Annotated in this window: 98 protein-coding genes and 9 pseudogenes (1 of these 107 running past the window's edge); 57 read left to right on the forward strand and 50 right to left on the reverse strand. The window is 71.1% G+C overall.

Going from position 1 to position 113705, the window contains the following annotated elements; translation table 11 throughout:
- Window positions 1-91: 91 nt before the first annotated feature.
- The gene (locus tag D1369_RS37405) at window positions 92-1333 is read left to right on the forward strand and encodes an acyl-CoA dehydrogenase type 2 (protein ID WP_007380024.1); all 1242 of its coding nucleotides are present in this window, start codon (window positions 92-94) and stop codon (window positions 1331-1333) included.
- Window positions 1334-1442: 109 nt separating this feature from the next.
- Window positions 1443-1832, forward strand: a complete 390-nt coding sequence (locus D1369_RS37410; RefSeq protein WP_007380023.1) for an SseB family protein — start codon at window positions 1443-1445, stop codon at window positions 1830-1832.
- 269 nt (window positions 1833-2101) lie between these two features.
- Here D1369_RS37410 and D1369_RS37415 read toward each other — a convergent pair.
- Window positions 2102-2278, reverse strand: a pseudogene (locus D1369_RS37415) (helix-turn-helix domain-containing protein); the annotation flags it as partial.
- A 135-nt stretch (window positions 2279-2413) separates the two neighbouring features.
- Here D1369_RS37415 and D1369_RS37420 point away from each other — a divergent pair.
- Together D1369_RS37420 and D1369_RS37425 are read left to right on the forward strand one after the other, a co-directional pair.
- Window positions 2414-3250: a DUF2182 domain-containing protein gene (locus D1369_RS37420; RefSeq protein WP_037898963.1), complete on the forward strand. Its 837-nt coding sequence runs from the start codon at window positions 2414-2416 to the stop codon at window positions 3248-3250.
- A 111-nt stretch (window positions 3251-3361) separates the two neighbouring features.
- Entirely contained in the window at window positions 3362-4018 is a 657-nt protein-coding gene (locus D1369_RS37425) for a DUF1326 domain-containing protein (protein ID WP_007380020.1), read from the forward strand.
- A gap of 108 nt (window positions 4019-4126) precedes the next feature.
- Here the strand turns inward: D1369_RS37425 and D1369_RS37430 are convergent, their stop codons facing one another.
- From D1369_RS37430 to D1369_RS37440, 3 genes are all read right to left on the reverse strand, one after another.
- On the reverse strand, window positions 4127-4516 hold the full coding sequence (locus tag D1369_RS37430) for a MarR family transcriptional regulator (RefSeq protein WP_007380019.1): 390 nt from the start codon (window positions 4514-4516) through the stop codon (window positions 4127-4129).
- A 64-nt stretch (window positions 4517-4580) separates the two neighbouring features.
- A complete protein-coding gene (locus D1369_RS37435) occupies window positions 4581-4931 on the reverse strand; it encodes a VOC family protein (RefSeq protein ID WP_007380018.1) in 351 nt (116 codons plus the stop codon).
- Between the two features lie 752 nt (window positions 4932-5683).
- A complete protein-coding gene (locus D1369_RS37440; protein WP_007380017.1) occupies window positions 5684-6715 on the reverse strand; it encodes a LacI family DNA-binding transcriptional regulator in 1032 nt (343 codons plus the stop codon).
- A 199-nt stretch (window positions 6716-6914) separates the two neighbouring features.
- Between D1369_RS37440 and D1369_RS37445 the strand changes: the two genes are divergently transcribed.
- The 15 genes from D1369_RS37445 to D1369_RS37515 all read left to right on the forward strand — a co-directional run bounded on the left by D1369_RS37445 (window position 6915) and on the right by D1369_RS37515 (window position 24331).
- Window positions 6915-8936 carry a beta-galactosidase gene (locus D1369_RS37445; RefSeq protein WP_007380016.1) on the forward strand — a complete coding sequence of 674 codons (2022 nt, stop codon included), beginning with the start codon at window positions 6915-6917 and terminating at the stop codon, window positions 8934-8936.
- Between the two features lie 247 nt (window positions 8937-9183).
- Window positions 9184-9471, forward strand: a complete 288-nt coding sequence (locus tag D1369_RS37450) for a winged helix-turn-helix domain-containing protein (protein ID WP_037898962.1) — start codon at window positions 9184-9186, stop codon at window positions 9469-9471.
- A 27-nt stretch (window positions 9472-9498) separates the two neighbouring features.
- The gene (locus D1369_RS37455; RefSeq protein ID WP_007380014.1) at window positions 9499-10461 is read left to right on the forward strand and encodes an SMP-30/gluconolactonase/LRE family protein; all 963 of its coding nucleotides are present in this window, start codon (window positions 9499-9501) and stop codon (window positions 10459-10461) included.
- A 167-nt stretch (window positions 10462-10628) separates the two neighbouring features.
- Window positions 10629-11084 carry a fluoride efflux transporter CrcB gene (crcB, locus tag D1369_RS37460; protein ID WP_007380013.1) on the forward strand — a complete coding sequence of 152 codons (456 nt, stop codon included), beginning with the start codon at window positions 10629-10631 and terminating at the stop codon, window positions 11082-11084.
- Window positions 11085-11109: 25 nt separating this feature from the next.
- Complete coding sequence (locus tag D1369_RS37465; protein WP_007380012.1) at window positions 11110-11490, forward strand: DUF190 domain-containing protein; 381 nt, start codon at window positions 11110-11112, stop codon at window positions 11488-11490.
- On the forward strand, window positions 11487-11861 hold the full coding sequence (gene crcB / locus D1369_RS37470) for a fluoride efflux transporter CrcB (RefSeq protein WP_007380011.1): 375 nt from the start codon (window positions 11487-11489) through the stop codon (window positions 11859-11861). The genes D1369_RS37465 and crcB (D1369_RS37470) overlap by 4 nt, the downstream gene beginning before the upstream one ends.
- Before the next feature lie 93 nt (window positions 11862-11954).
- Window positions 11955-12791 (forward strand): undecaprenyl-diphosphate phosphatase, encoded by an 837-nt coding sequence (locus D1369_RS37475; protein ID WP_007380010.1) that lies wholly within the window; start codon window positions 11955-11957, stop codon window positions 12789-12791.
- A 995-nt stretch (window positions 12792-13786) separates the two neighbouring features.
- Window positions 13787-14470, forward strand: a complete 684-nt coding sequence (locus D1369_RS37480; RefSeq protein ID WP_037898960.1) for a FadR/GntR family transcriptional regulator — start codon at window positions 13787-13789, stop codon at window positions 14468-14470.
- The gene (locus D1369_RS37485) at window positions 14467-15915 is read left to right on the forward strand and encodes an amino acid permease (RefSeq protein ID WP_007380008.1); all 1449 of its coding nucleotides are present in this window, start codon (window positions 14467-14469) and stop codon (window positions 15913-15915) included. Before D1369_RS37480 ends, D1369_RS37485 begins: the two co-directional genes overlap by 4 nt.
- Before the next feature lie 79 nt (window positions 15916-15994).
- On the forward strand, window positions 15995-17008 hold the full coding sequence (locus D1369_RS37490; RefSeq protein WP_037898959.1) for an asparaginase: 1014 nt from the start codon (window positions 15995-15997) through the stop codon (window positions 17006-17008).
- 113 nt (window positions 17009-17121) lie between these two features.
- Complete coding sequence (gene aspA, locus D1369_RS37495) at window positions 17122-18537, forward strand: aspartate ammonia-lyase (protein ID WP_007380006.1); 1416 nt, start codon at window positions 17122-17124, stop codon at window positions 18535-18537.
- Between the two features lie 340 nt (window positions 18538-18877).
- Window positions 18878-19909, forward strand: a complete 1032-nt coding sequence (locus tag D1369_RS37500) for a UDP-glucuronic acid decarboxylase family protein (RefSeq protein WP_082319353.1) — start codon at window positions 18878-18880, stop codon at window positions 19907-19909.
- Between the two features lie 74 nt (window positions 19910-19983).
- Window positions 19984-21777, forward strand: coding sequence for a glycosyltransferase (locus tag D1369_RS37505; RefSeq protein WP_237557781.1), 1794 nt, complete (start codon window positions 19984-19986; stop codon window positions 21775-21777).
- A gap of 67 nt (window positions 21778-21844) precedes the next feature.
- Window positions 21845-22867: a UDP-glucose 4-epimerase GalE gene (galE, locus tag D1369_RS37510; protein ID WP_007380003.1), complete on the forward strand. Its 1023-nt coding sequence runs from the start codon at window positions 21845-21847 to the stop codon at window positions 22865-22867.
- A 36-nt stretch (window positions 22868-22903) separates the two neighbouring features.
- Entirely contained in the window at window positions 22904-24331 is a 1428-nt protein-coding gene (locus tag D1369_RS37515; RefSeq protein WP_007380002.1) for a UDP-glucose/GDP-mannose dehydrogenase family protein, read from the forward strand.
- Here the strand turns inward: D1369_RS37515 and D1369_RS37520 are convergent.
- On the reverse strand, window positions 24265-25977 hold the full coding sequence (locus tag D1369_RS37520; protein ID WP_237557594.1) for a right-handed parallel beta-helix repeat-containing protein: 1713 nt from the start codon (window positions 25975-25977) through the stop codon (window positions 24265-24267). The two genes, D1369_RS37515 and D1369_RS37520, sit on opposite strands and share 67 nt — an antisense overlap.
- A gap of 265 nt (window positions 25978-26242) precedes the next feature.
- Here D1369_RS37520 and D1369_RS37525 point away from each other — a divergent pair, with 265 nt between their 5' ends.
- The 3 genes from D1369_RS37525 (at window position 26243) to D1369_RS44200 (ending at window position 30055) form a co-directional block, all read left to right on the forward strand.
- Window positions 26243-27172 (forward strand): glutaminase, encoded by a 930-nt coding sequence (locus D1369_RS37525; protein WP_007380000.1) that lies wholly within the window; start codon window positions 26243-26245, stop codon window positions 27170-27172.
- A 121-nt stretch (window positions 27173-27293) separates the two neighbouring features.
- Complete coding sequence (gene mptB / locus D1369_RS37530) at window positions 27294-28697, forward strand: polyprenol phosphomannose-dependent alpha 1,6 mannosyltransferase MptB (protein WP_007379999.1); 1404 nt, start codon at window positions 27294-27296, stop codon at window positions 28695-28697.
- On the forward strand, window positions 28694-30055 hold the full coding sequence (locus tag D1369_RS44200) for a glycosyltransferase 87 family protein (RefSeq protein ID WP_118082888.1): 1362 nt from the start codon (window positions 28694-28696) through the stop codon (window positions 30053-30055). The genes mptB and D1369_RS44200 overlap by 4 nt, the downstream gene beginning before the upstream one ends.
- Window positions 30056-30090: 35 nt before the next feature.
- On the opposite strand, the pseudogene D1369_RS37540 reads toward D1369_RS44200, so the two are convergent.
- The 3 genes and pseudogenes from D1369_RS37540 to D1369_RS37550 form a co-directional block, all read right to left on the reverse strand.
- Window positions 30091-30975: pseudogene (locus tag D1369_RS37540) on the reverse strand (serine hydrolase); the annotation flags it as partial.
- 85 nt (window positions 30976-31060) lie between these two features.
- Window positions 31061-32197: a transcription termination factor Rho gene (gene rho, locus D1369_RS37545; RefSeq protein ID WP_007379996.1), complete on the reverse strand. Its 1137-nt coding sequence runs from the start codon at window positions 32195-32197 to the stop codon at window positions 31061-31063.
- Window positions 32198-32421: 224 nt separating this feature from the next.
- A complete protein-coding gene (locus D1369_RS37550; RefSeq protein ID WP_007379995.1) occupies window positions 32422-33249 on the reverse strand; it encodes a class I SAM-dependent methyltransferase in 828 nt (275 codons plus the stop codon).
- Window positions 33250-33356: 107 nt separating this feature from the next.
- Here D1369_RS37550 and D1369_RS37555 point away from each other — a divergent pair, with 107 nt between their 5' ends.
- From D1369_RS37555 to D1369_RS37570, 4 genes are all read left to right on the forward strand, one after another.
- The gene (locus D1369_RS37555; RefSeq protein ID WP_007379994.1) at window positions 33357-34034 is read left to right on the forward strand and encodes an SgcJ/EcaC family oxidoreductase; all 678 of its coding nucleotides are present in this window, start codon (window positions 33357-33359) and stop codon (window positions 34032-34034) included.
- On the forward strand, window positions 34031-34372 hold the full coding sequence (locus D1369_RS37560) for a YciI family protein (RefSeq protein ID WP_007379993.1): 342 nt from the start codon (window positions 34031-34033) through the stop codon (window positions 34370-34372). The genes D1369_RS37555 and D1369_RS37560 overlap by 4 nt, the downstream gene beginning before the upstream one ends.
- Window positions 34369-35598, forward strand: a complete 1230-nt coding sequence (locus D1369_RS37565) for an RNA polymerase sigma factor (RefSeq protein WP_007379992.1) — start codon at window positions 34369-34371, stop codon at window positions 35596-35598. Before D1369_RS37560 ends, D1369_RS37565 begins: the two co-directional genes overlap by 4 nt.
- A 174-nt stretch (window positions 35599-35772) precedes the next feature.
- The gene (locus tag D1369_RS37570) at window positions 35773-36501 is read left to right on the forward strand and encodes a class I SAM-dependent methyltransferase (RefSeq protein WP_007379991.1); all 729 of its coding nucleotides are present in this window, start codon (window positions 35773-35775) and stop codon (window positions 36499-36501) included.
- A gap of 337 nt (window positions 36502-36838) precedes the next feature.
- Here D1369_RS37570 and D1369_RS37580 read toward each other — a convergent pair whose 3' ends face one another.
- From D1369_RS37580 to D1369_RS37600, 5 genes are all read right to left on the reverse strand, one after another.
- Window positions 36839-38005: an EstA family serine hydrolase gene (locus tag D1369_RS37580; protein ID WP_007379990.1), complete on the reverse strand. Its 1167-nt coding sequence runs from the start codon at window positions 38003-38005 to the stop codon at window positions 36839-36841.
- Between the two features lie 101 nt (window positions 38006-38106).
- On the reverse strand, window positions 38107-39075 hold the full coding sequence (locus tag D1369_RS37585; protein ID WP_007379989.1) for an acetylxylan esterase: 969 nt from the start codon (window positions 39073-39075) through the stop codon (window positions 38107-38109).
- A gap of 135 nt (window positions 39076-39210) precedes the next feature.
- Window positions 39211-39792, reverse strand: coding sequence for a DUF3592 domain-containing protein (locus D1369_RS37590; protein WP_007379988.1), 582 nt, complete (start codon window positions 39790-39792; stop codon window positions 39211-39213).
- Between the two features lie 133 nt (window positions 39793-39925).
- Window positions 39926-40696: a ferredoxin reductase gene (locus D1369_RS37595; protein ID WP_037898957.1), complete on the reverse strand. Its 771-nt coding sequence runs from the start codon at window positions 40694-40696 to the stop codon at window positions 39926-39928.
- On the reverse strand, window positions 40689-41294 hold the full coding sequence (locus tag D1369_RS37600; RefSeq protein WP_037903035.1) for a sulfite oxidase-like oxidoreductase: 606 nt from the start codon (window positions 41292-41294) through the stop codon (window positions 40689-40691). The genes D1369_RS37595 and D1369_RS37600 overlap by 8 nt, the downstream gene beginning before the upstream one ends.
- Window positions 41295-41464: 170 nt before the next feature.
- On the opposite strand from D1369_RS37600, the gene D1369_RS37605 reads away from it, so the two are divergent.
- Both D1369_RS37605 and D1369_RS37610 read left to right on the forward strand, forming a co-directional pair.
- Window positions 41465-42391 (forward strand): NADP-dependent oxidoreductase, encoded by a 927-nt coding sequence (locus D1369_RS37605; RefSeq protein ID WP_037898955.1) that lies wholly within the window; start codon window positions 41465-41467, stop codon window positions 42389-42391.
- Complete coding sequence (locus tag D1369_RS37610; protein WP_007379984.1) at window positions 42388-43098, forward strand: GNAT family N-acetyltransferase; 711 nt, start codon at window positions 42388-42390, stop codon at window positions 43096-43098. The genes D1369_RS37605 and D1369_RS37610 overlap by 4 nt, the downstream gene beginning before the upstream one ends.
- On the opposite strand, the gene D1369_RS37615 is transcribed toward D1369_RS37610, so the two are convergent.
- Window positions 43095-43532 carry a MarR family winged helix-turn-helix transcriptional regulator gene (locus tag D1369_RS37615; RefSeq protein ID WP_037898954.1) on the reverse strand — a complete coding sequence of 146 codons (438 nt, stop codon included), beginning with the start codon at window positions 43530-43532 and terminating at the stop codon, window positions 43095-43097. The two genes, D1369_RS37610 and D1369_RS37615, sit on opposite strands and share 4 nt — an antisense overlap.
- Window positions 43533-43755: 223 nt before the next feature.
- Between D1369_RS37615 and D1369_RS37620 the strand changes: the two genes are divergently transcribed.
- The gene (locus D1369_RS37620; RefSeq protein WP_007379982.1) at window positions 43756-44547 is read left to right on the forward strand and encodes a putative protein N(5)-glutamine methyltransferase; all 792 of its coding nucleotides are present in this window, start codon (window positions 43756-43758) and stop codon (window positions 44545-44547) included.
- On the opposite strand, the gene D1369_RS37625 is transcribed toward D1369_RS37620, so the two are convergent.
- Window positions 44544-45470, reverse strand: coding sequence for a LysR family transcriptional regulator (locus D1369_RS37625; RefSeq protein WP_118082890.1), 927 nt, complete (start codon window positions 45468-45470; stop codon window positions 44544-44546). The two genes, D1369_RS37620 and D1369_RS37625, sit on opposite strands and share 4 nt — an antisense overlap.
- Window positions 45471-45603: 133 nt before the next feature.
- Here D1369_RS37625 and D1369_RS37630 point away from each other — a divergent pair, with 133 nt between their 5' ends.
- The gene (locus tag D1369_RS37630) at window positions 45604-46851 is read left to right on the forward strand and encodes an MFS transporter (RefSeq protein WP_162951047.1); all 1248 of its coding nucleotides are present in this window, start codon (window positions 45604-45606) and stop codon (window positions 46849-46851) included.
- A 167-nt stretch (window positions 46852-47018) separates the two neighbouring features.
- On the opposite strand, the pseudogene D1369_RS37635 reads toward D1369_RS37630, so the two are convergent.
- A pseudogene (locus D1369_RS37635) lies at window positions 47019-49101 on the reverse strand (SpoIIE family protein phosphatase).
- A 260-nt stretch (window positions 49102-49361) separates the two neighbouring features.
- Here D1369_RS37635 and D1369_RS37640 point away from each other — a divergent pair.
- The 4 genes and pseudogenes from D1369_RS37640 (at window position 49362) to D1369_RS37655 (ending at window position 51614) form a co-directional block, all read left to right on the forward strand.
- Window positions 49362-50237 (forward strand): hypothetical protein, encoded by an 876-nt coding sequence (locus D1369_RS37640; RefSeq protein ID WP_007379978.1) that lies wholly within the window; start codon window positions 49362-49364, stop codon window positions 50235-50237.
- A 77-nt stretch (window positions 50238-50314) separates the two neighbouring features.
- A pseudogene (locus D1369_RS44205) lies at window positions 50315-50761 on the forward strand (hypothetical protein); the annotation flags it as partial.
- A gap of 107 nt (window positions 50762-50868) precedes the next feature.
- Window positions 50869-51138, forward strand: coding sequence for a DUF3040 domain-containing protein (locus D1369_RS37650; RefSeq protein ID WP_118083174.1), 270 nt, complete (start codon window positions 50869-50871; stop codon window positions 51136-51138).
- Window positions 51139-51245: 107 nt separating this feature from the next.
- On the forward strand, window positions 51246-51614 hold the full coding sequence (locus D1369_RS37655) for a hypothetical protein (RefSeq protein ID WP_118082892.1): 369 nt from the start codon (window positions 51246-51248) through the stop codon (window positions 51612-51614).
- Between the two features lie 73 nt (window positions 51615-51687).
- On the opposite strand, the gene D1369_RS37660 is transcribed toward D1369_RS37655, so the two are convergent.
- A complete protein-coding gene (locus D1369_RS37660) occupies window positions 51688-52455 on the reverse strand; it encodes an SDR family oxidoreductase (protein ID WP_007379977.1) in 768 nt (255 codons plus the stop codon).
- Between the two features lie 128 nt (window positions 52456-52583).
- Here D1369_RS37660 and D1369_RS37665 point away from each other — a divergent pair, with 128 nt between their 5' ends.
- From D1369_RS37665 to D1369_RS37675, 3 genes are all read left to right on the forward strand, one after another.
- Window positions 52584-53450, forward strand: coding sequence for a helix-turn-helix transcriptional regulator (locus D1369_RS37665; RefSeq protein WP_037898949.1), 867 nt, complete (start codon window positions 52584-52586; stop codon window positions 53448-53450).
- 106 nt (window positions 53451-53556) lie between these two features.
- Window positions 53557-55572 (forward strand): NADPH-dependent 2,4-dienoyl-CoA reductase, encoded by a 2016-nt coding sequence (locus D1369_RS37670; RefSeq protein ID WP_118082893.1) that lies wholly within the window; start codon window positions 53557-53559, stop codon window positions 55570-55572.
- 22 nt (window positions 55573-55594) lie between these two features.
- Complete coding sequence (locus D1369_RS37675; RefSeq protein WP_118082894.1) at window positions 55595-56137, forward strand: PadR family transcriptional regulator; 543 nt, start codon at window positions 55595-55597, stop codon at window positions 56135-56137.
- A gap of 44 nt (window positions 56138-56181) precedes the next feature.
- On the opposite strand, the gene D1369_RS37680 is transcribed toward D1369_RS37675, so the two are convergent.
- The gene (locus D1369_RS37680) at window positions 56182-56733 is read right to left on the reverse strand and encodes a hypothetical protein (protein ID WP_007379973.1); all 552 of its coding nucleotides are present in this window, start codon (window positions 56731-56733) and stop codon (window positions 56182-56184) included.
- A 166-nt stretch (window positions 56734-56899) separates the two neighbouring features.
- Window positions 56900-57880 (reverse strand): fibronectin type III domain-containing protein, encoded by a 981-nt coding sequence (locus tag D1369_RS37685; RefSeq protein WP_118082895.1) that lies wholly within the window; start codon window positions 57878-57880, stop codon window positions 56900-56902.
- Between the two features lie 347 nt (window positions 57881-58227).
- On the opposite strand from D1369_RS37685, the gene D1369_RS37690 reads away from it, so the two are divergent.
- Complete coding sequence (locus D1369_RS37690; protein WP_118082896.1) at window positions 58228-58926, forward strand: glycoside hydrolase family 75 protein; 699 nt, start codon at window positions 58228-58230, stop codon at window positions 58924-58926.
- Window positions 58927-59010: 84 nt separating this feature from the next.
- Here the strand turns inward: D1369_RS37690 and D1369_RS37695 are convergent, their stop codons facing one another.
- From D1369_RS37695 to D1369_RS37730, 8 genes are all read right to left on the reverse strand, one after another.
- A complete protein-coding gene (locus D1369_RS37695) occupies window positions 59011-59421 on the reverse strand; it encodes a PTS fructose transporter subunit IIA (RefSeq protein ID WP_118082897.1) in 411 nt (136 codons plus the stop codon).
- Entirely contained in the window at window positions 59414-60013 is a 600-nt protein-coding gene (gene dhaL / locus D1369_RS37700) for a dihydroxyacetone kinase subunit DhaL (RefSeq protein WP_118082898.1), read from the reverse strand. The genes D1369_RS37695 and dhaL overlap by 8 nt, the downstream gene beginning before the upstream one ends.
- A 37-nt stretch (window positions 60014-60050) precedes the next feature.
- Complete coding sequence (gene dhaK, locus D1369_RS37705) at window positions 60051-61043, reverse strand: dihydroxyacetone kinase subunit DhaK (protein WP_007379970.1); 993 nt, start codon at window positions 61041-61043, stop codon at window positions 60051-60053.
- Between the two features lie 189 nt (window positions 61044-61232).
- A complete protein-coding gene (locus tag D1369_RS37710; protein ID WP_007379969.1) occupies window positions 61233-61583 on the reverse strand; it encodes a hypothetical protein in 351 nt (116 codons plus the stop codon).
- Window positions 61584-61961: 378 nt separating this feature from the next.
- The gene (efeB, locus tag D1369_RS37715; RefSeq protein WP_118083175.1) at window positions 61962-63233 is read right to left on the reverse strand and encodes an iron uptake transporter deferrochelatase/peroxidase subunit; all 1272 of its coding nucleotides are present in this window, start codon (window positions 63231-63233) and stop codon (window positions 61962-61964) included.
- Between the two features lie 68 nt (window positions 63234-63301).
- Window positions 63302-65335, reverse strand: a complete 2034-nt coding sequence (gene efeU, locus D1369_RS37720; protein WP_037898947.1) for an iron uptake transporter permease EfeU — start codon at window positions 65333-65335, stop codon at window positions 63302-63304.
- A 163-nt stretch (window positions 65336-65498) separates the two neighbouring features.
- Window positions 65499-66923, reverse strand: a complete 1425-nt coding sequence (locus D1369_RS37725; protein ID WP_050789666.1) for a hypothetical protein — start codon at window positions 66921-66923, stop codon at window positions 65499-65501.
- A gap of 301 nt (window positions 66924-67224) precedes the next feature.
- Window positions 67225-68220, reverse strand: coding sequence for an Lrp/AsnC family transcriptional regulator (locus D1369_RS37730; RefSeq protein WP_007379965.1), 996 nt, complete (start codon window positions 68218-68220; stop codon window positions 67225-67227).
- Window positions 68221-68370: 150 nt separating this feature from the next.
- Between D1369_RS37730 and D1369_RS37735 the strand changes: the two genes are divergently transcribed.
- Both D1369_RS37735 and D1369_RS37740 read left to right on the forward strand, forming a co-directional pair.
- Entirely contained in the window at window positions 68371-70014 is a 1644-nt protein-coding gene (locus tag D1369_RS37735; RefSeq protein WP_240436124.1) for an MFS transporter, read from the forward strand.
- 346 nt (window positions 70015-70360) lie between these two features.
- Complete coding sequence (locus tag D1369_RS37740; protein ID WP_037898944.1) at window positions 70361-72100, forward strand: glycoside hydrolase family 15 protein; 1740 nt, start codon at window positions 70361-70363, stop codon at window positions 72098-72100.
- 91 nt (window positions 72101-72191) lie between these two features.
- On the opposite strand, the gene D1369_RS37745 is transcribed toward D1369_RS37740, so the two are convergent.
- Window positions 72192-72569, reverse strand: a complete 378-nt coding sequence (locus D1369_RS37745; RefSeq protein WP_007379961.1) for a DUF6479 family protein — start codon at window positions 72567-72569, stop codon at window positions 72192-72194.
- A gap of 120 nt (window positions 72570-72689) precedes the next feature.
- On the opposite strand from D1369_RS37745, the gene D1369_RS37750 reads away from it, so the two are divergent.
- Together D1369_RS37750 and D1369_RS37755 are read left to right on the forward strand one after the other, a co-directional pair.
- A complete protein-coding gene (locus D1369_RS37750; RefSeq protein ID WP_007379960.1) occupies window positions 72690-73064 on the forward strand; it encodes a hypothetical protein in 375 nt (124 codons plus the stop codon).
- A gap of 161 nt (window positions 73065-73225) precedes the next feature.
- Window positions 73226-74404 (forward strand): acyl-CoA dehydrogenase family protein, encoded by a 1179-nt coding sequence (locus tag D1369_RS37755; RefSeq protein ID WP_007379959.1) that lies wholly within the window; start codon window positions 73226-73228, stop codon window positions 74402-74404.
- A 56-nt stretch (window positions 74405-74460) separates the two neighbouring features.
- Here D1369_RS37755 and D1369_RS37760 read toward each other — a convergent pair whose 3' ends face one another.
- On the reverse strand, window positions 74461-74979 hold the full coding sequence (locus D1369_RS37760; protein WP_037898941.1) for a hypothetical protein: 519 nt from the start codon (window positions 74977-74979) through the stop codon (window positions 74461-74463).
- Window positions 74980-75363: 384 nt separating this feature from the next.
- Between D1369_RS37760 and D1369_RS37770 the strand changes: the two are divergent.
- From D1369_RS37770 to D1369_RS37780, 3 genes and pseudogenes are all read left to right on the forward strand, one after another.
- Window positions 75364-76432 (forward strand): annotated as a pseudogene (locus tag D1369_RS37770) (UvrD-helicase domain-containing protein); the annotation flags it as partial.
- Between the two features lie 408 nt (window positions 76433-76840).
- Window positions 76841-76960, forward strand: a pseudogene (locus tag D1369_RS44210) (DUF2637 domain-containing protein); the annotation flags it as partial.
- Window positions 76961-77522: 562 nt separating this feature from the next.
- Window positions 77523-77660: a carotenoid oxygenase family protein gene (locus D1369_RS37780; protein WP_118082900.1), complete on the forward strand. Its 138-nt coding sequence runs from the start codon at window positions 77523-77525 to the stop codon at window positions 77658-77660.
- 50 nt (window positions 77661-77710) lie between these two features.
- Here the strand turns inward: D1369_RS37780 and D1369_RS37785 are convergent, their stop codons facing one another.
- Entirely contained in the window at window positions 77711-79411 is a 1701-nt protein-coding gene (locus D1369_RS37785; protein ID WP_007379954.1) for a thiamine pyrophosphate-binding protein, read from the reverse strand.
- A gap of 45 nt (window positions 79412-79456) precedes the next feature.
- Window positions 79457-80914: a benzaldehyde dehydrogenase gene (locus D1369_RS37790; RefSeq protein ID WP_007379953.1), complete on the reverse strand. Its 1458-nt coding sequence runs from the start codon at window positions 80912-80914 to the stop codon at window positions 79457-79459.
- 160 nt (window positions 80915-81074) lie between these two features.
- Here D1369_RS37790 and D1369_RS37795 point away from each other — a divergent pair, with 160 nt between their 5' ends.
- Together D1369_RS37795 and D1369_RS37800 are read left to right on the forward strand one after the other, a co-directional pair.
- Entirely contained in the window at window positions 81075-81545 is a 471-nt protein-coding gene (locus D1369_RS37795; RefSeq protein WP_050789665.1) for a VOC family protein, read from the forward strand.
- The gene (locus tag D1369_RS37800) at window positions 81542-82306 is read left to right on the forward strand and encodes a glucose 1-dehydrogenase (protein ID WP_007379951.1); all 765 of its coding nucleotides are present in this window, start codon (window positions 81542-81544) and stop codon (window positions 82304-82306) included. The genes D1369_RS37795 and D1369_RS37800 overlap by 4 nt, the downstream gene beginning before the upstream one ends.
- A 350-nt stretch (window positions 82307-82656) precedes the next feature.
- On the opposite strand, the gene D1369_RS37805 is transcribed toward D1369_RS37800, so the two are convergent.
- On the reverse strand, window positions 82657-84882 hold the full coding sequence (locus tag D1369_RS37805) for an MMPL family transporter (RefSeq protein WP_007379950.1): 2226 nt from the start codon (window positions 84880-84882) through the stop codon (window positions 82657-82659).
- A 105-nt stretch (window positions 84883-84987) separates the two neighbouring features.
- Between D1369_RS37805 and D1369_RS37810 the strand changes: the two genes are divergently transcribed.
- A complete protein-coding gene (locus D1369_RS37810) occupies window positions 84988-85578 on the forward strand; it encodes a TetR/AcrR family transcriptional regulator (RefSeq protein ID WP_007379949.1) in 591 nt (196 codons plus the stop codon).
- A gap of 348 nt (window positions 85579-85926) precedes the next feature.
- Here the strand turns inward: D1369_RS37810 and D1369_RS37815 are convergent, their stop codons facing one another.
- Window positions 85927-86517 (reverse strand): TetR/AcrR family transcriptional regulator, encoded by a 591-nt coding sequence (locus D1369_RS37815; protein WP_272920851.1) that lies wholly within the window; start codon window positions 86515-86517, stop codon window positions 85927-85929.
- A gap of 171 nt (window positions 86518-86688) precedes the next feature.
- Between D1369_RS37815 and D1369_RS37820 the strand changes: the two genes are divergently transcribed.
- Together D1369_RS37820 and D1369_RS37825 are read left to right on the forward strand one after the other, a co-directional pair.
- Window positions 86689-87537, forward strand: a complete 849-nt coding sequence (locus tag D1369_RS37820; protein ID WP_007379948.1) for an SDR family NAD(P)-dependent oxidoreductase — start codon at window positions 86689-86691, stop codon at window positions 87535-87537.
- 206 nt (window positions 87538-87743) lie between these two features.
- A complete protein-coding gene (locus tag D1369_RS37825; protein ID WP_237557592.1) occupies window positions 87744-88301 on the forward strand; it encodes a transposase in 558 nt (185 codons plus the stop codon).
- A gap of 494 nt (window positions 88302-88795) precedes the next feature.
- On the opposite strand, the gene D1369_RS37835 is transcribed toward D1369_RS37825, so the two are convergent.
- The 8 genes from D1369_RS37835 to D1369_RS37870 form a co-directional block, all read right to left on the reverse strand.
- Window positions 88796-90406, reverse strand: a complete 1611-nt coding sequence (locus D1369_RS37835) for an FAD-binding oxidoreductase (RefSeq protein WP_037898939.1) — start codon at window positions 90404-90406, stop codon at window positions 88796-88798.
- Window positions 90403-91152 (reverse strand): ABC transporter ATP-binding protein, encoded by a 750-nt coding sequence (locus D1369_RS37840; protein ID WP_007379946.1) that lies wholly within the window; start codon window positions 91150-91152, stop codon window positions 90403-90405. The genes D1369_RS37835 and D1369_RS37840 overlap by 4 nt, the downstream gene beginning before the upstream one ends.
- A complete protein-coding gene (locus D1369_RS37845) occupies window positions 91149-91865 on the reverse strand; it encodes an ATP-binding cassette domain-containing protein (protein ID WP_007379945.1) in 717 nt (238 codons plus the stop codon). Before D1369_RS37845 ends, D1369_RS37840 begins: the two co-directional genes overlap by 4 nt.
- Window positions 91862-92935, reverse strand: a complete 1074-nt coding sequence (locus D1369_RS37850; RefSeq protein WP_007379944.1) for a branched-chain amino acid ABC transporter permease — start codon at window positions 92933-92935, stop codon at window positions 91862-91864. The genes D1369_RS37845 and D1369_RS37850 overlap by 4 nt, the downstream gene beginning before the upstream one ends.
- Before the next feature lie 3 nt (window positions 92936-92938).
- Window positions 92939-93808, reverse strand: coding sequence for a branched-chain amino acid ABC transporter permease (locus D1369_RS37855; RefSeq protein WP_007379943.1), 870 nt, complete (start codon window positions 93806-93808; stop codon window positions 92939-92941).
- A 34-nt stretch (window positions 93809-93842) separates the two neighbouring features.
- Window positions 93843-95129, reverse strand: coding sequence for an ABC transporter substrate-binding protein (locus tag D1369_RS37860; RefSeq protein WP_037898935.1), 1287 nt, complete (start codon window positions 95127-95129; stop codon window positions 93843-93845).
- A 120-nt stretch (window positions 95130-95249) separates the two neighbouring features.
- Window positions 95250-96860: an FAD-binding oxidoreductase gene (locus tag D1369_RS37865; RefSeq protein ID WP_240436125.1), complete on the reverse strand. Its 1611-nt coding sequence runs from the start codon at window positions 96858-96860 to the stop codon at window positions 95250-95252.
- A gap of 81 nt (window positions 96861-96941) precedes the next feature.
- The gene (locus tag D1369_RS37870; protein WP_007379940.1) at window positions 96942-97565 is read right to left on the reverse strand and encodes a hypothetical protein; all 624 of its coding nucleotides are present in this window, start codon (window positions 97563-97565) and stop codon (window positions 96942-96944) included.
- Window positions 97566-97673: 108 nt separating this feature from the next.
- On the opposite strand from D1369_RS37870, the gene D1369_RS37875 reads away from it, so the two are divergent.
- Together D1369_RS37875 and D1369_RS37880 are read left to right on the forward strand one after the other, a co-directional pair.
- Window positions 97674-98429 (forward strand): SDR family oxidoreductase, encoded by a 756-nt coding sequence (locus D1369_RS37875; RefSeq protein ID WP_007379939.1) that lies wholly within the window; start codon window positions 97674-97676, stop codon window positions 98427-98429.
- An 80-nt stretch (window positions 98430-98509) separates the two neighbouring features.
- Entirely contained in the window at window positions 98510-99079 is a 570-nt protein-coding gene (locus D1369_RS37880; RefSeq protein ID WP_007379938.1) for a MarR family winged helix-turn-helix transcriptional regulator, read from the forward strand.
- 264 nt (window positions 99080-99343) lie between these two features.
- On the opposite strand, the gene D1369_RS37885 is transcribed toward D1369_RS37880, so the two are convergent.
- The 3 genes from D1369_RS37885 to D1369_RS37895 are packed head-to-tail and all read right to left on the reverse strand — an operon-like array spanning window position 99344 to window position 102028.
- A complete protein-coding gene (locus tag D1369_RS37885) occupies window positions 99344-100306 on the reverse strand; it encodes an oxygenase MpaB family protein (protein WP_007379937.1) in 963 nt (320 codons plus the stop codon).
- 46 nt (window positions 100307-100352) lie between these two features.
- A complete protein-coding gene (locus D1369_RS37890) occupies window positions 100353-101825 on the reverse strand; it encodes an aldehyde dehydrogenase family protein (RefSeq protein WP_237557591.1) in 1473 nt (490 codons plus the stop codon).
- On the reverse strand, window positions 101822-102028 hold the full coding sequence (locus D1369_RS37895; protein WP_037898933.1) for a hypothetical protein: 207 nt from the start codon (window positions 102026-102028) through the stop codon (window positions 101822-101824). Before D1369_RS37895 ends, D1369_RS37890 begins: the two co-directional genes overlap by 4 nt.
- A 292-nt stretch (window positions 102029-102320) precedes the next feature.
- On the opposite strand from D1369_RS37895, the gene D1369_RS37900 reads away from it, so the two are divergent.
- Window positions 102321-103541, forward strand: a complete 1221-nt coding sequence (locus D1369_RS37900) for a helix-turn-helix domain-containing protein (RefSeq protein WP_118082903.1) — start codon at window positions 102321-102323, stop codon at window positions 103539-103541.
- A gap of 492 nt (window positions 103542-104033) precedes the next feature.
- Here D1369_RS37900 and D1369_RS37905 read toward each other — a convergent pair whose 3' ends face one another.
- The 3 genes from D1369_RS37905 to D1369_RS37915 form a co-directional block, all read right to left on the reverse strand.
- Complete coding sequence (locus D1369_RS37905) at window positions 104034-105194, reverse strand: EstA family serine hydrolase (RefSeq protein ID WP_007379933.1); 1161 nt, start codon at window positions 105192-105194, stop codon at window positions 104034-104036.
- A gap of 279 nt (window positions 105195-105473) precedes the next feature.
- Window positions 105474-106103: a TetR/AcrR family transcriptional regulator gene (locus tag D1369_RS37910; protein WP_007379932.1), complete on the reverse strand. Its 630-nt coding sequence runs from the start codon at window positions 106101-106103 to the stop codon at window positions 105474-105476.
- Window positions 106100-106897, reverse strand: coding sequence for an acetoacetate decarboxylase (locus D1369_RS37915; protein WP_007379931.1), 798 nt, complete (start codon window positions 106895-106897; stop codon window positions 106100-106102). Before D1369_RS37915 ends, D1369_RS37910 begins: the two co-directional genes overlap by 4 nt.
- A 102-nt stretch (window positions 106898-106999) precedes the next feature.
- On the opposite strand from D1369_RS37915, the gene D1369_RS37920 reads away from it, so the two are divergent.
- A complete protein-coding gene (locus tag D1369_RS37920; RefSeq protein ID WP_037898931.1) occupies window positions 107000-107878 on the forward strand; it encodes a 3-hydroxyacyl-CoA dehydrogenase family protein in 879 nt (292 codons plus the stop codon).
- A 150-nt stretch (window positions 107879-108028) separates the two neighbouring features.
- Window positions 108029-108390: pseudogene (locus D1369_RS37925) on the forward strand (transposase); the annotation flags it as partial.
- Here D1369_RS37925 and D1369_RS37930 read toward each other — a convergent pair.
- Both D1369_RS37930 and D1369_RS37935 read right to left on the reverse strand, forming a co-directional pair.
- Window positions 108371-108523 carry a DUF4177 domain-containing protein gene (locus tag D1369_RS37930; protein WP_118082905.1) on the reverse strand — a complete coding sequence of 51 codons (153 nt, stop codon included), beginning with the start codon at window positions 108521-108523 and terminating at the stop codon, window positions 108371-108373. The pseudogene D1369_RS37925 and the gene D1369_RS37930 sit on opposite strands and share 20 nt — an antisense overlap.
- A gap of 128 nt (window positions 108524-108651) precedes the next feature.
- Window positions 108652-110871 (reverse strand): annotated as a pseudogene (locus D1369_RS37935) (alpha-L-fucosidase).
- Window positions 110872-112023: 1152 nt separating this feature from the next.
- Here D1369_RS37935 and D1369_RS37940 point away from each other — a divergent pair.
- Together D1369_RS37940 and D1369_RS44215 are read left to right on the forward strand one after the other, a co-directional pair.
- A complete protein-coding gene (locus D1369_RS37940; RefSeq protein WP_240436126.1) occupies window positions 112024-112311 on the forward strand; it encodes a hypothetical protein in 288 nt (95 codons plus the stop codon).
- 64 nt (window positions 112312-112375) lie between these two features.
- Window positions 112376-113155 (forward strand): transposase family protein, encoded by a 780-nt coding sequence (locus D1369_RS44215; RefSeq protein WP_240436127.1) that lies wholly within the window; start codon window positions 112376-112378, stop codon window positions 113153-113155.
- A gap of 4 nt (window positions 113156-113159) precedes the next feature.
- Here D1369_RS44215 and D1369_RS37955 read toward each other — a convergent pair.
- Window positions 113160-113705: pseudogene (locus D1369_RS37955) on the reverse strand (MFS transporter); its annotated part runs 135 nt beyond the window's last position; the annotation flags it as partial.

Below are 113705 nucleotides of genomic sequence, written 5' to 3' on the forward strand. Positions count from 1 at the left end.
GCGATATCCGGTCGGTACCGTGCGGCGCCCGGCCGTGTTGAATCGCCGGTAGCGCATCACGGACGGACGGCCCCACACGTCAGGAGACATCGTGACAGCGGTACCCGAACCCGGCCTCACCGAGCGGGAGATCATCGAACGGGCCGCGGCCCTCAGGCCCGCGCTGCTCGCACGCCAGGCGGAGACCGAGCGGCTCACGCACTGTCCCGAGGTGACCCACGACGACTTCCTGAGGGCCGGTTTCTACCGGATCCTCCAGCCGCGCCGCTACGGCGGCCACGAGTTCGCCCTGCCCGTCTTCTACCGCGTGATCGTCGAGATCGCCCGCGGCTGCCCCTCCACCGGCTGGGCCCTGTCCCTGACCGCCGCCCATGTGCTCCAGGTCTGCTCGGTCTTCGACGAGAAGGCACAGGACGAACTCTTCGCCCTCGACGGCGACTTCCGGGCCGCCTCCACGGTCGCCCCCGTCGGCGTCGCACGGCCCGACGGCCCCGACCACGTCGTCCTCGACGGGACCTGGCCGTACTCCTCGGGCGCCCCCTACTCCACGCACTACGTCGGCCAGACCCTGCGCGCCCCCGAAAAGCCGGGCGACCCGCCCGGTCCGCCCGTCCTGTTCGTCGCCCCGCGCTCGGTGTGGACGGTCCTCGACGACTGGCACGGCACTCTCGGTCTGCGCGGCACCGGATCCAACAGCATCCGCATGGAACAGGCCCGGATCCCCCTCCACTTCACGCGCGAGACGAGCCTGCTGGACCTGCCGGTGGAGGGCGGCAGCGTCGGCTCCGAACTGCACGGCAACCCGATGTACGCGGGCCGCGCGCCCAGCTTCTTCCACGGCGAGCTGGCCGCCGTCATGATCGGCACCGCGTACGCCGCCGCCGACGAGTACGCCCGGATCGTCGCCGCCCGCCCCCTGCTCCTGGAACCCGACCGCACCCGCGCCGACCTGCACGACTACCAGCGCCACCTCGGCGAGGCCCTCGGCGTGATCCACCTGGCCGAGGCGGCCCTCAGGCAGACCGCCGAGGACTGGATGGAAGCCTGCCGGCGCAACGTGAACGGCGAGGCGCCCTTCACCACGGCCGTGGACAACCGGCTCGCCCTGACGTTCCTCAACGCCGGACGCATGGCCTGGGACGTCCTCCAGGGCATCCTGTTCCGCACGGCCGGCTCCCGCCACGCGCGCGACGGCGAACGGATGCAGCGCTACTTCCGGGACGCGGCCACGTACTGGACCCATGTCGGACCCGGCATGTACGAGCCGCTCCTGCGCCGGGTCGGATGCGACACCCTCGGTCTGCCCTCGGAGCACATCGCGCTGATTCCCTGAGGTCCCGCACGCATGCTCTCGGCACGCTCGGGTACGCGAGCAGGACCGCGCCCTCGGGCGATCATGCCCGTGGGCGGGCCGCACGACCGCCGCTACCAGGGGATCTGCCATGGACACACCCGCCAACGACCACAACGCCACACCGGCTCAGCGGGCGCTGGACGCGCTGACGCAGGACACCGGGGACACGACGGCGCTGGACACGCTCGCGACCAGTGAGGTGCTCATTCCGGTGCCCGACGACGCCGCGGACGAGGACACGACCGTGGCGCTGCCGGTGCTGGAGCAGCAGGACGGCGCACCCGTGGTGCCCGTGTTCACTTCGGAGACGGAGATGGCCGAACTGCTTCCGTTCGTCTCCCGCTACCGTCTGGTGCCGCTGGGCGCGCTCGCCGCGCAGTGGCCGGACGGCGATCTCTCGCTCTCGATCGACGCCAGCTCCACGCACCCGCTGACGCTCACGTCAGAGGGCGTGCGCACGCTGCTGGCGCGGCCGTAGGGCTGACCACGCGCCGGCCTCACACAGTGGGGCCCGGCCACCACGTGCGACGGAGGGGGAGCGGCCGGGCCCGCAGAGGGTGCGACCTGCTCCCGCTGCCGCACCTTGGTTCTCGCCTGCGAGAACAGAGATGAGCGGCGCCGACCCTGCTCATCCCCGGCGCGCCGTGCGATCGCCGTGACCCGACCATAGGACCGATCCGGCAGGCCGTCGCTCCGGAATACGTGGCGTATGTCCGCAAAGCGCGGCGGATCGGCGGGCAGGACGGCTCACGCGGCGCGCAGTGTCTGCGAGGGCGACTCCCCGAAGCGCTCCCGGTAGCGCCGCGCGAACCGGCCCAGATGGACGAACCCCCACGCGTGCGCCACGTCCGTCACGGTCGTCGTCCCCGGTGCCGCCGCCCGCAGCTGCCGGTGGACACGCTGGAGCCGCACCTCCTGGACGTACGTAGCCGGCCCCTCGCAAAAGGGAATTGCCCATGCTCGCCATCCGCCCCCGCCGGCTTTCGTCGCGGGAATCGGCGCAGTCGCGGTGCGGCGGGGGGTGTGCTGTCCTGAGGATGTAGGCAGGAGAGCTCAGCTATGCGTCATCTCCGGACTTCCGTCCTCGCCTCCGCCCGGTCGCCCGCGCCGACCGGAGCGGGCGGAGGACTGCTCCCGGCGCGGGAGCTCGCGGTCGCGTGGTTGCTGATCCTCCTGGTCGTCGTGCCGGCGTGGGTGCTGACCGTCGGGCAGGCGCGGGACATGGGGGTCGAGCCGGGCACGATGGGGATGGCGCTGCCGCTGTTCTTGTTGCTCTGGGTGACGATGATGGCGGCCATGATGCTGCCGTCGATGATGCCGGTGGCCCTCACCTGGGTGCGGGGGATCGGGCGGCGGTCGTCCGGGTGGGGCCGGGCGCTGCGCACGCTGGAGTTCGTGGGTGGATATCTGCTGGTGTGGACGGCCTTCGGGCTGCTCGCCTACGCGGCTCTGGCGTTCACCGGGTACCTCGTGGACGATCATCCGGTGGCAGGACGCTGGATCGGCGCAGTGGCCTTCCTGCTGGCGGGCCTCTATCAGCTCGGGCCCCTCAAGAACGTCTGTTTGCGGCACTGCCGCGACCCCATGAGCCAGCTGGTGCGCTACGCAGGGTTCCGGCAGCCGGCCCGCGATCTGCGGGTGGGCATCCACCACGGCGGCTACTGCGTCGGCTGCTGCGCGGGACTGATGGTGGTCCTCGTGCCGCTCGGGGTGATGAACGTGGCCGCGATGGCCGGGCTGGCGGTGGTGATTTTCGTGGAGAAGCTGTGGTCACGCGGGCCGCTGCTCGCCCGGGTGGTGGGTGTCGTCTTCCTCGTCCTCGCCGCGCTGGCGCCGTTCCAGGACTGGCTGCTGCCGGGGCTGTGGGAATCGGCTCCATCGATGGACGGCATGTGAGCAGCTGAGGCAAGCTGGAAGGGAGGCCGTCTCGCGATCCGCGTGCGGCTCGGGATGCGCGGTCTCGCCACTCCGAGTGAGCTCCCTCGAGCTCGACGGGAGGAAAGCGAGATGACGGAACAGCCCACCCCCGGTACCCGCTGGCATCTGGCCGGCGACTGGTTCGACGTGTGCAAATGCGCCATACCCTGCCCCTGCACGTTCGCGCAGCCCCCGACCTACGGTGACTGCGAAGGCGTACTGGTCTGGCACATCCGTGACGGCAACTACGGCGACGTACGGCTCGACGATCTCAACGTCCTCATGCTCGGCTCCTTCGAGGGCAACCCGTGGGCCGGCACGCACACCGACCCCTACATCGCGGTCTTCCTCGACGAACGCGCCGACGACCAACAGCGCTCCGCGCTCGGGACTGTCTTCGGCGGTGAGGCGGGCGGCTGGCCGGCACAGTTCGGGGAGATGCTCCAGCCCGAGATGCGCGGCATGGACATCGCTCCGATCCGGGTGGAGATCGACGAGGACCTCGCCACCTGGCGCGCCGAGATCCCCGGCCGGGTCACGGCCACCGCCGAGGCTCTCACCGGCCCGACGACACCGACGGGCGCACGCGTCCAGGTCCACAACGCCCCCGGCGCCGAGGTCGGACCGGGCCAGATCGCCACCTGGGGCCGGGCCACCACCGACCGCGCCGACGCGTTCGGCTTCTCCTGGGAACGCTCGGGAAAGTCGAGCAAGTACTTCCCCTTCGACTGGACGGGACCCGACTGACCGCGGGGACGACAGAGCGCCGGCACGCCGAGATGGTGGCCGGCGACCGCGAACTCATGCGCCGGCTGACATTTTCTTGGCCACGCCCAAGGTGGGAGGGGACCGCTGCTAGTCGCTGAGCATCTGCGCCAGCACGCCACGCTGCAGCGGCAGCACCTCGGCGTGCAGGTCACGGCCCTTGCGGGTGAGGGACACCCAGACGCCCCGCCGGTCCTCCACGCACATGGACCGCTCCACGAGGCCGTCCTTCTCCAGGCGGCCGATCAGGCGGGACAGCGCGCTCTGGCTCAGATGCACCCGGCCGACGAGGTTCTGCACCCGGCACTGGTCGCCCTCCCGGGGAGACTCGGTGGCGAGGATGTCGAGCACCTCGAAATCACTCGCGCCCAGCCCGTGCGGGTGCAGCACGCGGTCGATCTCACACATCGTGCGCGCGTGCACCGACAGGATGTCCCGCCACCGCTCCTCGAGGCCGGTCTCGACCGTGTTCACCGCCATACATGCACGGTAACACCGATCCGGCTATTGTTGCCTGTGCAACTAGTGCGTATGCAAGTAAGGGTCAGGCCTGCGGATCCTGTGTGATCCCCACCAGGTTGCCGTCCGCGTCCTTGACGAAGGCGATCAGCTTGCCGCCGCCGACGTCCTGGACGTCCTGCAAGGTCTCCGCCCCGGCCGCCACCAGCGCGGCGAGCGTGGCGCGGATGTCGTCGACGTGCCAGTAGGGCACCGGGCCGGTCATGCCCCTGGCGTGTCCGTTCGGGTCGAGGCCGACGTCCTGCCCCGCGTCCTTGAAGCCGACGTAGTACGGCTCGTCCGCATAGGGCTCCACCCCCAGCAGTGCGCTGAACAGGGCTTTCGCCGCGGCAAGGTCCTTGACGGGGTAGATGATCGTCTTGAGGCCGGCAGTCATGGTGTGCTCCTTCGAGTGGTGTCCCCGACGGGTCTGTGTCGGTGGTTTCACGCTAGGCCGGGGCAGAGGGGAGGCGCTTCTCCGATCCTGACCGGTCCCGGCCGCGACGGCCTGCCGGAGCAGCGCGGAATGCCGTACGGCGGCACCCGTGACCGCTGATTTCGGGCAGCGGCAACCTCGCCTGCTCGCCACGCGTAGTGCCGCAGCGCGGGCGGGACCGACCCGAAGCGCTGCGCACGGACCCGACTCGGCCGACGCCCATGGCCGGCCGACAGGGAACGAGCGACATGGTCCTCGGCCGCCCGCTGTCCCGCGACCGGCGTCGAAGCGGGATGCATCGACCCGGCGAACGCCGATCACGACGGCACGCGCGCGGCGGGGACGCCGGCTTCGTGGGGGCGGATGCCGCCTGCACACTGTCCGCGTGGGCCGCGCCATACAGGGTTACCGCGCTAGGCCGGTGTGTCCCGAACTCACCGAACCCGTCCGGGTTCTGGCGGAGGCGTGCCCCGTTCTCACCCCCCTCGGGCAGATCGCCCTGCGCCGCCCCGACCGTGAGAGCGCGCACGTGTGTGCCGATCTGAGCGCTCGCCGTGCCTCGGGCTGCCCGCGCTGCCGTTGCTCGTCAGCCTGTCGGTCCGCGCCGCTGACCGGGTCGCCGGGCGGCGTGAACGTGCCGACGAGCGGGGTCGGCTGCCGGTGACCCCTGCCGGTGTTCCCTGGTGGCCCGCCGGACCGTTCTCACGCCCGGCTCACGTCGACTCGCGTCGTACCAGCTCCGTGGGCAGGATCACCGCCGCCGGATCCTCGCCGCCCAACTGCGCCAGCAGCAGCCGGACCATCTCGGCGCTGATGCGGTCGTAGGGCTGGCGGATCGTGGTGAGGGTGGGGGTGGCCTCCGTCGCCGCGATGGAGTCGTCGAAGCCGCCCACGGCCACGTCCTCGGGGACCCGGCGGCCCGCCCGGCGCAGTGCGGTCAGGGCGCCGAGCGCCATGAGGTCGGAGGCGACGAACACGGCGTCCAGGTCCGGGGCCTGGGCCAGCAGCCGTTCGGTGCCCGCCTCTCCGGCCGCCCGGCTGTAGTCGCCGGAGACGACGAGCCGCTCGTCGATCTCGAGACCAGCCTCCGTCAGCACCTCCTTGTAACCGGCGAGACGGTCGACGCCGCCGGGCGAGTCCAGCGGGCCGGTCACGATGCCGATCCGGCGGCGGCCCAGGGACAGCAGATGGCGCACCATGTCGCGGGCGCCGTCGCGGTCGTCCGCGGCCACGTAACTCACCTTCGAACCGGACCTCATGGGCTTGCCGCACTGGACGACGGGCACGCCCGCCTTGTGCAGTTCCTCGGCCACCGGGTCGGCGGAGTGGCTGGTCACCAGCAGGACGCCGTCGAGGTGGCCCGCCGTGATGAACCGCTTGATCCGGCGCCGCTCGTCCTCGGTCCCGGCCAGCATCAGCAGCAGCGGGATGTCGTGCGCGGCCAGCGCCTGGGTGCAGCCGCGCAGCAGCACGTTGAAGTTGGGATCCTCGAAGAACCGCTCCTGGGGCTCCGTGAGGAGGAAGCCGACCGAGTCGGAGCGGCCGGTGATCAGTGAGCGGGCGTGCCGGTTGACGACGTACCCCGTCTTGCGGATGGCGGCGTTGACCGCCTCCAGGGCGGGAGGGCTGACGTAGTGTCCGCCGTTGAGCACACGCGAGACGGTGCCCCGCGAGACCCCGGCCTCGCGGGCCACGTCGTGGATCGTCGGCGGTCTGCGCCGGGCCCCCGCATTGTTCATGGTCAAGACTCTAAGGCCCGCGGGGGCCGGGAAAGGGTGCTCGTACGGCGGGACGGCGGGCCGGGGAGGCGCGCAGGCTGGGATCGTGCACAGAAAAGTGTCAGGGAAGGCACTTGGCAAGGGTCACCTCGGTACGGTTATCTTGGGCCGCACGCTTCCAGAGCCGTGTGTGCACGTTCCCAACAGATTGAAACGGGAGAGACCCATGCCGGAGACCACCCCCAGGGGCCTCACCAGGCTTGCCTTCGGCGGGGACTACAACCCGGAGCAGTGGCCCGAGAGCGTCTGGGACGAGGACGTCCGGCTGATGCGCGAGGCCGGGGTCACCATGGTCAGCGTGGGGATCTTCTCCTGGGCGCTCCTGGAGCCGGAACCGGGCGTGTACGACTTCGGCTGGCTGGACCGGATCCTCGGCCTGCTGCACGAGAACGGCGTCCGCGTCGACCTCGGCACGCCCACGGTCGTCCCGCCCGCCTGGTTCTACCGCGCCCACCCCGACGCGCTGCCCGTGACGGCCGACGGCACCCGTCTCGCGTTCGGCTCGCGCGGCGCCATCTGCCACAGCAACAGCGCCTACCGGGCGGCCGCCGCGCACATCACCACCCGGCTCGCCGAGCGCTACGCCGACCACCCGGCACTCGCGATGTGGCACGTGCACAACGAGTACGGCGTCCCCGTCTCCGCCTGCTACTGCGACTCCTGTGCCGCCCACTTCCGCCGTTGGCTCGAGGCGACGTACGGCGGTGTCGACGGCGTCAACAAGGCCTGGGGCACCGCTTTCTGGGGCCAGCACTACACGAGCCTCGACCAGATCGACCCGCCGCGCACCGCTGCCACCGTCGGCAACCCCGGCCAGGCGCTGGACTACAAGCGGTTCGCCGACGCCACCATGCGCGAGAACTTCGTGGCCGAGCGGGACATCCTGCACCGGCTCTCCCCGGGCGTCCCCGTCACCACCAACTTCATGACCGCGCTCAGCCAGTGCGACTCCGTCGACTACTGGGCCTGGGGCCGCGAGGTCGACATCGTCACCAACGACCACTACCTCATCACCGACGGCCGCCGCACCCACGTCAACCTCGCGATGGCCGCTGACCTCACCCGCTCGGTCGCGGGCGGCGCCCCCTGGATCCTGCTGGAGCACTCCACCTCGGGCGTCAACTGGCAGCCCCGCAACCCCGCCAAAACCCCCGGCCAGATGGCCCGCAACTCCCTGGCGCACGTGGCCCGCGGCTCCGAGGGCGCCATGTTCTTCCAATGGCGCCAGTCCCGGCGCGGCGCCGAGAAGTTCCACTCGGCGATGGTCCCGCACGGCGGCACCGACACGCGCGTGTGGCGCGAGGTCGTCGAACTGGGCGCCTGTCTCGACTCGTTGAGCACCGTCCGCGGCACCCGCACCCAGGCGGACGTGGCCGTCCTGTGGGACTGGCACTCGTGGTGGGCGCAGAACCTCGACTGGCGTCCCAGCCAGGACCACGACGCGCGCGAGCGCGCTGACGCCTTCTACGAGGCCCTCTACGACCGCCACCTCACGGTCGACTTCGCCCACCCGGAAGCCGACTTGTCGGCTTGTCCCCTTGTCGTCGTGCCCGCCCTGTACCTGATGACGGGGGCCGCGGGGACCAACCTCAAGGAGTACGTCGAGCAGGGCGGCACCCTCGTCGTGTCGTACTTCTCGGGCATCGTCGACGAACACGACGCCGTCCACGCGGGCGCGTACCCGGGTGCGCTCAGGGACGTCCTCGGCCTGACCGTGGAGGAGTTCTCGCCGCTGCTGCCGGGCCAGTCGGTCCGTGTCACCGGCCCCGACGGCTCCGAGCTCACCGGCGACGTGTGGACCGAGTTCGTGGTGCCGGGTGACGCCGAGACCGTGTGGACGTACGCCGACGGCCCGGCCGCCGGCCACCCGGCCGTCACGCGGAACCGACACGGCGAGGGCACCGCCTGGTACGTCTCCACGCGCCTGGCCGCCCAGGGCCTCGACGCGCTGCTCGGCTGGGCCGCCGAGGACGCCCGGCTCCCCACGCGCGCCGACCTGCCCCACGACGTCGAGGTGGTCCGACGCAACGGAGACTCCGGTTCCTACGTCTTCGTGGTCAACCACACCGCGTCGGAGGCCAAGGTGCCCCTGGACGCGGCCGGCACCGAACTGCTGACCGGCGAACGTGCCGCGGGACGACTCGCCGTCCCGGCCGGCGGCGTCCGGGTCGTACGACTCGACGGCTGAACCGACTCCCCTCCGCCCGCGAGACCACGAGCCGCGGGCGGAGGGGGCCCCACCCCAGCTCCGCCTCACGGCCTCCCGCCCCGCCCGAACCCTCGGGGGCGGCGCGTCCCCTCCGGGTCGCCGCACGCGCCGAACAGCCCTGCGCCACCGAGGAGTTCCATCTCGGACAAGCTCGGAGACTCCGGGACACGGCGGCTTCGCCTGCGGGACAGTGGACACACGCAGAAGGAGGGGCGGAGGGGACGAGATGCTGAGGACTCCGGCCAACCAGACGCGCCTGGACATCCTGGAGTGGCTGAAGGACCCGGCAGCGCACTTCCCGGCGCGGCGGCACGGCGACCCCGCCCGGGACGGAGTCACCGCCCGCGCGGTCGCGGTCAAGCTCGGCGTGCCCCGCTCGGTCGCGGAGACCCACCTCGGCCTCCTCGTGGACATCGGCCTGCTGCGCACCAGGAGAGTCCGGTGGCGCACGTACTACCGTCGCGACGAGATGCGCATCGCCGAGGTGGCGCGCATGTTCGAAAAGGGCTGGTAGCGACCCGCACCGGAAGGCAGACACCCGATGGACCGTCCCACCGCACTGATTCCCCGCCATTACGTCGCGATCGGCGGCCACGGTCCCGAGGACGTTGTCGCCGACGCCCGCGGCCGGGTTCTCACCGGAGTGGCGGACGGCCGCATCCTGCGCATCGACGGACTGACGCAACCCCGTGCCGCCCGTGTCGAGCTGCTCGCCGAGACCGGCGGCAGGCCGCTCGGCCTCGAACTCCTCCCGGACGGCGCCCTGTTGGTGTGCGACACGGAGCGCGGACTGCTGGGCGTCGACCTCGCCGACGGCACCGTACGCGTGGTCGCCGACGAGGTCGAGGGGGAGCGGCTGCGGTTCACCAGCAACGTGGTCGCGCTGTCCGACGGCAGCGTGTACTTCACCGTCTCCAGCCGCCGTTACCCCCTCGACCAGTGGATCGGCGACATCGTGGAACACACCGGCACCGGCCGCCTCCTGCGCCTGGCACCCGGCGACGACACTCCCGAAGTCCTCCTGGAGGGGCTCCAGTTCGCCAACGGCGTGGCCGCGAGCGGCGACGAGTCCTTCCTGGTCCTCGCCGAGACCGGGGCCCGCCGGCTCACCCGCTACTGGCTCGACGGACCCCTGGCCGGACGCGCCGAGCCCTTCGCCGAGAACCTCCCCGGCATGCCCGACAACGTCTGGCGCGGCGGACCCGACGGCCCGATCTGGGTCTCCCTCGCCGGGCCCCGCGTGCCCCCGCTCGACCTGCTGCACCGCGCCGCCCCGCCGGTCCGCCGAGCCGCCGCCCGGATCGCCGTACGCGCCCCCTACCGCCCCACGGGCGGCATCGGCGTCCTCGCCGTCGACGACACGGGCGAGATCGTCCACCACCTCGCGCGCAACCGCTCCGGCTTCCGCATGGTCACCAGCGTCTGCGAGGCCTCCGGCCACCTGGTCCTCGGCAGCCTCTGGGAGCGCGGCATCGCGCTGTGCGAGCCGCCCGCCGCGAAGTGACCACGGCGACACCCCGGCGTTACGCTGGTCCTCGGTCGCGATCATCCTCGCGGCACGGCGGTGGGGCCCGCCGTACCCGAACCGCGGCGAAGGCGCCGCCAACGGTCCCTACTTGCGATGGAGCGCGCCCGTGTGCCCGGGCCCCGGCGAGTAGGAGAGACACGACCATGACAGCCCCGGAGAGCCTGCGAGCCCCCACCAGAGCCGCACGCCAGTCCCTCTGGCAGGGTCAGGCGCCCGTGGTCGCGGTGGTCGCGCTCGGCGGCGCCCTGGGCGCGACGGCCCGGTACGCGCTCTCCCTCCACTGGCCCACTCCGCCCAGCGGATTCCCCTGGGCGACCTTCTGGACCAACGTGGTCGGCTGTGCCGTCATCGGCGTGTTCATGGTCGTCATCACCGACGTGCGGGCCGCCCACCGCCTGGTCCGCCCCTTCTTCGGCACCGGCGTCCTCGGTGGCTTCACCACCTTCTCGACCTACGCCGTCGACATCCAGAAACTGGTCGACCACGGCCGGCCCGCCACGGGCATGGCCTATCTCGCCGCGACCCTGCTCGCGGCCCTCACGGCGGTGTGGCTCGCGTCCACGGCGGCCCGCCGCGTCCTGAAGTGGAGGCAGCCATGAGGCGCGTTTTGAAGCGGAGGCAGCCATGACGAGGCTGACCGGCAACGCCCTGCGCGTGACCGTCTACATCGGCGAGAACGACACCTGGCACCACAAGCCCCTCTACGCCGAGATCGTGCACCGCGCCCACGCCGCCGGTCTCGCCGGGGCCAGCGTCTTCCGCGGCATCGAGGGGTTCGGCGCCTCCTCCCTGATCCACACCTCCCGGTTGCTGTCCCTCAGTGAGGACCTGCCGGTGGCCGTCGTCATCGTCGACACCGAGCCGCGTGTACGGGAGTTTCTGCCGCAGCTCGACGAACTCGTCACCGAGGGCCTGGTGACCCTCGACGACTGCGAGGTCATCCGGTACGTCGGCCGCGAAGCGAAGCAGGGCATAGCGGGCACGAAGGGTAAGAAGTCGTTGTGAACTGGCTGCTGGTCGTTCTGGGGGCCATGGTCGGCGCCCCGCTCCGCTATCTCACCGACCGCGCGGTGCAGTCCCGGCACGACTCGGTGTTTCCCTGGGGCACCTTCGCCGTCAATGTCACGGGCTGTCTGATCCTCGGTCTGCTCACCGGCGCCGTGGCCGCGGGGGCCGCCGGGTCCCACCTCCAGCTCCTGCTGGGCACCGGCCTGTGCGGGGCCCTGACGACGTACTCGACCTTCTCCTACGAGACTCTCCGGCTCACCGAGACGGGGGCACGCCTGTACGGCGTGGCCAACGTGGCCGCGAGCGTGGTGGCGGGTCTGGGGGCCGCCTTCGCGGGGGTGGCGCTGGCACAGGCCGTGTGGACGTAGGCGTACCGGCACGAGCCGCGCGGCAGGCCCTTGCCCGCGTGTAGTAAGACTGTGCCCTCCGCACCTGCCTTCCCCTGAGAAGAACTGGATCCCATGAGCGTCATCAGCGTCGGTCAGGCCGTCGTCCTCGGAGCCGTCGAGGGAGTGACCGAGTTCCTCCCCGTCTCCTCCACCGGCCATCTGAAGATCGTCGAGGGGTTGATGAACATCCCCGTCGACGACGACGCCGTCGTCGGGTTCTCGGCCGTCATCCAGGTCGGCGCGATCGCGGCCGTGCTCGTGTACTTCTTCAAGGACATCGTGCGGATCGTCTCCGCGTGGGGGAGGGGCCTGGTCAACAAGGAGGAGCGCTACCACCACGACTACAAGTTCGCGTGGTGGGTGATCGCCGCGACCGTCCCGATCGTCGTCGTCGGCCTCGCCGCCAAGCCGCTCATCGAGGGGCCGCTCGCCTCCCTGTGGGTGGTCGCGGGCTCCCTGATCGTCGGCAGCGGTGTGATGTGGGCGGCGGACCAGATGGGCCGGCACAAGCGGGGGGAGGACGACACCTCGTTCAAGGACGCGATGCTGGTCGGCAGCTCGCAGATCCTCGCGCTGCTCTTCCCCGGCTTCTCCCGCTCCGGCGCGACCATGTCCACGGCCCTGATCCTGGACCTCGACCGCGTGGCAGCCACTCGCCTCTCCTTCTTCCTCGGCATCCCCGCCCTCACCGGCGCCGGAATCTACGAGCTCAAGGACGCCCTGGGCGCGGGCGTGGGTGCGGCCCCGCTCGCCGTCGGCACGGCCGTCTCCTTCGTCGTCGCCTACGCCTCCATCGCCTGGCTGCTCAAGTTCGTGGCCAAGCACTCCTTCAACGCCTTCGTGATCTACCGAATCGTCGTGGGCCTGCTGCTCTTCGGCCTGCTGACCACGGGGACGCTGGACAGCTGACGGGTACGGGGGCCGATCCCGCGGACTGCCATGGGTGTGTGGTCCGGGCTGCAGGGGGGCGATCCGGCCGGCTGACACGGGGGTGCGGGTGGCCCGCGCCGCAGGAGCGCGAGGCAGCCCCGTACGGGGGATGCGAGTCGGCCGGCGCGCGGAGGTGTGTGTGGGGGGCACGTCACAGGGCTGCCAGGTCGACCGCCCTGAGGGTGCGAGACCACGTCGTAAGGGCGCGGGATGGCTGACTGGTACGGGGGTGTGGTGGCCCGGGCCACTGGGGGTGCGAGGTGGCTGGCGCGCGGGCGTAGGGGGCGGCTCACGTCCGCCCGGGCCACTGGGGGTGCGAGGTGGCTGGCGCGCGGGCGTAGGGGGCGGCTCACGTCGCAGGGGTGCGGGGCGGCCAGCTGACACGGGGTGCAAGGCCGCCCATGCCGCAGGGTTCCGATTCGGTTGACCGCCAGGGGCTGCGGGACGGCCTGCGCCGGAGGGGGTGGCCCAGCCGTCCCGCCACGGGCGGGCGGGTGCGACATGCCACCGTCACGGCGTCCGGGGCGGCCCGCGTCGCAGACGTTGTGGCCCAGCCAACCGTCGTAGGGGTGTGGTGCGAGATGGGCACCGTCACGGCGTGCTAGGCGGCCCGTGCCGCAGGGGGCCGCGGCCCAGCCGTCCGCCACGGGGGTGCGGGTGCGACATGCCACCGTCACGGCGTCCGGGGCGGCCCGCGTCGCAGAGGTTGTGGCCCAGCCAACCGTCGTAGGGGTGTGGTGCGAGATGGGCACCGTCACGGCGTGCTAGGCGGCCCGTGCCGCAGGGGGCCGCGGCCCAGCCGTCCGCCACGGGGGTGCGAGACGCTTCACCGCCCCGGCGGTGTGACGCGTCCGGCGTCTCGCAGTCGCCTGCCCCCGCCCCCTTGACAGCACCCTCCCGCCGCCCGGAGTATCACTCACGTGAACCTGTCAGACAGCCGGACAGCCAGTCAGCCCCCGCGGCGCATCAGCGCCATGGAGGCGGTGTTGGCGCATCTGCGCGACGCCATCGAGCGAGGGGAGTACGCCATCGGCGACAAGCTCCCCTCCGAGGCGGAGCTCTGCCGCACCCTGGAGATCAGCCGGCCCGTGCTGCGCGAGGCCCTCAGGGCCCTGCAGACCATGGGCCTGACCGTCTCCAAGACCGGCAAGGGCACCTTCGTCGTGGCCAACGCGGTGGAGGACCCCACCTTCGGCGACTACGCGGCCAGCGACCTCCTTGAGGTGCGCCGCCACGTGGAGATCCCGGTCGCCGGGTACGCGGCCCTGCGTCGCACCCCGGAGAACCTGGACCACCTGGCCCACCTGCTGGACCGGATGGAACGGGAGACCGACACCACGGCGTGGGTCGCGATGGACACCCTCTTCCACCTCGCCGTGGCCGAGGCCGCCCAGAACCCGGTCTTCCGCCGGGTCATCGAGGAGATCCGGGACGCACTGGCGCGTCAGTCGGCGTTCCTCAACGAGCTGGGCGGCCGCCGGGAGCAGTCCAACCGTGAGCACCGCGCGATCGTCGAGGCGCTGATCGACGGTTCCGAACATGACGCGGTGGAGGCCATGTCCCACCACCTCGACCGCGTAGAGACCACCCTCACCGACATCGTCCGTTCCTCGAACGCGGGCACGGGCACCCCCACGGAAGGCGAGTCCCAGGCGTGAGCGAGCAGTCCCTGCACGACGATGTGCAGAAACGTTCCGGCCATGTCGACGCCGGAGACGAGGGCTACAGCAAGTCCCTCAAGTCACGGCACGTCAACATGATCGCCATCGGCGGCGCCATCGGCACCGGCCTCTTCCTCGGGGCCGGCGGCCGCCTCGCCGACGCCGGCCCCTCCCTGTTCATCGCCTACGCGGTCTGCGGCGTCTTCGCCTTCCTCGTCGTCCGCGCCCTCGGCGAACTCGTCCTGTACCGGCCGTCCTCCGGCGCCTTCGTGTCGTACGCCCGGGAGTTCCTCGGCGAGAAGGGCGCCTACGTCGCCGGCTGGATGTACTTCCTGAACTGGGCCACCACCGGCATCGCCGACATCACCGCCGTCGCTCTCTACACCCACTACTGGGGCATGTTCTCCGACATCCCGCAGTGGGTGATCGCGCTCATCGCGCTCGCGGTCGTCCTCACCGTCAACCTCATCTCGGTGAAGATGTTCGGCGAGCTGGAGTTCTGGTTCGCCATCATCAAGGTGGGCGCGCTCGTGGCGTTCCTGCTGATCGGCATCTTCCTGCTGGCCACCCAGCACCCGATCGACGGCCACCACCCCGGCCCGGCCCTGATCACCGGCAACGGCGGCATCTTCCCCAACGGCCTGCTGCCCATGCTGCTGATCATCCAGGGTGTCGTCTTCGCCTACGCCTCCGTGGAACTGGTCGGCGTGGCCGCGGGCGAGACCGAGAACCCCGAGAAGATCATGCCCAAGGCGATCAACTCGATCATGTGGCGCGTCGGCCTCTTCTACGTCGGCTCGGTCCTCCTGCTGTCGATGCTGCTGCCCTGGAACAAGTACACGGGCGGCGAGAGCCCCTTCGTGACCGTCCTGTCCAACATCGGCATCCCGGCGGCCGGCGGTGTGATGAACCTCGTCGTCCTCACCGCGGCCATGTCCTCCCTCAACTCCGGCCTGTACTCCACCGGCCGCATCCTGCGCTCCATGGCCATGTCCGGCTCCGCCCCGAAGTTCACCGGCGTGATGAGCCGCAGCCAGGTCCCCTACGGCGGCATCCTGCTCACCAGCGGAGTCTGCGTCCTCGGCGTCGGCCTCAACTACGTGGTCCCCGCCGACGCGTTCGAGATCGTGCTGAACTTCGCCGCCATCGGCATCCTCGCCACCTGGGGCATGATCATGGTCTGCCACCTGCTCTTCTGGCAGAAGACCGAGAAGGGCGACCTGACCCGCCCCGGCTACCGACTGCCGGGATCCCCCTGGACCGAACTCGTGACGCTGGCCTTCCTCGCCTCCGTCCTGGTCCTCATGTACGCCGACGGCGGCGCCGGACGCACCACCGTGCTGTGCCTCCCGCTGATCGTCGCGGCCCTGGTCGCCGGCTGGTTCGCCGTCCGGGGCAGGGTCTCCCGTACCTCCACCGAGACCGAATCGACCGGCGCGTGATCGCTCGCGCGCATTCCCAGCCCTAACCCACTGGCACGCACGCGTGATCCGCGTGGCGTTCCCGGAGAAGCAGGAAGTGATGTACAGCAGTTCCGTCGCGGCCGCACCCCTGGTCCGTGAGCCCCTTCACGCCCCGGTCGCCCACCTCATCCGCGGTGGGCTGATCGAGGGCACCCACTACGGTTCCGTCGTCGTCCTCGACGGCGACGGCACCGTCCGCTTCCAACTCGGTGACATCGAGGCCGCGTTCTATCCGCGGTCGGCGCTCAAGCCCGTCCAGGCCGTCGCCATGGTCCGGGCCGGGCTGCCGCTCGACGGCGAGCTCCTCTCGCTCGCCGCGGCCAGCCACTCCGGCGAGGAACGCCATCTCGCGGGGGCCCGGCGGATCCTGGAGCTGGCGGGTGTCTCCGAGGACGCGCTGCGCAACGTCCCGGACATGCCGTTCGACCCGGCCGTCCGGGACACGTGGATCCGGGAGGGCCGCGGGCCGTCCCGGCTCGCGCAGAACTGCTCCGGCAAGCACGCGGCGATGCTGTACACGTGCGTGCTCAACGACTGGCCCCTCGAGGGCTATCTCGACCCCACGCATCCGCTCCAGCAGGCGATCGCCGAGATCGTCGAGGACCTGACCGGACAGCGCATCGCGCGGGTGACCGTCGACGGCTGCGGTGCGCCCCTGTTCTCCGTGTCGCTGCACGGCCTTGCCCGGGCCGCCGCACGGATCACCGCGGCGGCTCCCGGTACGCCCGAGGCCCGGGTCGCCGACGCGATGCGGGAGCACGCCGAGATGGCGTCCGGGGCGGGGCGGGACGTGGCCGCGCTGATGAAGGCCGTGCCGGGGCTGCTCGCCAAGGACGGGTTCGAGGGCGTTCAGGTCGCCGCGCTGCCCGACGGGCGGGCGGTCGCCGTGAAGATCTCCGACGGGGCGAACCGGGCGCGGGTGCCGGTCGCTGCGGCGGCGCTCGCGTGGGCCGGGGTCTCGCCGGATCTGCTCACGGAGTTCCAGGGAGAGGCGCTTCTCGGAGGCGGCCTTGAGGTCGGGCGGGTGCGGCCCGTTCGTTCGCTGGAGCCCGTTGTGTCTGCCTGCGCCTAGCAGCCCGGGTCGTCATGTCGTCGTGCGGCCGCGGGCCGGCCGTGGCCGGTCGCGCAGTTCCCTGCGCCCCTAAAAGTACTTACCCGAGCCCCTTTCAGAAGAAGGACGCCCTCATGACCGCCGCCATCACTCGCCGTGAGCACGACCTGCTGGGCGATCGGGATGTCCCCGTCGACGCCTACTGGGGTGTGCACACCCTGCGGGCCACCGAGAACTTCCCCATCACCGGGACCCGGATCTCCGCCTACCCGCACCTCATCGACGCCCTTGCCGCCGTCAAGGAGGCGGCCGCGCTCGCCAACGAGGAGCTCGGACTGCTGGAGCCCAGGAAGGCCGCCGCGATCGTCGAGGCCTGCCGGGAGATCCGGGAGGGCAAGCTGCACGACCAGTTCGTGGTCGACGTGATCCAGGGCGGGGCCGGCACCTCGACCAACATGAACGCCAACGAGGTCATCGCCAACCGGGCGCTGGAGCTGCTGGGGCACGAGAAGGGGCAGTACTCGTTCCTGCACCCCAACGAGGACGTCAACCTGGGGCAGTCGACCAACGACGTCTACCCGACGGCCGTCAAGGTCGCGACGGTCTTCGCGGTCCGTGGACTGCTCAAGGCGATGGCCGCACTGCAGGACGCGTTCGCCCGCAAGGCCGTCGAGTTCCGCGATGTGCTCAAGATGGGCCGTACACAGTTGCAGGACGCGGTGCCCATGACGCTGGGGCAGGAGTTCTCCGCGTATGCCGTCATGATGGGCGAGGACCGGTCACGTCTTGACGAGGCCGTCGAGTTGATCCATGAGATCAACCTGGGGGCCACGGCCATCGGCACAGGACTCAATGCTCCCGCCGGATACGCCGAGTCGGCCCGGCGCCACCTGGCCGAGATCACGGGGCTGCCGCTGGTCACCGCCGCCAACCTCGTCGAGGCGACCCAGGACTGCGGGGCGTTCGTGCAGATGTCCGGTGTGCTCAAGCGGATCGCGGTCAAGCTCAGCAAGAGCTGCAACGACCTGCGGCTGCTGTCCTCCGGACCGCGCGCCGGGCTCGGGGAGATCAACCTGCCGCCGGTGCAGGCCGGTTCGTCGATCATGCCCGGCAAGGTCAACCCGGTGATACCCGAGGTCGTCAACCAGGTCGCCTTCGAGGTGATCGGCAACGACGTCACCATCACCATGGCCGCCGAGGCCGGACAGCTCCAGCTCAACGCCTTCGAGCCGATCATCCTGCACTCCCTGTCGGAGTCCATCACCCACCTGAGCGCCGCCTGCCACACCCTGGCCGAGCGCTGCGTCGACGGCATCACGGCCAACACCGAGGCACTGCGCCGGACCGTCGAGAACTCCATCGGCCTGGTCACCGCCCTCAACCCGCACATCGGCTACACGGCCGCCACCGACATCGCCAAGGAGGCCCTCGCCACCGGCCGCGGCGTGGCCGAACTGGTCCTCGAGAAGGGTCTGCTGCCGGCCGAGCGACTGGCGGATCTCCTGCGTCCTGAGGTACTCGCCGGCAGCGACACGGCAGGGGCGATCTGAGGTGCGATCTCCTTGTGCCGCGTGGCACCGGAGGGTGCCGCGTGACACCGGGGAGCCGCGCCGCACCGACACGCGGTGCCGTCACACCCAGGGGTGAACCGCGCCGGGGTGGTGCCCCGTCGCATCCGAGGGGTGGCGCGAAAACGAGAGACCGCGTCCCCTCGGGCGGTACCCGCTGATCGGCGCAGCCCGTGTCGCCCTTCCCAGGAAAGTGCGATTAACACTCATATCGTGAATTGTGCGGCCTTCGAATCAGGCCGTCTCCTGTCCTGGTGGAAGGTTCTGCACACTCTGCGCCGGGCGGAGCGATGGAATCCCTTCGGTGAGTCCAGGAGAATTCATGCGTGTGGCCGTGACAGGTGGCGGCGGTTTTCTCGGTTCGCATCTCTGCGAAGCGCTCCTTCGGCGCGGCGACCAAGTCGTGTGCCTCGACGACTTCTCGACCGGCGATCCGGCGAACATCGCCCCCTTTCTCGGAGACCCCGCTTTCGAACTCGTCCGCGAGGACGTCAGTGCGTCCCTGGAGGTTTCGGGCACCGTCGACGCGGTGGCCCACCTCGCCAGCCCCGCCTCGCCCCCCGACTACCTTGCCCGTCCGCTGGAGACGCTCGCCGTGGGCAGCCGAGGTACGGAGAACGCGCTGCGGCTCGCGGCGCGCCACGCCGCCCGCTTCGTCCTCGCCTCCACGAGCGAGGTGTACGGAGACCCCGAGGTGCACCCTCAGGACGAGACGTACTGGGGTCACGTCAACCCCGTCGGCCCGCGCAGTGTCTACGACGAGGCGAAAAGGTTCTCCGAGGCACTGACCCAGGCCTACCGGACGAACCGGGGGACGAACACGGGAATCGTGCGGATCTTCAACACCTATGGTCCGCGCATGCGCCCGCACGACGGCCGGGTCGTTTCCAGCTTCGTCGTCCAGGCGCTCGCTCAGGAGCCGTTGACCGTCTACGGAGACGGAAAGCAGACCCGCAGTTTCTGCTATGTCGACGACCTGGTGCGCGGAATCGTCGCCATGCTCGACCACGACGAACCCGGACCGGTCAATCTCGGGAATCCCGTCGAACTGACGGTCCTGCAACTGGCGGAACTCGTTCTCGACCTCACGGGATCACGGGCCGAGATCCAGTTCCACTCGCTGCCGGTCGACGACCCGACCCGCCGCCGGCCGGTGATCGCCCGAGCGGCGCAGCGCCTGGGCTGGAGCCCCGAGGTCGGCATCGAGGACGGTCTGCGCCGAACGGTGGAGTGGTTCGCCTCCCGGCCGGACGACATCGCCGCCGCCCTCTCCGCGATCCGTGGCGGCCAACAGGACGGCGTCGTCACGGCGGCCTCCTGCCGGTCCGGCGCGACCGTCGCCGCCGCGTCGTGACCCAGACGGATCACGGCCGGACGCCTGGCGCCGCCCTGGACGGTGCTCCGGGTGCCGTGCAGACCGATGAGGCGATGCTGAGAAGCTACCTGTGGACCCTCTCGGCGGGCAACGTCGTCGACATGCCCGCCGACGGACCGGTTTTCGGCAAACCGCGCAGGCGGCTCACGCCGGGGCCCGTGTCCCGCGTGCCCCTGCTGGGGCGCCTTGACCAGATGAAGGTGTCCCTGCTCGCGGTGGGCTGGTGGACCGCCTTCGTCTGCCTCTGGGAGTGGTGGCTGCGTCCGGAACACCGGGTCGGCCTGGTGGGCTTCGCGGTGAACAGCGCCCTCCTGCTGTATGTGTCCGTGCTGCCGCTGTACTTCGTCGTCGTGATGGTGAGGCTGCGCACCTTCGACCCCGCTGTCGAGGTGCCCCGGCTGCGGATCGCGTTCGTGGTGACCCGGGCACCGTCGGAGCCCTGGCCGGTCGCCCGCACCACCCTGAGCGCGATGCTGCGCCAGGAATTCCCGCACCGCTACGACGTATGGCTGTGCGACGAGGACCCGAGCCGGGAGATCCTGGCCTGGTGCGAGGCCAACGCCGTGCGCGTGTCCTGCCGTCGTGGTGCCGCGTCGTACCACCGCGACGCCTGGCCCCGCCGCACCCGGTGCAAGGAGGGCAACCTCGCGCATTTCTACGACCACTGGGGCTACTCCGACTACGACGTGGTCGCCCAGCTCGACGTCGACCACGTACCGCACCCCCGCTACCTGGGGGAAGTGGTCCGGCCTTTCGCCGATCCGGCCGTCGGCTACGTCGCCGCACCCAGCGTGTGCGACGCCAACGCCCGCACCTCGTGGTCGGCACGCGGACGGCTGTACCGCGAGGCCACCTTCCACGGACCGATGCAACTGGGCCACTCCGACGGTCTGGCACCGCTGTGCATCGGCTCCCACTACGCCGTACGGACTCGTGCCCTCAAGGAGATCGGCGGGCTCGGCCCCGAACTGGCCGAGGACTTCGCCACCACGTTCCTGCTGAACTCGGCGGGCTGGCACGGGGCGTTCGCCATCGACGCGGAGGCGCACGGCGACGGTCCCATCACCTTCGCCGCCATGGTGACACAGGAGTTCCAGTGGTCGCGGAGCCTGGTGTTCATGCTGCTGGGCATGCTCCCGAAGCATCTGTGGCGGATGCCCGGACGGCTGCGGATCCGCTTCGCCTTCGCCCTCTCCTACTATCCGCTGCTCGCGCTGACGACCACCGCCGGCCTGCTGCTGCCGCCGATCGCCGCGATCACCGGCGAGCCGTGGATCAGCGTGAACTACGGCGCTTTCCTCCTGCACTTCTGGGCGATGTCGTTCTTCCTGATCCTGCTCACCCTGCTGCTGCGCAGACGAGGCCTGCTGCGGCCCGTCGACGCGCCGCTGCTGAGCTGGGAGGGGTGGCTGTTCGGGCTGACCCGCTGGCCGTGGGTGGCCTGGGGAACGGCGGCCGCGGTGCTGCAGCGACTGCGGCCGAGGAAGGTCGTCTTCAAGGTGACGCCCAAGGTCCGCGACGGCATGGAGCCGTTGCCGCTGCGCCTGGTGCTTCCCTACCTGCTGATCACCGTGGTCCTCTCCGCTGCGGCCGTGGTCGGCCAGCTGACCGGCCCCGCCATCGGCTATGTGTTCCTGTGCCTGCTCGGCTCGCTCTCCTACGCGCTGGTGACCCTCGCCGTCAGCGTGCTGCACATCCGTGAGACCGCGAGGTCCGCGGGTGTGGGCGCGCACCGGGCGCTGTGGACGGCGATCCGGCCGCTGGCCGCGGGTCTCGTCGCGCTCGTGCCGCTGAGTTTCGCGCTGCTGCTGTTCCCGACCTATGTGCGGGGCTTCCTCCCCGGCTGATCCCGGTGGCCGTCCCACGCCCCGTCCGCGACGTCCCCCTCCTCTGTGACGAAGAACGAGGTGTCCGATGCCCGAAACCGTCCTGGTGACCGGTGGCGCCGGCTTCATCGGCAGCCACACCTGCGTCGAACTGCTCGCCCACGGCTACGAAGTCGTCGTCGTCGACAACCACGTCAACAGCTCTCCCCACGCCCTGGAGCGCATCGCCAAGACCGCGGGCCGGCCACTCGCCGCCGCCTACCGGGTCGACGTGCGCGACCGCCTGGCTCTCGCGCAGGTGTTCACCACCCATCAGGTGGACGCCGTCATCCATTTCGCGGCCCACAAGGCTGTCGGGGAGTCGGTCGCGCTGCCGGTCGAGTACTACGACACCAACGTGGGCGGCACCTGCGCACTGCTGTCGGTCATGCACGAACACGCCGTCCGCCGGCTGGTCTTCTCCTCCTCGTGCTCCGTCTACGGCGACGCGCGGACCGTGCCCCTGACCGAGCAGAGCCCGGTGGCGCCCACCAACCCCTACGCCCGCACCAAGCTGACGTGCGAGCGGATCCTGGAAGACGTCTGCGCCCATCTGACGGACATGAAGGTGCTCGCCCTGCGCTACTTCAACCCGGTCGGAGCCCACCCCGGCGGACTGCTCGGCGAGGACCCGCAGGGCATCCCGAACAACGTCATGCCGTACGTCGCCCAGGTCGCCGTGGGCCGACGGGAGCGCCTGAGCGTCTTCGGGGACGACTACCCCACGCCGGACGGCACCGGAGTGCGGGACTACATCCACGTCATGGACGTCGCCGAAGGACACCGGGTGGCCCTCCAGCACCTGGACGACCGCACCGGCATGCGGGTGTTCAACCTGGGCACGGGCACCGGCACCTCCGTGCTGCAGTTGGTCGCGGCCTTCGGCGAGGCGAGCGGCCGACCCATTCCCTACCAGGTCGTCGACCGCAGACCCGGCGACGTCGCCGAGCTCGTCGCCGACGCGAGCGCGGTGGCCGACGCCTGGGAGTGGACCACCACACGTGACCTCGCGGCCATGTGCCGTGACGCCTGGCGGTTCCAGGAACTCAACCCCCACGGCTACGCCCACTGACCCGTCGATTCGGCCACCCAAGACAGGAGTACCTCCATGCGGTTGACCGTCATCGGCACGGGCTACCTCGGAGCCGTGCACGCCGCGTGCATGGCGGACATCGGACACGACGTCCTCGGTGTCGACACCGACAGCGGGAAGATCGCGGCACTCGCGGCAGGCCGGGCGCCCTTCTTCGAACCCGGCCTGCCGGAGATCCTCGTCAGGAACACCCGTGCCGGGCGGCTGCGATTCACCACCTCCCTGCAGGAGGCCGCCGAATTCGCCGACGTGCACTTCGTGTGCGTCGGTACACCGCAACGCACCGACTCCCTCGCCGCCGACCTGCGCCATGTCGAGGCGGTCGTCGACGGTCTGGCACCGCTCCTCACCCGCGACAGCCTCATCGTCGGAAAGTCGACCGTGCCGGTGGGCACCACCCGGACGCTCACCCGCAGGGTGACCTCACAGCTGCGCCCCGGCGTCGACACCGAGGTCGCCTGGAACCCGGAGTTCCTGCGCGAGGGATTCGCCGTCCAGGACACCCTGCACCCCGACCGGCTGGTCGTCGGAGTCACCTCGCCCCACGCCGACCGGACGCTCCGCGAGGTCTACGCACCGATGCTGCGGGCCGGTGTCGCCTACGTCAGCACCGATCCGGCTACCGCGGAACTGGTGAAGGTCGCCGCCAACTCCTTCCTGGCGACGAAGATCTCCTTCATCAACGCCATGGCGGAGGTGTGTGACGCCTCGGGCGCCGACGTGGTGACCCTGGCCGAGGCCCTCGGCCATGACGCCCGCATCGGTCGTGCCTTCCTGTCCGCGGGCCTCGGGTTCGGCGGCGGCTGTCTGCCCAAGGACATCCGCGCGTTCCTTGCTCGGGCCGAGGAACTGCAGGTGGGGGAGGCCGTGTCCTTCCTGTACCAGGTCGATCGGATCAACCACCGGCAGCGGCGGCGGACCGTCGACCTGGCCCGGCAGCTCCTGGGCGGTGAGTTCGCCGGACGGCGGGTCGCGGTGCTGGGCGCCACCTTCAAACCCGACAGCGACGACGTGCGGGACTCGCCGGCGCTGGCAGTCGCCGCCGAGATCGTCGCCCAGGACGCCGACGTCCGCGTGCACGATCCGGAGGGCATCGACAACGCTCGGGCGGCACTGTCCGGACCGTCCTACTCCACGGACGTCATGGAGGTGTGCCGGGACGCGGATCTGGTGCTGCACCTGACCGAGTGGCGCCAGTACCGCGCCCTGGACCCGGTGAAGCTGCTGCCGGTGGTCCGGACCCCGCGGATCGCCGACGCGCGCAACGCCCTGGACGCGACGGCCTGGCGGGAGGCCGGCTGGCACTTTCGCGCCTTGGGCCGCCCGGCCCACGTTCCGCCGCCAGGACCGGGCGACACCGTACGGGTGACGATCCCTCAGGCGGTCGGACCGGTCTGCACGGCTCCCACACCGGGCGACCCGCTCAGCGGTGCTCCAAAGTAGTCCACCTGCCCCGGGTCGACCCCCATGGAGCGTAGGTCCACGGCGGCAGCGGACAACGTGTCGGCGCACCGTCCGGCGAGCGCGCCGCTCGTCGGACCGCTGCCGCGCAGGTTCGGACCGGCCGCGGGCAGCGGAACCTGGGTGAGGCACGGGTCGCGGTCACTGCCGGTGGCCTGCGCGCCCAGCGACTCCTGCCCCGTCTCCTGGCGCCATGTGGCCATGTCGGTGTACTCATGCCCGCCCCACAGCAAGGCCCAGCCCGGCGAGCCGTGGTAGTCGTTGCCCTGCATCAGCACGGACGACGCGTCGAAGGCCCCTTGCGCCGACACGACGGGCGAGCCGTTCGTGACGAACACGTTGTTGCGCACGGTGACGCCGCGCAGGCTGGGTTCGAGCCGCAGAGCCGGGGCGCGGACGGCGCCGTTCGCCTTGGTCAGCACCGTGTTCTGGTAGATCGAGAGGTCGCCGACCCGCGATCCCAACGCCACGATGCCGCCGTACTGCGGGAGCTTGCGGCTGTCGTTGTGGCTGATGTTGTATCGGATCGTGTTGTCCCTGTGCGCCGTGTTCGGGGCGGCGGAGTACGCCAGGAAGCCCGAACCGTCGTTGCCGTAGGCCAGGTTGTACTGCATCAGCGAGTGAGACACGTTGTTGTCGAGGCCGAACCCGCCACCGTCCACCGTGGAACCGGTGTGGTTGCCGTAGGAGATGTTCTTCTCCAGCGTCATCCACGACGAGTCGTACGTCCAGATGCCCTCAGGACCCTCGACGGCGTCCGGTGCGGACGAACTCCCGTTGTCGTGGCTGACGGACCGCTCCACCCTCCCACGGTGGACACTGCCGAGGACGATGCCGCTGCCGGTGTTGCGGTCGGCCGCGAGGGGGTCTCCGACATTCCGATACGTCGTCACCCTCGACACCGTCAGCTTGTCGTGCGCGTAGGAGGGCGCGTCCGCGGAGAAGGGCGGACCGTCTGCCACGAGACCGGCGTCCTGGTTGTCGTGCAGTGTGCAGTCACTGATCACCACGTCGCGGAAGCCGGACGCGCCGCTTCCGCCGTGCAGCCGGAGGCCGTCGCGGAAGCCGGACACCTCGACGTCCGAGACCCGGACGTACGGCAGCTTCCTGCCGTCGGGCAGATCGTTGACCAAGGCGATGCCCTCGTGCGATCCGTAGGACGCGGCGTCGCCGACGAGGGCAAGGTCACGGACGATGACGCCGCTCGTGTTGTGCACCTCGATGCCGCGCGTGCCGCGGGCCGTGATCGTCGCGCGGCCCTCTCCGTAGGAGTCGATCACGACAGGCCTGCGGGCGTTGCCGGCGTCCCCCTGGCCGATGCTCAAGCTGCCCGGAAAACGTGCCCCCGCCTTCAGCCGCAGCCGGTCGCCCGGCTTGAACCGCACGGCGTCGGCGCGCGAGAGCGTGCGCCAGGCGGTCTGCGGTGTGCGGCCGTCGTCGCCGTCGTCCCCCTGCGGACTGAGGTAGAACACTCGTCCGTCCTTGGGGTTCTCCAACAGGGGTACGTACGGGGCGGGCACACTGCACCCGGCCAGCAGCAACGCGGTCGCGCACAAGCCGGCCGCGACACTCGGCCGCAGCGGACCGGCGACCGCCCCGGTGCTCTTCGTGTGGGCCGGCCGCTGCAAGCCGGTGGCTCCGTCGCCTTCGTTCCGCTGGCGCAACATCGCTCCTGTCTGCTCGATGGCCGAGCGGACCCCGATGCGGGGTCCGCAGACTGTCACCCTGACGTGCGAGACGGGGACCGGTGGGCCAGCACGCGGAGTTCGGCTCAAGACACGCCTGATTGGCCTCCTGCCGGTACCGCTGCCGCACCCGCGACCAGACCGCGTCCGGGAGCGGCCCGCGCAGCACCACGCAGCCCCGGAGACGCTCCCATGACAGGGGTGCGGCATGATGACGCTCATGTCATCGCAGTTCCAACCGGTCCTGGAGCGCATCGCCGCCGAGATCGAACGGACCCCCGACCGCGGTCGGCCCGCCGACTACATCCCGGCACTCGCCGCCTGCGACCCGCGCACTTTCGGCATGGCCGTCGCGGAGCTGGACGGCACGGTGTACGGCGTCGGGGACTGGCGCGAGCCGTTCTCGACGCAGTCCATCACCAAGGTGTTCACCCTCGCGCTCGACCTGGCCCGCGAGGGCGACGAGCTCTGGGAGCACGTGGGCCGCGAACCCTCCGGCAACCCCTTCAACTCCCTGGTGCAGCTGGAGTACGAGAACGGCATCCCGCGCAACCCGTTCATCAACGCGGGCGCCCTCGTCGTCACCGACCGCCTCCACAGCCGTACCGGAGACGCGGCGGGCGAGTTGCTGTCGTTCCTCCGCGAGGAGAGCGGCAACCCGGCGCTGGCCTTCGACGAGGAGGTGGCCGCCTCCGAGGCCGCCCACGGCGACCGCAACGCGGCTCTGGCCCACTTCATGGCCGCGTACGGCAACATCGACAACGACATCCCGGTCCTGCTCGACCAGTACTTCCGCCAGTGCTCCCTCAGGGCGTCCTGCGCCGACCTGGCCCTCGCCACCACCTTCCTGGCCCGCCACGGCATCCGCGCCGACGGCAACCGCCTGCTCACCCTCAGCCAGGCCAAGCAGATCAACGCGATCATGCTGACCTGCGGCACGTACGACGCGGCGGGCGACTTCGCCTACCGGGTGGGCCTGCCCGGCAAGAGCGGGGTGGGCGGCGGAATCATCGCGGTGGTCCCGGGGCGCTGCACGCTGTGCGTATGGAGCCCGGGTCTGGACGAGCGGGGCAACTCGGTGGCGGGCGTGGCGGCCCTGGACAGGTTCACGACGCTGACGGGTGTCTCCGTGTTCTGAGGCGGGGTGAGCCATCCCGGACCCCATACCGGACCCGCATCCCGGACCCGACCACGCACCGGTCACACCCCGGTCGCCGCCTCGTCGCCCGCCCGCCACCCACGGCTGACACGCTGCTCGCGTGCTGGCCAACATCCCCGTCGATCTCCGCCGCTGCCAGGTCCTCGGTCTGGTCGGCACCGCCTTTCTCGCCGCCGGCGGGGAGAGCGCGGGAGCCCTCCCCGTCCGTGAACTCCTCACCCCGGCCTCGCCCCAGGCGGCCCTGGGACTGGTCGGTGCCTACTTCGGTGTCGTCCTGCTGATCGCGGCCTGGCTCCTCCTCGGCCGCCTGGTGCGCAGCCCCGACCAGCGGCCCGGCACGCGCGAGCTCATGGCCGTCCTCGTCGTCTGGTCGATTCCGCTGCTGCTCGCCCCGCCCCTGTTCAGCCGGGACGTCTACAGCTACCTCGCCCAAGGCGCCATGGCCGACGCCCACATGGACGTCTACGCCCACGGCCCCGCCCTGCTCGGCGGTCCCCTCGCGGACGAGGTCGCCCCCATGTGGCGCGACACGGGCGCCCCGTACGGCCCCGTCTTCCTCGGCCTGGCCTCCGCGCTGGCCAAGATGTCCCGCGGTGAACTCCCCGCCGGTCTGCTCGGGTTGCGGCTCGTCGCCCTGCTCGGCGTGGCCCTGATGGCCGCCGTCCTGCCCCGCCTGGCCCGCCACAGCGGTGCCGACCCGGCCGCGGCGCTCTGGCTCGGCGCCCTCAACCCGCTCGTGCTGCTGCACCTGGTCGCCGGCGCCCACAACGACGCCGTCATGCTCGGTCTGCTCGGCCTCGGCCTGGTCGCCGCCCTCGGCCGGTGGCCGGTCCTGGGAGCCGTACTCGTGACGCTCGCCGCCCTGGTCAAGGCCCCCGCCGTCCTGGGGCTCGCCGCGATCGTCGTGCTGCGCGTCCGGGCCGGCGACCGTCCGGCGAAGGCCGTGGTGACGGCCGTCGTCTCGGCAGCCGTCACCACCGTCGCCGCGACGGCCGTCGTAGGCACCGGCTACGGCTGGATCGGCGCCCTCAACACCCCTGTGTCGTCCGGGAACTGGGCCCTCACCAGCCTCCTCGGCCGCGCCACCGCAGCCCTGCTGGAACGGCTCGGCAGCGATCTCGCCCCGCTGGCCGTCCCGTTCTGGCACGCGCTCGGCATCGTCACGGCCGTCGCCGTCATCGGCCACACCTGGCTGCGCCTGCGTCCGCGACCCGTCTACGCCCTCGGCCTGAGCCTGGCCACCCTCGCCGCCCTCGGCCCGGCGATCCGACCCTGGTACGCGCTGTGGGGGCTGTTCCTCATAGCGGCCGCCGCGCCCAGCGCCTCGGTACGGCACCGGGTGGCCGCGGTGACAGGTGTGCTCGCGCTCGCCACCCTCCCGAGCGGCGGCCCGGCCGACACTGGGCAGCTCGTCCTCGCCGTCTCCGGAGGCGTACTCGCCCTGGTGGTGCTGGTCCAGGCCCACCAGACGGCCCAGGCCCCGGCCCCGGGGCGTACGGCATGAGGGCGCCGGCAACGGAGCGCGGCCGGCTGCTGCTGGTCCTCGCCGCCGGCACCGCCGTCACCGTCTTCACGGCGACCGTGCCGCTCCTGCGCGACTGGTTCGACCTGCGCGTCTACCACGGAGCCGTCGACACCTGGATCCACCACGGCGGACGGCTCTACGACTACCGAGTGCCGGGGACGACGTACGGCTTCACGTACCCGCCGTTCGCGGCCGTCGCCATGCTCCCGATGGCCCTGCTCGACCTGCGCGCCGCGATCGCGGTGGGCCTGCTGCTGAACCTGGCGGCGCTGGCCGTGGTCGTGCGCCTGCTCACCGGCCGGGCCTGGCGGCGTCACGGCTGGTACGGCTGTGCCCTGGGCGCCTGCGCACTCGCGCTGTTCGAACCGCTGCGCGACACCTTCAGCTTCGGCCAGGTCAACCTCCTGCTGCTGGCGCTCGTCCTCGTCGACGCGTGGCTGCTCGCCACCGGCCGGGAGCGCTGGGCCGGTGCCGGGGTCGGGCTGGCCGCCGCGGTGAAGCTCACACCGGCCCTCTTCATCGGCCTGCTCCTGCTCGCCCGGCGCGGGCGTGCGGCGGCGGTCGCCACGGTCGTGGCCCTGACCGCGACGGGGTTCGCGGCCCTCGTGGCGCCGGACGCCTCGCGGTTCTACTGGACCGACGCGATGTGGGACACGGCCAGGGTGGGACGGCTGGACTACGTCTCCAACCAGTCGTTGCAGGGCGTCCTGGCCCGGCTCGGCGAGACGGACCGCGCGGTCTGGGCGGTGGCCGTGCTGCTGACCCTGGGGGTGTGGGCCGTACGGGCCCGGCGGGCGGTGGCGGCGGGGGACTGGGCGGCCGCGTTCGCGCTGACCGGGCTGACCGCCTGTCTGGTCAGCCCGATCACCTGGGTGCACCACCTGGTGTGGCTGCTGCCGTCCTTCGCCGTTCTCGTGCGTGCAGGGCACCCGCGGATCGCGGGCGCCCTGCACGCCGTGCTGTGCACCAGCGTGGTGTGGCTGTGGTTCGACGACGCGTCGGGCATCGACGGCTTCCTCGGCAGCAACCTCTACACCTGGGTCACGCTCGGCCTGTTGCTGCGGCTTCCGGCGGGTCAGTCGGCGACCGGCCGCCCGAACCGGGCCCGCAGCGCCAACGCCATCGATCCCGCGCCGAGTCCGGCGGCGCCCAGGATGGCCCACGTCTCCAGCCAGCCGGGCCCCGCGGGCTCCGGTGACACCGCCGCCGCTGCTGCCACCGGCACCGCCTCGGGCCCGGGCTGCGGCTTCACCCTGAGCGCGTCCAGCGAGCCCACCGGCTCCACCCGCCCGGCAGCGCCGAACCCCCAGTCGAGCAGCGCGCGCGCCTCCTCGTAGACCGTGAAGCCGCCGCCCGCCTGAGGGTTCATCACCGTCACGACGAGCGTCCGTTCGCCCCGGCGGGCGGCGGCGACGAGTGTGTTGCCGGCGTGGCTGGTGTAGCCGTTCTTGATCCCGATCAGCCCGTCGTAGGGCGCCACCCCGTCGGCACCGGTCAGCAGCCGGTTGGTGTTCCGGATGCCGTACCACCAGCCGCCCCGGCCGGGGAACTGCGCCTCGGCCGTGCCGCAGTACCGCGCGAAGTCCGCGTTGCGCAGCCCCGCCCGGCCGAAGACCGCGAGGTCGTACGCCGAGGAGACCTGGCCCGGCGTGTCGTAGCCGTCGGGGGAGCGGACGTAGGTGTCCCGGGCGCCCAGGGCACGCGCCTTGGCCTGCATCCGGGCGGCCGTTGTCGACCAGCCGCCGCTGAGGCCGGCCAAGACGTGCACGGCGTCGTTGCCGGAGTTGAGGAAGACACCGCGCCACAGGTCGGCCACCTGGTAGGTCTGTCCCTCGGCGACGCCGACGAGAGAGCTGCCGGGCTCGATGTCCGCGAGTTCGTTCGCGCCGACCGTGTGTCTGAGGCCGCCGGGCAGCACCGGCAGGACGGTCAGGGCGAACAGGGTCTTGAGGGTGCTGGCCGGTGGCAGCCTGCGGTGGGCGTCGTGCGCCGCGAGGACCTCCCCGCTGTCGGCGTCGGCCACCACCCACGACAGTGCGGACACGTCCGGGACCCTGGGCACGCCCCGGTGCGGCCGGACCTGGACACCGGGGCGGTACAGGAGGGCGGGTGACGCGGCCGCGGGCGGTGGTGCGCCGGGCGCGCCGGGGTCGGAGCCCGTGTGCGCGGCTGCCGTCGCGGGGGCGAACACCAGCAGTCCCGTCATGCACAGGGCGCAGGTCGAGACGGCAACCCGGAAGGGAAATCCGATAGTCATACTGCAAAGCTAGGAACGGACCGGCCGTACACCGCGCTGCCCGGGCCGTGCGGTGCGCCTGAGCACCCGGACGGGGGATGGCCCGTCAGCCCGCGGGCAGGGTCGGCTGGATCCGTCGCAGGAAGGTCGCGTTGTCCGGCGTCTCGCGCATCCGCTGCAGGAGCGTCTCCAGGTTGCCCTGGCCGTCGCCGTTCTGGAGAACCCTGCGCAGTCCTCGTACGGCGGTCAACTCCGCCGGAGTCAGCAGGCGTTCCTCGCGACGGGTGCCCGAGGGGTTGACGGCGACGGCCGGGAAGACGCGGCGGGAGGCGAGTTCGCGGTCCAGGCGGAGCTCCATGTTGCCGGTGCTCTTGAGCTCCTCGAAGTAGAAGTCGTCGGCGCGCGAGCCGGTCTCCACCAGGGCGGTGGCGAGGATGGTGAGCGAGCCGCCCTCCTCGGCGAGCCGGGCGGCGCCGAAGAACTTCTTGGGCCCGATCAGCGCGGTCGCGTCGACGCCGCCGCTGAGGGTGCGGCCGTTGCCGGGGGCCGCGTTGTTGTGGGCCCGGCACAGCCGGGTCAGGGAGTCGAGCAGGATCACGACGTCCTCGCCGGCCTCGACGAGCCGCTTGGCCCGCTCGATGACCAGCTCGGCGAGTGCGATGTGCTGCTTGGGCGTGCGGTCGAACGTCGAGGCGTACACCTCGCCGCGCACGGAGCGCCGCATGTCGGTGACCTCCTCGGGGCGTTCGTCGAGCAGCACCACCATCAGGCGGCACTCGGGGTGGTTGCCGGCGACGGCGGCCGCGATCTGCTGGAGCAGCACGGTCTTGCCGGTCTTGGGCGGGGCCACGATCAGCCCGCGCTGGCCCTTGCCGACGGGTGCGATCAGATCGGCGACCCGCCCGGTCAGTCCGGACGCCGGGTGTTCGAGCCGGATCCGCTCGCGCGGGTGCAGGGGGGTGAGGTCGTGGAAGGTGCGGCGGTTCCGGTCGGGTTCGTGGCCGTTGACGCGGGCGACCTCGGTGAGGGCGCGCTGGGTGCCGCGCACCCCGTCGACGACGTCCCCCTTGCGCAGGCCGAACCGGCGGATCAGTGCGGGGGAGACCTGGAGGTCGGAGGGCGAGGGCAGCAGGCTCGCGGCGCGGAGGTGACCCTTCCCGCCCGTGTCGATGTCGAGGACGCCGGTGACGGCGCGGACCGGGGTCTGCTGCGGTACTGGGGGGCTTTCGAGAGTGGTGGTCATGATGGTCTGTCCTTTCGAGGACGGAAGGCATGGGACATGCGGAAGGAGGGGGAAGCCGCGAGAGGGAAGGCGGACAACGCCTTCGGGCGGCGGAAGACAGCACCCACAAGACCTGCGAGGTACTGAGGAGAAGCCGGTACAGCGACCGGCGGGAGGAGAGAGAACTGGCACCGGCGCCCCGAAACGGGCGTACACAAGTGCTAGCAGGACGGTACCACGGCGACTCAGCGCGTGGCGAGGAGTCCGTACAGCAGCGGGATCCGAGGCTCGGGAAGCCGCCACCAGCCGGACGCCGTGCGGGTCATCCGCGACCAGCGCGGCCAGGGCAGCTCATCGCTCTCGCGCAGGCTCCGGACATTCAGTCCCACCGCCGTCAACGCGGTGACGACCTCTCCTATTCCGTGCATCCACTCGTAGCTCGCCGTGGCGCCCTCGACGGCCGGACCGTCGGTGTAGGTGTGGGTCGCATCCCGGTGCACGGGGCCGTCGCCGCCCAGGTAGTCGTGGCGCAGGAGGAGTTCCGGCCCCTCGTCCGGAGCGGGCTTGGGGCCCAGTGAGTTGAGCAGCGGATGGAACTCCACCACGTACAACAGGCCACCAGGACGCAGCAGTCGGGCGATCACGTCCGCCCACCGTGTCAGGTCGGGCAGGTAGCACAGCGCGCCCTTCCCGGTGTACACGACGTCGAACTGCCGTCCTCCCAGCGCCTCGACGGCGTCGTACACGTTCGCCCGCACGTACTCGACGTCCACGCCCGCCCGCGACGCGATCCCCTGAGCGGCCGTGACGGAGGCCGCCGAGAAGTCCAGGCCCACCGCCCGGGCCCCACGGCGGGCGAGGGCGACCGTCTCCGTGCCGAGATGGCACTGCAGGTGGAGCACGTCACGGCCGGTGAGCTCGCCGAGGTCCTCCCACTCGAAGGCGGCGAACCAGCGCTCCGGATCGAGGTCCTGATCGAGGCCGTAGAACCGGCTGGCGAGGTGAACGGGGGTGCGGGCGTCCCAGTTGGCCTGGTTGACCCGCATCAGCCGCGCGTGCTCGTCGGACGTCATGGGGCCATCCAACCGCGAACCGGATTCTTTTTCGCGCGCCGGTGTCGATTCCGGCCGGTCCCGTTCGTCGGCGGGGTGTAGGAAGCACATGAGGACCGGGAGGAACCATGAAGTACATGCTGCTCGTCTGCGGCGACGACACCAACGACGCCTCGGGCATGGCCCCCGTAGAACCCTGGGTCGAGGAGCTCGGTGACCATGGCGTACGGCTGCACGGGCACCGGCTCGCCCAGCCCGCCGACGCGGTCACCGTGCGGGTGCGCGGCGGCGAGGTGCTGCGTACCGACGGCCCGTTCGCGGAGACCAAGGAGTACGTCGCCGGCTTCGACGTCCTGGAGTGCGACAGCCTGGAAGAGGCCGTCGAGGCGGCCGCCAGGCACCCCGTGGCGACGATCGGAGCCCTGGAGGTGCGGCCGTTCTGGGAGGACGAGGACGCCGAGGGGCAGATCCGCCGCCTCGACGCCGAGCTGACGGAGGCGGCGCGCACCGGGGACGTCGAGCGAATGCTCGCCTGCTTCGCGCCGGACGCGGAGGTCGTGGTGGAGGGCCGGCACCACAGGGGTGCCGAGGCACTCCGCAAGGCCTTCGCGGAGACGTCCACCGGGCCGGTCGTCCGCGAGGTCCTGGAATTCCGGGTCCGTGTCGACGAGAGCATCGCCTTCGCCCACGCCCTCATCCGTACCGGCGACGCACTGCAGCGCGTCACCACCGGCTACCGCGACATCGGCCCCCGCTGGCTGATCGCGCACGAACACATCTCCCGCACCACCGAGGAGCGGTCATGAAGTACGTCCTGCTGATCTGCACCCCCGTCGGCGGCGAGGAACTCAGCCCCGCCGAGATCGCCGACGACCCCCGCTTCACCTCCTACATCGAGGAGGTCCGCAGCCGCGACCTGGTCAAGGGCGGAGCCCGGCTGCGCCCCGCCTCCGACGCCACCACCGTGCGCGTCCAGGGCGACGAGGTCCTGCTCACCGACGGCCCGTTCATCGAGTCCAAGGAGTACATCGCCGGAATCGACATCATCGAGGTCGCCGACCTGGACGAGGCGATCTCCCTCGCCTCCCGGCACCCGGCGGCGCTCGGGGGCGGCTCCGTGGAAGTACGGCCAGTGTGGGAGTGAGCGCCCAAGAGGCCGTTGCCGCCGCCTTCCGGGAGGAGTGGGGCCAGGTCGTCGCCACCCTGATCCGGGTGACCGGCGACTGGGACCTCGCCGAGGAGTGCGCGCAGGACGCCTTCGCCCAGGCCCTCGACCGGTGGCCGCGCGACGGCGTCCCGCGCCGCCCGGGCGCCTGGCTCACCACGACCGCCCGCCACCGGGCCATGGACGTACTGCGCCGGGAGGCGGTCGGCGAGCGGAAGATACGGGAGGCGGCCATGCTCACGGCACCCGAGGAGCCGTACGACGACAGCGGCGTCGAGGACGACCGGCTGCGGCTGATCTTCACCTGCTGCCACCCGGCGCTGCACATCGAGGCCCGCGTCGCCCTGACCCTGCGCACCCTCGCAGGACTGACCACGCCGGAGATCGCCCGCGCCTTCCTCGTCCCCGAGGCGACCATGGCGCAGCGCCTGGTGCGGGCCAAGAAGAAGATCCGCAACGCCGGCATCCCCTACCGCGTACCGCCCGCCCACCTGCTGCCCGAACGCACGACGGGCGTGCTCGGTGTGATCTACCTGCTGTTCAACGAGGGGTACGCGGCCACCTCGGGCGCCGATCTCGTACGACGGAACCTGTGCGCGGAGGCGATCCGGCTGGCCCGTGTCCTGGCCCGGCTCATGCCCGACGAGCCCGAGGCCCTCGGCCTGCTCGCGCTGCTTCTCCTGCACGACGCGCGCCGCGACACCCGGGTGGACGCGGCCGGCGAACTGGTGACCCTGGAGGACCAGGACCGCACGGCGTGGGACCGCGCGGAGGTCGACGAGGGCGCGGCCCTGCTGGAGACCGCGCTGCGTCGCGGCCGGCCGGGGCCGTACCAGATCCAGGCCGCCATCGCCGCCTGCCACACGACCGCCGCCACGGCCGCGGACACCGACTGGGCCGACATCGCCGCCCTGTACGGCGAGCTGGTCCGCTTCGTGCCCTCGGCCGTGGTCCGCCTCAACCGCGCGGTGGCCGTCGGCATGGCCCAGGGCCCCGACGCGGGGCTCGCCCTGGTCGCGGAACTGGAGCGGGAGGACGAGCTGAGCGGCTACCACCTGCTCCCCGCGACGCGCGCCGACCTGCTGCGCCGCAGCGGCCGTACGACCGAGGCGGCCCGGGCGTACGAGCGGGCTCTGGAGCTGGTGGAGAACGACGCCGAGCGGCACTTCCTCGAAAAGCGGCTCGCTGAGTGTCGATCCGCGTAGGAGGCGTGCGGACATCGCCGTCGACGGCGGCTCGCGGTGATCTCCGCGCCGTTCGCACAGGACGCCGCACCTCCCGCGCCGCCTCGGCCGACTCGTCGGGGAGAAAGAGTGGCCCAGGCTCGTGCTAGCGGGTCCACATGTCGCTCAAGTACGCGCTCCCCTAAGCTGACGCGGATGTTCAGCCCAGAAGGCCCCAGCCTCCGCGAACTCGCCGTCCAGGCGCTGTCGTCCGTCGAGCGCGGCTACGACCTGCTCGCCCCCAAGTTCGACCACACCCCCTTCCGTACGCCCGACTCGGTGCTGGACGCCGTCGCGTCCGCGCTGCGCCGGACGGGCTCCTTCGACGCGGGGCTCGACCTGTGCTGCGGCACCGGCGCCGGGGCCCGGGTGCTGACGCGGGTCTGCCGGGAGAGCGTGACCGGGGTCGACTTCAGCGCCGGGATGCTCGACGTGGCCCGCAGGCGGACCCGGTCGAGCGGGCCGCGCCTGTCCTGGGTGCGGGGAGATGCGCGTGCCCTCCCCTTCGCCCCCGCCTCCTTCGACCTCGTCGTGAGTTTCGGGGCCTTCGGCCACTTCCTGCCCCGCGAGCTGCCCGGCCTGTTCGCCCAGGCCCGCGAGGTGCTGCGACCGGGGGGCTGCTTCGCCTTCCCGATCGTCGCCCCGCCCCGGCCGTCTTCCCCCGCCTACTGGATGCTCCACGGGTTCGACGCCGTGATGCGGGTGCGCAACGCCCTGTGGCGACCGCCGTTCGTCATGTACTACCGGGCCTTCCGGCTCGGGGACGTGCGACGGGAACTGGAAGGGGCGGGATTTCGGGTGGAGCTGCACGCCCTGCCCGAGTTCGGTGTGCGCCGGGACGGCAGTCCGCGCGTCCGGATGGTCGTGGCGAGGCGCCCGGTCTAGTCGGTCCGGATCCCCAACCGATCACGGGGCGCGGATCGCCCCCTGTGGCGGTCCCGGCAGGGGGCGCACGGCGGTCATGTCGCCGCCGTCGCCCTGGCGGCCGGGCCACCAGGACGGCCTTCCGGTCGTCGCCGGGTCGGCCTTGTTCGGCTCCGGACGCCCGGCACGTCGTGCCCTTCGCTCGGCAGGGGAGGTCCGGCCCGCCACCGCTGAGCGGCCGCTGTGTACGCCGTCTGGCGCAGCCCGCGCCCCGTGCCCAGTGCGGAACTCACCGTCCACTTCACCGACGCCCTCGACGAGAGCGCGGGTGACGGCTGGACCCTCGTACGGATCAGGGTCAGAGGGCGCTGTACAGCGCCTCGATCAGCGCCGTCTTCCGCGGGTCGTCGGCGATGTGCGGCCCCATCCGGTTCATCACATAGCCCAGCGCGATCCCCGTCTCCGGATCGGCCAGCCCGCACGACCCGCCGAAGCCGTCGTGACCGAAGGCCCGCGGATTGGGCCCGTAGGAGCCGTTCGGCCCGCTGAGCCACAGGCCGAGCCCGAGCTCCGTCTCGCTGTCGAGCCCCGCGCCGAGCACCAGGTCACGGCACCTGCCCTGGCTCTCGCGGACCCGCTCGGCCGCCTCGGGGGACAGGACGCGGTGGCCGTCGTGGGAACCGCGGCCCGCGAAGATGCCGTACAGCGCGGCGACGGCCCGGGCGGTGCCGTGGCCGTTCGCGGCGGGGATCTCGGCGGCCCGCCACTCGGGCGTGTTCGCCTCCGCGGCGCCCGCCACGGGGTTGGTCAGGGCGGCGATCGCGGCGGGTGCCAACTGGGCGAAGACCGCGGCCTGTTCGCTCGTCGACACGGCCGGCGGATGCACCAGCTCGGCGGCCCGCCCGGCCTCCTTCTCCGGCAGGCCGATGGTGAAGTCGATGCCGAGCGGCCCGGTCACCTCCCGCTCCAGGAAGGCGCCCGGCAGCAGCCCCGAGACCCGCCGGACGACCTCCCCGACCAGGAAGCCGTACGTGAACGCGTGGTACCCGGACACCGTGCCCGGCTCCCACCAGGGCTCCGTCGCCGCGAGCCGGCGAGTCGTCAGCTCCCAATCGAAGAGCTCGGCGAGGGTGTGCGGCTCGCGCAGCCCGGACAGCCCGGCCCGGTGCGACAGCAGGTGCCGTACCAGGACCTTCTCCTTGCCCGCCGCGGCGAACTCCGGCCAGTACGCGGCCACCGGGGCGTCGAGGTCGAGCAGGCCCCGGTCGGCGAGGATGTGGGCGCACAGGGCCGTCGGGCCCTTCGTGGTCGACCACACGTTGACCAGTGTGTCGCGCTGCCAGGGACGGGTGCGGGCCGCGTCGGCCCAGCCGCCCCACAGGTCCACGACCGTTTCGCCGTCCACCGTGACGCTCACCGCGGCACCCAGCTCGGCACGGTCTTGGAAGTTCTCCTCGAACGCCGTCCGCACGGCCGCGAAGCGCTCGTCGCAGTGGCCGTGGACAGCCGGCCGGTTCTCGGACATGGGCCCTCCGTCGTCGCCGGAAGCCCGGACCGCGACACTGCGACCCGGGGTCCCGCGAACATACCGACTGGTCGGGCTGGAAGGAAGGTTCCCGGCGGGACTCAGGCGTACGAGCGCAGCCAGCGCAGCTTCGCCGCCTCTTGGTAGGGGCCGCCGCCCTCGTGGTCGTTGAAGTCGTAGACCTCGATCGCCTTGTCGTCGTGGCCCCAGGCGTTGAAGGCCGCGAACACCGTGGAGGGCGGGCAGGTCTGGTCCTCCAGAGCCGCCGAGAAGAGCGCCGGGGTGCGGGCGCGGCTCGCGAAGTGCACTCCGTCGAAGTAGGCGAGGGTGCCGAGGACGTCCTCGAAGCGGCCGCGGTGCGTCTTGAGGTAGAGGCCGATCTCCCGGTACGGGTGACGGTCCGTCATGGTCGCCGCGCGCGGGTAGTCGCACAGGAACGGCACGTCCGGGGCGACCGCCGCCAGGTCCGGCACCAGACCGCCGACCGCGATCGAGATGCCCCCGCCCTGGCTGCCGCCGAGGACGACCGTACGCGCCGGGTCGGTCAGCGGGTGCGAACGAGCCGCCTCCACCGCACGCACGCCGTCGGTGAACACCCGGCGGTAGTAGTAGTTCTCGGGGGCGTCGATGCCCCGGGTCATGAACCCGGGATACGCGGGCGCGCCGGCCACCGGGTCTGCGGTGCCACCGCCGCCGCCCCAGGCGCTGCCCTGACCGCGGGTGTCCATCACGAAGTGCGCCCGGCCCGTCGACGCCCATAGCAGATGCTCGTGCGGCAGACCGCGGCCGCCGCCGTAGCCGATGAACTCCACGACCACCGGTATGGGGGCGGAGACCTCGGCGGGAATCGTGAACCAGCCCTTGACCGGGTGGCCGCCGAACCCGGCGAACGTCACGTCGTACACCTTCACCGTGGACAGACCCGTGTCGACGAGCTCGAAGCGGGCGTCGAGGTCGTGCTCGCGGGCCTCCTGAAGGGTCTTGGACCAGAACGCGTCGAAGTCCTCGGGCTCCGTGGACTCGCTGCGGTACTCGCGCAATTCGTCGATGGGGAGGTCGAACAGGGCCATGCAGGACCGCCTTAGCGAAGGGACAGTGCCGGATGATCACACCGTACGTGCGAGGTAGGACGAATCGCCAGGCCTTCGGGGTCGGTCGGCCGGGAGGGAGAGGGGTGGACCGCCTACGGTCCTCGGCCGACGTCGTCAGGCCCGGCGGCGGGTCCACTGCGGTTCGGTGAGCGCCCAGTCCCGTTCCCACTCGGCGAGCCGGTGTCGGCCCGCCACCCCGCGGACGAGGGAGTGGCCGAGGAGGATCACCGCGATCGTGGCGCCCGCGCCACAGGCGCCCATCACCAGGGTGTGCTGCCAGATCGCGGTCTCGTCCGGGGGCGGGGCCACGCTCCGGCCCCGGGAGTCGAACCACACGTCGACCTTCTCGCCCTGGTCGGTACCCGCCGGCACGCGGGCCGTGGCGGTCTTCGTGGCCCCGGCGTCCGTCCAGCGCACGGTCACCCGGTAGGAGCGCTCCCGGCCGCCCTGGACCGAGGGCGGCGAGTCCGGGACCCTGCCGACGACCTCCGCACGGATCCGGTGGCGTTCGGAGCGCTGCTCGGCCGCCACCGCACGGGCGTCGTCATGCGCCCACCAGCCCACGACCGCGCCGACCAGCGGGGCACCCAGCACCATCAGCACGGCGACGGCCAGCATCGTCCATGCCTCGACGACGTCCGACCGGCGCCTGAGCGGATTGCGCCGCCAGCGCCAGCCGCGCACCCGGGATCCCATGTCGACCTCCGCACCACCCACCCCTGCGAGTGGTCACACAGATGTAGTACCCCTCCATCCGCGTCGTGCACGTGCGGGGCCGGCGCAGACGCAATCTTCGCGCATGCGCATCAGGCACGCGGGCGCACGACCGTCAGCCGAAGCGTTCGATCCGGATGCGGTCCACCGGCTGACCGGCCTCCACCAGCAGCCGCGAGGCATGCTCGGCGAACGCGTTGGAACCACACACATAGGCCTCCCACCCACCCTCGGGCTGATCGGCCAGGAGTGGCGCCACATGTGCGGTCGACATACGTCCCACGGGCACCCCGTCCGGGGCACTCCGCGTGAACACGGGGGTCGTCTCGGCGCCGAGCTCCCGCGCGTAGATCAGCTCCTCGGGACCGCGCGCCGACACCAGCAGCCGCAGCGGAACGGACAGCCCGCGCGCCCGGTGGTGGCGCACCATCGACATCAGCGGTACGACCCCGGAACCGGCCCCGACCAGCAGCGCGGGCCGGTCACCGGGCCAGGCGAAGAAACCGCTCAGCGGCCCCCGCACCTCGACCTGGTCACCGGGTTCGGCCACCGTGTGGAACCAGCCCGAGACCTCACCGCCCTCGACATGATCCAGGGTCAGCTCGATGTGCCCCGAGTCCTCCGGCGGCGACGCGATCGAGTAGTGGCGCTGGGCCGTGTAGCCGTCCTCGGCGGTCAGCCGCAACATCAGATGCTGGCCGGGCAGATGCCCCTGCCAGGCGGGCACCGCGAAGCGGAACGTGGACACGTACGGCGTCTCGCGGCGGACCTCGGTGAGCGTGGCGGTCTGCCACACCGCGGCGGTCCGGTTGCTGACGGCGATACGCCCCGGCACCGCGAACCGCGTGACGGGAGCGAAGGCGGGGGAGGAGAGCGCCTCAGTCACCGGAGTACCTCTGCTCCTCCCACGGGTTGCCCCGCGCGTGATAGCCGTTTTGCTCCCAGAAACCCGGCTCGTCGTGGTCGAGCAGGGTCAGCCCCGCGACCCACTTGGCGCTCTTCCAGAAGTACAGATGCGGCACCAGCAGCCGCGCCGGCCCCCCGTGTTCGGCGGGCAGGGGCTTCCCGTCGTACTCCCACACGATCCAGGCCTGCCCCCCGGTCAGGTCCGCGAGCGGCAGGTTCGTGGTGTACCCGGTGTGCGAGTAGGCGACGGCATGGGTGGCGGACCCATGTGGCCGCGCCACAGCCAGAAACGCGTCCAGCGACACCCCCGCGAACCGCACCCCGAACTTCGACCAGCTCGTCACGCAGTGGATGTCACCCTCGTAGGCCGACGCGGGCAGCGCGTGCGCCTCGTCCCAGTCCCAGGTGTGCGGTTGTTCGACCAGCCCGTCCACCCGGAACGTCCAGTCGGCCGGCGACAGGTCCGGCGTGACCTCCGCGGAGAGGACGGGCCAGTCGTCGCCCGCGTCGTACTGGCCAGGTGGCAGTCCGGTGTTGTTCACACGGGGGCGCCCGGTGAAGCCTCGGGTGACGTTCATGCTTCCACCGTACGTGGTCTTCACGCGTGCTCCTTCCCAGGTCAGTGCCCCGATCATTGCGGCCGTATGAACACTGGGCGGGACCGGGAATAGCTGCCGCGCGCCGATCATTGGCGCTGGAGTGCCGGGGCCGGTGTCCCGGGGGGAGCGCGAGGAGAGCGAGGAAGCAGATGCCCAAGGCGTACGTCTTCACGCGGTACGGCGGACCGGAGACCGAGGCGTTCGTGGACGTGGACCGGCCGAGTCCCGGACCGGGCCAACTCCTGGTGGCCGTCCGCGCGGCGGGCGTGAACCCCGTCGACTGGAAGCAGCGCACGGGCTTCCGGCGCCCCGGCGAGCACGAGGAGCGGGTCTTCCCCGTCGTGTTCGGCAACGAGGTCTCCGGTGTCGTCGAGGAGGTCGGGGAGGGCGTCGAGGGGTTCGCCGTCGGGGACGAGGTCTTCGGTACCGCGCTGGCCGGTGGCTACACCGAGTACACCCTGGTGCCGGTCGCCATCGCCGCGCACAAGCCGGTGGAGCTGCCCCACACGGTGGCCGCCACCCTGCCCGTCGCCGCCGCCACCGCGTACGACGGCGTCCGCCAGCTCGATCTGCCCTCGGGCGCCACGCTGCTGGTGACCGGCGCGGGCGGCGGCGTAGGCGCTGCGGCCGTACAGATCGCCCGCGCCTTCGGCCTGCGCGCGATCGGCATCGCGAGCGAGGGCAAGAAGGACCTCGTCGAGTCGCTCGGCGCCGTCCACGTCGCTTCCGGTCCCGGCTGGGCCGAGCGGGCCCGGGCGGCCGCGCCGGACGGCATCGACGGGGTGTACGACCTCGTCGGCGGTGAAGTGCTCACCGCATCCGCCGAGTTGCTCACCGACCGGACGAAACTGATCACCGCCGGGGCCTCCGAGGAGGACGTGCGGCGGCTGGGCGGCGCACGCGTGGCGCGGGCCCGCAACGCGGCCGTACTGGAGGAGGTCGCGCGGCTCGTGCTCGAGGGGAACCTGGACCCGCACATCACCGGAACCTTTCCCCTCGACAGGGCGGGCGACGCGCTGCGCAGGGTCGAGGAAGGCCACGCCCGCGGCAAGACGGTCATCGAGGTCGCCCGATGACCGCCGGCACACCGCACGTCCTCGACAACCCGGCTCTCGCGTCCCTGACCGGCCCGCACGCCCACTTCGCCGAGAAGCGCGGCCGGGTCCTGCGCTACCCCGTCGACGTCTCGCCCTGGCTGGCCCTTCCCGACGAACCCGACGCCGGTGACTGGGCCGACCTCGCCGCGCTCGCGGGGGCCGGCGCGGAGGTGCCGCTGCCGGGCTACGCGGGCCCGGTGCCCGCGGGCTGGGAGGTCACCTTCCATGTCGAGGGCGTGCAGTTCGTGGACGACGGTCTCGCCGCCGCACCCGACCCGGAGGCGGTCCGCCTCTGCCCCGCCGACGTGCCCGAGATCCTCGACCTGATCGCCCGCACCCAACCCGGACCCTTCCTGCCCCGCACCATCGAGATGGGCACCTACCTGGGCATCCGCCGGGAAGGCGCCCTCGTCGCGATGGCGGGGGAGCGGCTGCACCCGCCGGGCTGGACCGAGATCAGCGCGGTCTGCACCGACCCCGCCGTCCGCGGCCAGGGCCTCGCGACCCGGCTGGTCCACGCTGTCGCCCACGGCATACGGCAGCGCGGTGAGACGCCGTTCCTGCACACCGCCGCCGGGAACACCCATGCCATCCGGCTGTACGAGTCCCTCGGCTTCCGGCTCCGGCGCACCACCGCCTTCCTCGCCGCCCGGGTACCCGAGCGGTTGCCGGAGGGGGTCTTCTAGGCTCCCTCGGCCGGACCGGGCCAGTCGTTGTAGCGCACGAGGTACCCGGCGAACCGCTCCAGGTCCTCCTGCGACCACTCCGCGAGCCGTTCGCCGACGGCCGCGCGGCGGCTCACGGTGACCTGGCCCAGGATGCGCCGGCCGGCCGCGGTCAGATGCAGCACCTGGACCCGGTGGTCCTCCGGGTCCTGGCGCCGCTCGACGAGGCCGGCCCGCTCCAGAGCGGTGACCTGGCGGCTCACCGTGGACTTGTCCAGGGCGTAGTGGGCGGCCAGGTCGGTGGCGCGGCAGCCGTCGCGCTCCTCCAGGTGCCCGAGGAGCGTGTACGACACCAGCGACAGCTCGGGATGCAGGCGGCCCGCCGAGGCCCGGGCCCGTCGCGCGAAGACCGTCATCTCGCGCTGGATCGTCTCCACGGCCGTCGCTGCTTCCACCGGACCTCCCTCTCGGTACTGGTTGCAGAGTACAACTCCCGGCGTCCTGGGGTAGGGTGGCCCTCCGGCTGAGGGCAGTCCCAGCCGTGACAGACCGAGGAGGTGAGACCCATCAACGCTGTGTCAGATCGGGTGCTCTCTCCTCGAACCGGCGCGGATCACCGCTCGTAGGCCCAGGTGACCGCGGGAGCGCCCTTCGGCTCTCGAAAGGCTCTCGGCTTCCATGCCTTCACTTTCTCCTCGCCTCACCTCTCCCGACTCCGTCGTCGCCGCCCTGCGCAGCGCGGGCTGCGTCTTCGCCGAGGACGAGGCCCGGCTGATCCTCGCCGCCGCCCGTACCCCGGACGAACTCGCCGACATGGTCGACCGCCGGGTCGTCGGGCACCCCCTCGAACTCGTCGTCGGCTGGGCCGAGTTCCGGGGACTGCGGGTCACCGTGTCTCCAGGCGTCTTCGTGCCGCGGCGGCGCACCGAGTTCCTCGTCGACCAGGCCCTCGCTCTGGCGCCGGGCGCCTCCGTCGTCGTGGACCTGTGCTGTGGCTCGGGTGCGGTCGGTGCCGCGCTCGCCGCCGCGCTGGGCCCGGTCGAACTGCACTCCGCCGACATCGACCCGGCCGCGGTGGACTGCGCCCGCCGCAACACCGCCGACGCGGGCGGCCAGGTCCACACCGGCGACCTCTTCGAGGCCCTCCCCGCCGGCCTGCGCGGGCGGGTCGACATCCTCGCGGCCAACGTCCCCTACGTGCCCACCGAAGAGGTCGCCCTCCTGCCCACCGAGGCCCGCGACCACGAGCCCCTGGTCGCCCTCGACGGCGGCACGGACGGCCTGGACGTCCTGCGCCGGGTCGCGGCCGAGGCCCCGCAGTGGCTCGCCCCGGGCGGCCGCCTCCTCGTCGAGACCAGCGAACGCCAGGCCCCCGCCGCCGTCGACGCCTTCACCCGCAGCGGCCTGACCTCCCGCCTGGCGGTCTCGGAGGAGCTGTACGCCCACGTCGTGATCGGCACCAGGGACTAGGCCCAGACCGGTGCCCATGTCCCCGCGCCCGGCGCTTCCGGCCGGGTGGCGTGCAGGTGGGCCCGGAGGGCGGCAAGGGCCGGGTGGGAGTTGTCGGAGCGCCAGATCAGGGAGTGGGGGTAGACCGGGGTGGGCCCGTGGACCGGGATGCGGCGCAGGTCCTGGTCGGACGGCCAGACCAGACGGGTGAGCTCGCCGACGAGGGTCGCCAGGGCCGGGGCGTCGGCGATGGTGTCGAGAAGGGGGTCGGTGCCGAAGTCGGGTCCTGTGACCTCGATGGTGAGACCGAAGGCGGCGGCGAGATCGTCGTAGTACGTGCCCCACTCGGTTCCGGTGACCAGGCCGGGCATCCAGATGCGGTGCCCGGCCAGTTCGGACAGTGTCACCGAGCGGGCTCCCGCGAGCGCGTGGCCGGGGCCGGTGAGCAGTTGGACCGGCTCGTCGTAGACCCGCACGGACTCGATGTCGTCGGCCGACTGCCCCGGGGAGTGCGGGACGGCGCGGAAGGAGGCGTCGATCGTGCCGGACCGGAGCGCGGTGAGGGCCGCGTCGGCGTCGAAGAGGGTGACCACGTCGAGCTCGATGCCGGGGTGCGTGCGGTGGAAGGCGCGCAGCAGTTCCGCGGGGGCGAGCCGGCGGCCGATCACGTCGACGCGCAGCGCTCGGCTGCCCGGCCGGACCGAGGCGGCCGCGCGTTCCGCGGCCCGGAGGAGTTCGCGGGCGTGCGGCAGGAACGCCTGTCCGTCGATGGTCAGCCGGGCGCCGCGCGGCGCCCGGGTGAACAGCCGTGCCCCGAGGTCCCTCTCCAGCGCGGCCACCCGCTTCGACACGGCCTGCTGGGTGACCGCCAGCCGGTGGGCGGCCTCCTGGAACCGCCCCGCGTCCGCCACGGCGACGAAGGTGCGTACGGCGTCGAGATCCATGCGGGAAGCCTAGGCCGTCCGGGCACAACCCCGGGTTGTGGCCGGTCGGGCCCCTGGTTGTTTGATCGGCGGGCCCGGCACTCGGTTGGATGGCGTCGGTCAACGCGGGGTTGTCGGCGAGGAGGGTTCGAACGTGGACGGGAGACGGTCGCTGGGGCGGCGGTTCGGATGGCTGTGGGCGGCCTACGCGGTCAGTGCGTTCGGCACCTCGCTGTCGTTCGGCGCCTTCCCGTTGATCGCCGTCCTGGTGCTGCACGCCGGCCCCGCCGCGGTGTCCGCGCTGGCGGCCGCGGGGCTCGCGGTCGGGGCGGCGGTGGCGGTGCCGCTCGGGCCCTGGGTGGAGTTCCGTCGTAAGCGACCGGTGATGGTCGCGATGGACCTCGTCCGGTTCGCCGCCCTGCTGAGCGTCCCCGCCGCCTACGCGCTCGGTGCGCTCACCTTCGTCCAGCTCCTGGCGGTGTCGGTGGTCGTCGCCGCGGCCGACATCACTTTCTCCGCCGCTTCCGGGGCCTTCCTGAAGTCCCTCGTCGACCGGGACGACCTGCTCGTCGCCAACGGGCGGTTCGAGGCCACGAACTGGACCACCATCGTGATCGGGCCTCCCCTCGGCGGGGCCGCCATCGGTGCCTTCGGTCCCGTGACGACCCTGCTGGCCGACGCCGTCAGCTATCTCCTGTCGGCGCTGGGGATCCGCGCGATCGGAGGCGGCGAACCACGGCCCGAGCCCGCCGGAGCGGCGAAGGGCTCCCTCCTGGAGGGCTGGCGCCACATCCTGGCCAGTCCCGTCCTGCGCCCCCTGTTCTTCAACACGGTCCTCGTCAACGCCCTGATCATGGTGCCGGTGCCGCTGCTGACCGTCCTCATGCTGGGTCCGCTGGGCTTCGCCCCCTGGCAGTACGCGCTCGCCTTCTCGGTGCCCTGCCTCGGCGGTCTGCTCGGCTCGCGGATCGCGCGCCCCCTGGTCACCCGGTACGGACAGCACCGCGTGCTGATGACCTCGGGTGTCCTGCGCGCGTGCTGGCCCCTCGGCCTGGCCTTCGTCGGCCCCGGAACGGCCGGACTGCTGCTCGTCATGACCGTCGAACTCGGGGTGATCACCTCCTGCGCCGTCTTCAACCCGGTGTTCTCCACCCACCGGCTGGAGATGACGCCGACGGACCGGGTGGTGCGCACCCTCTCCGCCTGGTCGGTGACCGGCAAGCTGACCACCGCTGCCCTGACCGCCCTGTGGGGCCTCCTGGCCACCCTCACCGGAACCCGTGCGGCGATCGCGCTCGCCGGTCTCCTGCTGCTGGCCACCCCGCTCCTGCTGCCCCGCCGGTCCGCCGCCGTGCCCGCCGTCGGCCAGGACGCGCTGCCCTCGTCCGCAGGGTCCCCGTGATGCCGACCGGCCGGGCCGGGCCGCTCTCTGGTGCACTCTGGTGCTCTCGACGCCGAGGGCCGACTTGCGTGACGCCGTCGCCGTCGCCGTCGCTGTCCATGGGGTCGGCGGTCGTCCGACCTTTGCCGGCTCCGCTCGACTCCTTGCCGGACCGCGGCGCACGTCCTTCAGGTCGCCTGCGACTGCACCCGCGCGATCAGCAGCGCCACGTCGTCGGAGTTGTCCGGCTGGTGCAGTGTGCGCAGCAGCAGGTCGCAGATCTCCTCCAGCGGCCCGTCGGGGGTGTCGAGCAGGTCGAGGAGTGCGTCCAGGCGCTCGTCGAGCGGATGCTGGCGGGTCTCGACGAGACCGTCCGTGTACAGGACGAGACGGTCACCGGGTGCGAGGTCGACGGTGGTGGTGGAGAAGGCGACACCGCCCACGCCCAGCGGCGCCCCCGTGGGCAGTTCGAGCAGTTCGGGGGGGACGGCCGGGGCGCAGCCGCACCGGAGGCAGGTGCCCGGCGTTGGCGATCCGGCACTGCCCGAGGCCCGGATCGTGCACGGCGTACACGCAGGTGGCGATGGAGTGGTCCAGGTCCTCGGTGATCCGGTCGAGGTGTTCGAGGAGCTTGGCCGGGTCCAGGTCGAGGGAGGCCAGGGTGTTGGTCGCGGTGCGCAGCCGGCCCATGGTCGCGGCGGCGTTGATGCCGCTGCCCATCACATCGCCCACGACCAGCGCGGTCTTGCCCTCGCCGAGCGGGATGACGTCGAACCAGTCGCCGCCGACCTCGGCGGTGGCGCCCGCGGGCTGGTAGCGGGAGGCGACCTCCAGGCCGCCGGTCACCGCCGGATGGCTGGGCAGCAGGCTGCGCTGGAGGGTGAGAGCGGTGTTGCGGGCGTCCTGGTACCAGCGGGCGTTGTCGATCTGCACCGCCGCGCGGGCCGCCAGCTCCCGGGCCAGCAGCAGGTCGTCCTCGCCGAAGGGCTCCGGATTGTGGACGCGCTTGAGGTCGAGGGCGCCGAGCACCTCGCCGCGCGCGATCAGCGGCACGGCGAGGTAGGAGTGCACTCCGGCTCTGGCCAGCAGGGCGGCCGCCTCCGGTGAGCGGGCGATGCGGACCAGGTCCTCGGGCCCGACCTGCGCCACCAGGACCGAGGTCCCCGTGCGCACGCACTCGGTGACCAGGCGCTCGGGGGCGTACCGGGCGACCTGCCCGGGCGGGTCGGCCGCGCCCAGGGCGTCCGGGGCACCGGCCGCCTCGACGGCCAGGGGACGCATCACGGCGGGCTCGGTGGGCCGCAGGGTGCTCGGCCTGCCCTGTACCACCGCCTCCAGCAGGTCCACGGCCGCCACGTCCGCGAGCTCCGGCACCGCCACGTCGGCCAGCTCGCGGGCGGTGCGGTCCAGGTCGAGGGTGGTGCCGATGCGGGCCGAGGCGTCCGCGACGAGCGCGAGGCGGCGCCGGGCCGTCTCGGCCTCCACCGTCGCCAGATGCTGCTCGGTGACGTCCAGCACCGAACCCGCCACCCCCAGGACGGTGCCCAGCGCGTCCTCCAGGCGGTACAGCGAGACCGACCAGGCGTGGTCCGTGTCGGGATCCGCGGGCGTACGGCCGACCGTGTGCTGGTCCACCAGTGGCTTGCCGGTGCGCAGCACCTCGCGGGCGGCGGCCTCGAAGGCGGCCACGTCGAGATGCGGCAGCACCTCGCCGATCTTCCGCCCGACGTGCTCCTCGGCCGGCACGCCGTTCATCAGTTCCAGAGCCGGGTTCACCGAGACGTACCGCAGCTCGGTGTCCAGCACGGCCAGCCCGATCGGGGACTGGGAGATCATCCGGGTCGACAGCGCCACGTCCCGCTCCAGGCGGCGCACGGTCGACTGGTCGGCGCACAACCCGAGCGCGTAGACGTCACCGCGGTCGTCCAGCAGCCGCATGTTGCGGAACTCCACCAGCTTGGTGGCGCCGTCCTTACGCCGGACGGGGAAGGCGCCGGCCCAGCTCTGGCCGGTCTCCATGACGTCCGCGAACAGCTTGACGACCAGGTCGGAGTGCTGCTCGTGGATCATCAGGTGGGCCGCGTACTGCCCCAGCGCCTCCCGCGCGCCGTAGCCGAACAGTTCCTCTGCTTGCGGGCTCCACAGCACGATGTGGCCCTTGGCGTCCAGCACCACCGAGGCCATGCCCAACTCGTCGAGCAGCCCGCTCGGCCGCACCGCCCCGCGCGGGGGCTCTCCGCCCTCGGAGGTGGGTATTCCGGCTGCACCCATTGCACGAACCGCCTTAGACCGTCCTCGCGGCACGCCGTAGCCCTGTGCCGACTCCCCTTGTTCTACCGCGTTCAACCGCCTCCGTGACCACGCGGTCGTGTTCTTCCACCATCCCTCAACACGAGGGGGCGCGTCCGGTGGAATGCGCCGGGGTGACGAAAGCCGCTTGTTCCTTCGATTGGCCTGTACATGACCGTAGTGGGGCGCCAGACTGTCCGCCGACCACCTCACCCCCGCTCCAGGAGTCTCAGGAGTTCTCCATGCCCCTGCGCGCCAGACAGCGTTGTCACGCGCTGCTCGCCGCCCTCGTCGCCCTCATCGCGACGGCCGTCCTGGCCGCCGCACCGTCGGCCTCCGCCGCCGACACCTGGACGGAGGCCGGTTCCGACCGCGCCGACCCGCTCACCGAGAGCCAGGGCCTCACCTCGGTCGAGGTTCCCGCCGGAGCCGCCAACCGGTACACCGGCATCGGCACCATCCCCATCGGCGTCTCCACCCGCGGCTGGAACCACGTGGGCGACCCCGACGCCTCCTACGACGGCCACTACATCGAGCCCTACCAGGCGGACTCCGGCACCGCGAAGATGTACCGCGTGCAGGCGCCGAACGGGACCTGGTCCGAGTACGTCCACGCGCTCAGCCCGGGCGAGGCGCTCAACAACTCCTGGGTCGCCGTCTCGCCCGACGGACAGTGGATGCTCTCCGGTGAGTGGGGCACCATGACCCGCTTCCTGGTCTTTCCCACGCCCGGCGTCAACGCCAGCACCTCGCCCTCGGCGAATCTTCCCCAGGCGGCCACCGTCACCCTCGACCACGCCGTCCGGGACGTACAGGGCTGCGACTTCCTGAGCGCCACCCAGCTGCTCTGCTCCTCGGACGACCCGGCGGGCACGCTCTTCGGCTACACCAAACCGCTCCTCCAGATCGACCTGACCGCCGCCCCGACCGGATCGGCGAACGTCACCGGGCATGTCACGGCACTGCGTCAACTGCCCCTCAGGAGCGGGTGCTCCGGCACGTTCGAGGCGGAGGGCATCGACTACGACCGCCGTACCGGAACCCTGCGGGTGATCGTCGTCTCACCCGGCTTCTGCGTCCTGACGGACAGCAAGACGTACCGCTTCACCAGGAGTTGAGCCCCTGACGGGCGGGTGCCGGCCCTTCGCGAAAGGAGGGTCGGCACCGATGGCGGGGAGACACAACCTGTACGACGTTCGAGATGCTCTCCGCGCTCGGCCTGGTGCTGTTGCTGTTCTACCTGGGCCTGGAGTTCCACGTCGACGACCTGAGCACCGGCGGCAGGCGCCTGCTCGCGGCGGGCGGCACCCACGCCCTGGCGAACGTCGGCGCCGGTCTCGGCTTCGGGTTCCTGCTGGTGTCGGCCGCCGCCTGGTACGGCACGCGCTGCGCGACGCCTTCGCCGCGATCTCCTTCTCCGCCTACGGACTGTCCATCGACCCCGGAGTCGTCACGTCCGTCGCCGCCCTGCTCGTCGCGCGCCCCGCCTCTACGGCTACGGTGCCCAGCCCGCCGCCGACATCGCGACCACCTGGTGGCCCGCGGCGCACGTCTGGCGCCGTTCATCGCCGGGTATGTCCTTGTTCTGGCCGTACTCGGCCCCGTGGCCGCGGAGCGGGCCCAGCTGCCGGCCCGGGCCCTGGGGTCCCGTCGTCGTACCCGGACACCCGGGGACGACACCGCACCGGCGCCGGTCCCGTCGCGGTCGGGGCGGACGCCGAACGGTACGGGCCGTGTGAAGGAGGAGTCATGCGCCAGCCCGACGACGAGCACCTGGTCGATCTCGCGGCACGGCTGGAGCGCGACGACCCACGGTTCGCCTGTGCGTTGGGATCGGGCCGCCCCGCTCGGCCCCGCGAATACCGGCGCGCCGGGGCCTGGGGGACCCTGGCCGTCGCCCTGGCGCTCCTCGCCGCGGGCATGGCACTGCCCGAGGGCCTTCTCGTGGCCCTGGGCCTGGTGCTCGCCGGAATCGCCGTACCCCTGTTCGACCCGCACCGGGACCGTCCGCGGCGCTGAACACCCTCGCCGGTAGTGCTCCGGGAAAGGTGGTGCTTTTCTGGGGGTGTGGTGCGGCTTGCTGGGAACCCGGCGGTCCGGTCATCGCCACGAGAGGAGCGACCACGATGGATCGTGAGCAAGAGCACGAGGAATCCGTCTCCCTGGAGATCAGCGGATGCAGCGCGGAGGACGCGCGGATCGTCTTCGACACGCTGAACACCTGCTTCGAGTCGGACCGGGGAGCCGACGACGTGCCGCAGCAGTTGCACGAGTCGCGCCCGATGGTGTGGATGGGGACCTTCGAAGTGACCGAGGCGCGGTCGTGTCCGCCGCCTGCCCGGCTGTCGGCCTCCGTGGAGGCCGATGCGCAGGGCGGGTACTGGGCCATCGAGAGGCTTCGCGAGACCTTGGACTCCATGTTCACGGTGAAGGATCTCGCGTCCGCTTCGGGGGACCAGGAGCGGGAACTGCATGTGAGGCTCGAGAGTCGGTGACGGTCCGCGGTGCCGTCGTGGCCGGTCGCGCGGATCCCGCGCCCTCGCGGGCGTGCGACCGGCCACCCGGTGATCAGCCCTGCCGCACCGGGACCACCACCATCTCGGCGACGTTGACGTTCGGCGGAGCCGCCACCGCGAAGGCGATGGCTTCCGCGATGTCCGTCGCGGCCAGGGGCGTCAGGCCGGTTCGCATACGGGACAGGGACGCCCGGGTCTCGGCGTCCCGCATGTCGGCTCCCAGCTCGGTCGTGGCGACCCCGGGCTCGATGTTCTTCACGCGGACACCGCGCGGACCGAGCTCGGCGCGCAGATTGCGCGTGAGGTGGGCGACGGCCGCCTTGGTGGCGCAGTAGACGGACCAGTCGGGGAAGAGGAGATGCCCGCCCACGGAACCGACGTGGACGAGGTCGGCCGGACCGCCGCGGGAGGCCGCCGCGAGGAGATCGTCGGTGAAGGCGCGGGACGTGTGCAGCAGACCGCGCAGGTTGACGTCGATCATGCGATCCCACTCGTCGGCCTCCGCGCGCTCGAAGGGGGCGCCCAGCATGACGCCGGCGTTGGCCACGACCAGGTCGACGGTGCCGAGCGTCCCGGTGACGGCGCCGGCCGCCCGCGTGACCGCCGAGGCGTCGGTCAGGTCCACGGCGACGGGCAGGACCGTACCGGTGGCGGAGGAGCGCAGTTCGTCCGCCAGCGTCTTGAGGCGGTCCTCGCGGCGGCCCAGCAGCGCGACGCTCGCACCGGCGGCGGTGAGGCTCCGGGCCGTGGCCGCGCCGATCCCGCTGGTGGCACCGGTGACGACCGCGACGCGGTGGGTGAGGTTCCAGGTGTGGGTCATGCCGTCGACGATGCGGCCCGTCCAGGACGGTGACCAGGCCGTACCACCCCGAGGAGAGCCGGTCGTAGGAGTACCGCGGCCACTGTGCGGACTCCCTCGGGTCCGCGGCCCGTCCTAGGGTCGAGGCCATGGACAGTGACAACCGGCTCGGTCTCTTCCTGCGCGCCCGCCGTGCCCTCGTCCGGCCCGCGGACGCGGGTCTTCCGGCCGGGAGCCGGCGCCGGGTGGCGGGCCTGCGCCGCGAGGAGGTCGCGGTGCTGGCCGGGGTCAGCACCGACTACTACGTGCGCCTGGAGCAGGGACGCGAGCGGAACCCCTCGGCGCAGGTGGTCGACGCGCTGGCACGGGTCCTGGGCCTGGAGGGGGACGCCGTCGACCATCTGCACGGGCTGGCCCGCCCCGTGGCCGACCGGCCCCGGGGCGGTCGGCGGCCCGAGGCGGTGAGTCCGGTGCTGCTGCGGATGATGGAGGGCTGGCACCGCACTCCGGCGGTGGTCCTGGACCGGTGCCTGACCGTGCTGGCCCACAACGTCCTCGGCGGCGCGCTGTTCGCCGGCCACGCCCACAGCGGGGATCTGCCGCGGCTGGTCTTCCTCGATCCGGACGCGCGCGGGTTCTACCCGGACTGGGAGTCCGTGGCGGTGAACACCGTGGCCGCGCTGCGCGCCGAGGCGGGGACCGGTCACGAGGATCCGCGGCTGGTCGCCGCGGTCGGCGAACTCTCGCTGCGCAGCGCGGAGTTCGGCCGGCTCTGGGCCCGCCACGACATCCGCCGCAAGACCCGCGAGAGGAAACGCTTCCGGCATCCGCTGGTCGGTGAACTGACCCTGGACTACGAGTCGTTGACCGTCAACAGCGCCCCCGGCCAACAGTTGGTCGTGTATCAGGCCGAGCCCGGCAGTCCGTCCGAGCAGGCCCTCGCCCTGCTGGGAAGTCTGGCCGCGGCCGAGACGGAGAAGCCCGGCGGGACGAGCGGCAAGGGCACCTGCACCTGAAGTCGTCGACGTGGCCCGCATCACCCCTCCCGGTTGTGCAACTAGTTGCATAAACGCGTCGCGGTCCTCTACAACAGAGAGCACGAGACCGCGACGGAGGGGCCCGATGAGCCGTTACCCGCACCTGCTGAACCCGCTCGACCTGGGCTTCACCACCCTGCCCAACCGCGTGCTGATGGGCTCCATGCACGTCGGCCTGGAGGAGGCCGAGCGCGGCTTCGAGCGCATGGCCGCCTTCTACGCGGAGCGGGCACGCGGGGGAGTGGGCCTGATCGTCACCGGCGGCATCGCACCCAACGACGAGGGACGGCCCGGTGAGGGCGGTGCCAAGCTCACCACGGACGCGGAGGCCGAGCAGCACCGGACCATCACCGAGGCCGTGCACCGCGAGGGCGGCCGGATCGCGATGCAGATCCTGCACTTCGGCCGGTACGCCTACCACCGGGACCTCGTCGCCCCGAGCCCCCTCCAGGCGCCGATCAGCCCCTTCGTGCCCCGCGAGCTCACCGACGCCGAGGTCGAGCGGACCATCGACGACTACGCCCGCACCGCCCGCCTCGCCCGGCAGGCCGGCTACGACGGCGTGGAGATCATGGGCTCCGAGGGCTACCTCATCAACGAGTTCATCGCCGCGCAGACCAACCACCGCACCGACCGTTGGGGCGGCTCGTACGAGAACCGCATGCGCCTGCCCGTGGAGATCGTGCGGCGGGTGCGCGAGGCCGTCGGCGAGGACTTCATCATCGTCTACCGGCTGTCCATGCTGGACCTCGTCCCGGGCGGCTCCACGCTCGACGAGGTGATCACCCTGGCCAGGGCCGTCGAGGCCGCCGGGGCCACGATCATCAACACCGGCATCGGCTGGCACGAGGCCCGCATCCCCACCATCGCGACCTCGGTGCCGCGCGGGGCCTACACCTGGGTGACGAAGCGGCTCATGGGCGAGGTGTCGATCCCGCTCGTGACCACCAACCGCATCAACACCCCCGAGCTGGCCGAGGAGTTGCTCGCCGACGGGTACGCGGACATGGTCTCGATGGCCCGCCCGATGCTCGCCGACCCGGAGTTCGTGAACAAGGCCGCGGCCGGTACGCCCGAGGCGATCAACACCTGCATCGGCTGCAACCAGGCCTGCCTCGACCACACCTTCGGCGGGAAGATCACCTCCTGCCTGGTCAACCCGCGCGCCTGCCACGAGACCGAACTGGTGCTGGCCCCCACGCGGTTGAAGAAGCGGGTCGCGGTCGTCGGTGCGGGACCGGCCGGACTCGCCTGTGCCGTGAGCGCCGCCGAACGCGGCCACGAGGTCACCCTGTTCGACGCCGCGAGCGAGATCGGCGGCCAGCTCAACGTCGCCCGCCGGGTCCCCGGCAAGCAGGAGTTCGACGAGACGATCCGCTACTTCCGCCACCAGCTGGACGCCCACGGCGTCGACGTACGGCTCAACACCCCCGTTTCCTGCGCGGACTTGGACGCCTTCGACGAGGTCGTGGTCGCCACCGGAGTCACCCCGCGCACCCCGGACATCCCGGGCGTCGACCACCCCAGCGTGGTCGGCTACCTCGACGTCCTGCGCGACGCCGTTCCCGTCGGCGACCGGGTCGCGATCCTCGGCGCGGGCGGCATCGGCTTCGACGTCGCCGAGTTCCTCACCGACGGCGGCGACAAGGCGCACGAGAACCCCGAGACGTACTTCCGCCAGTGGGGCGTCGACATGGACTACACGGCACCCGGCGGACTCGCGGCCCCCGAACGCCCTGCCCCGCCCCGCACCGTGCACCTCCTCCAGCGCAAGACCAGCAAGGTCGGGGCCGGGCTCGGCAAGACCACCGGCTGGATCCACCGCACCGAGCTCAAGCTCCGGGGCGTCACCATGGTCCCCGGGGTCCGCTACGACCGCATCGACGACGCCGGACTGCATGTCACCGTCGGCGAGGAGAGCACGGTCCTGGAGGTCGACACCATCGTGCTGTGCACCGGGCAGGAACCGCGCCGGGACCTGTACGAGGAGCTCGTCGCCGCGGGCCGCAGCGCGCACCTGATCGGCGGTGCCGACGTGGCCGCCGAACTGGACGCCAAGCGGGCCGTCAAGCAGGGCACCGAGGTCGCGGCCGCCCTCTAGGGGGCGTCCCTAGGATGAGCCCATGTCACTCCCGCACGCGATCCTCACCGCACTGCTCGAAAGGCCGTCGGCGGGGCTGGACCTGACCCGCCGGTTCGACAGGTCGATCGGCTACTTCTGGTCGGCCTCGCACCAGCAGATCTATCGCGAGCTCGGAAAACTGGAGGCCGAGGGCCACATCCGCGCCATCGCGGAGGACCGGCCGACCCGCGGGCAGAAGAAGAGCTACGAGGTCCTGCCCGCGGGCCGCGCCGAACTCGAACGCTGGACGGCCGCGGCGCAGGACCCCAAGCCGCACCGGGACACCCTGCTGCTGCGGCTGCGCGCGGCGGCCGTCGTCGGCACGGAGGGCCTGGAAGCCGACCTGCGCCGCCATCTCGACCTGCACCGACGGCAGTTGGCCGAGTACGAGGAGATCGAGAAGCGCGACTTCCCACCCGGCAACGACAGCGCGCAGGCCAGGCTTCAGCACCTGGTCCTGCGCGCGGGCATCGAGTTGGAGACCTTCTGGACACAGTGGCTCACCGAGGCACTGCGGGAGTTCGCGGAACTCCCGGACAGCTGAAGACTTTTCGCGTTCCTACGGCCGCGACCGGGAGTCGGAGGTCTTCAGAGGCGGTACGGCCGCGAGCGACGGCGCAGGAACCATCCCGCGGCCACCGCGCCGACCGCCACCAGGCCGCCGCCGACCGCCAGCGTCATGGTGCCGTAGTCCTTGGTGGCGCCGCCGAGACCGCCCATGACACCGCGGGACGGGGAGGCCGAGGCCGTCGCCGAGATCGTCGGCGTGGCGGTGCCCGAGACGATGATCGACTGGGTGCCCGCCGTGCTGTTGTTGAAGGCGCACATCACGATGACGGTGTATGTCCCGGGGCTCACGTTCGACCAGGCCGCGGACTGCAGCGAGGTGGTCCCGGACAGGGCCACCTGGCGGCCCTGGCTGAAGTTCGCCTGGCTGCTGGTGAGGAGTGACGCGGTGCCCCAGCCGCCGGTCGTCGCGGTACGGGAGCAGGCCGTCGTCGTGACGGAGACCGTCGATCCGGAGGTGCTCACGGAGATGCCCGATGCCGCGGCGGCCGGCCCGGTGGTCAGGGTGAGCGGCAGCGCGGCGACGGCCGCGACGGTCAGGCCGGAGCGGAGAAGAAGCTGTTCAGTGCGCATGGACTGCCCTCCGGCGGCACGGTTGGCGGTACATCCGTGGCGCCGCCGAGGTGGGGGAAGCCCGTGCTGCCTCGGGGACAGCCAACGTGTCCGGGGCCCGGCCCGCATGCGGAGCGCCGCCGGACAGGTGACGGGCTGCTCCGTCCGGCGCAGCCGTGAGTGGCCGTCATGGGGCAGTGGGCGCGCCCGTCGTCACCGAGCGCTCAGCCGACAGCCCGCCCCAGGTGCCGTCGGGCAGCCGCGCCCGGATCCGCACCCGGTGCCTCTCCCCGGCCTCCCGTCCCAGATAGAAGTCGTACGTCGCCCTCCCGCGCGGAGGTGCCCCGCCGAACACGAGCGAGGTGGCCGCCCTGCCGTCGAGGTGGACCTGGTACTCCGTGACGACACCGTCCGACCGGGGCGGCGTCCAGGACAGGTCGAGGTAGTACGCGCCGTCGGCCGCCCTCCGGGTGCTCGCACGGAAGTCCGTCGGTGCCGTGTCCCGGCCGTCGTCGCGGCCCGGAGTGGTGAGGCGGACGGTGTGCCCGGCCGGCGAGAGGTTGTCGGCGGCGTCCCGGGCCCGGACGGTGAAGGAGTAGCGGGTGCCCGGACGCAGCCCGGTGACCACGGCCGCCGTCTGGTCCCCGCCCACACTGTGGATCTTCGTGCCGCTCTGACAGATGTCGTACGACACCACGTCCCGGTTGTCCGCCGAGGCCGCCCAGCTCAGCTGGACTGCCCGGCTGCCCGCCGTCCGGCCCCGCAGCTCACCGGGAGGGGTCGGGGCCGAGCGGTCCGCCGCCGCGGCCGCCGGGGTCGTCGCCCGCGCCTCCCGGCTGGGCGGGCCCAGGCGCCCCTCGGTGTCGCGGGCCCGCACGGTGAAGACATACGGGGTGGTGGGCTTGAGTCTGGTGACATCCACCATGTGCTGTGAACCCGGCACATCCTCGACCTTTGTGGTGCCGCGATATACCTCGTAGCGCTCGATTCCCGCGCCGAGGGCGTTCCACATCACGTGCACACTGGTCGCGCTGCCCGCGGCGGCGGTGACGCCCACGGGGGCGGCGGGCAGGCGGCCGCTCTCGCCGTCGTCCGGGCCGCCCCCTCCGCAGGCGCCGACGAGGGCGAGCGCGGCGCAGAGGCACAGGGGGACGGGAACGCCTCGCACGTCTCAGCCTCCCGGGAGAACACCACGGCAATGGTCCGGACCAATATGGCGCCGGTCGGATGCTCGCGGCAAGGGGGCGGACCGTGTGGGTGGGGCCCGGGGAGGGTTACGTATGCTGAAGACCTTCTCGGCCGAACTCTCCACGAGGGAAACGGAGTTCGTGCCGGTGGCGCGGACCGCTGTCGTCGCTGTCCCCGCGCCGTCGGGTGGCCGGGAGGCCGGGGTTCGTCGAGAACTCGGGCCCCCGGCCCCTGCCCCGTCCGGCCCTCTGCGGTGGCTGCCCGGCTGAAGCGGCATCAGATTGGGCTGAGTGCCCGTCAATGCCCCCGAGGAGAGGGTCCCTTATCGTGCGTGTCCAGTCGCTGACGCTGGCCGCGGCAAGTGCCGCTCTGCTCGCCCCGACGACGTCCCCCGCCATGGAGCACGGCACCGCCCGGACGGAGCCGGTGGTGCGGCGCGAGGGGAGGGTCGCGGCCGCCGACCTCCTGGCCAGGGTGCGCACGTGCGAACCCGTCTCACGCGGCCGTTACCGCAGTGACGACGGCACGGCCGCGAGCATCCCCGTCTGCGGCACCCGGGACGCCGTCTTCTGGAAGGCCGACATGGACATCGACTGCGACGGCAGGCCCGGTCCCCGCTGCAGCCGCCGCACCGACCCGCTGTTCTCCGACGCCACCGCCTTCCAGCAGTCCGACGGCCGCTACCTGAGCGCCGAGCGCCTGCCGTACATCGTGGTGCCGGCCCCGAGCCGGATCTGGGACCACCGCCGGCACGGGGTGCGCGGCGGCGCCGTCGCGGCGGTCGTGTACGGGGACCAGGTGCGGTACGCCGTGGTCGGGGACGTGGGCCCGGGTCACATCATCGGCGAGGCGTCCTACGCCACCGCCAAGGCCCTCGGCATCCGTCCCGATCCGCGCGGGGGCGGCACGCCCTCCGGTGTCACCTACATCGTCTTCCGGAACACGCAGGTGAAGCCGATCGAGGACCATGCCGCCGCCGTCGCGACGGGGGAGCGGCTGGCGGCGCTGTTCGTGCAGGAGAAGTGATCCCGCCAGGATCCGCCGCACCGCCGACCAGCCGTCGTGGAAGCCGCCACACCTTCCGGTAGCCGTGACACCTTCCGGTACTCGTCACACCTTCCGGTAGTCGTACGCCTCCGCGGCCGCCGCCTCGACCGCCGCGAGGTCCGCTCCGGTCGCCGCCGTGACGACCGCGGCGACCGCTCCCTCGACGAACGGGGCGTCCACCAGCCGTGTGCCCTCGGGGAGTTCGTCCCCCTCCGCGAGCAGCGCCTTGACGGTGAGCACCGCACTGCCGAGGTCGGTCAGGACGGCGATCCCGGCTCCGCGGTCCACGGCGGCGGCCGCGCCGGCGATCAGCTCCGCGCTCGTACCGAGTCCGCCGCCGTCGGTGCCCCCGGCCGCGGCGACGGGCACCTCGGTGCCACCGCCCGAGAGCCCCTTCGCCAGCTCCGCCACGGACGCGGCGACCTCCGCGCTGTGCGACACCAGCACGATCCCGACCAGCTTCTTGTCACTCACCCGCGGCCTCCGCGAGCGCGGCGATCAGCAGGGCGGCGGAGGTCGCGCCCGGGTCCTGGTGCCCGATGCTGCGTTCGCCGAGGTAACTCGCCCTGCCCTTACGGGCCTGCAACGGCGTGGTGGCCAGGGCCCCCTGCTCGGCGGCCGTCCGGGCCGCCGCGAAGCCGGTACCGAGCGCGTCGACGGCCGGCACCAGCGTGTCGATCATGGTCTTGTCGCCCGGGGCGGCCCCGCCCAGCGTCATGACCGCCTCCACGCCCGCCTGCAGCGCCTCGGCGAGCTGTTCGGCACTGACCTCGCCGGCGTCCCCGAGTGCCTTGCCGGTCCGCCGCAGCAGCGTCCCGTACAGGGGCCCCGAAGCGCCGCCGACGGTCGAGATGAGCTGCCGTCCGGCCAGGGTGAGGACCGCGCCCGGGGTGTCCGGGGCCTCCTTCTCCAGGGTCGCGGCGACCGCGGTGAACCCGCGCTGGAGGTTGCTGCCGTGGTCGGCGTCCCCGATGGGCGAGTCGAGGGCGGTGAGTCGTTCCGCCTCTCGGTCGACGGAGGCGGCCGTCGCCGTCATCCAACGGCGGAAGAAGTCGGCGTCGAGCACTGGATCTCCTTGCGTGGTCGGTACGTTGATCGCTTGCTCACACTCCCCAGCGCAGCCCCGGCGTCTTCACCGGCGCGTCCCACAGGCGCAGCAACTCCTCGTCCACCTGGCACAGGGTGACCGAGGCACCGGCCATGTCGAGCGAGGTGACGTAGTTGCCGACCAGGGTGCGGGCGACGGCGACCCCGCGGTCGGCGAGCACCCGCTGCACCTCGGCGTTGAAGCCGTACAGCTCCAGGAGCGGGGTGGCTCCCATGCCGTTGACCAGCACGAGCACGGGATTGCGCGGGCTCATGTCGTCCAGGATCGCGTGCACCGAGAAGTCGGCGATCTCCCGGGAGGTCATCATCGAACGCCGCTCCCGGCCGGGCTCGCCGTGGATGCCGACCCCCAGTTCCAGCTCGCCGGCCGGCAGGTCGAAGGTCGGGCTGCCCTTCGCGGGCGTGGTGCACGCGCTCAGCGCGACGCCGAAACTCCGGGAGTTCTCATTGACCTGGCGGGCGATCGCCTCCACCCGCTCCAGCGGCTGTCCCTCCTCCGCCGCGGCGCCCGCGATCTTCTCCACGAACAGGGTGGCGCCGGTACCGCGCCGACCGGCCGTGTAGAGGCTGTCGGTCACCGCCACGTCGTCGTTGACCAGCACCTTCGCGACCTGGATGCCCTCGTCCTCGGCGAGTTCGGCCGCCATGTCGAAATTGAGCACGTCGCCGGTGTAGTTCTTCACGATGAACAGCACACCCGCCCCACTGTCCACGGCGGCCGCCGCCCGCACCATCTGGTCGGGCACCGGAGACGTGAACACCTCGCCCGGACAGGCCGCGGAGAGCATGCCGGGTCCGACGAATCCGCCGTGCAGCGGCTCGTGCCCGGAGCCGCCACCGGAGACCAGGGCGACCTTCCCGGCCACGGGGGCGTCCCGCCGTACGATCACCCGGTTCTCGACATCCACGGTGAGCTCCGGATGGGCGGCCGCCATGCCGCGCAGGGCGTCCGCGACCACGGTTTCCGGGACGTTGATCAGCATCCTCATGGGTATCTCCTGGTGGGTATCGGATCTTGACGGTCCGTGGCGGCCCGTCGTATCTCCATCATGGTCGGCGGCGGACGCGATGACGCTGCTCACGGCAGTATCGACCTTGCGGCAGCGAAGGTCACGTGCACGGATGCTCCTGAGCGTCCGCGGCGCTCGGGGCCGGCGACTGCTGCGCGCCGATCGAGGTCACAGGCCGTGGGCGAGGGGATGCAGCGGTTCGTACAGGGGAAGTTCGGCGCCGCTGGGGAGGCGGATCGCGGTCAGTCTGCCCCAGCGCTGCTCGCTGACCGGGCGGGTGATCTCGACGCCCTTGGAGCGGAACTCGCCGAGCTGGGAATCAAGGTCGTCGCACATCAGGTGGAACTCGTGCTGCGGCGGACCGTCGGTCGGGTGCACGGCGACTTCGGCCGGGGGCAGCTTGAAGACGAGCCAGCCGCCGCCCGCGTCGACGCCGGGAAAGGCGAGGACGTCACGGATGAAGGCACGGTCCGCCTCGGCGTCCTGGCTGTAGAGGATGACATGTGCACCGCTGATCATGGTTGGCTCCTGCCGTCGACATGCTGACCGAGTTGATGCAGGGTCTCGCAGCGAGCGCCCCCGGGACGAGCTCTTGACCTGCCACGTCGAGCCGTGTCTCGCGCCCCCGCGGAGCGTCCGGGGCCGAGCTTCCTGCGGCAGCCGGGGCGATCATCCAGTCAAGCGCCGCTGATACCGCAGGGCGTCGCATACCGCCATCTTGCTGCCGTCCCCGGGGGTCCGCCACCGTCCCGTCGCCCAGTCGGACACCGTTCTCGTAGCCGGCCGACGACAAGGCGCCGCGTGCGTAGGTGGTGCCTACAATGGATCTGAAAGTGTTATGACCTGGATCACAGGAGGAGCGGCAGGGCTGCGCAGGGGTCCGGGGCGGGCTGGCTGTCATGTCGTGAGCAGTTCCCGGCCCAGCCAGTCGGTGGAGTCCCGGACACCGGGCAGGGCGAAGAAGTAGCCGCCGCCGGTCGGGGAGATGTAGTCGACGAGGGGTTCGTCGATCAGCCGGGTCTGGGTGGCCTCGAACTGGCGCTGCACGTCCTGCTGGTAGCAGCAGAACACCAGGCCCATGTCCAGGTTGCCGACATCGTCGATGCCGCGGTCGTAGTTGTAACCCCGGCGCAGGATGCGGGAGTCGTCGGTCGCGTTGGTGCGCGGATTCGCGAGGCGGATGTGCGCGTCGAGGGGGATGGCGGCGCCGTGCGGGTCCTTGGCGTACTGCGGGACGTCGGTCTCCTTGGCGCCGTCGAGCGGAGCGCCGGTGTCCTTGCGGCGGCCGAACATCTGCTCCTGCTCGGTCAGCGAGACCCGGTCCCAGAACTCGACGAGCATCCGGATGACGCGGATGACCTGGTAACTGCCGCCGCGCGCCCAGGCAGGCTCGTCCTGCCCGTCGCCCACCCATACGAGCCGGTCCATCTCACGGGCCGACGTCACCTCCGGGTTGGCGATGCCGTCCTTGAAACCGAGGAGATTGCGCTGGGCGCCGCTGGGGCGGGGGACGTTCTGGAAGCCGTCGACGCGCCATTTGATCTGCATCGCGCCCCGGGTGTGCTTGGCGAGGTCGCGCAGCGCGTGGAGCACGGTGTCCTGTCGGGCCGCGCAGAGCTGAAGGGACAGGTCGCCGTGGCACGCCGCCGGATCCAGGTGGTCGTTGGGGAAGGTCCGCATCGGGGTGAGCCGGCGCGGCTTCGCCCTCGCGAGACCGTAGCGGTCGTCGAAGAGGGAGGCTCCGACGCCCACGGTGACGGTGAGGGCGTCGGCGGGGACGTCCGGGCCGAGAATGCCGTTGTCGGAGGGCGGGGCGCCGACGCCGAGGTCGGTGGGGGTGCCGCCGGTGGTGAGGAAACGGGCGCGCGTGGTCAACGTCCGCAGCAGTTCGGCCAGTTGCGCGCGGTCGTCGGCGATGACGTCGAAGGAGACGAACGTGGCCGCGGCCGGTGCGGGGGTGAGGATGCCCGCCTGGTGGGGGCCGTGGAAGGGCACCGCCGCGCTGCCGGACGGGTCCGCGGCCCGCGCTTCGGCCGTGCCGCCGCTCGCGCTCAGGGCGAAGGCGCCGCCGGCCAGGGCCGCGCCCGCGGCCGAGGCGCCGAGGGCCGTTCTCACGAAGGAGCGGCGGCCGGCCCCCGCGGGACAGCCTGAGGCTTCGGTCGACGGCATGGGGTGGTTCCCTCCGGGATGCGTGTGCGTGTGCGTGTGCGGATGCGTGTGCTCGCGGTCGTCGGTCGTCACGCGGACTTCCTGATCTCCAGCAGGTCCGGCACCGGCGCGAGGTCCTCCAGGAGCTGTCCGGTGGCGCCGTTCAGCAGGGCCCGTGCGGCCGCGTCGAGACGGTCGACCGGTGTCCAACTCCCGCCGTGGTGCTCGGAGTCGAGCAGTTTCTGAAGCCGGGCGAGGTCGGAGTCGACGGTGGGCAGCAGATGCGGGGCGCGGCTGGTCAGCAACGGCCGCAGGACCGTGAGGAGTTCACGGGTGCCGGTGAGATTGGCGTCGGCGGTGGCGAGGTCGGTGCCGCTGCCCTGGTCCGCGTCGCCGGTCAGTTCGAACTGGAGGGTGTTCTCCAGGATCTCGTGGGCGCGCAGCGGCAGGTCCCCGGGGTCGAAGTCCTGGGCGGGGAACGCCTGGCGCAGTCCGGCGGCGTCGGCGGCGAGTTGCCGGGCGGGCGCGGCCAGTTCGCTCGTGGACTCGCCGTGCCACAGGCCGTACTCGACCCGGAGGAAGCCGGAGAAGTCCTTGTCGTGCACGCCGCCGGGGAGTCCGTCGGGCCTGCCGTCGATCTTCTGGTCGTAGTCCTGGAAGGTGCCGTAGGCGGCACCGAGCGAGGCGTAGGTGCGGTGTGCGGTCAGCCAGTCGGTGCGGGCGGCCCCGAGATGCCCGTCCTTGACGTCGTCGCTGAGCCGTCGGGTCTGCGTGACGAGAGTGGCCAGGCCGCGGTCTACGTACGCCTTGTACGACGTGAGCGGCGCGGCCAGGTCGGCGGCGGAGACCGGTATGACCGCCGCCGTGCTCCCACCGCCGCCCGTGACCCGGACCGCGCGGGAGGTGACCGCCTTCCCGGTGCTGGGTACACAGCGCCAGGCGTACGTGCCGCCGCTGACGGTCGCGGCCAGCGCACGGGTGGTGCCGGGGGCGAGGCCCTCGACCTCGCCGTACACAGCGCCGGTGTCCGGGTCGACGAGGTAGACCTCGGAGGTCTTGTCGCCGGTGTTGTGCATCTGGAAGGTCCGGCGCCCGGGTTTCGGCGCGGTGAAGCCCTTGCCGCAGTCCGTCTCGGACACGGCCACGGTCTGGGCACCGGCCGGCCGGGAACCGCCGAGGATGACGGCCAATCCCGCCAGTGCGGCGGGTACGGCGACGACCGTGACGGGCACCACCCAGGCGGGCCGACGGCGAACGGGCGCCGGACGGTCCGACTTCGTCTCCCGCGCCTTGGCAGCCGGTTGCGTCGTCCTGCCCGGCGCGCTGCGCAGGAACAGCGTCATCACGACCGCGAGGTAACAGACGTACCCGGCCACCTGGAGCCAGGTCATGGTCGGCGTCAGGTTGAACACGCCCTGCACCAGGGTGCTGTACCAGGCCCCCGCGTCGACGCTGCCGCCGAGATCGAGCGCGTACGACGTCCCGCCGGGCAGCACCCCGCCCTCCTGGAGATCGCGCAGACCGTAGCCGAGCACACCCGCCGCGATCACGATGAGGACGGCGCCGGTGGCGGTGAAGAACTTCGTCAGGTTGATGTGCAGGACGCGGCGGTACAGCCCCCAGCACAGTCCCGCGGCGAGCAGCAGGCCGGTACCGGCGCCGACCAGGGGGCCCGTGGACTCGCCGGCCGCGCGGGCCGTGGTCCACAGGAACAGCGCGGTCTCCAGGCCCTCGCGGCCCACCGCCAGGAACGACGTGACGATCAGCATGCCCGCGCCCATGCCCAGCGCCCCGGTGACCTTCTCCCTGATCTCACCGGAGAAGGTGCGCGCCGAGCGACGCATCCAGAACACCATCGTGGTGACGAACCCGACCGCCACCACGCTCAACGCCCCGCCGAACGCCTCCTGAGCGGTCCCTGACAGGGACGTGGCGGTGAAGGTCAGCACAGCGCCGAAACTCAGCGCGACGGAGATCGCGGCCAGGACACCCGTCCACACCTGCGGCAGCCTGGCCCGGGCGCCGGACCGTACCAGCGTGGCGATGAGTACGGAGACGATCAGCCCGGCCTCCAGGCCCTCCCGCAGTCCGATGAGGAAGCTCGGAAACGCGTCGTCCCACATGGGCGCTGCGACCCTTCCTGACAGTCGTTCTCGGCCCGCCGCGCCGCTGGTTAGCGTAGGCACGCCTTACTTACGTCGACCATCATGAGGGCGGGCAGGCAGAGATCCGGTCATGGATCAGCGGTTATCCGGTCATCTCCCTGCCATGGGGCAGCAAAGATCGTCATCGGCGGGGCAATGCTCGGCTCGTGCCGATGACCTGGCCCCGCAGCGGATTGGCGCGGGCCGTGGCCAGGAGGTACCAGGCCGTGGCGCCGGTGTGCCGGTAGGGGTAGTAGCCGAACCCGAAACCGGTGTCGAGCGGGCTGCTCGCCGAGACCACCCCGGAGCGGGTCGGGAGAGCCCTGCCGCCGACGGTCTGGGCGCCGCCGAGGAGGTCCTGCGCGCGCTCGATCGAGCCGAGCAGGCGGCGGGCGCGCCGCTCGTCGCCGACGTGTCCCCGGTGGCGCAGCGCGAGTGCGAGGTGGGCAGTGCCCTCGAACCAGACGCCGTTGCGGTCGGGTCTGGGCTGGCCGTCGGCGATGGGGGCGGACTCGTTCGCCAGCAGGCTCGCGGAGCTGAAGGTGACGCCCTCGTAGGACTGGCCGGCGGGAACCGTGCTGTTGGGGCGGTCGGCCGTGTCCCGTACGGCCAGTTCGGTCGCGGCCCAGTCGAGGGAGCGGGAGTGACTCTTGGAGGCGAGGGCGAGGTGGGTCCAGGTCTGGGTGTCCTCCGGGACCGGCGACTTGTTGATCGTCACGCCGTCGTTGGTGCCGGTGTAGAAGAAGCCCCCTGACGGTTCCCACATCTTCTCGACGAAGGCCTTGGCACGCGCGCGGCGCTCGCGCCAGACCCTGTCCCCGGTCAGCCGGGCGAGCCGCCCGAACAGGCCGACCAGGTCGGTGTTGTGCTCGGTCGAGGTGAACGGCAGTCTCCCGTCGGCCCCGTCGACGCCGAACTTGTAGCCGCCCAGCGGCTCGTCGGTCCGCCCCACCCGCTCGATCCACTCACCGATCCGCACCGCGCCGGTCAGGAAGCGCCGCCCACCGGTGCGCCCGGCAAGCGCGGCGAGCGCGATTCCGGCCCACGCCATGTCACCCACGGCGGTGCCGGTGAAGCCGAACTGCGTGCCGACGTTGGCCGTGCCGTCCGCCTTGACGAACCCGTCCGGCTGCGGGGAGCCGTCGTAGAAGGTGTACGGCCCGACGTTGTAGGCCTGCCGCAGTCGGCCGTCGTCGTACACCGGGTCGTGGGCCTGGGCGTACAGCAGCGCGTCACCGAGGGCCACGGCCCGTGACTCGCCCGCGGGGCACGCGAGATGGGCCAGGATCGCGAGGGCGTTGTCGTACGTGAACGCCGTGCTGAACAGTCCCGCCTGGTCCGTGTAGCTCTGGGTGAGCCGGACCGCGCCGTGGTCCGGGTAGGCGTCCATGGCGGCGGCCAAGAAGGCCTGCGCACGGCGGGGTGCGGAGGCCGCGGACGTGGCCTGGGCCGGCTGAGCCGCCTGGGCGGTCCCGGTGCCGGTGCCGGTCGCGGCGAGGACCACGGCTCCGAGGCCGGTCCCTATGAGCGTGCGGCGGCTGAGGGGCGGGCGGAGGCTGCCGGTCATGGGTCTCCTCGGGAGGTGTGGGCCGGGTGTCTGAGAGCGCTCTCAAAGGGGCGGGATCATTCTGCTGTCGCACCGGAGGCGGGTCAACGTCTGTGAGGCGAAGAGCAGTTGGGGGCCTCAGGGTGACGTGGTTGTGGAGGGTGGGGTGATCAGCGGGTGATCAAGAGAATCGGTCGGCAGTCGGAGCCAGTGGCGGGCGCATACCGGGTCGGGTCGGCGTGTCTCTTCGTGCAGTCGGTCGCAGTCGGTCGCAGTCGGTGGCAGTCGGACGCGGGCGGGCGCTGATCCTCGGTTGCCGCCTTCACGCCGGGCCCGGAGGGATCAGCCGCCCGTGGGCGATGAGGGACGCGGCCTGTTTGAGGCGGCGGACGCGGATGCTGACGCTGTAGGCGTCGACGCCGGGGACGGCCGCCACGCGGGTTGTGAGGTAGCGGTAGAAATCCTCCGCGTCGCGGCAGTTGACGACGGCCATGATGTTGTGGTTGCCGCTCATGGCGCCCGCGAAAGCCACCTCGTCGTGGTCGGCCAACTCGTCGCCGACCCGTTGGAGATGGGCGGGGGCCACCCGCAACCACAGAATGGCGTTGAGGTGGTGGCCCAGCGGCTCGGGGAGCAGGTCGACGTCGTAGGTGAGGGAACCCGAGGACTCCAGGGCGTCGAGCCGTCGGGCGACGCGTGCCTTGGACCAGCCGGTGAGCTCGGCCAGCCGGGTGTGGGTCGTACGGCCGTCCTCGGCGAGGGCGTCGAGCAGCGGGGTGTCCTCGACGGTGGGCGGCTGGAAGGGGCCGGTGGCGGCGGGCGGACGGTCCGCGGTGAGCCGGGCCACCTGGTCGGGGGTGAGCCGGCCGCCGTATCCGGACCATTCGGAGAAGCCGACCGTGCCGAAGGCGTGGATCAGCAGGTCGATGCTGACGTCCAGCACGGAGGCCGCCTTGGGCAGTTGCCGGAGCAGGATGTCGTCGCGGGGGGCGTCGACCGGTGAGAGGATCATGCAGATGATCTCCGAGCCGCCGGAGGCGAGACCGACGTAGGCGATGTCGGGTCGGCGGGTGAGGGCGTCCGCGAGCGGGGCCACGCGGTCGGGGCGGCAGCGGATGCGGGTGACCCAGCGGGCCAGGCCGTGCACCTCCGGGTTGATCAGACCCACCACGCGCATCACGCCCTCGCGGCGCAGAGCCTGGTAGCGGCGGGCCGCGGTCTGCTCCGACACCCCGGCGACCTCGCCGATGAGCCGGAAGGAGGCGCGGGGGTGGTAGTGCAGGGAGCGGAGGATTTTCCTGTCGACCTCGTCAATCATGAGGGAAGTATGACGGCAGCGCGCCTCAGTATGGATGTTTGTGCTCACTTCTGGCCGGGACGTTGGGGATCTGACTCGATGTCGCGGATGCTGTGGCGACCGAAAGCAGTGAACGACCGCGGCGCGCGTCGCCGTAGAGGAGAGTTCCCCGTGGATGTCACGACCCCGGCAAGCGGGCCGGCCGACCGACGGGCGGCCACGCTCGTCATGGCCTGCCTCGGCGTCTTCGTCGCCTATCTGCCGGTCACCACGGTCGCCGTGAGTCTGCCCGCCGTCCAGTCGGCGCTGGGCGCGACGACCGCCCAACTGTCCTGGGTCCAGGACGCGTTCGTCCTGCCCATGGCCGCGTTCATCCTGACCGCCGGTGTCGTCGGTGACGTCCACGGGCGCAAGAAGGTGTTCCAGGCCGGGCTGCTGTTCTCTGCCGCCGGTGCCGCCGTCGCGCTCGTCGCGCAGTCGGTGCAGGTGCTGTGGGTCGGGCAGGCCCTCGCCGGACTCGGTGCGGCCACGCTGCTGCCCACCACGCTGGCGCTGATCAGCCACGCGGTGCCCGACCACCGGGAGCGCGGCAAGTTCATCGGCCTGTGGGCCACCTCGCTCATGGCGGCGCTGGCCGTCGGTCCGGTCGTCGCCGGAGTGGTCCTCGACCACTTCGCCTGGCGCTGGATCTACCTCCTGGCGATCCCCGTCTCGCTGCTCGCGACCGTCTTCGCGGCACGGCTGCTGACCGACTCACGGGCGCCCTACGAACGGCGGCTGGACTGGCCCGGCCAGATCACCGCCACGGTGGCGGTCACCGCGCTGGTCTACGGCGTCATCGAGGGCGGCGCCGACTCCTTCACCGCGCCGAAGGTGCTGGCGGCTCTCGCGGTGGCCGTCGTCAGCGGGGTGGCCTTCGTCCTCGCCGAGCGGCGCAGCGACAGTCCGATGCTCGACCTCGCGCTGTTCCGCAGCCCGGCCTTCACCGCGACCACGCTCGTCGCGATGATCACCTTTCTCGGGCTGATCGGCTTCTTCTTCCTGCTCAGCCTCTACTTCGGGCTGGTGCAGCAGCTCGACACCCTGCAGGCGGCCTGGCGGATGCTGGTGGTGACCGCCTGCGCCATCCTGGTCGGCGGGCCCGTCGGACGCCTCATGCACCGGGTCTCCGCGCGCGTGCTGATCACGGGCGGTCTGCTGGTCGTCGCCGCCTCCCTGTTCTCGCTCGTCGGTGTCGACGCGCACACCTCCTTTGCCGCCCTGGCCTGGCGGCTGGCGCCGCTGGGGCTGGGACTGGGGGCCGTCATGACCCCGATGACCGCGACAGCGGTGGCCTCCGTGCCGCACCACCTGGCCGGCATGGCCGCCGCGGGCAACAACGCGTTCCGTCAGCTCGGCGGGGCGCTCGGCCCGGCCGTCCTGGGCGCGTTGCTGACCACCCGGGCGCTGGACAGCTTCCCCGGTCACCTGGCCGACGCCGGGCTGACCGGGGCGGCGCAGGAGCGGATCGTCACGGCGGCGGACCACGGAGGACTGGGCGCGGTCGCCGGGCTCGACCTCGGCGCGGACACGGGCCGGGCCATGGGGGCCGTGGGGGAGGCCTTCCTGGACGGCCTGCGGCTGTGCCTGACGGTCGCGGGGTCGCTCACGCTGCTGGCCGCGGTGGTGGCTGTTGTCCTGCTGCGCCGGCCCCGCAGCGCGGGGGCGGGCCACACGCAGGTCGCCGCGTCGGGTCGGACAAGGGGTGCGGCATCCGACGAGGTGGCTGCGGCGGTGTCGGGGACCGGCGGGAGTGAGGGGCGCGGAGAGGTGTGACGAGGCGGGGGAGGGCCGGGGCCGGTTGTGTGTGAACCCGGTGGGGCGGGTCGGGCGGCGGGATGGCGGCCCGGTGAGGAAGGGGGTATGGCCTGGCCGGCCACGTGGGACGCAGGTTCAGGAGGGGGCGGTTGGGGCGCGTCGGGCCGGCGCGGTGAGCTCGCGCCGCGCCGGCGGCGTCCGCGGCGCCGCGCTTCTGGAGCGGCGTGTCACTACCCGCTCGACCGGCCGCCCTGCCTCTCGCCTGGACTGCCGTTGCGCCGGTCACGGCTCAACGCTCCAGCCCAGGTCAGCCGCCAGAAGGCACTGGTCGTTGACCATCCCACCCCCTGGGTACTCGTACGCCATGAGCACCCCCTTCCCGCCCCATGCGCTGCACGACTACGCGCTGCTGGCCGACGGTGAGCGCGGGGCGCTCATCGGGCCCGACGGCGCTATCGGGTGGCTGTGCGCGCCCACCTGGCACGACGAGGCGGTCTTCGCCGGACTGGTCGGCGGGCGGGGCGCGTACGCCGTCACTCCCGCCGGGCGGTACGTCTTCGGCGGCTACTACGAAGAGGGCACGCTCATCTGGCGCAGCCGCTGGGTCACCGACGACGGGATCGTCGAGTGCCGCGAGGCGCTGGCCTTCCCCGGCGCCCCGGACCGGCTCGTCCTGCTGCGGCAGCTGCGCGCGGTGGACGGCCCCGCCCGGGTCTCCGTCGTCCTCGACCCGCGCAGCGGATACGGCGCGACGCCGATCGACCCGGCTTCGGTCCGCCGCGGTGACGACGGGGTGTGGGAGCTGCGCACCGGACGGCACCGGCTGCGCTGGCAGGGAGCCCCGCAGGCGGTCGTGGGGGAGCGGGGTCTGACCGCGGACATCGAGCTGGAGCCCGGCGAGCGGCACGAACTGGTCCTGGAGTGCGCCGTATCCCCCCTCCCGGCCGCACCACCGAAGCCGCAGCAGGCATGGGCTGCCACCGAAGCCGCCTGGCACGAGACGGTCCCCGCGCTCGACAGAACCGTCGCCCCTCGTGACGCGCGCCGGGCGTACGCCGTCCTGCGCGGCCTCACCGCACAGGGCGGGGGCATGGTCGCGGCGGCCACGACCAGCCTGCCCGAGCGCGCCGAGGAGGGCCGGAACTATGACTACCGGTACGTGTGGATCCGCGACCAGAGCTACGCCGGACAGGCCGCTGCCGCCGTCGGCGCCCATGACCTTCTCGACGCCGCCGTCGGCTTCGTCACCGCGCGCCTGCACGCGGACGGGCCCCGTCTGGTACCGGCCTACACCGTGCACGGCGATCCCGTTCCCGCCCAGCGCGAACTAGACCTGCCCGGCTACCCCGGCGGCTTCGACCGCGTCGGGAACCAGGTCGGCGAGCAGTTCCAGCTCGACTGCTTCGGCGAGGCCCTGCTGCTGCTCGCGGCCGCCGAACGCCACGGGCGCCTGGACGAGGGGCACTGGAAGGCCGTGGAGATCGCCGTGCGGGCCGTCTCCGACCGGTGGCGGCAACCCGACGCGGGGATATGGGAGCTGGACGACCGGATGTGGACCCACAGCAGGCTCAGCTGCGTCGCAGGGCTACGGGCCGTGGCCGCGGTGGCGCCCCGCCATCCGCTCGCCGACACCTGTACCGCCCTGGCCGACACCCTCCTCGACGCCGCCGAGCGCACCTGCCTCCACCCCGACGGCCACTGGCAGCGCACCCCCGACGACCCCTCCGTGGACGCCGCCCTGCTGCTGCCCGGCGTTCGCGGCGCCCTGCCGGCAGCCGACACGCGCACCCGGGCCACCCTCGCCGCGTGCCGTCGGGAACTGGCCGACGACCACTACCTCTACCGCTTCCGCCACGACGACCGCCCCCTGGAGGAGGCCGAGGGCGCCTTCCTGCTGTGCGGACTGGTCATGGCGATGGCCGAGCACCAGCAGGGCCGGACCGTCGAGGCGTACCGCTGGTTCGAACGCAACCGAGGCGCTTGCGGGGCCTCGGGGCTGTACGCCGAGGAGTTCGACGTCGCCCAGCGTCAGCTGCGCGGCAACCTCCCGCAGGCCTTCGTCCACGCACTGCTGCTGGAGGCGGCCGCCCGGCTCGGTGAGTGACCGGGCGTCCGCCTCCAGCAGTCCCACAGCTGTTCCGGACGGTTACCGCGAGGCCGGTCGCACGACAGGGTCCGCGACATGGCCGTGGACGTCAGCCGCCTCCCGGCCCGCCGCTGCCGAACGAGCCGCTGCTGCCCTCGTCCCAGCGAGGCCGTTCGGTCGCCGGACCCGTCCGGGTCGGCGCGTTGCCGTGGTTGGGCAGTTCGTGCGGGGTCAGTCGGGTGTCGCTCCTGGGCATCTCGCTGGGCTCCCGGTGCTCGCTGACCTCACGGACCGGCCCGCCCTCGGGCATCCTCGGCTGTTCCTCGGGAGTGGGTGGAGGCGACTCGCGGCGCCTGACGCGGGAGCCCAGGAAGAAGGCGCCGATCAGCACCGCCACGACCACCACACCCGCCGCGATCACTCCGGCCGCGAGGCCGCCCCGGCCCGCGGCCAGGTCCATCCATTCGCTGTTCAGGGCTTGGTTCATGGCACGCGAGTACCCCCTGACCCCCGAGCGAACCGACCCGCCCCGGCGACCCGCCCCGGAGTGCCGCGAACCCCCGGGAACGCCGGGTTTGGCGGCCCGTACCCCGGCTACCCGCCTCCTGTGACGACTTCGACTTCTCAGCAGGAGCTCTTCCAGTTCCTGGAGGACCGCTTCGCGTGTGCCCAGGCGTGCACCGAGTGCGCACGGGCCTGTGCGCTCCGTGCGAGCCTGGTCGCTCCGGACGGGACCGAGGAACAGGAACTACTGCGGCGCAAGGGCATCATGTGCGCCGAGGTGTGCGACGCGACCTGTCGCGTGCTGTGCGAGGAGAGCCATCTCGACGAGGCCGGCATCCGGGTCCAGCTGGAATGGTGCAGGTCGGTCTGTCTGGAGTGCGCGCAGGTCCTCGACCGGCACGCCGGCGCCGAGGACGCCGCCAAGGCGTGCCGCGAGTGCGCGCAGGCGTGCACGGACTTCATGGCGACCCTTCACTGAGACCTCCTCCGCGTGGACGAACCCGCTCCGTGGACCGGCTCCACGGACCCGCCTCACCTCACAGGCCCGTTTCACGGACCCTCTCCCGGCCGTTCCCAATTTCTGGAACACGTTCTACGGTGTGCGCCGTCAGGACCGGTCCCGGGAAGCCTGGAGGCGCCGTGCATCTCGACCACACACCCGAGCAGCATCGGCTGCGCACCGAACTGCGCACCTACTTCGCCGACCTGGTCCCGGACAACGCGCACGCCCGTTTCACCGACCGCGACGCTCAGAAGCGCTTCTACCGCGACACCATCCGCCGCCTCGGCACCGACGGCTGGCTCGGCGTCGGCTGGCCCAAGGAGTACGGTGGCCGCGGCCTGACCGCGATGGAACAGTTCATCTTCTTCGACGAGGCCGCCCAGGCCGGCGTCCCGCTGCCGCTGATGGCCCTCAACACGGTCGGGCCCACGATCATGCGGTACGGCACCGAGGAGCAGAAGTCCTGGTTCCTGCCGCGCATCCTCTCCGGGGAGATCGACTTCGCGATCGGCTACAGCGAGCCCGCCGCGGGCACCGACCTGGCCTCCCTGAAGACCCGCGCCGTGCGCGACGGCGACGAGTACGTCGTCAACGGGCACAAGATCTGGACCACCAACGGCGACACCGCCGACTGGGTCTGGCTCGCCGTGCGCACCGACCCCGACGCCCCGCCGCACAAGGGCATCACCATGCTCCTGATGCCGACCACCGACCCCGGCTACTCGTGCACCGTCATCAACACCCTCGCCTCGCACGACACCACGGCCAGCTACTACGAGAACGTCCGCGTCCCCGTCTCGCACCGGGTCGGCGAGGAGAACCAGGGCTGGCGGCTGATCACCAACCAGCTCAACCACGAGCGCGTCACCCTGGCCGCCCACGGCACCATGGCGATCCGGGCCCTGCACGACGTCCAGCGCTGGGCCATGGAGACCAAACTCGCCGACGGCCGCCGCGTGATCGACCTGCCGTGGGTGCGCCGCCGCCTCGCCCAGACCCACACCCGCCTCGACGCGCTCAAACTCCTCAACTGGCGGATGGTGAACGCCGTCCAGGACGGCACCCTCACCCCGCAGGACGCCTCCGCGGTCAAGGTCTACGGCTCCGAGGCCCGCCGGGACGCCTACGCGTGGCTCATGGAGATCGTCGCGGCGGCCGGCGCGCTGAAGGAGGGCTCGGCGGGCGAGGTCCTGCACGGCGAACTGGAACGCGGCTACCGCTCGGCGGTGATCTTCACCTTCGGCGGCGGCAACAACGAGATCCAGCGGGAGATCATCTCGTGGATCGGTCTGGGGATGCCGCGGGTACGGCGGTAGGCCGCTTGTGACGAGGATTCTTAGTTGGCACAAAAGAGGGATAGTTGGCACCAAGATCACGATCGTTCTCCGAGGTGGCGGCGCATCACCTCGATGCAGATGGCTCGTGCGGCGTTTGACCGGTCCCGCGGATACGGCACCCCGAGGTTCATGCCGCTGTCGGTGGTGATCGGCGGCTGGTCCCAGGCGAGGTTCATCTGCGCGCCGGCCTCCGCTCGGGCCGTGGCCACGAGCGTCGCGTAGGGGCCCGCGACGGCGGATGCCTCGATCTGGAGCCACGCCTGATGGAAGGCCATCTGGGCCAGTAGGCCGCTGACTTCGTCGGTGAGCTGTTGGCGTACGGCGGAGGAGGATTTGGGGCGTCGCCGTATGCGGTACGGCATCTCCAGGTACTCCTCGACCGCCGTCAGGGCTTCGGCGAAGGTCTTGGCACGGCGTTCCCTGCGTACGGCCCGCTGGTTGAGGGTGTAGGTGAGGTAGGCGCCGAAGAGGGCGATGCAGGGGACGATCAGTGCGGCGGTCTGGGCCCAGGTCCAGCCGCCGTCCGTCGCCTGTGCCGCCGCGATGACCGCCACGCACCACTCTCCAGCATGCCGTGAGGCGCATCCTCTACGGGCCACTGGCCGCCCTGCTCACCGCCGGTGAGCCGCCAGTAGTGTTCGAGGAACAAGTGTGTGCGGACAATCTCGATGAGGTCCAGCAGCCCTTTCGAACTTGTCCAGCGTCGCTCTTCCGGGTCGAGCGGGTACCAGAGGCAGAGGGCGCCGTCGGCCTGGTAGCGGTGCTTCGACGGGACTCCGGGCTTGGCGTGGACGCGCGGGAAGTCCTCGGGCCGCTGGCCGTATGTGGGATAGGGAGGGTCCGCGTGGAAGCGGATCCGGACGTCGATGGGGTCGAGCTCGCCTATGACGTCGAGTCCGGTGAGTCCGTACGTCAACGACCCTCGGCCGTAAGTGTTCGCCGACAAAGCCCCGGCTCCCCACCACGTTCCGGCTCTGCGCAAGTTGGGCACGCCGAAGGAGGCGTGCCCAACTCACCGAGGCGGTCATGCCGTTCGTCGCAAAGGCTTGGAAGGATCTACAGGATCCCGAAGACGGCGTAGTCCGCTTCGAGCACGACCACTACCTGAAGATGTGGGCACTGACCGAGCCGAAGATCGAGGCCGACTTCCTCCTCCTCGACGAGGCCCAGGACACCAACCCGGTCCTGGAGCGGGTCTTCGCCGCCCAACGCGGGCACGCCCAGCTGGTCATGGTCGGCGACTCCGCCCAAGCCATCTACGGGTGGCGAGGAGCCCGGGACATGATGACGGGCTTCGACGCCGTTCACCTCACCTTGACCCGCTCCTTCCGCTTCGGCCCCCTCCTCGCCGAACAGGCCAACCGGTGGCTCGCGTTCACCGACGCGCCGATCCGGCTGACAGGTTCCGACACCATTCCAACGAAGGTCGGCTTGGTCACGAGCCCAGGCGCGGTGCTGTGCCGCACTAACATCGGCGCCGTGACCGAGGTCATGAGACTGCTGGAGGCGGGCCGTGGAGTCGCACTCACCCGGGGCGGACAGACACTCATCGCATTGGCGCTCGCCGCCCGGGACCTCAAAGACGGCCGTCGCACATCCCATCCCGAACTGGTTCTCTTCGCCTCATGGGGTGAGTTGCAGGAGTATGCGGAATACGATCCCGCAGGCCGAGATCTCCAGCCGTTCGTCGAACTTGTCGACACCCACGGACCCGAAGCCATCATCGCCGCCGTCGACGCTCTGACCGACGAAGACAAGGCCGAGGTCACGGTCTCCACCGCCCACAAGGCAAAAGGCCGTGAGTGGCTCGGGGTCAGAATCGCCGACGACTTTCCCCCGCCGCCGGACAGCGACCAACTGGACGACAGCGGCTGCCCGATCCCGGAACCTGTGAGCGAAACGGACGCCCGTCTCGCCTACGTCGCCGTCACTCGCGCCCGGCACCAACTGGACCTCGGAGGGCTCGCATGGATCGAGAACCAACCAGCTCCTGCTGGTGGAGCCTGACAAACCGACGGCACTGGCAGACCCGTAATCCAGCGTCAGGACCTACGCGGTCGGCGTTGCCACGAGCAAGCAGAAGTCCATCTGCGTACAGAACCCGGCGTACAGCCCGACTTGTCTGCCATCGGGGCTCTGACCTGGACTTATGTCTTGGTCGGGGCTCCTTTGCGTGTCTGGGGGCTTCCCGCTTCTACCTGGGAGTTCCCGGGAGTTCCCGCGGAAGTGTGCACTGGGACGGGGCGTCGGCTGCCTGGCTCAGGCCGGTGCCGGGAGCCCTGCGGGCAGCCGCTTGCCGGTGCATCCAGGGATGGCAGGCGGTGCGGACGATGGGTGACATCACCGACGCCCACCAGGAGTCCGCCCGGGCGCGACGCTTCGATCCAGATCCTTGGGTTCGGCCTCTGTGCCCTCGTGGTTGCTGGGGTCGCCGCGTACGCGTCGTACGTCCACCAGCGGGAGTTCGCGTTGCAGGGCGGAGCGGATGGAGTGAGCGCCTCGTTGCGGCCGCTCTCGGTGGATGGGCTCTTGCTGTTGGCCACGGTCGGCCTGCTGCAGCCATCCGGAACCCGAGCACGCCGACCGCGGGCGGGAATCGCGGCCGACGTGCGGTGGGTCGATGTGGATCCCGTATGGATCTTCCACACGCTGAACGCCTACGACGACGGGGAGCGCGTGGTTCCGGACGTGGTCACCCACCCGAGGATGATGTCCAAAGCCACCGGCTCCATCGAAGCCCACGGCACGCCCGCCCTGGACCGCTACACCCTCGACCCGGCCGCGGGGAAGGCCACTGTGCAGCGCCTCGACGACCGACCGCAGGAGTTCCCCCGGATCAACGACCGGCTGATCTCGCTGCCGTACCGCTACGGCTACACGGCGGTCACCACCGATCTGATCGAGTCCTTCGCCAGCACCCTTGAACTCGAGCAGCTCCCTGACGACGCGTTCTCCAACCGGTTGATCAAGCACGATCTCCACCGCGGGACCCAGGAGATCCGCACGTTCGGCAGGGCCGCGACGCTCGCCGAGCCGGTCTTCGTGCCCGCGGCGGCCGGTGGCGCCGAGGACGACGGCTATCTGTCGGTGTTCGTCCATGATCCCGAGCGGCTCCGCCACCGACCTGGTGATCCTGGCGGCCCAGGACGTCACCGCGGCCCCCGTGGCCACCGTCCATCTGCCGGCCCGGGTCCCCCGCGGCTTCCACGGCAGCTGGATCCCCGACGCGGGCTGACAAGGAGCCCTGGAAGGCGCCCGCTTCGGAGGGCCCGAGGCGGGCCACGATCACTCGTCCTGCGGGTAGGTCGTGAAGTAGTGCTCCTTGGTCTGCGCGAGCCGGGTGCGCGCGACGGCGAAGTCCAGGACGGCGGGGCGGCCGGCCGCGTTCTCCGCGAGGGCGCGCTTCAGGGCGTCAGGTACGGCGGCCGGGTCGTCGACGCGTTCGCCGTACGCGCCGCAGGCCTCGGCCAGGCGGGCGAAGTCGGGCTGGAAGGGGAACTCTGTGTCCTGGATGCGGTTGCCGTAGGTGTGTTCCTGGAGGTCCCGGATGGAGCCGAGGGCGTCGTCGTTGAGCACGCACCAGGTGACTGCGAGTCTGTACTGGGCGGCCATCGGCACGATGTTCATGACCATTTGGAAGGAGCCGTCGCCGACGAAGCACAGGGCGGGCCGCCGCGGGTGGACCAGGCGGGCGGCGGGCAGGGCGGCGGCCGCGAACCCCATGCCGTAGAAGCTGGACGGGGTGATGACGGAGCGCGGTCGGTAGACGCGGAAGAAGGGGAACGCGCCGCCGATGTGCTGGGCGAGGGCGCCGACGTCGACGCCGAGGACGGTGTCGCGGGGGAAGACGGAACGGGCGGTGCGGATGACGCGGGCGGGATGGATCGGGGCCCTGTCGTCGAGTGCCATGCGGTCGACGGCGGCGTCGAGGGCGGTGATGTCCTGGAGGAGGCGCTCCGTGCGGCCGGGGTCGGCGTGTGTGTCCTCGGGCAGGGCGGTGAGCAGTTGCTCCAGGACTCTCTTGATGTCGCCGTTGACGGGGATGTGGGCCGGGATGGCGCGGCCCAGTTCGGCCGGGTCGATGTCGACCTGGATGTAGGTGGCGTCGGGGGACGGGAGGGCGGTGGGCTGCCAGTTGGTCTCCATCTCCTCGAAGCGGGTTCCGAGGCCGAGGACCACGTCCGCTTCGCCGAGCAGCCGTTTGGCGACCGGGTTGCGGTGGGCGCCGAGGCCACCGGCCGCGAGGGGGTGGTCGTCGGGGAGGCTGCCGCGTCCGGCGAGGCTGGTCAGTACGGGGGCCGACAGCCGTTCGGCCAGGGCGCGCAGTTCGTCGAAGGCTCCGGAGGAGGCGACTCCGCCACCCGCGACGAGGAGCGGGCTGCGGGCAGCGGCGAGGGCCGCTGCCGCGGCGTCGACGGCCGGTTGGTCGGCGGCGAGCCGGGCGGGCGGGCCGACCGGCAGGTACGGCTTGTCGGGGACGTCGAGGGTCAGCAGGTCACGCGGGATGTCGATCAGGACGGGGCCCGGCCTGCCGCCGCGGGCGCGGGCGAAGCCCTGCCGCAGGACGTCGGTGAGGAGGTCGGCCCGGTCGACCCGGACCGACCACTTGGTGACGGGGGCGAACACCTGGTCGGTGGCGACCTCCTGGCTGGCGCCCCGGTGCGCGGTCGCCGTGGCGCCGCGGCCGCCGAGCACGATCATGGGCAGGGCCCCGACGTATGCCTCCGCGACCGCGGTGAGGGTGTTGGTGACGCCCGGTCCGGCGGTGGCCAGGACCACGGCGGGCCGGCCGGTGAGCTGGGCGTACGCCGCCGCCATGGCCGCCGCGTGATGCTCATGGCGTACCAGGAAGCTGCTGATGCCGGGCGTGCGGTGGATGGCGTCGTAGAGGGGCAGAACATGACCGCCAGGCATGCCGAAGACATGGCTGACGCCCTCGGCTCGCAGGGCATTGACGATGGCCTGACCAGCGTTGATCTCGCCCATGGCGGCGCGACTCCTGTTCTGGTGATGCTGGTTGAGGGTGTCCGGTCAGAACGGGTAGGGGGCGATCCGGGGGCGCGCGGTCAGCCACTGGGTCTCGGTGAAGGCCTCGATGTTGGCCTCGGGGCCGCCGAAGCGCGAACCGGTACCGGAGGCGCCGACGCCGCCGAAGGGGGCGTTGGCCTCGTCGGAGACGGTCTGCTCGTTGATGTGGACGATGCCGCTGGGAACCGCGTCCGCGATGGCCATGGCGTCGCCGACGTCACCGAGGATGCCGAGGGAGAGTCCGTACTCGCTCTCGGACGCGAGAGCGATGGCCTCCTCCGTCGTGGCGAAGGGCACGACGGGCGCCACGGGGCCGAACACCTCGTCCGTCCAGGCGGGCATCGTCGGGGACACGGCCGCCAGCACGGTCGGGGCGTAGAAGAGGTCCTGGTAGGTGCCGCCGGCGGCGAGCCGGGCGCCGGCGGCCACGGTCCGCCGCACGAGGTCGTCGACGCGCCCGAGCTGCCGGTCGTCGATGAGCGGGCCGAGCGCGACCTGACCGGACGCCGGGTCGCCGACGGGCAGGTGGGCGGCCTTGGCGGACAGGGCTTCCACGTAGGCGTCGTACAGGCTTTCGTGGACCAGGTGGCGGCCGGTGGACATGCATATCTGGCCCTGGTGCATGAAGGAGCCGAAGGCACCGGCGGAGGCGGCCAGCGCCAGGTCCGCGCCGGGCAGCACGATGAGGGCGTTGTTCCCGCCGAGTTCCAGGTGCGTGCGCTTGAGATGGCGGGCACCCAGCTCTCCGACCCGGCGGCCCGCCGCCGTGGATCCGGTGAAGGAGACGACGCGGACCTCGGGAGCGGTCACCACGGCCTCGCCCACGTCGGCGCCGCCGGGCAGTAGTTGGAGGAGTCCCTCCGGCAGACCGGCTTCCTGGAAGATCCGTACGAGGGCGACTCCGCCGCACACCGCCGTGCGAGGGTCGGGCTTGAGGAGTACCGCGTTGCCCAGCGCGAGGGCCGGGGCGACGGAACGGATGGACAGGATGACCGGGAAGTTGAAGGGTGCGATGACGCTGACCACGCCCGCCGGGCGGCGCCGGGCGAAGCTCCAGCGTGCCTCGTCGGACGGCAGCACAGTGCCGTGCGGATGGCTGGGCAGCGCGGCGGCCTCGTAGCACTCCTGGGCGGCGATGTGGGTCTCCAGCGCCGCCTTGGCGCGGATGGCGCCGCTCTCGCGGACGATCCAGTCCTGGATCTCCTCGGCGTGCGCCTCCCACAGCGCGCCGGCCCTGCGCAGGACGGCGGCCCGCTCCCCGGGCGGCCGGGCCGCCCACTGTGCCTGCGCGGCCGCCGCTCGGGTGGCGGCCTTGCGCGCGTCCTCCGCGTCGGCCATCCCGATGGCGCCGAGTGGGTCCCCGGTGGCGGGCTCGATGACCGGGGCGGTCCCGCCGGAACCGCCGGACCAGCCGTCGGCAAAGATCTTCGCAGTCCATGTGTCCGCGTCGAGAAGGCTCACGATGCACTCCCTGAAGTGATTAGACTTCACAGTATTGTCGTGTGTTTCAATTTCGCAAGACCTGTGCACGGATGGTCCTTCCACCTGCAGAAGTCTTGTTGCCGACATGGCCAGACTGCTTAGATGTCTTAGATTGTTGACTACTCCACAGGAGGCAGCGATGTGCTCGATGCACCCCACGGCGGCAGCGGCACCCCAGGCCTCGGCCGCAACCACGGCCATCGACCATGTCGGACTGTCGGTCCGTGATCTCGACGCGGCCGTCGTCTTCTACACCAAAGCCCTCGGACTCACCGAGGAGTTCCGCTTCGAGGTCGAGGACCAGCGCATGCGTGCTGTGGTGCTGCGCGCCGCCGACGGCTACGCGGTGGAGCTCATGTCCCGCCCCGATTCGGTCCCCTCGCCCCCCGCGTCCGACCCGAACACGGCCGTACTGCGCCAGGGTTACGGGCATTTCTGCCTTCGGGTGAGCGACTTGGACGGCCTCTACGACCGAGTGCTCGCCGCGGGCGCCTCAGTGATCGTGCCACCGGGCCCGGCCCCCCACCCCGATGTCCGCTTCGGCTATCTCGCCGATCCTGAAGGCAACCTGATCGAGCTGATCCAGATTCGCGAGGGAGCAACGCTGTGACCGGCACACCGTTCATGGAGGGGAAGTCCGGACTGGTGACGGGCGGCGCCGGCGGTATCGGCCGGGCCAGCGCGCTCGCCTTCGCACGGGCGGGTGCCGCGGTGCTCGTCAGCGACCTGGAGAGCTGCCGGGACGGCGGGGAGCAGACGGTCGAGCTGGTCGGGAAGGAGGGAGGCCGTGCCCGCTTCGTTCCCTGCGACGTCACCCGCGAAGCGGACCAGGAACGGCTGGTCGCCGAAACCGTACGTGCTTACGGGCGGCTCGACTTCGCGCTGAACAACGCCGGCGTCGAGCACCAGGCGAGCCTCGTCGACATGGAGGCCGCCGACTTCGACCGGGTCATCGCCGTCAACCTCAAGGGCGTCTGGCTGGGGCTGAAGCACCAGATCCGGCAGATGCTCGCCCAGGGCGGCACCGGCGCGATCGTCAACACATCGTCGCTGGCCGGGCTGGTGTCGCCGCCGCTGCTCGGAGCGTACGTGGCGAGCAAGCACGGTGTGCTTGGCCTCACCAAGACGGCCGCCGTGGAGTACGCCGAGTCCGGAATCCGGGTGAACGCCGTGTGTCCTGCCTCCATTCGCACACCGCTCATGGACGCGCTGACGGACGATCAGCTTGCCCAGTGGGTCAGCCGCATGGCCATCAAGCGGCTCGGCGAGCCGGAGGAGGTCGCGGCGGCGGTGGTGTGGCTCTGCTCGGATCAGGCGAGCTTCGTGACGGGGGTCGGTCTGCCGGTCGACGCGGGGGCGTCGGCGATGTGAACCGTCCGACGGAGGAGGACGAGGCAAGTGCCGGGCGTGACCCGCGAGTTCGGGTCCCCCGGCACTCTTGTGTCCGAACACCTCTGCGTGAGACACGTCGGGCCTGCGGCCTGGTGCCGCGGGCCCGACTCACGTATGTGCTGTCAGAAGCCGTTGCACGCCCTCCACACTTGCCGGGACCGGCGCCAGCCCCAGTGAGGCGACGATCTCCTGACACGACATCACCCTGTGTTTGGCTGACCGGCGTTCGGCCATTGGGGATTCGAGGTTCGCGGCGGCTGACCGCGCGAGGCCGCAGCCGGAAGCACCCGCTGACGCGCCGTCATACTGCGCGCCAGCGGGTGCTCGGGTCAGACGTGGTCGAGCTGCCGGACCGGGGTGGTCGCCGGGGTGTTGGCGGTCGGAGTGGGAGCGGGCAGGCGGGCGCCTTCGATGTCGACGTCGGGCAGTACGCGGTCGAGCCAGCGGGGGAGCCACCAGGCACGGTGTCCGAGCAGGGCCATGACGGCGGGGACGATGGTCAGGCGGACGACGAAGGCGTCGAAGAGCACGCCGAAGGCGAGGGAAAAGGCGATCGACTTGATGACGGGGTCGTCGGTGAAGATGAACCCGCCGAAGACGACCATCATGATCAGTGCGGCGGCGACGACCACGCGTCCGCTCCTGGCCACGCCGTGGGCGACGGCTTCGCGGGCGTCGCCGGTGTGCTCGAAGTGTTCGCGCATGCGGCTGACCAGGAAGACCTCGTAGTCCATGGCGAGGCCGAAGAGCACTCCGACGAGCAGGACGGGGAGGAAGGCCACCACGGGTGCGGCGGCGGCGACTCCGAAGGCGTCGGTGAGGTTGCCGTCCTGGAAGACCCAGACGGCGAAGCCGAGGCTGGCCGCGGTGGACAGCAGGAAGCCGAGTACGGCCTTGAGGGGGACCAGCAGTGACCGGAACGCGATGGTCAGCAGGACGATGGCCAGGATCGTGATGATGGCGATGAACAGGGGCAGCGCGTCGGCCAGTTTGGCGGAGACGTCGATAGCGGTGGCGGTGGTGCCGGTGACGTACATGACGCCGCCGGCCTGGGTGACGGCTTGCTTGTCCCTCTCGCGCATCCGGTGCACCAGGTCGGTGGTGGCCTGGTCGTCCGGTCCGGTTGTGGGGATGACGCTGAGGAGGGAGACCGTGCCGGCCTGGTTGGTCACCGGCGGGGCGACGGCGGCGACGCCGGTGTCGCCCCGCAGCGTGTCGGCCAGGTTGTCGAGGAGCGCGGTGCGCTGGGCTTCCGGGACGCGGGCGGTGTCGACGGCGACGGTGACGGTGGCGTTGTAGCCCGGCCCGAGTCCCTGGCCGAGCAGGTCGTAGCCGCGGTGCTGGGTGCTGGCGACGGGTTGGGTCTCGCTGCCGGGCAGGCCGAGACGCAGGTGGCCGACCGGCAGCGCGACGGTTCCGAGAGCCGCCAGGCAGACGAGCAGGGCGGCGACGGGCCGGCGGGTGATCATGCGTGCCCAGGCCAGGCCCCACGCCCCGGCGGAGTCGGGACGTGCGCTCCGGGAGCGGCGCTGCTTGGCGCGGGGACGCAGCCGTTCACCGGCGAAGGCCAGCACGGCCGGCACCAGGGTGAGCGAGACCAGGACGGCGAGGAGCACGGTGAAGGCCGCGGCCAGGCCCATGACGGTCAGGAACGGGATGCCGGTGGCAGACAAGGCCGCCAGCGCAATGATCACCGTGAGGCCGGCGAACGCCACGGCGCTGCCCGCGGTGGCGGTGGCGTGACCGATCGAGTCCTGCACGTCGAGCTCGTCGTCACCCTGGCAGGCCAGCTGCTCGCGGTGGCGGGACACCAGAAACAGGGCGTAGTCGATGCCGACGGCCAGGCCGATCATCAGCGCCAGGGTGGTCGCGGTCTCGGTCATCTGGACGAACCCGGCCACGAACTCGACGCCCAGAACGCCGATCGCCACTCCGACGAAGGCGGTGACCATGGGCAGTCCGGCCGCGACCAGCGACCCGAGGGCGAGGGCGAGTACGAGGAACGCGACGACGATCCCGATGATCTCGGCGGGGCCGCTCACCGAGACGGTCGGATCCATCGCCGAGCCGTCGTACTCGACCGTGAGGCCGGCGTCCCGGGCCGGTCCCATCGCTGAGATCAGCGCATCGGTGGCGGACTTCGGCACCTCTCCCGCCGCCTTGGCGAACTGGACGTCGGCGAAGCCGATCGTGTGGTCGGCGGACATCGTCTGGCCCGTCACCGGGTCGGACACGGAGATCGCCCCGGCCACCGAGGCGGCGTTGTGCAGGCTCGAGGCGATCGCGGCCTGCTCCTTCCCGCTGAGCAGCGTGGCACCGGGCGGTGCGGCGAACACCACGCGTGCGTCGGCGCCGGCAGCTTCCGGAAACTCCTTCTTCAGCAGGTCCGTGGCCCGCTGCGCCTCGATCCCCGGCACGCTGAACTGTGTGGAGAGGTTCCCGTGGAGGGTGATCCCGAGCCCGCCCACCACCGCGAGCAACAGCAGCCAGCCCGCCACCACCCAGCGCCGGCGGCGCGCCGCCCACCGGCCAAGTGCGTACAACTTTCCAGCCATGACTGTTCCTTGTCGCCGATCCGTCGAGACGACTGCAGCCTAAGCTAAATTTGCAGTGTGCTGCAATATTGCGAGGAGCTGTAATTTTGCAGTAATCTTGGCGCCATGGTGAAGCAAGGTCTGCGGGAGCGCGGTAAGGCAAGGCGCAGCGAGGCGGTCATCCGTGCCGCCTTCGAGTTGTTCGCCGAGCAGGGCTACGACGCCACGACGGTCGCCGAGATCGCGGAACGGGCCGAGGTCTCGCCGCGCACGGTGGCCATGTACTTCCGCTCCAAGCAGGACATCGCCATGTCCAAGTTCAGCGAGGGCGCGGACCGGCTGACCGAGGCGATGCGCGAGCGGAGCCCCGACGAGCGTGCGGTGGACGTCCTCGGGCGGTGGCTGCTGGCGGAACACGAGTCGGGCGACGACGAGATGGTCGCACTGGAACGCCGCATGTTCGTCGCCAACCCCGAACTGGCTGCGCTGCGGACGGCACGGATGGACGCCGCCATCCGCGAATCGACCAGAGTCGTCGCCGAGGATCTCGGCGTCGCCCCGGATTCCGTCGGCCCCCGGATGGTGGCCGTCGCGGCGACCGCCATCATCATCGAGCTCTTCACCGGCACCCAGGAGTCCGACCTCGAACAGGCCGCGGTGGTCGCCCTGCGCCTCATTGAGGCGGCCATCGAGTCCCTTCCTCGGGACGCCGGCTAGCGCCGGGTGTCCTTGGGTTTTCGGCCAGTTGCGGCGAAGGGGGCACCTCCCGGCCGAAGGCTGGGCGAGCGTGCATGGGGGCACCTCCCGCCCCCCTTGGGGCCGGGGGAAGCGTCGCGACGGGGCGAAGGTTGCCTGCCGCGGCATTGGCGCCGCACGCCGGCTCTCCGCACTTTCAGGAGTGGTGCACCCCGTGGGCGAAAGCGCGAGCGGTCACCAGGGGTAGGAGCGCCAGGGCCGCGGGGATCGCGAAGGCGAGGCGGAACGCGGGGTGGGGTGTGGGCCGGGTCCGGGGTGTGTCTGGGGGCCCGGGAATCGACCAGCGGGAGCAGGGCTGCGGGCCGGGGGTCACTGGGGGTGGTTCACGTGCCGGGGGCGGGGTGCGCTGCGGGCGTCCGGTGGTGCGGCCGGTCGTCGGTTCGCCCGGGTGAGCTGGAGCGCGGCGGGGCGGGGCCGGTGCGGTGTCCGCGCGGTGTGGTGCGCAGCGGTACGGCTCGGTGATGATGGCCCGACGGAATCCGGGGCGACGCCGAGATCCTCGGCGACGACTCTGGTCGATTCGCGGATGGCGGCGTCCATCCGTGCCGTCCGCAGCGCAGCCAGTTCGGGGTTGGCGACGAACATGCGGCGTTCCAGTGCGACCATCTCGTCGTCGCCCGACTCGTGTTCCGCCAGCAGCCACCGCCCGAGGACGTCCACCGCACGCTCGTCGGGGCTCCGCTCGCGCATCGCCTCGGTCAGCCGGTCCGCGCCCTCGCTGAACTTGGACATGGCGATGTCCTGCTTGGAGCGGAAGTACATGGCCACCGTGCGCGGCGAGACCTCGGCCCGTTCCGCGATCTCGGCGACCGTCGTGGCGTCGTAGCCCTGCTCGGCGAACAACTCGAAGGCGGCACGGATGACCGCCTCGCTGCGCCTTGCCTTACCGCGCTCCCGCAGACCTTGCTCTCAGAATGCTCGCAAGTTACAGCCCACCGCAATGTTGCAGTCCGCTGCAAACTTAGCTTAGGATGAAACTCGCCCGCCCCGGCGGCCTCGACTCCCTCCCCACCGATGACCTGGACCGCGCCAAAGCCGCATCTGGGACCTCCTGCACCGAAAGGCCACCCCATGACCCCGACCCGGACCATCCTGATCACCGGCTGCTCCTCCGGCATGGGCCGGCAGGCCGCGCTGGCCCTGCACCGGCTCGGCCACCGCGTGTACGCCACCGCTCGCCGCCCCGAGACCCTGGCCGACCTGGCCGCGCTCGGCATGTCCACCCTGCCGCTCGACGTCACCGACGAGCAGTCGATGGCCGACGCGGTGGCCGCCGTCGAGGCCGAGCACGGCAGCGTCGACATCCTGATCAACAACGCCGGATTCGGGCTGCACCTGCCCGTGGAGTCCGCCACCCCGGCCGAGGTCCGCGCCCAGTTCGACACCAACGTCTTCGGCCTGGTCCGGATGGCCCAGCTGGTGCTGCCGGGCATGCGCCGCGCCGGGCACGGCCGGATCGTCAACCTCTCCTCCATGGCCGGCCGCTTCTCCCCTCCCGGCGGCGCCTTCTACCACGCCAGCAAGCACGCCGTGGAGGCGATCAGCGACTCGCTGCGCCTGGAGGTCGCGCCTTTCGGCATCGAGGTCGTCGTCGTCCAACCCGGGCCCACCATCACCGAGTTCAGCGGCACCGCGGTCGGCACCATGGCTCCCGCCACGGACGCCGCCGACCCGTACGCCGGCTTCCGCGCCAAGCTCGCCGACATGTACGCCAACCACGCCTTCACCCGCCGCAGCGGCGCCGTCCCCGCCGAGGCCGCCACCAAGGTGATCGTCCGCGCCGCCACCACCGCCAAGCCCCGCGCCCGGTACGCGATCGGCGCGCTCGCCCGCGCCACCATGCTGGCCAAGCGCCTGCTCCCCGACGCCGCCTTCGACGCCCTGATGCGCCGCAGCTTCCCGCTTCCCGAGGCGGCCTAGTGGTGGGCATCGGTTCGATTGAGGTGACTCGGTCGGGTGATCTCCAGCCGGTTCGCGCATGAAGGCAGGGCCTCCTGTCCAGCTCGGGATTGTCGAAGTCCAAACGAGCCGGCCAGGAGGCCCTGTGTCGCAGTCTTGCGTTCCTGCGCCCGTGTCGTTCAACTCGGCTACCCGGTCGTGTGATTGCCTCGCTCACCGGTTCGGGAATGCGGGCACTGCAGGGGCGGGGCGGGCAGCCGGAGGGCTACTGCCACCGGCAGATGTCGGACGCCGTGCGCTACCTGGTCGACAACGGCATCAAGTGGTGGGCGATGCCGGCGGACTTCCCCGCCTGGGACCGGGTCTACGCCTTCGCGCGGCGGTGGCGCGCGCGGGGCCTGCTGGCTGAGTTCCACGACCGGCTGCGGGGCATGGTCCGCGAGGACGCCGGCCGCGACCCGGAGCCGACCGCCGCGGTGATCGACGCGCAGTCCCTGCGCGCGGCGGCCACGGTGCCGACGTCCTCACGCGGATACGACGGTGCGAAGAAGGTCCCCGGTCGCAAGCGCCACATCGTGGTCGACTGCCTCGGCCTGCTGCTGGCCGTGCTGGTCACCACCGCACCCGGCGGCGAGCGTGAACCGGCCCGGGGTCGGATCGACGACCCAGCCCCGATCCGCCAGCCGCTTCATCTTCGAGCGCACGCCCTCCACACTGGCCGGGACCGGCGCCAGCCCCAGTGCGGCGACGATCTCCTGACACGTCATCACCCTGTCCCTGTCTGACCGGCGTTCGGCCAGCACGGACAGGATGCGCCGGTAGTCCAGGGCCAGTACGTTTCCGCCGACAACGCGGGCCCGCCACACCGGGACGACCGAACCCGCACGAGCCACCCGCGACGGCACGGCGGCGGGCGCGTCCGGGACGGACACCGACTCCGACACGCAAGGTTCCTCGGCCGGTGCTGGGCTCTCGAGTCCGGCTTCCACGGGCCTCGGCGCGGACAGGACCGCACCGACCCGCTGACGCGTGATCAGCCATTCCTGCCAGTCCGTCTCCGCCTCGGCGAGTGCGGCGAGCACCCGGTCTGCTTCCTCCCGCAGCCCCTCCACCCCCTCACGCGCGGCCGGCTCCCGCTCCTCCAGCAGACCCACGACCGACGCCATCTTGGCGCCTTCACCCACGAGGCAACCCGACCCGCCGAGCCTGCCTCGCCAACACCGACATCATGCCTGAACTGCGGAAACACACCCATTAAGTTCGGTACGACAACGGCTTCTCAGCGCAGCGCCCGCGCCCTGATCCCCTGCTTGCCGGGCGAGAAGATGCCCTGCGGGTCGAGGCAGTCCTTGACGGCTTCGTTGAAGCGGCGCTGGGCGTGGCCGCCGAAGTCGAAGGTGTCGGCGACAGCGTCCATGTGGCGCAGGTGTGTGCGGTAGACGCCGTAGCCGCGGCGGGCGCCTTCCGGGATGAGCCGGCCGATCACGTCGTACGCGTGCCGGGTCTGCGCCGCGTCGGCCGTGTTGAACCACAACGAGGTGATGTTGACGAAGGCGCGCGGGGTGAGCATCAGGGAGGTGGCGTAGTCCAGGCCTTCGGCCGCGAGGGCGGAGCGCAGCCAGCGGTTCTGCTCCAGCGCCTCCTCGCCGGTGAGCGGGGCGACGGGGGAGTAGTCGAGGTGGCCGCCCACGCCGTGTTCGTCCCAGCTGAGGTTGTCCAACAGGTCGAGCGTGGGGACGCCGGCCTGGGTGGTGTCGGACTGGTGCCGGATGCGCGGCAGGGCGGCGGCCGGCCCGTCCGGGACCGGTTCGGCGGGCGCCGTGAGCCGGTCGACGGCGGTGGCGCCGTCGTATGCGCGAGCGGTGAGGCGGGCGCCGGGGATGGCCTCGAAGGCGCGGCGGCAGATCTCGTACTGCTGCTCCACGATCTCCGCGTGGCCGTACAGGGCGAAGCGCATGTACCAGCGGCCCGTGTCCGTCTCGCGGGCTATACGGTCGATGGCCTCCTCCGGAAGCGCGCCCTCTCCCCGGTACCAGTACTCGCGGGGGACGCCGCTGAGCGCGCCGCCGACGAGCATCGTGTTGTACGCGATGGGGTAGTTGGGGATGGTGCGGTCCAGGAGCAGCGGGCGGACGGTGTCGACGAGGGCGGCGATGTCCTCCTCGCGCTCGACCCGCACGTCGCAGGACATGTACACCTCGGGCTGCGGTACGAGCCAGCAGCCCATCTTGGTGACGATGCCGTAGTTGGACTGCATGAACATCCCGTCGGCCGACGGACCGAAGCCGGGCTTGCGGACGGGCCAGGACGCGTTGCCCTCCATGGCGCCCATGCCGGTACGCAGCAGGGAGCCGTCGGCGAGGACGACCTCCATGCCGCTCTGGCGGCCGGGGTGGTCGCCGAGCGGGGTGAAGCCGACGCCGTGATCGAGGCAGTTGCCGATGACGCTGCCCCAGCCGAGGTCGGGGATGGAGGGCCACAGGGCGAGGCCGCGCCGCCGGATCTCCTCGAAGAGGTCGAAGAAGCGCACACCGGGCTCGACCACGCAGTACGCGAGGTCTTCGTCCAGTTCCAGGATGCGGTTCATGCGACGCAGGCTGACCGAGACCGAGCCGGTGGTGGCCGGGGCCGGACCGCCGTATCCGTTGTTGCGGCCCTGGGAGAACGTCCACAGCGGCAGGCTGTGTTCGCCGGCGATCCGGACGACGGCCTGGACCTCCTCGACGGTGGCGGGCGAGACGACAGCGGAGGGGATGTGCTCCTGCCAGGAGGCGTGGGCGTACGGATCGCGGTACGGCAGCAGGTCCTCGGGGCGGTGCAGGACATGCTCCGGGCCGAGGGCGGCGGAGAGAGCGGCCAGAGCGTCGGCGGAGAGGGGCGGTCGGGTCATGACGGGGAGTCCTCGGCGTTCGTGCGCAGCAGGTACGCGGCGCTCAGCTTGTCGGGGTTGTCCTTGAGCTCCTGTGCCGTGCCGCTGAAGCGGATGCGGCCGCCTTCCAGGATGTGGGCGGTGGTGGCCAGGGCGAGGGCGACGTGTGCGAACTGCTCGATGAGCAGGACGGCCGTGCCGGCGGCGGCGACGTCGGCCAGGACCGGCGTCAGACGCTTCACCACGACCGGCGCCAGGCCCAGCGACAGCTCGTCCACGACCAGCACGGACGGCCGGGAGGCGAGTGCCTGGGCCAGGACGACCATCTGCTGCTGCCCGCCGGACAGGGCACGGGCGGGGGTGTGCCAGCGTTGCCTCAGCTCGGGGAAGAGCTGCAGCGCGTACTCGACTCCGGGCCGGCGGGCCTCGCGGCCGAGGGAGTAGACCGCGGCGTGCAGGTTGTCACGGACGGTCAGGCTGGGCAGCAGCCGCCGCCCTTCGGGTACGACTGCCACCCCGGCCGCCCGCACCTTCTCGGGCCGGCGTCCCGTCAGCTCCCGCTCGCCGAGCAGAATGCGCCCGCCGGTGGGGCGCAGGATGCCGCCGAGCGCGAGGACCAGGGTGGACTTGCCCGCGCCGTTGGGGCCGAGGAGAGCGGTGACCTCTCCGGCGGGGATGTCGAGACGTACGTCGTGCAGCACGGTCCGGGTTCCGCGTGCGACACGGAGCCCTTCGACGTGCAGCGCGGGCGCGGTGGTGACGGTCATGCGACCTCCTCGGTACCGAGGTAGGCCCGCACGACATGCTCGTCGCGCAGGACCTCCTGGGTGGGACCGGCGGCGATGAGCCGGCCGAAGTCGAGCACGGCGGTGACGTCGCAGCAGGCAGACACCAGGCTCATGTCGTGGTCGACCAGTACGGTCATGGCGTCCAGCTCCGCCGGGATGCGGCGGATCACGGCACCGATCCGGCCCGTCTCCTCGTCCGGCAGCCCCGCGGCGGGCTCGTCGAGCAGGACCACGCGGGGGCGGCCGACGACCGCACGGGCGAGCTCGACCAGCCGTCGTTCCCCCGCGCCCAGGGCGCCGACCGGGGCCGTGGGGCTGACGGAAAGGCCGACGAAGTCCAGGGCGGTGAGCACGTCGCGGTGGCGGTCGCGGCGGTGGCCACCGGTGTGCTCGTGGACCATGGCCACGTTGTCGTACACCGACAGTTGCTCGATCGCCTGCTCGGTCTGGAAGGTGCGGCGCAGCCCCCAGCGGGCTCGGCGGTGGCCCGGCAGGGCCAGCAGGTCGTCACCGAATGCCAGGACGCGACCGGTCGCCGGGGTGACGAAGCCGCTGAGTACGTTGAAGAAGGTGGTCTTGCCGGCGCCGTTGGGGCCGATCAGGCCGCAGGCGCCGCCGGGCAGCGTCAGATCCATGGCCTGGATGGGGGTGACACCGCCGAAGCGTACGGTCAGCTCCCTGATCTCGATCATGACGTGGTCCTCCGCGTCCGGACCCGGGCGCCCAGCCGGGCCAGGTCCCGGCTCAGCCGGCCGGCTATGCCCTCCGGCGAGGCGACCAGCGTTTGCACCAGGCCCACCCCGAAGACGATCAGCAGGACGTTGCCGCTGACCCCCCAGGTGTCGAGCAGGGCCGGCATCGCCTTCAGCATCAGCCCGGTCACGACGGCTCCGGCGAAGTGGTACATGCCCGCCATCAGCAGGGCCGCCAGCAGAGTGATCGACTCCTGCGGGGGAAACTGGTAGACCGTCAGCCCGCCCGCGCTGGCCGCCAGCAGGGCCCCGGCCACACCGGTCATGAAGCACGCCAGGGCGAAGGCCCACAGCTTGTACAGGGTGACGTTGATCCCGGCGGCCACCGCCGCGTGCTCGCTCTGCCGGATCGCCGCCCAGGCCCTGCCCGGCCTGCCCCGGGTATGGGCGATGGCCAGCAGGAACATCAGGGCGCAGACCACGACCGTGTAGCGGAAGTACGCGGTGTCGCCGGCGGCGACACCGGGCCGGGCCAGCGGCACGGTGCCGGATTTCACGGGGTCGTAGCCGAGGAAGCCGGGTCCGCCGTTGGGGAAGTTGGTGTTGGTCAGCACGATGGTGACCGCAGCGGCCAGCATGAGGGTGATCAGGGCCAGGTACAGGCCGGACAGCCGCAGGGCGGGGAGTCCGATGACGATTCCGATCAGGCCGGTCACCACGCCGGTGGCCAGCAGTACCAGCCAGAACGGCAAGGCGCCGGTCTGGCCCAGCCGTTGCGCGGTCCAGCCGCCGGCCGCGAGCATCGCGATCTGGCCCAGTGAGATCAGCCCGACCCGCCCGTACAGCACGCTCAGACCCAGGGCCGCGACCGAGAACACCGCCGCGGCGGTGAGAACCTGGATCCAGTACGCGCTGGTGAACAGCGGCAGCAGGAGCGCGGCCGCCGCCGCCACACCGGCCGGCCAGGCCGCCGCCGACAGGGGCTGCCGCAGCCTGTGCCCGATGGCCGCCGTCGGGTGCCGCGCATGGTCCGGTGCGGTGGCGCGGTGCGCGTCTTCGAGGACGTTCATTCGTCAGACCCTTGTCTGTGACGGGCGGCGGACGGCCATGACCAGCACGACCGCTATCGCCACCAGGAACGGCGTCATGGATCGGTAGGAGGACAGGCTCGCCACGGGAGTGAGCAGGGACTGGGCGACCCCGATGACGAGGCCGGCAGCCAGCGTGGTCCACAGCGACTCCAGCCGTCCGACGAGGGCGGCGGCCAGCCCGGAGATGATCAGGAACGTCAGACCGTTGATGTCGAGGCCGACCAGGTTGGACAGCACGATCCCCGCCACGCCGAAGACGACGCCGGAACCCAGCCAGGCGGCCGCCTCCACCCGGCGCACCGGTACGCCCAGCAGCGCGCTGCTCTCCCGGTCGTCGGCCAGCGCGCGCATCGCCGTGCCCAGCGCCGTGCGGTCCAGGAACACCGCGGTGACGGCGGTGAGCAGCAGGCCGAGCGCCAGGCTGATCAGCTGGGTGCCGTTGACGTGCACGGTGCCGAGGACGATGCCCCAGGCGGTCGTGGGCAGGGAGAGGGAGTAGGTCTGCGCGCCCCAGATCCAGGACATGGTGCCCAGCAGGACGAGCGTCAGACCGAGCGTGGCCGCGGCCTTGACCAGCGGTTCGCGCTGGGCGAGCCGGGGACCGAGGAGCAAGCCGTACAGCAGGGTGATCGCCGCCGACAGCGTTACGCCGAGTGCGGCCGCAGGCCAGACGGACAGGCCCGCGGTGGTGGCCAAGGAGCAGGCGGTGAAGGCACCGACGGCGCCGACCGCTCCGCCCGCCAGATAGAGCACTCCGGTGGTGCGGTACAGGACCACGATGCCGACGCCGGAGAGCGAGAACACACCACCGAGAGCCAGTCCGAGAACGAGGAAGGGCAGAAGGCTCGGCATGGGAGACATCCTGTTCCGATCGGACAGTCGGCGGTCAGCCGAGACCGATCTGCTTCTCGTATGCGCGGATCTCGGCGAAGTTGTTGTTCGGGAGGGCGGGCATCTCCGAGCAGTCCTGGGTCTGCGCCCACTGACCGCTCTTCGGAGTGATGGTCCGGGTGGTGTTGTTGGCGGTGTGGAACGCCTGGGTGCCGAAGTACCAGGGCTTGCAGTACAGGTCGGACCGGTAGTCCTTGACACCCTTGAACGCCGCGCCCACGGTGGCGGTGGTGTAGTCGCCGGACTTGATGCTCAGCAGCGCCTGGACGGCGATCCGTGCGGCGGTGAAGCCGAGCTGGCCGAAGTTTCCGAGCTGGGTCTTCGGGGCGTACTTCCGGCGCAGCTGGAGATAGAGCTGGTTGTCCGGACCGGGCGAGCTGGCCAGGTTCATCTCGGCGTTGACGCCGAGCTTGCCGTCCCAGGCGCTGCCCAGCTGCTGGAGCATGGACTGGTCGTTGCAGCCCGCCGGGCAGCCCCATATGGCCTGGTCGATCAGGCCCTGCTGCTCGATGGCCTTGAACACCTTCAGCGCCTCACCCGCGTTGAGGTTCACCACGACACCGCCGCTGGCGCCCGCGGCCTGGGCGGCCTTGAGCGCGAGCCCGTTGGCGTCGGCGATCGGGACGTTCTCCACCCAGGCGGTGACTGGGACGCCGGCCTTCTTGCCGAGCTCCTTGATGCTGGCGTTGATGGCGTTGGAGCCGGGTGTGTTGCTGGTGAAGACGACCAGCTTCTTGGCGCCCTTGTCGAGGAGATACTGGGCGGTGGCCAGTGCGCTGTAACTTGCGCCGACGTTGATAGGCGCGATGGCGGGGGAGTTGAAGCAGTCGAGGGCGAGGCCCGCGTCGATGCCGTAGACGGCCTTCTTCTCGTAGGTCTTGGCGTTGACCGAGCAGTCCAGGACGCTGCTGCTGGCGGTGAAGCCGACGATCTTCTCGGTGTCTATCAGCTTGGTCGCCAGGGATGCGGTCAACTGCGGGTCGAGCGCGTCCTTTTCCACGACGAGTTTCACGGGGCGGCCGTTGATGCCGCCGTTGGCGTTGACGCAGGAGAAGTACGCGTTCGCCATGTCGGTGACGTCGGTGAAGCTCAGCCCGGGGGTGTCAGAGACGATGGCACCGAGCTTGATGGCCGGCCCGGTGGCCGTCTTGCCGTTGCCGAGGCCGCACTTGGAGGCCTTGGACGGCTTCGCGGAGGAGGCCGCGGCGGCGTCGGTGCCGGTGGAGGCGCAGCCGGTGGCCAGCAGGGCCAGGAGAGGGGCGCAGGCGGCGACGGTGAGCACGCGGGTGCTCGTAAATCTGTGCGGGCGATGGCCGTTGGTCTTCACAATGGGCTCCGTTGCTCATGGTGGTCGGCTGGGGCAAAGGGGAAGGGAGAGAGGCCGCGCGCGGGCGGAAGCGGGTCAGCGGCTGGGCGAAACGTCGCGCAGGTGGCGCAGTCCGGAAGGCCAGATGCCCTGCTTGCCGGGGGAGAGAATGCCGTGTGGGTCGAGCGCGTCCTTGAGCCGCTCGTTGAAGCGGCGCAGCGCGTGATCGCCGAAGTCGAAGGTGTCGGCGACGGCGTCCATGAAGTCGACGTGCGTGCGGTAGACGCCGTAGCCGGCCCCGGCGAGGGCGCGGACCAGTTCGGGGTAGAGCCGGTAGGCGTCGCCGGTCTGCTTCTCGTCGCAGGGGTTGAAGTAGAGCTGGGCGACGTTGGTGATGTGCCGCTGGCCCAGGATCATGGCGGGGTCGTAGTCCAGCCCGCTGCCGCTCAGCTGGTCGTCCAGCAGGGCATGCACCCGTACGACGTCCTGCCCGCGCAGGGGTGAGACGGTGGAGAAGTCGAGATGGCCGCCTCCCTCGCCGCTGTACCAGGACAGTGCCCGCATCAGGTCCAGGCTGGGGATGCCCGCCTGGACCTGGGCGTTCTGATCGCGGGCGGTGTCGTGTACAGCGTGTCCGGCGAACTTCTCGCCGACGACGTGGACGCCGGGGATGACCGACAGTGCCTTCCTGATCCGGGCGAGGCGGGCGTCGACGATGCCCTCGGTGCCGTACAGCGCGAAGCGCATGTTCCAGCGGCCGAGGCCCATTTGCCGGGCGAGCCGGAGAACCGCCTCCTCGGGTACGGGGCCGGGACCGTCGTACACCTCGGCACGGGTGGGTGCGCCGTCCATGACGGAGGCGATGAAGAGCGGATGGCCGATGGCGGGGTGGTTCTGGAGGGTGCGGTCCAGCAGGAGGGGGCGAAGTGCGTCGATGAGGACGGGCAGGTCCTCCTTGCGGGGCACCTGGACGCCGCCGGAGAGATAGCACTCCGGCTCGGGCATCAACCACACTCCCGCCCGGGTGACGATGGAGAGTCCGGACTGCTTGAACAGACCGTCGGCCGTGGGACCGAAGCCACGAGGGTAGGCGTGCCAGGCACGGTTGCCGGACATCGCGCCCATACCGGTGCGCAGCAGACTCCCGTCGGGCAGGACGACCTCCAGGCCGCACAGCCGGGCGGCGTGGTCGCCGTCGACGGTGTATCCGATCCCGTGGTCGAGGGCGTTGCCGATGACGCTGCCCCAGCCGAGGTCGGGGGCGGAGGACCAGACCTTGTGACCGCCGGCGCGCAGGTGGTCGTACAGGTCGAAGAAGCGCACACCGGGCTCGACGACCACATAGGCCAGTTCCTCGTTCACTTCGAGGACGCGGTTCATGCGGCGCAGGCTGACCTGCACCGATCCGGGGACGCGGGGGGCGGGTCCGCCGTAGGCGTTGTTGCGGCCCTGGGAGAAGGTCCACAGCGGGACGCGGTGCTCGCCGGCGATGCGGACGACCGCCTGGACCTCTTCGACGGTGGCCGGCATGACGACGGCGGCCGCGGTGTGGTCGCTCCAGCCCGGGTGGGAGAAGGGGTCCCGGAAGTCGTCGACGGTTCCGGGGGCGGTGAGGACCGCGTCCGTGCCGAGCGCCTCGACAAAGGCCTCGGCGGCGGCGTCGGGGAGCGGGCGGACGGCGGTGTTGGAAGGTGGCTGGAAAGGCACGTCGGGCCTCCCGGACATGCGGGCCGGCTCGGACCCGCGAGGTGCAGAAAAATACTGAGAGATCTAACCGATTTCTGGAAGCTACGCCGGGGTCACACCCACGTCAATAGGTGGGTCGAGCAACGGTGCCAGCAGGTCAGCGGCCTGCTGCGGCGTGACGACGTCCGCTGGATCCATGCGGTGGACCTCGCGTGAGGCGCGGTCGATGTAGACGTGTTCGCCGAGCAGCTTGACGGCCTCGTCATAGGGCCAGATGTTGGCCACTTTGTGGGTGACGAGGTAGTGGGCGTCGAGGTCGTCGACGTCCTCGCCCATCGCGGGCTTCATCAGCGCACCCGGGACGATCTGCCCCAGTAGCGACTCGATGGCCAGTCCCCAGTCCGCGACCGCGATGCGCTCGGTGAGCGGGACGAGCACGTTCAGTCCGGCGTCGGTCATCGTGCGGTAGAAGCCGGCGACGGCGTCATGGCCGTCGAAGACGGCGGTGTTGTCGCCTTCGACGATGCGGTAGACGGGGTGGGGCACGGTCAGATCCGGGTCGAGGATCTCCGGCCACCGGCCGGACACCTCCAGCATGGCGTGGCGGCGGAAGTTGGTCAGGATCGCCCGTTGACGGGGATCGGTCGCGAGGCCGAGCTGGCGCTCTGCCTCGCGCGGGACGTTCAGGACGTCCAGTCGCGGCACGACGGCCGGAATGAGGCGCACGGTGCGCTCCTCTCACTCTGAAGCGGCCTCAACGTAGCAACCAATTAATTAGAGGTCTAGGTACTGCGCGGGTGGGAATTACTGAGACATCGAGCTAGTCTCGGAGGTATGGAGATCACTATGAAGGGCAAGGCCGGGCTGGTCACCGGCGCGGCAGGCGGCATCGGACGAGCCGCCGCCGTGGCCTTCGGGCGCGCCGGGGCAGCGGTCGTCGTCGCCGATCTGGGCAGCCGACGCGCCGCCGGACTGGAGACCGTGCGGCTGGTCGAGCAGGCCGGCGGGCGGGCACTGTTCGTCGCGTGCGACGTCACCCAGGCCGACGAGTGCACCGCACTCGCGGCGACCGTGGCAGAGACGTACGGGCGGCTGGACTTCGCGCACAACAACGCCGGTATCGCCGTGCAGGGCAGCGTCACCGACACCGACGAGGCGGCCTTCGACCGTTGCCTCGCCGTGAACCTGAAAGGGGTCTGGCACGGTCTGCGGGCGCAGATCCCTCTCATGGCCGCGTCGGGTGGCGGTGCGATCGTCAACACCGCGTCGCTCGCCGGGCTCATCGGCCTTCCGCAGGGCGCCGCCTACTCCGCGAGCAAGCATGCCGTCATCGGTCTGACAAAGACCGCCGCCATCGAGTGCGCGGACCGCAACATCCGGGTCAACGCGGTCTGCCCGGCGGCGGTCCGCACCGACATGACCGCCGCTCTGCCGCCCGAACTCCAGGCGCAGGCCGTAGCCCCCCAGGTGATCAAGCGGTTCGCCGAACCGGAGGAGATCGCCGATGCCGTGCTCTGGCTCTGCTCCGACGCGTCCTCCTTCGTGACGGGGACCGCTCTGCCTGTGGACGCGGGGGCCACCGCGTCGTAATCGGGCAGGATGTGCGGCGAGCCGGCTATACGCTGAGACCTCTCAGTAACTTCTCCTAATGGTGAGGACAGAGTCCCTTCATGCAGCCGAGCCAGTCCCAGCTCCCGATCCCCGGCGATCCCGCCGAGGCCGACGCCCAGGCCGCCGAGGCCGCACGATCCTTCGCGCCGGACGCGGACATCGACGCCATGCTCATGATCTTCGGACTGGTAAGAGCGGCTGAACGACTCCAGCAGGACTTCGAGGTCAGCGTCCAGCGCCCGGCCGGCCTCACCTGGGCGGGCTTTCGTGCCCTGTTCGCGGTCAAGACGGTCGGCGAACTGACCCCGCTGCAGCTCGCCCGGCTGACCAACGTCTCCCAGGCCAGCGTTTCGGCGGTGCTCAACACCCTGGAACGCAAGGGACTCATCCAGCGCAGCAGGTCGGACAAGGACGGCCGGTCCGTCACCATCCAGCTCACCGACTACGGACACGACGTGGTCGGTGAGCTCTTCGCACGCAACAACGCCCGCGAGGCCGAATGGGCCCGAGCCCTGACCGCCCGCGAGCGCAGCACTCTGATCCGGCTGCTGCGGAAGATCCGTCGGCATGAGGTCAGCACGATCACGGACGCCACCCGAGTGGTGAACGGTGACGTCAGCACGGCGTGAGCCTTCGCAACGAACCGGTGGGTGAGGCGGCGGGCCGCGCGGTGTCGGCTGACGGCGTCGCCGGCGCCTCGGTCGGAGCGACCCCGGCAGCACGGACCGCCGGGTAGAGGCCGGCCGCGGCCCTCACAAGGGTCGAGGCGAGGCCGCCCGCGACCGCCCGGCCGGGGACGGTAGCCGGCCGACGACCGCCGCGGGGTCGAGTTCGGGACCCGGTGCGGACGGGGCGAGGATCCCGACGACCGTGCACCGGTCCCGGCCGGCACGTCAGGCGTCCGTACTCGTCGGCCCGTCCGGCACGGGCCGTTGTTCCCTCATGCCCGACAGCGCGGCCTTCAGCCGGCCGCCCATCGGGGTCTCCGGGCGGGGCTTGGCGAACGCGGCGCGGATCGGCGCCACCTCGACCGGGTCGGGCGCCCACCGGACCTGGACGGTGATGAGCGTGCGCAGTGTCCGCCGCAGGGTCCAGACCACGAGCGGTCGCGGGCCCTTGAGCCCGTGGACGGCGAGCAGGTCCGGGGTGGCAAGGGACAGCACGAGGGCACGACCGAGCCCGTGCAACGGGCGGGGGAACCAGCGGTCGCAGAACTGCTGCAGCATCGCCTCGGCGACGACGTTGCTCTCCGGAGCGGTCGAGTAGTCGTTGCGCTCGAAGTCGGCGAGGAAGGCGAGCATCCCGTCGAAGTCCGCCGGCAACGGGACGCCCTGGTCCGAACCGATACGGAACAGCCCGGCGATCTGCGACCAGTGCCGGTAGGCGGCCCGCTGCTCCTTGGCGCTGAAGCCGGGCAGACCGAGCCGCTCCATCACCCGGTGCGGCTCGGCGGCGAGGATGCAGATCGTGTACGTGTACTGGCGTACGTCCAGGATCGCGTCGGGGTACTTCCCCGCCCAGGCGTCGTGCTGCCGGTTGACCCGTTCGACGGACTCACGCACGCTCGGGTCGTGCGCACCCTCGCCGAGGTACCAGGTCCACACCGCGTGCATGGTGCCCTCTATACGACGCTGCTGGTGCAGGACGACCTTGCCCTTGCCGCCGCGGACGAGTGTGCGTGCGCCGCTGCCCGGCCCGACGAGCCGCAGGAAGCCCTGACACACCGCCATGTTGAGGATCATCGGGCTGGTCCGGTAGGCGTTGCCGAGTCGCCAGATCCGGGCATGGTCGACGTCCGGGTCGAGCGCCTCGATCTCGGCGTTGATCCACTTGCGCGGTTTTTCCCTGGTGGTCACGTGTCCTCCTCGGGTTCCTGATCGGGTCTGGTGATTTCGTCGCGCATCAGCGCTGGATCGCCTTGGTCTCGAGAAACTCCTCCAGTCCCTGGGCGCCGCCCTCGCGGCCGACGCCGGACTGCTTGTACCCGCCGAACGGTGCGCCGGGGTTGAACGCGCCTCCGTTCACCTCGATCTGACCGGCCCGCAGGCGTCGGGCCACCCGCAGCGCTCGTTCCGGATCGGCCGACCAGACCCCGCCGGCCAGGCCGTACTCGGTGTCGTTGGCGATCCGGACGGCGTCGTCCTCGTCCTGGTACGGCATGATCGACAGGACCGGGCCGAAGATCTCCTCGCGGGCGATCGTCATCTCCGGGGTGACGCCGGAGAACACGGTGGCCGGCACGTAGTACCCCCGGCCCAGGTCGGCAGGGTCGCGCCCGCTCTCCACCCCGCCGACGACCAGGGTTGCGCCCTCGTCAATGCCCTTCTGGATGTACGACCGGACTCGCTCCAGCTGGGCCGAGCTGACCAGCGGCCCCAGCCGGGTCCCCGGGTCGGACGGATCGCCGTGCTGGTATTCGCCGGCCACCCGGACGGCGATCTGCTCCGCCTCGGCCAGCCGGTCGACCGGCACCAGCATCCGGGTCAGCGCCGAGCAGGTCTGACCGGAATTGACGTAACACTTGGCCAGGCCGTCGGCTACCGCCCGCTCGAAGTCGGCATCGTCGAGCAGCACGTTGGCGGACTTCCCGCCGAGCTCCAGAGCGACCCGCTTGACCGTCTCGGCCGCCACCACCGCGACCCGCTTCCCGGCCCGGGTGGAGCCGGTGAACGACACCATGTCGACCCCGGGATGCGCCGCCAGCGTCTCGCCGACCACCGGGCCGAACCCGCTGAGCAGGTTGAAAACCCCGGCCGGCAGGCCGACGTCGTCGAAGATCGAGGCCATCGCATGACCCGCGAGCGGAGCCACCTCGGTCGGCTTGACGACCACCGTGCAGCCGGCCGCGAGCGCAGCCGCCACCTTCAGCACGATCTGGTGCAGCGGGAAGTTCCAGGGGGTGATGCAGCCGACCACACCGATCGGTTCCCGCACGATCAGGGAGTTGCCGACCTCGGGGCCGTCGAACGTGAAGCTCCGGGCCAGCCGGGCGAAGTTCGCCAGGTTGAAGGCAGGCAGACCGACCTGTATGGACGCGGCGGCCTGCAGCGGCATCCCCATGTCCCGGGAGATCAGCGCCGCGATCTCGTCGGTCCGGGCCACCAGCGCCTCGTGGGCTTTCTCCAGGTAGTCCGCCCGCTCGCCCGGCGGCCGGGCCGACCAGGCCGGCAGCGCCCGGCGCGCAGCGGCCACCGCGCGATCCACGTCCGCCGGTGTCCCGGCCGCGACCTGGGCGATCACTTCCTCGGTGGCCGGGTTCAGCACCTCGATCCGGTCGGTCCCGGCCGAGGCCACCCACTCACCGTCGATGTACAGGGACGTCCGGTCCAGCACCTGGCCGCCTGCGGGGGTGCCGGTGTAGGCCGGGGCGCTCAACGGTCGGCGTCCGTGTAGCTCACCATGCCGCGAATGTTCTTGGCTTCTTTCATGTCCTGGCACCTCTGATTGATGTCTTCGAACCGGTACTTGGTGGTGATCAGCTCGTCGAGGTTCAACCGGCCGGCCTGGTAGAGCGAGAGCAGCGCGGGGGTCTCGACTCGCGGGTGGCTCTTGACCCCGGAGATTCCGTGCGCGAGCACGATGATCGGTAGGGCCCCTCGATCGTCGGAAACGGCGGGACGGAAGATCGTTGCTTCACGCTCGCCATCACCGGACCTGAATCGCGCTTCAGTCCGGGGCCCTGACACACGAGTCACCTGACTCTCCCATCGCCGTTCGCCTTTGTCCGATCGCGGGGTCGGCGAGTGCACCGACGCACTCATGGTCGACCTGTGACAGGCGCCACTCAATGTTGTGGTGCACAGCATTGACCGAGAGAACAGTGCACAGTGCACAGCACAAGGCACAGGAAGGAGGGGTAGTGTGAGCGCTATGCATGGCGCCGGTTTGCGGGGCGACTCCGAAAAGTTGCTACGCACCATGTGCAAGGAATTCCTGGCCGATCCCTCCGTCTTGGGTCCGATCCAGGACGCACTTGTCAACGCAATCGATGCCCGCTTCGGATCGGACCCCTCCATTTCTGAGGCGATCGGTGAGGCGACCCGGGCCTACTCCCATCATTGGGCACGCTCGATGTACGAGGACCCGTGGCGGGACGTGGAGCCCCTCCTGACAAGCCAGATCGTCAACATCTCGCGCGACGGGTATCGCTGGGGTGAGGAGGACACCTTCCGCGCTTCCAACTACGCCGCTCAACAGGCGATGTGGTCCATCTTGATGCGGATCGCATTTTCACTGTGCGATGAAACCGCCGTCCTGCAGCCCGCTCTTGACCGGGCCTCGCGCTCACTGTCGCTCTGGGTCGACCGCACAGTCACTGCCGTGATCGACATTCTGGAGCAGGAGCGCGCAGCTCTGTCGGGCGACGAGCACGTAAGACGCCTCGAGCTGGTCAATCTCATCCTGGGTGGAACACCGGTTCCTGTGACCGGTGTTGATCAGAGTCTCGGATACCCGCTCTCAGCCAGACATCTGGGGGTAATCCTCTGGGCGCCACCACAGTTCGCCGATCGCGCGGCACTCGTGCAGGTGGCGAGCGCGCTCAGCCGGATCGCGGAGTCCAGAAGCCGGCTGCTCGTTCATGCCAGCGCTTCGTCGCTGTGGCTGTGGCTGACGCCCGGAATCCCAGTTTCGGCCGAGGCACTCGAGACCGCTCTAGCCCCGCACCGCGACGTCAGGCTTGCGATCGGTTCATTGGACGAGGGAGTGGACGGGTTCCGACGCACCCACGACCGCGCGGTGGAGACCCAACGGCTGGTGCAGAGCAACAACGCGCACCGGGTCGCCTTCTATGACGACGTCGCCGCCGTCATATTGCTGGCCCGAGATGAAGCCCGGCTACGCGAATTCATCTACGCGACTCTCGGCCCGTTGGCCACAGGCCCACAGGACCTACGTGACACGCTGCGAATGTTTATCCACCAGCGGTACAACGCATCCCGGACAGCAGAGCTGTTGTTCACCCACCGAAACACCATCCTGCAACGCATTCGCCGCGCCGAAGAACGCCTGCCCGTCACTCTGGACCGGCACGGCACCAATGTCGGCATCGCCCTGGACGCGATGCACTGGCTGAACCTCCAGGACGAGTAGATGCAGCCCATCATCCGGGCCGGGGACGCCACACTCTCCAGCGGTCCGCCCGCGCCGCCCGCTGCAGGAGATGGTCAAAGGGCACAAGCGCCAACGCCCCAGCAGACCCCGGGCTTCGTCGACGCGGAAGCCGGCACGTTGGCCGACGACCTCGCCCGGCGTACCGAAGGGAATCCCGGGCGGAACGGCGCGCTCGTGCCGTTGGCCCGTCCATCCCTTCGCCGTCCGCTCGCAGTTCAGCGGGCCAGGCCAGAGGTGGGGCCTCGGCCTGGCCGCAAGTACTGCGCAGTGTCGGTCGCAAGACAGGGAGAGCGCCATCCGCGATGCTGGACATCGAGGAGCGGCTTTGCTTCATGCTCACGGCCTGCGGCGATCTCCCGATCGAGGCTCCCGTCGAGGCTCACAGCTCAAGATCACGCTGTGCGTTGGTCCTAGGTCTGGAGCGTGCTCGACGGATCCGTCGAGCACGCCTGCTGTGGTCGGTGCGGGCGTTTACGGGCGGCCGAGGCCCTGATAGACGGCTTCTGCGATGCGGTGGAACCGCTCGTCGCCGCCGGTGTTGATGCTGCCGTCACTGCCGCCCAGCTTCATGTGGTTCATGGTGAACGCCACGGTCAGGCGGTTGTCGCAGTCCGCGATGACCATGTGGCCCCCAGCGCCGCCCCAGTAGCAGGTACGAGGCCCGGCCATGGGCAGATCGTCGTTGCCCAGCCCCCAGCCCATACCGAACTTCACGTGCTTTCCCAGGATCAGGTCGGCGCCGTCCGACTGCTGATCGAAGAGGGTCTGGACGCCCTTCTCGGACAGCACTCGTACACCGCGTGCCTCGCCGCCGCAGGCGATCACCGAGTGCACGGCGGCCACCGAGCGCGCATTGCCCTGGCCGTTGGCGGCAGGAATCTCCGCAGCCCGCCAGGCGCGCGTGGCCGCGAACGGCTCCGGGTCGGCCAGCACGTTGGGGCGCCCGAACACCTTGGCACCCGTTTCCTCCAGCTCGGGCGGGAGGGGGAGGCCATCGATGTTGAAGACATTCGAGACACGATCGTCGGCCTCGGCGGGCAGGCCGATGTGGAAGTCGGCGCCCAGCGGGGTGGCCACCTGCTCGGCGAAGAACTGACCCACGCTCTGCCCGGTGATCCGGCGAACCACCTCACCGACGAGATAGCCCTGGGTCACGGCGTGGTAGCCGGAGGCGGTGCCCGGTTGCCACCAGGGCTTCTGCGCGGCGAGCAGGTCGGTGCACCTGTCCCAGTCATACAGCTCGTCGGGAGCCGCCAGCGGCACGTCCCAGCCCGCCAGTCCGGCGGTGTGGGACAGCAGATGCCTGACCTCGACCGAGTCCTTTCCCTCGGCGGCGAACTCCGGCCAGTACCGCGCCACGGGTGCGTACAGGTCCAGCTCCCCGCGGTCGGCAAGCACAAGCGCGCAGAGATTGGTCATGGTCTTGGTGACCGACCAGACGTTGACCAGGGTGTCGCGGGTCCAGGGCCGGGTCTGCGCACGGTCGGCGTAGCCGCCCCACAAATCGACCACCGGCTCGCCGTCCAGGAACACCGCCGCCGATGCCCCGCCCTGGCTCTCGTCCAGGGCCTGCTCGAAGGCTTTCCTCACTGCGGCGAACCGGTCGTCGCACTGACCCGAGATCTCTTTCATCCTCAGCTTTTCCCTTCGTGTTTTGAATGTCTCAGCAGCGCTGAGCCCAGAAGAACGAAACGACTAATGCTTACTAAAAGGGCTGAACGGGCCCCGCGTCGTGCAGGCACGGTCGCCTTGGCGGCTGAGCCGCTGGAGCGGAACGGGTTTTGAAGCGCACCCGGCCCGTGTGAACGATCGGACCGAGAGGCTGTCGCGTGCGTCGTCCGCGACCCGCGCAGCGTGGCCCGCCATCACGTCCACAGCCAGGACTGCTGAGCTGAGCGGAGGTGCTGTTGCTCACTGCTCGGTGGTCAGGCCGAGAATGATGCCGCGGACGACGGCTTCGCGGACGGCTTCGGGATCGTCGTGGAGTGGTGACTGAGTGATCGCGCCGACGTGCGCGGTGATGACGGCCCGGGTGAAATCCTCGACGGAGTCCAGCGGTCGACGGCCGGTGAGCTCCAGGACATGCAACAGCAGCGGCTGGAGATGCCGACGGAGCTGCTCGGCATGCTCGCGCAGTGCGGCCGCGACCTCTGGCCGGTGCTGGGCCTGCCCCGCGAAACTGGTGCGGATCGCAACCCACTGCGGATCCATCGGCAGCGCCCGCAATATCGTGGCCACGACGGACTCCAGGGAACAGTGAGCCTGCTCAGAAAACGGTGCGTCGGCGGCGAGCGCCTCCAGTCGCTGCTGAACCTCGTCGTTGCGCTGTTCGTACAGGGCGAAGAAGACGTCGTCGACGGTCTTGAAGTTGGAGTAGAACGCGCCGCGGGTGAACCCGGCGCGCTCACAGATCGCCCCGATGCTGACGTTGGTGGTGCCATGCTCGGCGAACAGGTCGGCGGCCGCGGCGATCAGCTGCGCGCGGGTCGCCTTGCGCTGGCGGGGTGGACGTGCGGGCGCGGGGGTGGTCGGGTGATTCATCGGGCCATCCTCTCCGTCGGCAGCTGCGAGCCTGCCTCCTGGCTGAGGGGCGAGCCGCTGTTCAGATAGTCGTGCACGGAGGTGACCGGGCTGAGGGTCAGGTCGGTGAGGATGTGGCTGGCGGAGACGACCTCGAGCACCGGCAGATCGGCCAGGGGGGCCATCGCGTGCTCGAACAGCTGCAGGCGGGCGGGCCCGGTCCAGGCCTCCTTGACCACGATGTCGGTGATCTCGGTGCGGACCAGGTCCGAGGCGCGCAACTGCCCGGTGAACACGTTGGGCACCTGCTTGAGCGCGAAGGTGGGCACGGTGATCTGCTCTCGGGCCGCATCGAGGTCGAGGGGCTGCCACTTGTAGGGCATGGTCGCGGTGGCCACCCGCTGGCCGCCGCGGTCCAGGGTGCCGACCAGCGCACCGGTGTCGGTGAACAGCGCCGGGCTGCCGGCCACCTTCGGGTAGGCACTCAGCTCGCGGCCCGCAGCCGTGGCGGCGAAGCTGTCCAGATACATGGCGTGCAGGTACTCGCCCACCTCGCCGTCGAACTCCACGGCGATCGCCTGCCCGCTCTCCAGGTAGGGGCCGAAGCCCTCGACGTCACCCATTTTCATCACTTCGAACCGCACCAGCGGCTCGGGCACGGTCAGCGGTTCGGGCACGACTGCGCGCAGGGCATCGGGGTCGGTGCGGTAGACGATGTTGAAGTACTCCCGGTCGGTGAACCGGGTCGCGCGCACCGGATAAACCGGTACCCCCAGCGGCGTGAGCGCCTGACGCGCCACCTCGGACTCGCGCACTGTTCCACTCTCCTTGCGATACAAAACGTATTGAGTACAGTTTGCATCGAGTTCGCGTGTCGGGCAACCAGCCGGACCGAACGTGCACAAAGGAGTCCCGTGATGACCCACACTTCTCGTCAGCTCGCCGCCCGCCCGGTCGCGGTGATCGGCGCAGGCACCCTCGGCCGCCGCATCGCGATGATGTTCGCCTCCGACGGTGGGCTGGTACGCCTGTACGACCTGTCAGCCGACGTCCGGACCGCGGCCCTGGACTACGTCGCAGCAGAGCTGCCGGAGGTGGTCGCCTCCCGGCCCGGCGCCACCGAGGGCCACGTGGTCGGCGTCGACACACTGGAAGCCGCGCTGGACGACGCGTGGCTGGTCATCGAGGCGGTGCCTGAGCGGCTCGACCTCAAGCGCAGCCTGTTCGCCGATCTGGACCGGATCGCCCCGGCCGACACCATCCTGGCCAGCAACTCCTCCTCCTACGCCTCCCGCCTGTTCGTCGAGCAGGTGGAGCACAAGGAGCGGGTACTGAACATGCACTTCTACATGCCGCCGGCGCAGAACGCGGTCGACCTGATGAGCGACGGGGCCACCGACCCCGCGATCATCGAGCGGCTCAAGGCCGAGCTGCCGCGCTACGGAGTGCACCCCTTCGAGGCCCACCGGGAGAGCACCGGCTTCATCTTCAACCGGGTCTGGGCCGCGATCAAGCGCGAGGCGCTGGAGGTCGTGGCCGAAGGGGTGACCACGCCGGAGGATTTCGACGCGATGTTCCAGGTGAACACCGGCGTGAAGCTCGGGGTGTTCCGGATGATGGACCAGGTCGGCCTGGACGTCGTCCTCGACATCGAAAACCACTACGCCTCGGAGAATCCGCACCTGCCCGAGGGGCCCCGCCGACTGCTGCACGAGTACGTCGACACCGGCCGCCTCGGCGTGAAGACCGGCCGCGGCTTCTACGACGACTACGCCACCGCGGCGAGCGACGCCTGACGCACCGTCCGCATCACGTCGGGCCTCACTACTCGCACCCGTGACACCTCATGCGGCTTCGGGTGCGACGTAGCCGTGGGCGAGGTCGCGACGCTCGACCGAACCGGCAGCTGTGAGTCCCTTTTCAACCAGTTCTTCAAGCACCGCGGAAACCGCAACGACGTCACCCAGCTCATCCCCCTGCTCCAGGCCGTCCCGCCCGTACGCGGCCGACGCGGACGGCCCCGACAACGACCGGTCGCGCTCTACGCCGACCGCGGCTACGACCACGACAAGTACCGCAAGCAGGTGCGGGCCTGGGGATCACCCCGGTCATCGCGCGGCGCGGAGTCGAGCACGGTTCCGGACTGGGCGTGCACCGCTGGGTGGTCGAGCAGAGTTTTGCACTGCTGCGCTGGTTCCGCAGACTGCGCATCCGCTGGGAGATCCGCGACGACATCCACGAAGCCTTCCTCAGCCTGGCCTGCAGCATCATCTGCTGGCGCCGACTGGTCAACCTGTCACTTTGTTAGGGGTTCTCAGGCCCAAGCCGTCCTCGGCATGCTTGTTGAGAATCTTCTCCAGTTTGTCGCTGTCCAGTGCGTCACCGATCAGCGACTCCCTGAAACTGACGACCTTGTACTCGTAGGTGTGGCCGTTGCTCATGCCTGCGTGCCCTCCGGTGTGTTGTTGCACTGCCCAGGGCCGGCCAATCATGCTGCGAGGCAGGTCACACCTGCCTGCGCGCCAGCGGGGGCCGGAGCGGCTGCTCCGGCCTCCACCCGTCCACCCGCTCAGACCTTGGTGAAGGTCCACTGCACGTTGGTACTGCTGTTTCCGGACCACTGCTTGGTCACGGAGCCCGAGGGCACGTCGCCGCCGCCGTCGAGGACGAGGCCGGTGGCGCGGTTGACGATCCAGTACCTGTTGCCGCCCTGGTACTTGAGCTGCCACTGCTGGCTGTTGCCACCGGTCCAGGTCGCCTCCAGGGCTGGGGAGCCGTTCGTGGTGGCGCCCCCGCCGTCGGCGACCATCCCGTTGGCGCGGTTGACCAGCTTGTAGTAGCCGTTGCCGAGTTCTACGGCCTGCCACTGCAGGTTGGTGCTGCCGTTCCAGGTCCACTGCTTGAGGTTGGAGCCGCTGGGGACGTTCCCGCCGCTGTCCAGTACCAGCCCGTCGGTGACGTTGGTGATCCTGAACCATGCCGAGGGGGCGAGCTGCACCTTCATCGATACGACGGTGTCGTTGTTGCCGGTGACGCGCAGGTCGGCGTTGTCGGCGTCGAAGGTCCAGGCGGTGCCGGTGAAGTTGTCACCGGAGTAGCCGATGATCTGGTAGCCGGGGGCCGGCTTCAGCGAGGACAGGCTGCGGCTGGGCAGGCCGGCGAGCGACAACTGGTCGGCGGTGTAGGAGCCGATCTGGAGCCGCGAGGAGCCGCCCGAGTAGTTGACGTCCTGGTAGACCGCGGCCCCGGACAGCGGCTGCACGGCGGGGATCTGGCCGGAGAAGGTCAGCTTCACGACGTAGGCCAGGGCGGAGAAGGGCGCCGACGACGGCAGGGTCACGTGCAGCCCGGTCGAGTCCTGCGTCGGCGTGGGCAGGTCCGTGTAGGTGCCGGCGGTGGAGTTCAGCAGCTTCGCCGAGGCCAGGGAACTGACGTTGATCCGGGCCGAGTTGAGCGTCGATATGGTCAGCGTGCTTCCCGGCCAGCCGAGGACCGTGGCGTACAGGACGGTGTTGTTCTTGTTCCGGGTGAAGCGGATGTCCTGTGCCGTTCCGACCTGCGGGGCGGTGAAGGCGCCGCCGCCCATATGTGTGGGGCCTTCGCCGTACGTGGTCCAGGCCCGGGTCGAGTAGACCGACTCGCCGAAGCGGCGCAGGTAGTCGCCGATGCCGAGGAGGATGTCCTTCTGGGCCTGGGGGATGGTGCCGTCCGCCATCGGGGCGATGTTGAGCAGCATGTTGCCGTTCTTGCTGACCCGGTCGATCAGTGAGTGCAGCATCTGCTGGGTGCTGTAGTAGCCGATGCCGTTCGTGTAGCACCAGCTGGAGCTGGAGATGCTGTCGTCGGTGAGCCAGTAGGGGGCGGTGATGTCTCCGGGGCCGCCGCGCTCGTAGTCGAAGACCTCGCCGTGTCCGTTCAGGCCGTCCTTGTAGGTGGCGACGACTTCGCGGCCTCACGCCTGGGCCTGGTTGTAGTAGTACGACAGGAAGTTCAGGAGTTGCGTCTGGTCGACCTTGTTGAGGTCGAAGTCCTGCCAGATGATGTCGGGCTTGGCGAGGTTGATGACCTCTTTGAGCTTGTCGTACCACAGCTGGTTCTCGGCCGTGGTGCCCAACTGCCCGTACAGCTTCTGCAGGCTCGGGTCGGACTGCGCGGGCACGTGGTCGTAGTAGCCGTTGAAGTTGAACGCGTGGTGCATGGCCACCAGGAGCTTCAGCCCCTTGGCCCGGATGGAGTCGGTGAACAACTGGAGCAGATTGAGCTGGGGGCCCTTGGCGGCCGAGTTCCACTCGTTGACCGAGCTGTTCCACATGGAGAATCCGTCGTGGTGTTCGGCGACGGGGCCGGCGAACCGGGCGCCGGCGTCGACGAAGAGCTGCGCCCACTCGTCCGGGTCGAAGTTCCCGCCCGCGGACTTCAGTTTCGGGGCGAACTTGTTGAAGTTGCCGTTCAGGTCCTTCGCGCCGTTGATGAAGTTGTGGTACGGCCACGCCGACGGGTCACCGAACGTGGCGATGTGGTGTTGGTTGCACGCATCGCCGCTGATGTACATGCGGCGCGGATACCACTCGTTCCCGTAGGCCGGAACGCTGAACACACCCCAGTGGTAGTAGATGCCGAACTTGGCGTCCTTGAACCACTCGGGAGCCGCGGTGTGCTGGTCGACCGAGGCCCACGTGGGGGTGTACGTGGTCGCGGCCCGGGCGGTGCCGGCGGCGAGGACGTTGCCTGCGACCGCAGTCGCCGCGACACCCGTGGCACTCGCCAGGAACTGGCGTCTGTTGATCATGGTGGTACCTCCGTCAGAGCTGTGGTGGGAGACCAGGGCCGGTGGTCAGTGGCGGGCACTTCTGTGGCGGGAGCACGACGTGCGCGACGCAACCCGGACCGGACACGGTCGGCAGGTGACTGACTCGGCGCCACGGCCTACGGGCGACGAAGTCCGCGGCGCAAGCGGGTGGATGGAGCGCGTCACCGGCTGCGAACGGCAACGGTCTGTGCGGACTCCGGGGATCTCGTGGCAGAGCAGGTTCCTGACGACATGTCCTCACTCCGTTCCCGTACGGCAGCACCGCCGCGTGACCGTTTCGGCTCCGGGACTTCTTGCAGACCCCTGAGCCGCGTGGTGCCGGATGTCACGCATGAAATTGCGGCACTCACCCTGCCCATGTCAACGGTCGTGCAGGGATGAAAGCAGCTCACTAACTGAGCTTTTGTTCCTTTTTGTGAGAGATTCTGCTGATCTATCCCTCGATAGACATGGTATGTTTAACCGTCAGGCGTCAGTGGTCCCGGATCGGTTGCAGTGCCGGGAGGGCGCCGGTCCTCCGGTCAGCCCCGGCATGGCCCAACGCGACCCGGCAGTACGAGCGATGGACGGCGACGTGGGGGAGCGACGTACGCGCGGCTCACTGTGCTCGACCTCGTCGCGGCCGTGGGATCGTCTTGCGCCGGGCAGGACATCTGCTCTTTGGTGCGCCCTGAGATTCAGACCGGCCCTTCGGGTCTGCCGAGTTGGCCGGCGTCGACGCGCGCCGGCGGGCCTGTTCGAGTCCGTCGGTTGCAGTCGAGGAAACTTCAGCAGTAGGCGCTGCTCGAGAGGGTCTACTGAGCAGCGCGGGAAGAGAACAGCGCTCGCCCGAGCAACTCCGCCACGCCGCACCATCAGCCCACGTAGCCCGAGGTGACTGGTCTAATGCGCCCAGCGTCCCATTGTCGGCGAGGTGCCGATCAGGCACTGAGTAGTGTGCATCGTGAAAGGTGCAGGTCGGGTGGGCTGGTGTGCGCGGGGTCGGGGGTGCTCGGGCTGGTGGGCGGCGGGTGACCATGGTGAAGATCGTCTGACCGGTCGGTCGGGAGGGTTCTCTGGTTCTGCTGCGCCTGCGTGAGCGGGCCGCCTACGATCCGTCACCGTGTCGATACGCCGGGGATCGTGGGGAGGGTGGGCGGCGTTCCGGTGAAGGCGGAGGTGGCGGGGCGTGCGGTGCTGCTGATCCCGCACCGCGGTGAGACTGGCGACGAGGCCGCGCTGCCCGCCGACTACCGCCGGATCCTGGCGATCGTGCGGGCCGCTGGCGGTCCGGTGCAGGGCAAGGGGGTGGGTGAGGAGTTGGGGCTTGAGGTGGGGGTGCGCGGGAGGCTGGATCCGCTGCGGGCGGAGATGACCAAGCTCGCCGATCGGGGCCGGCTGCACAAGCGGCCTCACGGGAAGTTCACCGCACGCCTGTAGTAGCTGCGGACCGGGGCGACAAGAGGGCGTAACCGGCGGGCCCCCGACGGCAGTTGAGTTTGGTGTGAAGAAAAACAACCATCCCGTCGAGGGCTCTGACGGTCTTGTCCACATCGCCCGCCTGCCGCTGTCGAGTGCCACCCTGAACTGGCTCGCTGCCCTGTTACGCGGCCACTTCAAGAAGATCGGCTCCAGGTGGCGGGCCCTGCCCGCGGGGAAGATCGCCGGCATCGTGCTGGCGGTACTGCGTTGTGACCAGCGGCCCGGCGACCTGGCAGGCGGCAACGGCATCCATCGCACCACCGTCACTCGCTGGATGCGGGAGGTCGTCGGGCTGCTGGCCGCCCGCGCCCCGCGCCTGAACCGGGCCCTGAAGAAGATCGCCCGAAAGGGTGGCGGTGTGGTGCTGCTGGACGGCTCGGTGATACGTACCCGGCGGCGCACCGGGGTCGAGAACCGCAAGAACCACTCGGGCAGGAACAAATGCCACGGCCTGCTCGTGATCGCGCTTTTGAAGTGCACGCCGACGAGCCGCGCATGCGGGGGGTACTCGAAGAGGAAGCGCCTCCGTCCACACACCCATGAACCACGCACGGTCGGAGTCCCACAGCCGGACGGGTTTGCTCAGGTGCAGGAAGAAGTGCGCCGACGGCATCGGCGGGACGTTCATCAGCCGGTGGGGCGGCACCCCGGTCAGACAGTAGGTGTCGTCGATGAACTGGTCGAGCGGCGGAGCGGGTATCCGGCCGACGTGTTCCATGGGTTCAGTGTGGCTGTCGGGGTTCTTCACCGCATCGAGCACAGGGCGGTACGGCCCGTTCGGTGCCGTACCGCCCTTCCGTGATGGGTCAGACGGCGGGTTCGGCTGCCGGCGCGGCCGCGGTTGCCTCCGTCTGTGGCGCGGCGGCCCGGGCGGGCAGGGTGAGCACGGCCAGGAATCCGGCGACCGCCACGGCGGAGAAGAAGTAGAAGCCCCAGGGGTGGCCGATGCCTGCCGCCACGAGGGCACCGGTGATCGTCGGGCCGACGATGGAGCCGATACGGCCGATGCCCGAGGCCGAGCCGAGGGCGGTGCTGCGGACCGAGGCCGGATAGAAGTTCGTCACGTACGCGTAGATCAGCACCTGGGCGGAGAAGACGAACACGCCGGTGAGGAAGACGACGGTGTCGAGGAGCAGGTTGCTGTGCATCCTGATGCTGAGGCAGGCAAGCATGGCCACCGATATCGCGAACCAGCTGAGCGCAGTGGGCTTGATGCCGCGCCGGTCGGCCACGAAGCCGCCCAGCACCAGGCCGGCGACCCCGCCGACGTTGAGGATGAGCAGTTGGGTGACCGCCGTGGGGATGGGGTAGCCGGCCTCGTTCATGAGCTTGGGCAGCCAGGTGTTGAGGCC

Source organism: Streptomyces sp. CC0208, from assembly GCF_003443735.1.
Taxonomy (GTDB): domain Bacteria; phylum Actinomycetota; class Actinomycetes; order Streptomycetales; family Streptomycetaceae; genus Streptomyces; species Streptomyces sviceus.

What these genes read in the sequence shown, in the direction of transcription:
- D1369_RS37410 (WP_007380023.1), top strand. Translation starts at nt 1,443, where the DNA reads ATGGACACACCCGCCAACGACCACAACGCCACACCGGCTCAGCGGGCG.
- D1369_RS37420 (WP_037898963.1), top strand. Translation starts at nt 2,414, where the DNA reads ATGCGTCATCTCCGGACTTCCGTCCTCGCCTCCGCCCGGTCGCCCGCG.
- D1369_RS37425 (WP_007380020.1), top strand. Translation starts at nt 3,362, where the DNA reads ATGACGGAACAGCCCACCCCCGGTACCCGCTGGCATCTGGCCGGCGAC.
- D1369_RS37430 (WP_007380019.1), bottom strand. Translation starts at nt 4,516, where the DNA reads ATGGCGGTGAACACGGTCGAGACCGGCCTCGAGGAGCGGTGGCGGGAC.
- D1369_RS37435 (WP_007380018.1), bottom strand. Translation starts at nt 4,931, where the DNA reads ATGACTGCCGGCCTCAAGACGATCATCTACCCCGTCAAGGACCTTGCC.
- D1369_RS37445 (WP_007380016.1), top strand. Translation starts at nt 6,915, where the DNA reads ATGCCGGAGACCACCCCCAGGGGCCTCACCAGGCTTGCCTTCGGCGGG.
- D1369_RS37450 (WP_037898962.1), top strand. Translation starts at nt 9,184, where the DNA reads ATGCTGAGGACTCCGGCCAACCAGACGCGCCTGGACATCCTGGAGTGG.
- D1369_RS37455 (WP_007380014.1), top strand. Translation starts at nt 9,499, where the DNA reads ATGGACCGTCCCACCGCACTGATTCCCCGCCATTACGTCGCGATCGGC.
- crcB (WP_007380013.1), top strand. Translation starts at nt 10,629, where the DNA reads ATGACAGCCCCGGAGAGCCTGCGAGCCCCCACCAGAGCCGCACGCCAG.
- D1369_RS37465 (WP_007380012.1), top strand. Translation starts at nt 11,110, where the DNA reads ATGACGAGGCTGACCGGCAACGCCCTGCGCGTGACCGTCTACATCGGC.
- D1369_RS37475 (WP_007380010.1), top strand. Translation starts at nt 11,955, where the DNA reads ATGAGCGTCATCAGCGTCGGTCAGGCCGTCGTCCTCGGAGCCGTCGAG.
- D1369_RS37480 (WP_037898960.1), top strand. Translation starts at nt 13,787, where the DNA reads ATGGAGGCGGTGTTGGCGCATCTGCGCGACGCCATCGAGCGAGGGGAG.
- D1369_RS37490 (WP_037898959.1), top strand. Translation starts at nt 15,995, where the DNA reads ATGTACAGCAGTTCCGTCGCGGCCGCACCCCTGGTCCGTGAGCCCCTT.
- aspA (WP_007380006.1), top strand. Translation starts at nt 17,122, where the DNA reads ATGACCGCCGCCATCACTCGCCGTGAGCACGACCTGCTGGGCGATCGG.
- D1369_RS37500 (WP_082319353.1), top strand. Translation starts at nt 18,878, where the DNA reads ATGCGTGTGGCCGTGACAGGTGGCGGCGGTTTTCTCGGTTCGCATCTC.
- D1369_RS37505 (WP_237557781.1), top strand. Translation starts at nt 19,984, where the DNA reads ATGCTGAGAAGCTACCTGTGGACCCTCTCGGCGGGCAACGTCGTCGAC.
- galE (WP_007380003.1), top strand. Translation starts at nt 21,845, where the DNA reads ATGCCCGAAACCGTCCTGGTGACCGGTGGCGCCGGCTTCATCGGCAGC.
- D1369_RS37515 (WP_007380002.1), top strand. Translation starts at nt 22,904, where the DNA reads ATGCGGTTGACCGTCATCGGCACGGGCTACCTCGGAGCCGTGCACGCC.
- D1369_RS37525 (WP_007380000.1), top strand. Translation starts at nt 26,243, where the DNA reads ATGATGACGCTCATGTCATCGCAGTTCCAACCGGTCCTGGAGCGCATC.
- D1369_RS44200 (WP_118082888.1), top strand. Translation starts at nt 28,694, where the DNA reads ATGAGGGCGCCGGCAACGGAGCGCGGCCGGCTGCTGCTGGTCCTCGCC.
- rho (WP_007379996.1), bottom strand. Translation starts at nt 32,197, where the DNA reads ATGACCACCACTCTCGAAAGCCCCCCAGTACCGCAGCAGACCCCGGTC.
- D1369_RS37550 (WP_007379995.1), bottom strand. Translation starts at nt 33,249, where the DNA reads ATGACGTCCGACGAGCACGCGCGGCTGATGCGGGTCAACCAGGCCAAC.
- D1369_RS37555 (WP_007379994.1), top strand. Translation starts at nt 33,357, where the DNA reads ATGAAGTACATGCTGCTCGTCTGCGGCGACGACACCAACGACGCCTCG.
- D1369_RS37560 (WP_007379993.1), top strand. Translation starts at nt 34,031, where the DNA reads ATGAAGTACGTCCTGCTGATCTGCACCCCCGTCGGCGGCGAGGAACTC.
- D1369_RS37570 (WP_007379991.1), top strand. Translation starts at nt 35,773, where the DNA reads ATGTTCAGCCCAGAAGGCCCCAGCCTCCGCGAACTCGCCGTCCAGGCG.
- D1369_RS37580 (WP_007379990.1), bottom strand. Translation starts at nt 38,005, where the DNA reads ATGTCCGAGAACCGGCCGGCTGTCCACGGCCACTGCGACGAGCGCTTC.
- D1369_RS37585 (WP_007379989.1), bottom strand. Translation starts at nt 39,075, where the DNA reads ATGGCCCTGTTCGACCTCCCCATCGACGAATTGCGCGAGTACCGCAGC.
- D1369_RS37590 (WP_007379988.1), bottom strand. Translation starts at nt 39,792, where the DNA reads ATGGGATCCCGGGTGCGCGGCTGGCGCTGGCGGCGCAATCCGCTCAGG.
- D1369_RS37600 (WP_037903035.1), bottom strand. Translation starts at nt 41,294, where the DNA reads ATGAACGTCACCCGAGGCTTCACCGGGCGCCCCCGTGTGAACAACACC.
- D1369_RS37605 (WP_037898955.1), top strand. Translation starts at nt 41,465, where the DNA reads ATGCCCAAGGCGTACGTCTTCACGCGGTACGGCGGACCGGAGACCGAG.
- D1369_RS37610 (WP_007379984.1), top strand. Translation starts at nt 42,388, where the DNA reads ATGACCGCCGGCACACCGCACGTCCTCGACAACCCGGCTCTCGCGTCC.
- D1369_RS37620 (WP_007379982.1), top strand. Translation starts at nt 43,756, where the DNA reads ATGCCTTCACTTTCTCCTCGCCTCACCTCTCCCGACTCCGTCGTCGCC.
- D1369_RS37625 (WP_118082890.1), bottom strand. Translation starts at nt 45,470, where the DNA reads ATGGATCTCGACGCCGTACGCACCTTCGTCGCCGTGGCGGACGCGGGG.
- D1369_RS37640 (WP_007379978.1), top strand. Translation starts at nt 49,362, where the DNA reads ATGCCCCTGCGCGCCAGACAGCGTTGTCACGCGCTGCTCGCCGCCCTC.
- D1369_RS37650 (WP_118083174.1), top strand. Translation starts at nt 50,869, where the DNA reads ATGCGCCAGCCCGACGACGAGCACCTGGTCGATCTCGCGGCACGGCTG.
- D1369_RS37655 (WP_118082892.1), top strand. Translation starts at nt 51,246, where the DNA reads ATGGATCGTGAGCAAGAGCACGAGGAATCCGTCTCCCTGGAGATCAGC.
- D1369_RS37660 (WP_007379977.1), bottom strand. Translation starts at nt 52,455, where the DNA reads ATGACCCACACCTGGAACCTCACCCACCGCGTCGCGGTCGTCACCGGT.
- D1369_RS37665 (WP_037898949.1), top strand. Translation starts at nt 52,584, where the DNA reads ATGGACAGTGACAACCGGCTCGGTCTCTTCCTGCGCGCCCGCCGTGCC.
- D1369_RS37670 (WP_118082893.1), top strand. Translation starts at nt 53,557, where the DNA reads ATGAGCCGTTACCCGCACCTGCTGAACCCGCTCGACCTGGGCTTCACC.
- D1369_RS37675 (WP_118082894.1), top strand. Translation starts at nt 55,595, where the DNA reads ATGTCACTCCCGCACGCGATCCTCACCGCACTGCTCGAAAGGCCGTCG.
- D1369_RS37680 (WP_007379973.1), bottom strand. Translation starts at nt 56,733, where the DNA reads ATGCGCACTGAACAGCTTCTTCTCCGCTCCGGCCTGACCGTCGCGGCC.
- dhaK (WP_007379970.1), bottom strand. Translation starts at nt 61,043, where the DNA reads ATGAGGATGCTGATCAACGTCCCGGAAACCGTGGTCGCGGACGCCCTG.
- D1369_RS37710 (WP_007379969.1), bottom strand. Translation starts at nt 61,583, where the DNA reads ATGATCAGCGGTGCACATGTCATCCTCTACAGCCAGGACGCCGAGGCG.
- efeB (WP_118083175.1), bottom strand. Translation starts at nt 63,233, where the DNA reads ATGCCGTCGACCGAAGCCTCAGGCTGTCCCGCGGGGGCCGGCCGCCGC.
- efeU (WP_037898947.1), bottom strand. Translation starts at nt 65,335, where the DNA reads ATGTGGGACGACGCGTTTCCGAGCTTCCTCATCGGACTGCGGGAGGGC.
- D1369_RS37725 (WP_050789666.1), bottom strand. Translation starts at nt 66,923, where the DNA reads ATGACCGGCAGCCTCCGCCCGCCCCTCAGCCGCCGCACGCTCATAGGG.
- D1369_RS37730 (WP_007379965.1), bottom strand. Translation starts at nt 68,220, where the DNA reads ATGATTGACGAGGTCGACAGGAAAATCCTCCGCTCCCTGCACTACCAC.
- D1369_RS37740 (WP_037898944.1), top strand. Translation starts at nt 70,361, where the DNA reads ATGAGCACCCCCTTCCCGCCCCATGCGCTGCACGACTACGCGCTGCTG.
- D1369_RS37745 (WP_007379961.1), bottom strand. Translation starts at nt 72,569, where the DNA reads ATGAACCAAGCCCTGAACAGCGAATGGATGGACCTGGCCGCGGGCCGG.
- D1369_RS37780 (WP_118082900.1), top strand. Translation starts at nt 77,523, where the DNA reads ATGATCCCGAGCGGCTCCGCCACCGACCTGGTGATCCTGGCGGCCCAG.
- D1369_RS37785 (WP_007379954.1), bottom strand. Translation starts at nt 79,411, where the DNA reads ATGGGCGAGATCAACGCTGGTCAGGCCATCGTCAATGCCCTGCGAGCC.
- D1369_RS37795 (WP_050789665.1), top strand. Translation starts at nt 81,075, where the DNA reads ATGTGCTCGATGCACCCCACGGCGGCAGCGGCACCCCAGGCCTCGGCC.
- D1369_RS37805 (WP_007379950.1), bottom strand. Translation starts at nt 84,882, where the DNA reads ATGGCTGGAAAGTTGTACGCACTTGGCCGGTGGGCGGCGCGCCGCCGG.
- D1369_RS37810 (WP_007379949.1), top strand. Translation starts at nt 84,988, where the DNA reads ATGGTGAAGCAAGGTCTGCGGGAGCGCGGTAAGGCAAGGCGCAGCGAG.
- D1369_RS37820 (WP_007379948.1), top strand. Translation starts at nt 86,689, where the DNA reads ATGACCCCGACCCGGACCATCCTGATCACCGGCTGCTCCTCCGGCATG.
- D1369_RS37825 (WP_237557592.1), top strand. Translation starts at nt 87,744, where the DNA reads ATGCGGGCACTGCAGGGGCGGGGCGGGCAGCCGGAGGGCTACTGCCAC.
- D1369_RS37835 (WP_037898939.1), bottom strand. Translation starts at nt 90,406, where the DNA reads ATGACCCGACCGCCCCTCTCCGCCGACGCTCTGGCCGCTCTCTCCGCC.
- D1369_RS37840 (WP_007379946.1), bottom strand. Translation starts at nt 91,152, where the DNA reads ATGACCGTCACCACCGCGCCCGCGCTGCACGTCGAAGGGCTCCGTGTC.
- D1369_RS37845 (WP_007379945.1), bottom strand. Translation starts at nt 91,865, where the DNA reads ATGATCGAGATCAGGGAGCTGACCGTACGCTTCGGCGGTGTCACCCCC.
- D1369_RS37850 (WP_007379944.1), bottom strand. Translation starts at nt 92,935, where the DNA reads ATGAACGTCCTCGAAGACGCGCACCGCGCCACCGCACCGGACCATGCG.
- D1369_RS37855 (WP_007379943.1), bottom strand. Translation starts at nt 93,808, where the DNA reads ATGCCGAGCCTTCTGCCCTTCCTCGTTCTCGGACTGGCTCTCGGTGGT.
- D1369_RS37875 (WP_007379939.1), top strand. Translation starts at nt 97,674, where the DNA reads ATGGAGATCACTATGAAGGGCAAGGCCGGGCTGGTCACCGGCGCGGCA.
- D1369_RS37880 (WP_007379938.1), top strand. Translation starts at nt 98,510, where the DNA reads ATGCAGCCGAGCCAGTCCCAGCTCCCGATCCCCGGCGATCCCGCCGAG.
- D1369_RS37900 (WP_118082903.1), top strand. Translation starts at nt 102,321, where the DNA reads ATGCATGGCGCCGGTTTGCGGGGCGACTCCGAAAAGTTGCTACGCACC.
- D1369_RS37905 (WP_007379933.1), bottom strand. Translation starts at nt 105,194, where the DNA reads ATGAAAGAGATCTCGGGTCAGTGCGACGACCGGTTCGCCGCAGTGAGG.
- D1369_RS37910 (WP_007379932.1), bottom strand. Translation starts at nt 106,103, where the DNA reads ATGAATCACCCGACCACCCCCGCGCCCGCACGTCCACCCCGCCAGCGC.
- D1369_RS37920 (WP_037898931.1), top strand. Translation starts at nt 107,000, where the DNA reads ATGACCCACACTTCTCGTCAGCTCGCCGCCCGCCCGGTCGCGGTGATC.
- D1369_RS37930 (WP_118082905.1), bottom strand. Translation starts at nt 108,523, where the DNA reads ATGAGCAACGGCCACACCTACGAGTACAAGGTCGTCAGTTTCAGGGAG.